We start from the raw sequence: 115343 nt of genomic DNA on the forward strand, positions 1-115343 counted from the left end.
ATGAGCGCGTCCGCCAGGTCCATGCTGACCGCGGCGGTCCCGGTCACGCTGACCTGGAGGTCGGAGGAGCTCTCCGCGGCGGGGATCACCGTGTCACGCAGGGTGGTGATCAGGTCGGTCGTCGCCTGAGCCTGGGGGCTGCTCCCCGGGGTGATCGAGGCGACCGAGACCTGCTGGCCCGCGGTGTACGGGGCCGCGGCGACGCTCGCCACGTCGTCGACCGAGGCGACCTGCGCGACGAGCGCGTCGAACGCGGCCCCCGCGGCGGCGTCCGGGGTCGTCGCGACCAGGATCACCGCGTTGTCGTAGCCGGCGCCGAAGCCCGTGGACATGAGGTCGAAGTACTCACGGGTGGGCGACCCGACGGGATCGGCGCTCGCATCGGCGTCGCCGACGTTCAGGCTCATCACGGGTGCAGCCAGCGCCAGGACCACGAGGAGCGCAGCGGCGGCCATGCGTCGGGGAGCGCGTTGGACCAGCAACGCCCACCGGGTCGACCGACCGGCCGTGACGGGGCGGCCCGCCGCGGCCGTGGCGGGGGCGACGGATGTCGGGTCGGCGAGCTCCGCCCTCTGGCGCTTGGACAGGATCTTCGGCCCGATCATCGCCAGCAGGGCCGGCAGCAGCGTGATGGCGGCGGCCACGGTGAACAGGACGGTCAGCGCCGCGGCCTGCGACATGCCGGTCAGGACGCCGAGGCCGACGACGACCATGCCGAGCAGCGCGATGATGACGGTGAGGCCGGCAAAGATGACGGCCCGTCCCGAGGTGTTGAGCGCGACGGCGATGGCCTCGGGGACGGACTTGCCGGCCATGAGTGCCTTGCGGTGCCGGTTGACGATGAACAGCGCGTAGTCGATGCCCACACCCAGACCGATCAGTGAGCCCATGGTCAGGCTCGTCGCGCTCACGTTCGTCCAGCTCGAAGCCAGGACGACGACCAGCAGCGAGGTGCCCACGCCGACGAGGCCGGTGAGGATGGGCAGGATCGAGGCCCACTTCGACCGGAACATCCAGAAGAGGATCGCGAACGCGGCGACGACGCCCAGGCCCTCCGGCCCGTGCGAGCCGCCGGGCTGCACGTAGAACGCCTTGCCGCCGACGGCGACGTGCGCCGAGGCACTGTCGAGGGAGTGCGCAGCGGCGGAGACGGCGTCGATGTCGACACCCTCGTCGACGGTGATGGTGGCGAAGGCCGTCCCCGTCGAGGAGCTGATCTGGGTGGCCGCGGCCGGGTTGGCGGCGTCGTAGGGGCTCGCGACGGAACGGACCCCAGGGATCGCGGCGACGTCGGCCAGCATCGCGGCGACGTCGGCCTGCACCGTGGCGTCGTCGACCGACACGCCCTCGACGTGCCACACGAGGTTCCCGGTCTCGGTCGTGGTGTCGGGGAACATCCCGGCCTGGGCCAGGATGCCGTAGGCCGTCGTGGACTCCGACGCGGGAGAGTCGGTCGCGTCGCTGAGGTGGACGCCCATCCCCACGATGGCGACGACCAGACCGACCAGAGACATGACCCACAGACCCAGGACGGTGCGCTTTCGCCGGGAGCACCACGGTGCCAAGTTCATCACGGGAGGACCTTTCGACAGGATCGGACAAGGTGTCGGATCCATCGTCGTGACGGCGCCCTCGGCGGTCGTCAGCCCAGCGCGGTCCACGTCCTACCGCAGGTGCGGTAGGCCGACCGTTTCGCCGTGTGCGCCCGTCGTCGGCGCATCCGTGCCCGCCGACGGACGCGACCCCGCGCTCTACCCGCGGCGCTCGCTCCGGAGTACAACTGGTACGAACCGGTGCAACTCGGTGCGCCGGCGAAACCAACAGGAGGTTGGTGCCATGCCAAAGTTCATGGACGTTCACCACGGGATGACCGGCATCACACCCGAGGCGCTCAAGGCCGCACACCAGGCGGACCTCGACATCCAGGGTGACGAGGGTGTCGACTTCCAGAAGGCGTGGGGGGACCCCGAGTCCGGAACGGTCTGGTGCGTCTCGGAGGCGCCGAGCGCCGAAGCTGTCCAGCGCATCCACGAGCGCACCGGGCACCCGGCCGTCGAGATCTACCCGGTGCCGGTCGAGGTGTAGCTGAAGGCCATCGTCACAGCGCGCTGTCGCCCCAGCGCGCTCGAGCGTGGACGGGGCTCGAGTGTGGACGGGGATCGAGGGGTCGGCGGGCCCGTCGCACGTGCGACGCGGAACCACCGGCCTCCCGGTCCCCGTCGCCGCCTCGCGAGCGTCCGGCGCGATGAGGTGAGCCTCACCATAGACACCGAAATGTGACCTACGTCATAGTTTGGGGTACCTGGGGCCCATCCGGGGCCGCCTTCCATTCTGGGGACGATGAGATGAGGCACGCGAGAACCAGCTCGACCATTGCCGCCACGGCTGCCCTGCTCCTGCTCGGGGCCGTTCCAGCCTTCGCGCACTCGGGGACCGACGGCCAGGGAGGGCCGACGGAGCCCGTCACTGTCGCAGAGCACCTCGCCGGGCCGTTGACGTTCGATGTGGCTGGCAAGGCGCTGTACATCGGGCAGAACTTCAGCGGGACCTTGACGAAGGTCACCAAGGCCGGCAGCACCGACCTCGTCGGCCCCAACGGGCTCGACCTGGCAGCCGTCTCCGTCGCCGACGGAGTGGTCACGTGGGGCGAACGCAGCGGCGACCTCGGCGCGGCGACCAGCGCGGTGCTCCACCGGATGGACAAGCGTGGGCACACGTCGACGGTCGACCTGCTGGCGTACGAGGTCGCCAACAACCCCGACGGGACCGTCGAGTACGGATTCCAGGGCCTCGACCCGACGTGCGCGGCCACACTTCCGCCCGAGCTGGCGCCGCACATGGGCGGCGTGGACTCCCACCCGTACGGGTCAGTGACGACCCGCGGGACGACCTACGTCGCGGATGCCGGAATGAACGCGATCCTCGCCGTCGACCGGCGCGGGAACGTCAGGACCGTCGCAGTGCTGCCCCCCGCGCTCGTGCCCGTGAGCGCTGAAGCGGCGGCGGCCTTCGGGCTCGACCCGTGCGTCGTCGGGCACGACTTCGCACTCGAGGGCGTTCCCACCGACGTGGAGGTCGGTCGGCACGGGGAGCTCATCGTGTCCTCGCTCCCTGGTGGCCCAGAGGACGGCAGCCTCGGCGCGAACGGCCGGGTGTTCTCGCTCGACAAGCGATCGGGCAACCTCTCCTTGCTCGCATCCGGGCTCGCCGGGGCAACCAACGTCGCGGTGGCCCCCGACGGCACGATCTACGTCGCGGAGCTCTTCGCGGACCGGGTCTCGGCCATCTCGCCGCGCACCGGCGACGTGACCGCGGTGAAGACGCTCACGCAGCCCGCAGGACTCGAGTGGTCGGACGGCAAGCTGTACGTGTCGACCAACGTCTTCGGCGACGGCTCAGTGGTCAGCTTCACGCCGTAGTCGCGGGTCTGCGGGCGCACCGCAGCTGGTGGCACGCTACGAGCGCCGACCTCCCCTCGGGGGTCGGCGCCCGCGGCATGACAGGAACATCGGCCCCTGTCGTCGAGGAGAGCGGTCATCACCGAGGCTGCCGACGCGGGGACGCCGGGCCGGCACCCGGCACCAGCGGGTGCCCCGACGCGCGGCGCCGCGTGTCCCTGCCTACGCTCGAGCCGTCGGACAAGCTACGGAGGCTCACGCATGAAGAGGGAGGCGATCGGTCTGAAGCCCGGGTCGACTCCCACCCCGCTGCCTGCCGCCCCCGGGCAGGAGTCGGTGTGGCACTACCCGCGGCCGCCGCGCGTCGAGCCCACGGCGGAGATCGTCGTCGTCACGCTCGACGGTCACCCCGTGGCGAGGACCACGCATGCGGTCCGGGTTCTGGAGACGAGCCACCCGCCGGTGTACTACCTGCCGCTGGATGCCTTTGAGCCGGGTGTCCTGGAGGCGGACGCCGGGTCGTCGGTCTGCGAGTACAAGGGCGTCGCCGGCTACGTCTCGGTGCGCGTCGGGGATCGAGTCCTGTCCCGGGTCGGATGGACGTACCCGAGGCCGCTGCCGGGCTACGAGATCCTGGCCGACCGCATCGCGCTCTACGCCAACGACCTCACCTGCACGGTCGACGGCGAGCTGGTCGAGCCGCAGGCGGGCGGGTTCTACGGCGGTTGGATCACGTCGCGCGTCGTCGGACCGTTCAAGGGATCCCCGGGCTCTCGCGGCTGGTGAGCGTCGCCCGGCGACCCGGTGACGACGGAGCGCGCATGTTCTTCGCAGCCGGGATCCACCGGGCCGAGGTGCGGCCGCCGGACCGCAGCGAGACGTTGCACACCTGCCTGGGCGCACACGAGGTCGCGGTCAGGCTCCGTCGTCGTCGTCGCGGGTCATGTCGCCGGTTGCGGGGTCGGTACCCGTCGGGGCGTAGCGCAGCTGGACCGCCCCCGCGCTCCCCGCCACGGGAGGCTCGAGCAACGTCAGCCCGGATGCCCGGATGCCGTCGGGGAAGACCTTCTTGCCCTGGCCGAGCACGATCGGGTAGACCCAGAGCGTCAGCACGTCGAACAGCCGCTCGGCGAGCAGTGTCTGGACGAAGTCGACGCTGCCGATGACGTGGGTGCTCTCGTGCCTGTCCCGCACTGCTCGGACCTCGGCGATGACGTCGGGGCCGAGCAGGGTGCTCCCCGACCAGCCCAGGTCCGGCGTCCCGCGGCTGGCGACGTACTTCGGCACGGCGTTGAGCTGCCGGGCGATGTCGTCGTCCTGGTGCGGCCAGTACGCCGCGAAGATGTCGTACGTCCGGCGCCCGAGCAGCAGCGCGTCCATGCCCGCGATGCCGGCGCTCACCTCGCGGCCGACGACGTCGTCCATCAGCGGCGCCTGCCAGCCACCGAAGGGGAAGCCGCCGGAGGTGTCCTCGTCGGGGCCGCCGGGCGCCTGCGCGACACCGTCGAGGGTGACGAAGAGGTCGATGTGAAGGCGGCCCATGGCTTCTCCTCTGCTGGTCCTCGCTGTGGGCGACCGATCGAGCGTTGTCCCCCGTCCAGCGATCGAGCTGGACGTCTTCATGCTCCTGCCACGACTTCATGCTCCTGCCACGACGTCAGTGGTTGATCATGCTTCCTGGGTCGTCGTCGGAGCCGACCTCCGGCAAGGACCGCGCGGCCTCCTCAACGGACTCTTCATCGGCCAGGGTCTCTTCCACGTCGTCGTCAGCGACCGGCGTGTCGTCGATGCTCTCGCTCATGGCGATCCCTCTCATGTCGATGCCTCGCGGCCAGCTGGACCGTTCCTCCGATCCTAGATTTGCCCTCGGCTGCGCGCCCGCTGGAAGTGCTCGTCGCCAGTGCCTCAGCCACCGACGCCTCAGCCGGACCTTCCTGCCACGCGAGCGGCTCCCACCCGCTCTGCGGCAGTCCTGGGCTGCGGGCACTGCCCAGGACTGCCGCGGTTCATGGCGGACGGGGCTAGGCGTCCTTCACCGCGGCTGCCCAGGAGAGCATGGGCGACTGGGAGTTGGTGGCTTGGAGCCGGATGCGCACCGTCCCGGGATCGGCCAGGGTGAGGTCGTAGCTGAGCACCCTGCCGGGTGTCGACGTGTCGAGAGTCACGCTCGGCTCAACCTTGTGGCTCGTGCCGTCGTAGTCGAGGAACACGTCGTAGGTCCGGCTCGAGCTCGCCCACCAGGAGTAGCTGCCCGCGGCGATCGTGTAGCGGCCGGCCGGCAGCGTGAAGGTGAAGGCGTCGAAGGCGCCCACCTGGTTCGCCGTGTACAGGCCGGTCGTCGTCGTCTTGCTGTAGTCGCCGGCGACGACGCCCTTGTACTGGAGGTTGCGGTTCCCGGACGCGTCCTGGGCCCACGAGCCCCACGTCGCGCCGTTCTCGTAGACCTGGTCCGGAGCCTGGTTGAGCAAGGCATCGCCGGCAAGCGCCTTGACGGCCAGGTAGGCCGGCGAGTCGTAGCCGAGGTGGCTGCTGCTGGTGGTGTTCGTCACCGTCCCGTTGACGTCCGCGAAGTACGTCAGCCCCTGCGGGACGACCTCGACGTGCGCGACCGTCGTCGCCGCGCCGTAGGTACCCGTGACGCTGACCGACGACCACGACTGGCCGAAGTCCACCCCCGAGACGCTCCACGTCACGGGCACCGCCTTGGTGCTGCCGTCGGTGAGCGTCGCGTCCAGCGTGCCCGGCAGCGCGGGCGCCTGCCCCGTCCACGTGGCGACCCAGGTGGACGGGAACGAGACGATCCGGTTGGACAGCGGGTAGGAGGCAGCCTGGAGACGGGCGACGAGCTGCGCCGCGCCGTCTGCGTCCAAGCCGTAGACCGCCGGTTTGACGACCGCTCGACGGGCCAGGGAGATGTCCGTCTTCAGCAGCGTCCAGTCGGTGTCGGTGAAGTCGCCGTTCCGCTTGATCTGCTCGGCGGCGACGAGCGCCTGGTTCAGCGCCGAGGCGTCCGCCGGCACGGCCGGTCTGGTCTCGACGACGCCCACGGCGTCGACCCACAGCTTGCCCGCCATGACGGAGAGCGTCACGGTGTGCGGTCCGTACGGCAGGCCGCGCAGCGAGAAGGTCTGCTGATAGCTCGTCGACGATCGGGTCGTGGCGTTGATTGCCACGAGCCGGCCGTCGACGTCGACGTCGAGCTTGGCGCTGCCGTCGTCGGTCCCCACGATGTCGATCCCCGAGCCCGTGAACGTGTAGCTCATGGTCGCGCCGGTGGCCTGGCTGATGGACGACGAGCGCTGGTACTCGTACATGCCGCCGCCGTTGGCGTGCTTCCAGGACCCCGTGTAGACGAGCTTGGTGGCGGGCGGGTCGGCGAGGTCGTTCATCTCGAGGTTGTCGAGGTACTCGCTGTAGTACGGCTGGTAGCCGGGCAGCTGCTCGATGGTGAGGTTGTCGAAGTCGGTGAAGTAGAACCCGCTCGCCAGGTCGACGCGGCCGGAGAGGTACGGCGCCGTGTCGGTCCAGGTGAACACCTGCTGGTTGTCGACGAAGCCGGTCACCTGGCTGCCCGCCACCTGGATCGTCAGGTGGTGCCAGGCGGTGGCGTCGAACCCGGTGAGTGAACCGGTGGAGATCGTCGAGCCGAGCCGCTGGAAGAGCCAGGTGCCGCCCGAGCTCAGTCGGAACGAGTATGGCGTACCGCTCAGCTGGTTGGAGCTGGAACCCCCGGTCGACCGGGCGCCGATCGCCGCGTAGTTGTCGGCCGCGACGCCGCGCTCGAAGTGCACGTCCACGCTCGCCCGGTAGTTGGTCCAACGCAGGTCACCGATGCCGGTGATCGGGTCGCCGCTGTTCCACGCGGCGCCCACACCCGTCGCGGTCCGGTCGATCTGCTGGCGCAGGACGTAGTTGCCGTCGGTGGCCTTGAACGCTTCGAAGCCGCCGTTGCGATCCCAGGTGTACAGCGGGATGGCGCCCTGGTCTCCTCCGCGCGAGGCGATGAACGGCTCGGTCTGGCCGGACAGGCCACCGCCGGCCGCGATCACCGGGACGGTCCTGGCCGAGTAGTCGAAGTCGTCGGACCACAGGATGCCGTGGGCCGGATCGGCGTCGAGAACGGTGCGCTGGCCTTCGACTGGCAGCGGAGTGGTCCAGCTGCCGTCGCCGGTGACGTCGAGCGAGGTCACCGTGACGATCGAGTACGGCTTGACCTGCACCGTGTAGGTGCCGTCCGCATCCGCCAGCGCGTCGGCGACGTGCTGCTTGTAGTTCGCGTCGACTGCCTCGCCGGCGTCGGCCGCCCGCGTCTCCCACACGTGCAACGACGTGTCCGCAGCGTAGGTGAAGTTCTGCGGCGTGATCTTGTACGTCTTCGCGTACTCGGAGTCGTTGACGACGACGGTCGAGAAGGCGCTCTTGTCCGGCGCGGCGAGGGTCATGTAGTTCGCCGAGCCGTTGCGCCCGTTGACGGGGTTGGTTCCTGTCGCCCCGGCTGCGCTCGCCTGCGGAACCGCCCGCCAGATCCCCGCGGTGTTGGTGGAGTCTTCCCAGCCGGTCACGGCGAAGTCGCTGAAGTGCTGCAGCACCGCCAGCCCGGCGTCGTAGTGGATCCAGCCCGACCACGGGTCACGGGCGCTGACAAGCTCCTTGTAGGAGTACTGGCCGCCCTCGTAGAAGGAGCCGATGGCGGGCTGGTAGATGAAGGTGGTCCGGCGTGAGTCGACGAAGCCCTTGACGGCCGTGACCGCCATCTCCAGAGGTCCCCCGACGCCGCCGATCCCGGTGCCCGCCACCGTCGGGTCGGCGGTGTTGTTGTTGGGCCGGAACGACGAGTTCGAGAACGTCGCCTGCGCCTCGCTGTTCCAGACCTCCTTGTCGTACTGATCGGCGAGCTTCGTGAAGTCCTTCGCGCTCGTGTCCGCGGTCGTGTAGTGGTAGCCGGCCGCCGCCACGGCGTCACGCAGGGTGGCGTCCGCCACCATGTCGTCGCCGAAGCTGCCCAGTCCGGACTCGTCGGAGATGACGACCTTGATCTGGTGGTAGAGGTCGGCCTCGCCGGGTCGGAAGCCCGCGAGCGTGGGGTCGGCGCTGACGTAGCCCGTGGTGTCGGTCTTGACGAGGTTCGCGTACTGCTTGCTCCACGCGAGGTTGGGCGTGGTCTCGTTCACACCGGGGTTGACGTAGTCGACCATGTACCCGTAGTGGCGGTACGCGGCGAGGATGGTGTCCTTGTACCAGGTGTAGATCTTGTCGTTGGTGTTCGCCCAGGTCGGCGCCGCCCACCGGAGGATGTCGACCTTGAGGTTCGGGTTGTACTTCTTGGCGTCCGCGGCGAGCTGGAAGCCGGGCTCGCGGGCGACGTTGGCCACCTCGTCGGCAGTGCGCATCGTGGCCGGCTCGGGGCCGGTCGAGGTGTTGCGGTCGTCGCCCATCTCGATCTTGACGGTGGTCATGATCGGGTGCGTCCCGCCGAACAGGACCTCGAGCAGCTGCGCGTAGGCCGCCGGCTGCAGCGCCTTGTAGTCCATGAGCAAGGCGCTGGTGCTGTTCGCGGACAGCACGCCGAAGCCCTTGAAGGTCAGGCCGTTGACGTTGCTCGCGGCGATCTGGTTCGCGTCGACGCCGACGACGACCGGCGCGGGGTCGACCGCCGCCACGAGCGGGGCCGCCGACGCCGGGGCCGCCGAGATCGGCAGCGCGCCCTGCAATCCGCTGAGGAGCACCGCTGCAGCGATGGCGGCGCCGACCCCCACCCGTCGCCGGGGCGGGGGCCAGAGCCTCGAGCCGGGGACGTTCGGCGCGGTCGCGTGGGAGGCATGCACAGGTCTCTCCTGTCGTCGATGACGGGGACACTCACCGCTCCGAGAATCGATCACCATCGATCACATTTCTCCCTGCGGAGCGCGCTGCTATGTTCGTCCTCGACCGGAACCTTGTCAATATGTTCGCAATTGTTCGTTTCGGCGAATGCTAGCGCTGACGACAGGCGACTGCGCCGAGCCGGGCGCACACGCGACCCACGGTGCCGCGTCACGCCTTGGCATCGATCACGGCGTCGGTGCACGCGGCGGCGGGCAGGTTCAGCTCGGCTTGAGCCGCTCGTCGAAGAAGTCCAAGACGCGGTCGACCGCGACCTGGGCGCGGTGGGCGGTCAGAGTCGCATGGCCCTTTCCCTCCAGCTCGACCGTGAGGAAGCCGTCCCCGAGCATGCTGGTGAGGGTGTCGAACCGGGTGCCGGTGGCGGAATCGGTCCGGTACCGGACCCCCAGGACCGGGCAGCCCTCGGCCACCCGTCGCCGAACAGTCTCTCGGTCCGCCGGGCTCAGACCGAGGTCACCGGCGCGCGCGCGGCCGAGGGCGGCCGGCAGGGACGGCTGGGCCACCACCGGCGCGGCGACGGCGTCGTCCACCATCATCGCCAGGGCGAACCCGCCGGTCAGGCACATGCCGAGCGCACCGACCCCGGGACCACCCAGCTCGGCGTGGAGGCTGCGCGCGAGGGACCGCAGCCACTCGGTGACCGGCGAGGCAACTCCGGCCTTGAGCTTGGTGAACTCCCGGCTCACGCACACCTGGGCGATCGACTTGACGATGCGCCCCGTGGACGCCGGGGCGCCCGGGTCACCGAACAGGTGCGGCAGGACCACCGTGAAGCCCCGCCCGACGACCTCGTCGGCGAAGGCCAGGACCTCAGGTGTGAGGCCCGGGACCTCATGGATGACGACGACCCCCGGGCCGACGCCCTTGCGGTAGGTGGCGTGCGTGACGTCGCCCGCCGTGTGGCTGCCACGCGTCCAGGACTCAAGGCCGCTCATCGCCACATCGTGGCACTCCCCCACTGATCCGGGTCGCCCAAACGAAGGCATTCATCGGCGCGCTCGGTACGCCCTCGCCACCGGCACCGCAACTCCGCTGCGACCGATTTCGGTCCTCACGTTCGCGCCCGACGGCGCGGCGACCCGGATCGAGATGCGCACGGTGTTCCCGACGACGGAGCTGCGCGACGAGGCGGTCGCCAAATACCACGCGATCGAGGGCGGCCGCCAGACCCTGAGCAACCTGGCCACCTACGTCACCGAGCTCGTTCGGAAGGGAGTGGAGGACTGATGGCCGCCACGGTGTTCTTCAGCGTGTCGATGTCGTTGGACGGGTTCATCGCGCCCGAGTCCCTCGAGGACCTGATGGGCCAGCAGTGGATGGAGCTGCAGCAGTGGGTGTTCCCACAGCGGTTCTTCCGGGAGAACCTCAACCTCGGCGAGGGCGGCGAGGAAGGACGCCACAACGACATCCTGCGGGCGACGTTCGAGCGCACCGGCGCGAGCGTGATGGGCAAGCGCATGTTCGACGCCGGCGAGCATGCGTGGCCGGCCGAGGCGCCGTTCCACACGATCCTGCTGTACCTGAACGCCCGCCTGGTCGACGAGTTCTCGATCGCGCTCTCCCCCGTGCTCTTCGGCGCGGGATCCGCCTGTTCGAGGGCGTCGACACGGGCCGCGTGGCCCTGGAGCAGGTCCGTTCGGAGCCCTCGCAGCGGGTGACCCACTTGACCTACACAGTCCGGGAGCGGTGACAGCGCTCGCACCGTCGGGTCGCACCGTCGGGGCGTGAGCCGAGTCCGACCTCCCTGGTGCGCTGGCTCGGGTGCGCGTAGCGTCACAACGACCAGAGCGGTGCCCGGAGCGAGAGGTGGCAATGACATGAGCATGATGGCGGACATGATGAAGTCGATGTCCATGCCCGAGATGGCCGGCATGACGATGGACATGGACCTGTGTATGGAGTGCATGGATACGTGCTCGGCGGCGGCGATGGCAGCCACCATGTGCGCCGACGCTTGCGCGGGCGAGGGCATGGGTCGGTGCGCGTCGATGTGCATGAACACCGCGGACGTCGCGACGGCGATGATGCGGATGCTGATGCGTCCGGCCGGCATGGACATGGCCGCGATGGGCCCGATGATGACTGCTTGCATGGCCATGGGCGAAGCCTGCGCCGCTGAGTGTGACCAGCACGCGGCCATGTCCGAGCACTGCCGGATCTGCGCCTCCGCGTGCCGGGCGATGGTCGACTCGTGCACGCGGATGATGGCCTCGATGAAGGGCTGAGGCACCGGGAAAGGGAGCCGTCCTCGCGCCCCTCGGAGGCTGGAGCGGGGGCGTCAGCGCGGAGCTGCGCGTCGCCGCGCCTACGCCTCGACGGGTCGCGCGGCGTACCAGGCTGGGCCAGCCGCAACGAGCTCGGCAACCGGGTGGACCGCTACCGGTTCCCCGATAGCCAGGTCGGCTCGGGTGGCGAGCGTCCACCATGCGCCGTCCAGCAGGGCGACGGTCAGCACGCCCTGCTCCCGGTGAGTGACGACCCCGTCGCGCCAGGCGCGCGGGGATGCCTTGGCGACGACTTCTTGGATCGGCAGGACGTCGATGCGGATGCGGTTGGGCACGGTGTGGCTCCTGGTGTCGGGTCTCACCGCAGGCTGTTCTGAGCAGCGGTGAGGGGGTGTCTGACGGGCGCGTGGCCCCGTCACGACCCAACCTGGAGCGACGAGCTCAGGTGGTGGGCGACGAGGGCTGGGTCGTCAACGACACATTCGACACGCGGAGCGGTGCGTCGACAGGGCCTCGAGACGCGCCGCGAGAAGCGGTGCGTCGGTCACGAGGCGGTCGGTAGGCACCCGTCGATTGTGCGGGGGTGTGCGGCATGCGGTCAACGCCTTCTCGCAGGATGGACGTGTGACGGCCCGCACAATCTTGCGGCAGCCGCGTTCGGCACCGGAGGGCGCAGCCCGCGGCGAACGTCACTGTCGCGATCCCCCATCGGTCGGCTGCTTGGCGATCACGCTGCTTGGCGATCACGCTGCTTGGCGATCACGAAGCGCCTTGACATCATCAAGGCCATGCAGTCCGCGCCCTTCATGTCACGTCGTCACCGCATCGTCGCGGCCACACCGACCCGGTCCTCTCGATGACGACCCAGCGGCTGACCGGAGGTGAGCCGACCGCACGCCATCGCGCGACGGACGGGCCATGGAACCGGGTGGCACGTGCCACCGGGCTGCTGGGATCAGACGGCGTCGTGGCCGCGTCGGTCTTCACGGAGATGTCGGCGTTGGCGCAGCGGACCGGCGCGCTCAACCTCGGACAGGGCTTCCCCGACGACGACGGACCCGAGTTCCTGCGCGAGCTGGCCGCCGCGGCCGTCCGGGGTGGTCCCGACGATCCAGCCGGCCTCAATCAGTACCCGCCGGGTCCCGGGCTTCCGGCCCTACGTCGCGCGGTCGCGTCCCACCAGGAGCGACACTACGGACTGACCGTCGACCCGGACACCGAGGTGCTGGTCACCGCCGGCGCAACCGAAGCCCTCGCGGCGACGGTCCTCGCACTCGTCGGCCCAGGGGACGAGGTCATCACACTCGAGCCGTACTACGACGCGTACGCCGCAGTGATCGCCCTGGCTGGTGCGGTGCACCGCACCATCCCCCTGCGCGCCGGACCGACCGGCTTTCGCCCGACCGCATCGGGGATCTCAACGGCCTTCTCGCCGCGTACCCGACTGGTGCTGCTGAACTCGCCGCACAACCCCACCGGCACCGTCCTGACGGCGGAAGAGATCGGATGGATCGCCGCGGCAGCCATCGCACACGACGCGATCGTCGTCACCGACGAGGTCTACGAGCACCTCACCTACGACGGCGTGCGGCACGTGCCGATCGCCACGCTGCCCGACATGGCAGACCGGACGCTCACCGTGTCATCGGCGGGCAAGACGCTCTCCCTGACCGGGTGGAAGGTGGGATGGGTGCACGGACCGGCCGAGCTGGTCAGCGCCGTGCGCACCGTCAAGCAGTTCCTCACCTTCGTGACCAGCGGCCCCTTCCAGCATGCCGTCGCGACGGCGCTGGACGACCGCGACGGACAGGCAGCCCGCTACGTCGCAGCGCTCCGAGCCTCCCTCGCATCACGGCGCGACCTGCTCTCCGACGGGCTCCGCGCTGCGCGGCTCGTTCCCGTCGGCTCCCACGGAACCTACTTCCTGCTCGCCGACGCCGGACCGGCCGGCTACGACGACGCGATCGAGTACTGCCGACGGCTCCCGGAGCTCGCCGGTGTCGTGGCGATCCCCGCGACGGCCTTCTGCCAGCCGGGCAGCGAGACGTCGGACACTCTGCGCTCGTACGTGCGATTCACCTTCGTCAAGCGCGAGGCGACCGTGCGCGAGGCGGTTCGCCGCCTGGCGTCCGGACGTGCGTGATCTCATCCTGGTGGCTCACCTACGGCTGATACCGAGTGATGGCCATGAATCGTCACCACGACCCGCCGCGCTTGAGCCCGATCTTGCTAGTCGTCTGTCCAGCCGCGATCACGCGCACGCCGACCAGCTCGTTCACGAGCAGGCAGCTGGCGGGGTCAGCGAACGATGAGGCCTCGCAGCGTGAGGCTGGTCGCCTCTGCGGCGATCCGGACCTCGTGACCGCCGACGTCCATCCGAACGCCCTGGCCCGTCCAGCTCCCGGTTTCATCATCGGCAATCACCGCGATGCGAACACCGTCGACCCACAGTCCGGGCTCTCCGACGCTCGAGGCGAGGAGTCGGACGTCGTGCCGCACCTCGGTGGTGGTGTTGATCTCGTAGGCGACCCAGTCTCCTGGTTCGAGCAGGACGCTGAACTCCTCGCGGTCCGAGCGTGGCGTCCCTGTCGTGTGATGGAACGGCAGCTCGTCGGGTTCGGCTTCGTCGGCGACCCGGAGAGTGACCGCGTCGTCGGACCTGAAGCCGCGGAGCGGCACGCCGTGATGCGCGGAGTAGGACTTCCCCGGCCCGCAGAACGTGAACCCGGACGACGGGAGTCGGAGTGGCGCGCGGCGCATGAGGGCGTTGACGATCTCGGGCCGGTAGTCGCACTCCTCAATCTGCATCGCGTCGATCAAGGCGGTCAACGTGGCCCACGCATCGTCAGCAGACGGGGCTGCGGCGGTGCCTGCGCCTGCGGCGACGATGGCGTCCCACCCTTCCGGAGGCCGCACTGAGCAGGGCGAGGTGAGGGTGGCCATCTTCTTCCAGGGCCAGAAGTTCCAGGAGATGGACTGGTCCTCGTAGAGCTGGAAGGCGGTCTGGAGCCAGTCGGTGTTGTTCTCCCCTCCTTCGCCCATGTAGATCGGCAGGCCCAGTCGGCGACCGACGTCCAGGTAGCCCGCGATGCTGGGCAGGTCGGGAGCGGACCAGTACTTGTGGAACTGCAACATCGAGTTGGGGTCCCACGTCTCGGTGAAGATCGACCAGTTGGTCGACCAGTGGGTGCCCTCGTAGATGATCAGGTGGTCAGGGTCGACCTCGCGGATAGCTGCGGTCAGCTCGCGGTACAGGTCGACGAGACGGTCGGGGTAGATGTCCTGCCACTCGTTCGGCAGCGGCTCGTTGAGCAGGTCGTAGCCGGCCACGACGGTCTCGCCCGCGTAGATCTCGGCCAACACGCGCCACAGGGCGATCGTCTGGGTGCGGTACGTGTCGTCCTCGAAGAGCTCGGGGCGCCCGCGGGGTGAGTCGTCGATGTTGGTGCCCGTCTGGCCGCCCGGGGCGCCGTGCAGGTCCAGGACGACCCACAGGCCGTGCCCGCGGCACCACTCGATCGTCCGGTCGATCAGTGCGATGCCGCGAGCAAGGATCTGCCCCGCGTCGTCCATGACCATGCGCGAGTTGATCGGGAGTCGGACGTGGTCGAAGCCGTCCGCCGCGATGCGCGCGATGTCGGCCTCCGTGACGAACGAGTCCTGGAAGTCCACCCAGAAGCGCTGCGCGCGTTCGTCACCGACGAGATCGGTGATGAGCGTCTCGATCTGCCGCGGTGATTGCGGGCCGCCGGTGAAGCCCCACATGTAGCCCTCGGGCAGCAGCCAGTTGCCGAGGCCGACTCCCCTCATGATCAACCGGCGTCCTTGTCCGTCGACCAGGCGACCGGCGTCGGCATGGACGTATCCGTCGAAGCGGTCAGCGGTGGCGGCAGAACGGGTCATGAGGTGGCTCCTGGGGCGTGGGCGAGGGGTCGTCGGGCGCGGCGCGACCCGCCCACGTCGTGCGTGGGAGCCGCGAGGGTCGTCATTTCAGGCCGGAGAGGGTGAACCCCTGGACGATGTGGCGCTGGAAGACGATGAAGACGAGCAAGATCGGGATCACCATGACCGCTGCTCCGGCCATCTGCAGCGACGGGTTGGTGGAGACCTGCTGGTTGAGCAGGGCGAGCCCGACGGACAGGGTGTACTTGCTCTGGTCGTTGGCGATGACCAGCGGCCACAGGAAGCTGTTCCACCCGGCGATGAAGGTCAGCACCGTCTGCACGGCCAGGATCGGCTTGGACATGGGGAGCACGATCGACACGAAGATGCGCAGCTCTCCGGCGCCGTCGATGCGCGCGGCCTCGAGGACCTCGTCGGGGATCGTCGTCATGAACTGCCGGAACAGGAAGATGCTGAACGCGCCGACCAGGGTCGGCAGGGCGATCCCGAGCAGCGTGTTGGTCAGCCCGACGGAGTTGAGGATCAGGTAGGTCGGGATCATGGTGACCTGCGCGGGGATCATCATCGTGGCGAGCACCGTCGCGAACATCAGGCCGCGGCCCTTGAAGCGGAACTTGGCGAACGCGTAGCCGGCCATGGCCATCAGGAACATCCCGACGAAGCCGATCGCGACCACGACGAGGGTGTTGGCGAGGTACTGGCCGAAGTTCAGCTGGGTGAACAGCTGCCCGAAGAACTCCAGCGTCGGGTGCTTCGGCAGCAGCGACGGCGGGTGGGCGACCGACTCCTTGCGGGGCTTGACCGAGCTGAAGATCATCCAGAAGAACGGCAGCGAGGTCAGCAGCGCCCCCAGCAGGAGCGCGACATTGGTGGTGACGCGCGACGCGCGAGGAGGCCTAGTCGACATCGCTTCTCCTCAGGCGTAGCTGGACGAGCGTGACGACCGCGATGATGACGAACAGGACAAGGGAGCCGGCCGAGGCGAAGCCGAACTGGTTGTAGCGGAAGCCCTGCTGGAAGATGTAGAGCGAGATCGATGTCGTGGCCCCGACGGGTCCGCCCTGGGTGAGTACGTACGGCTCGTCGAAGAACTGCAGCCAGTTGATCACCGTGGTGATCGTCACGAAGAAGATCGCAAAACGGAGCAGCGGGATGGTGATCCGCAGCGTCCTCTGACGCTCGTTGGCGCCGTCGATGGCGGCGGCCTCGAGGTACTCCTTCGGGATTCCCTGCAGCGCCGCGAGGAAGATGATGATGTTCAGTCCCGTGGCACGCCAGATCGCCACCAGGGCCACGGAGAACTTGGCCACCGTCGGCGACGAGAGCCAGGGCACCGGGCCGATCCCCACGAGTGACAGCAGGTAGTTGAAGAGGCCGAACTGGCTGTTGTAGAGGTAGCCCCACACCAACGCGACTGCCACGATCGCGGTGATCGCGGGCATGAAGTAGAAGGCGCGCAGCGCCCGAGCGAACCCGCTGTCGCTGCGGTGCAGGAGCAGCGCGACACCCAGGGACACCACCAGGATCGATGGCACACCCACCAGCGCGAACAGCCCGGTGTTGGTCAGCGCATGCCAGAACTCCGGGTCCTGGACCAGTCGGGTGTAGTTGGCCGCGCCGATGAAGCGGATGTTGCTCGAGTCGGCCAGTCCGGAGATGTTCATGTTGGTGGTGCTGACCACGGCGGCCACGAGGATCGGGAGCACCCCGAACGCCAGGAGCAACAAGAACGCGGGCGCGACGAAGGCGTAGGGCACGACGGCGCCGCGCCGTCGGCTGACGGGGCCGGCCGGACGTCGTGGCCGGCGCACCCGGGGGAAGGCAGCGCCCGGGGGCGCAACCGTGCTGGTCGAAGTCATGGGGGTGCTCACCTTGGGGTCGGCGAGCCAGGGGTCGCGCCGCTGCGCGGCCCCTGGCTCCGCACGGTCAGTAGTTGCTGGAGATCTGAGCGGCCTTGGCGTAGAACGCCTCGAGCGTGGAGTCCCGGTCGGCTCCGGTAGTGCCGATCGCGGTCAGTGCCGTGGCCATCTCGTTGGCGATGAGGTCCCAGCCCGGCACCATCGGGACGGTGCGGGCCTCGGTGAGCTGCTTGGCGTAGACGGCCAGGGCCGCGTCACCGGTCTTGGACAGCTCGTCGAGTGCCTGCAGGTTGGTGGGCAGCTCGCCCTGTGCCTGGTACCAGGCGGTCTGGGTGGCGGGCTGGTCGAGGTAGTCGATCAGCTGCATCGCGGCGTCGACGTGGGTCGAGGTGTTCCACACCCCCAGGTTGGACCCGGCGAACAGGGACGTGCCGTTCTTGTCCTTCGGGGACAGTGCGACGCTCCACTTGCCGTCGAGCTCAGGTGCTGCCTCGCTGATCGCCTTGGCCAGGTACGGTCCCGAGATGACCATGGGGGTCGCGCCCGAGACGAAGCCCTGGGTCTGGTCCCAGTCCGAGGCCGTGGGCGCCGAGCCGTCAGCGAAGAAGCCGAGGTAGTGGTCCACGGCTGCGGCGAACTCGGGGGTGTCGAAGTTGACCTTGCCGTCGGCCCCGACCACGTCGCCGCCCGCCTGCCACGTGTACTGCACCGGCAGCGTGTTGTCCCACAGCGGGATGTAGTAGCCGTACTGCCCGTCACCGCGGGCCTTGAGAGCCTTGGCGACCTGCTCCATCTGGTCCCACGTCGTCGGAGGCGTGGGGTATCCGGCGGCAGTCAGGATGTCCGACCGGTAGAACAGCACCCGGGTGTCGGAGATCCACGGAACGGACAGCACCTTGCCGTCACTGCCGAGGTTCTTCGGGTCGACCGCATCGGGGAAGTTCGCGGCCGCGAGGCCGGGGTAGTTGCCGATGACGCCGCTCAGGTCCTTCAGTGCCCCGGCGGCTGCGAATGTCGGCAGCAGCGACAGGCCGACCTGGACGACATCGGGTCCCTGCCCGGAGGCGACAGCCGTCGTGAGCTTGTCGTTGACGTTCTCCCACGGGATGGCGTCGACCTGGAGCGTGATGCCCGTCTGCGCGGTGAAGTCGGCTGTCGCCTTCTCGAAGGCGGGCCCGACGTCGCCCATGACCCAGACCTTCAGCGGCCCGGTGTCCTTGGCGGTCGCGCCCGTTGTTGCTCCCTGCGTCGCGGGGGCGGCCGAGCTGCCGCTCGAGCATGCGGCCAGGACGCCCACGAGGACCGTGGCGGCCGCGGCCGCCACGGACCTGACGAGTACTCTCTTCATCGAGCCATCTCCTTGTGGTGGTGTGTGTTTCCTGCAGTCCCCAGGCCCGGGTGGTCCTGTCCGACCGCCCGGGTGTGGGCCGCGATCTGCTCGCGGTACCACGCAGCACTGGCCTTGGGGATCCGGGTCTGGGTCGCGTCGTCCACGACGACCAGCCCGAAGCATTGGCGACGGGCCACGCCCGCCTTCCGTGACACCGTCCTCGATCTCGCACGCCGCAGTGGCGGCACCCTGACGGCAGGGTGCGGGGAGACGGGAGACCTCCAGGTCAGGGCCTCTGAGGCGGCGGCGTCGGTCTGCGCACTCACGGTGGTCATGCCGTCACCTTCGCCATCGGTCCGTCGATGAGTCGTTGCAGGGGCAGCAGGGCGGCACCCAGTGCCACCGAGTCGCCCTCGAACCGGCACAGCTCGAGAGTGAACTGGCTGCCCGGGCGCTCCAGGGCCGCAGCGCGAACCTGCGCCTCCAGCTGGGTGCGGCGTGACTGCATAAGGCACAGCCCGACCCAGCCGCCGACGATGACCCGCTCGGGGTTGGTCAGGTTCACGAGGTTGCCCAGCGCAAGCGCGAGGACCTCGACGGTCTCGTCGAGCACGCGGATCGCCGCGCTCTCGCCGGCGTCGGCAGCCGCGACGAGGGCAGTCAGCGCCCGCCATCCGGACCCCGGTGGCTCGCCGCCCGCGTCGCGCCAGCGTCGCAGGATCGCATCAGCCCCCACGTACGCCTCCAGGCAGCCATGAGCGCCGCAACGGCACCGCGGCCCGCCCACGCTGACCTTGGTGTGGCCCCACTCCCCTGCACTGCTGGCCAACCCACGCATGAGCTCGCCGTTCGACACGACACCCAGTCCGATGCCTCGCCCGAGGAGCGCGACGATCGCATGGTCGACTTCGCGGGCCGCGCCGAACCACATCTCGGCTGTCGCCAGCGTCTTGGCACCGTTGTCCGCGAAGACCTCGAGCCCGTCCGCACGCAGCAGCTCGTCGATGTGCACCGGCGGCCAGCCCAGGCTCTGGGCGTACAGGATGACGTCGTGGCCACCGTGCAGACCCGAGGTGTCCTCGACAATTCCCGGCAGTCCCAGGCCGAGCCCGACGAGACGGGACTCCCGTTCCGGATGGCGTGCGCGGATCGCGCTGACCGCGTCCTGCAAGGCCTCGCCGATCTCCGCGGGGGTCGACTCACGGGTCCGACCCTCACGGAACTCGCGGTCGAGTCGCTCGAACGACAGGTCGAAGAGCTCGACCGCCACCCCGTGCTCGCCGACATCAGCGCCCAGGAAGTACGCGCCCGGCGCGTGCACCCCGATCTGGCCGATCGGGCGGCCACCGTCCGACGGCAGTGAGCCGCGCTCCTCGATCAAGCCCTCGCGCAGAAGGTCGCCGACCACGTTCGTGACGGTCGCCGTGGACAGGTGACACTGAGCGGCAAGGTCCGCTCTCGTGGTCTCACCTGCCACTACCACCTGGCGCAGCACGCGAGCCCGGTTGCGGGTCCGCAGGTCGCGCGTCGTTGCGCCGTCGGCCATCTGTCCACCTTCCTTCACGACTTAGAATAACAGTCGCTCGAAGGTCGGCAAGGCTGTCGGTATCACAGTTGGGTCACGACTGGTGGCGAAGGCCGCGCTAGGGGCATCTGACGCCGTCACCGCCCGAACCGTCGTGCTGGCCGCGGTTCACGAGGAGCTCGCAGAGCTGGTGGCTTGACGGGCGCTGGGTCGCGCTCCGCAGCAGATTTTCCATCACTGGGAATACACTTCCTGGTGATGGAGTTGTGCTGGGCATGGACTTCTTCGATGTGCTGGTGGGGTACGAGACGTACCTGTGGAACCACCTCGACGACCGGCTGCGGGCCGGCGGCGGGGTCTCGCTGGGGACGTTGTCCGCGCTGCGGGTGGTGCGTCGCCATGCCGGTGAGTGCCGGGTGCAGGAGCTGCGTACGGACCTCGGGATCACCGTGGGCGCGGCGAGCAAGCTCGTCGACCGGCTGGAACGGGACGGCCTCGCGGTCCGCAGCGCCCACCCGGGCGACCGGCGCTCGTCGCTGGTCACCCTGACCGCCGCCGGCGACGCCGCGCACGACGCAGGCGTCGCGCTGATGGCCACGACCCTCGCTGAGCACCTCGCCGGCGAGACGGCCTTGGCCGAGACGACGGTCGCTCTGGCGCGCCTGCTGGCGAAGCTCGGCGCGACCCTCCCCCAGGTGGCCCGATGAGCGCCCGCACGATGCGGGCCGTCGTCATCGACCGCCCGGGCGGTCCCGAGGTCCTGCAGGTGCGGGACGTGCCCGTGCCACGCGCCGAACCGGGCCAGGTGCTGATCGAGGTGCGCGCATTCGGGCTGAACCGCTCCGAGCTGCACTTCCGTCGCGGCCAGGGATCGTCCGGGTCGTTCCCGCGCATCCCCGGCATCGAGGCGACCGGCGTGGTCGCCGACGCCCCCGGCGGCGAGCTCGCCCCCGGAACCCAGGTCATGGCGATGATGGGCGGGAGGGGCCGCACGAGCGACGGCGGCTACGCCCAGTACGTCCTCGTCCCCGCCTCCCAGGTCGTGCCGTTCACCAGCGACCTGCCCTGGGACGTGCTCGGCGCGGTCCCGGAGATGCTCCAGACCGCCCACGGCTCCCTCGAGGTCGGCGTGCGCCTGACGCCGGGGCAGACGCTCCTCATCCGCGGCGGCACGTCCTCGGTCGGCCTCGCCCTGGCCGCCCTCGGCAGGCTGCGCGGGCTGACCGTCCTGTCGACCACCCGCTCCCCCTCCCGGCGCGCGCTGCTCGAGGCGGCCGGCGTCGACCACGTCCTGATCGACGACGGCAACATCGCCACCCAGGTCCGCGCGATCGTCCCCGGCGGGGTCGACGGGGCGGTCGAGCTGGTCGGGGTGAACGTCCTGGCCGACACCCTGCGCGCCGTGCGCCCCGGCGGGACCGTGTGCTTCACCGGGATGCTCTCGGACCAGTGGACGATCCCCGAGTTCTACCCGATGGACTGGCTCCCGAACGGGGTCCGGCTCACCGCGTACTCCGGCGACGCCACCGATCTGCCCGCCCCGGTGCTGCAGGCGTTCCTCGACGACGTCGCCGCCGGCCGCGCCCGCGTCCCCGTCGGCCGGGTCTACCAGCTCGACGACATCGCCCAGGCGCACCGCGACATGGAAGCCGGCACGGTCGGCGGCAAGGGGGTCGTCGTCCTGTGACCCGACCCACCCTCACCCGGTCCGCGCGAACGGCTCGCCGCACCTATCCGGGTGGACCGGCGCGCCCGGGCACCGTCCCGGTGACGGCCGCGCTGATCGGGACGCTGGCGCTGCAGAGCGCGATCCCACCGTTCGCGACCGACATGTACACCCCCGCGTTCCCCCAGGTCACCCTCGCCCTGGCCACACAGGCGACCCTGGTCGGCCTGACGCTGACCGCGTTCTTCGTCGGGCTCGGTGCCGGACAGCTGGTGGGCGGGCCGGTGTCCGACCAGCGCGGCCGGCGTGTGCCGCTCATCGTCGGCGGCGTGCTGTGCACGCTCGGGGCGATCGCGTGCGCCCTCGCCCCGTCGATCTGGTTCCTCGTCGCCGCCCGCCTGGTCCAGGGCTTCGGCGGCGGTATCGCCGCCGCGGTCGCACGCGCCGTGCTGATCGACGTCGCGCGCGGAGACCGGCTCGCGCGCCTGATGTCCGTGCTGATGGCCATCGGCGGTCTGGCACCGATGATCGCCCCGGTCGCCGGCGCGGCCGTCGTGACCGCGGGAACGTGGCGGACGGTGTTCTGGGCGCTCGCCGCGCTCGGTGCGCTGATGATCGTCACCGCCGTGCTTGTCGTGCCCGAGACGCTGCCGGTCGAGCGGCGGCGACGTGGAGGCCTGCGCCACTCGGTCGGGCAGTTCGGTGAGGTGCTGCGGATCCGGTCGTTCGTCGGATACACGCTGACCTCGGCGTTCTCCGCGTTCACGATGATGGCCTACATCGCCAACGCCTCCTACGTGCTGCAGGTCGGCAAAGGCATGGGGGCGATGGCGTACGCGATGTTCTTCGCCTCGACGGCGCTCGCCCAGATCCTGCTCACCCTCGTCAACGCGCGCCTCGTCGGCCGCATACCGACGCGACGACTCATCGGTGTGGGCCTGACCGCCTCGACCGCCGCCGTCGTCGCACTCACTCTGGGGGTCGGGCTGTGGGGCACCCCCCTGATCCTGACCTGCGCCGGGTTCCTGCTGCTGATGGCCGTCCAGGCATTCATCTTCGGCAACTCCGCCGCGCTCGGCGCCGCCGAGACCACGCACGCCGCCGGTTCGGCCGCGGGCCTGCAGGGCGTCGTCCAAGCCATCGCGATGGCCGTCGCGGCGCCGCTGGCCAGCGCTGGGGGTGGATCCACCGCCTGGCCGATGGTCGCGGTGATGCTCGTCGGCGTCGGCCTCGCGTGGGTCAGCCTCCTCTTGTTCGCGCCGCGAGGACCCGGCAGCCGCGCCGCCCGGCAGCTCGTTGCCGGCCGGGCGCCCCAAGGTTCGGTGGGTGCCGCATGATCGAGTTCGCAGCGGTCTCGAAGACCTACGTCAGCGGAACCGTGGCTGTCGAGCGGTTCAGCCTCACGGTGCCCTCGCACCGGACGATCGCCCTGGTCGGGTCCTCGGGGTCCGGCAAGACCACGCTGCTGCGGATGGTCAACCGCATGGTCGAGCCCACCGCGGGGAGCGTGCTGATCGACGGGGTGGACGTCGCCGCGGTGGATCGGGTCCAGCTGCGCCGCTCGATCGGCTACGTCCTGCAGGCCGGCGGCCTGCTCCCGCACCGGTCGGTCGCCGACAACGTCGCCACCGTCCCGGTCCTGCGCGGCATGCCCCGACGCCGGGCCAGGACCCGCGCCCTCGAGCTCATGGAGCGCGTCGGCCTGGACGCGTCGATGGCCGACCGCTACCCGGCGCAGCTGTCCGGTGGGCAGCAGCAGCGGGTCGGCGTCGCCCGGGCCCTGGCGGCGGACCCGAACATCCTGCTGATGGACGAGCCGTTCGGCGCGGTCGACCCCGTCGTGCGGCGCGAGCTTCAGCACGAGCTGCGCCGACTCCAGCAGGATCTGGGCAAGACCGTCCTTCTGGTGACCCACGACATCGACGAGGCCTTCCTCGTGGCTGATGAGGTCGTCATCCTGCGTGAGCACGCCGAGGTCGCCCAGGTCGGCACACCGACGGAGATCCTCGCCCGCCCTGCCGACGCGTTCGTCCGATCCTTCGTCGGACTGGACGACGCCAGGCGCGAGCTGCGTGCGGTCGACGTCGACGGTCGCACCCTGCTGATCGACGGGGACGGTCGCCCGGCCGGGGTGCTCACGACATGACGTGGCTGTCCCACGCGTGGCCTCAGGTTCTCGACCTAACCCGCGCGCACCTCCTGCTCTCCGTGCTGGCCGTGCTCGCGAGCCTTCTCATCGCCATCCCCGTCGGATATGCCGCCGCGCGACTGCCACGCGTCGGGGCCGTCCTGAGCACCGCGGCGACGCTCGTGTACGCGATCCCGGCGCTGCCGCTGCTGATCCTGATCCCGGTGCTGTTCGGCGTGCCCCTGCGGTCCACGAGCACGATCGCGATCGCTCTGACCTGTTACGGCGCTGCCCTGATGGTTCGTACGGCGGCCGACGCGTTCAGTGCGGTCGACCCCGACGTGCGCCGCGCCGCGGAGGCCGTCGGCCACTCACGATGGTCGCTGTGCTGGCACGTCGACCTGCCGCTGGCCACGCCGCTCCTGATCGCCAGCGCCCGGGTCGTGTGCGTCAGCACCGTGGGGCTGGTGACGATCGGCGCGCTCATCGGGGTACCGAGCCTCGGCAGCCTGTTCACAGACGGGTTCCAGCGCGGCATTCTGCCCGAGGTCGCGACCGGCATCATCGGGACCGTGCTCGTCGGCCTCCTGCTGGACGGCGCGTGCGCTCTGGTCGGACGCGCCCTGACCCGCTGGGACCGTGCGTGGTCCGACCCACGCGAGCGCCCCCGAACGGCGGCGGCCGCATGAACCTCCTGCACGATGCCTTCCTGTGGCTATCCGACGCGAGCCACTGGTCCGGTCCGGACTCGATCCCCTTGCGGGCCGGCCAGCACCTGGCTCTGACCGCCGTCGTCCTTGTCGCCGCGTCCCTGATCGCCGTCCCGGCCAGCGTCCTTGTCGGCCACACCCGACGCGGACAGCTGGTGACGGTCGCACTCGCCGGTGCAGCCCGCGCTATCCCGACGCTCGGGCTGCTGACCCTGCTCGGCCTCATCGTCGGCATCGGTGCGCGCGCCCCGATACTGGCGCTCGTCGTCCTGGCGGTTCCTTCCCTCCTCGCCGGCTGCGCCGCGGGGGTGCGGGGCGTCGACCCGACGACCGTCGACGCCGCGCGCGCCACGGGGCTCACCGAGCTGCAGCTCGTCCGGCAGGTCGAGCTGCCGCTGGCGGCGCCGGTCATCGTCGGCGCCCTGCGAGCGGCCACCCTCCAGGTCGTGGCCACCGCGACCCTCGCCGCGTACGTCGCCGACCTCGGCCTGGGCCGCTACCTGTTCACCGGCCTGAAGTCCCGCGACTACGGCCAGATGCTCGGCGGCGCCGTGATCGTCGCGACCCTCGCCCTCGTCCTCGAGCTGGCCCTCGCCGCTCTGCACCGCGCGAGCGCACGGCGCACGCAGCCCGTCGAGCCGGCCCAGCCCGCCCGAGAGTCCCGACGCCACCCCCGATTCCCCACCACAGAAGGACACCGATGAACACCACCCGCACCCTGACCCGCGTCGCCGTCCTGGCCACATTCGGGCTGGCACTCGCCGCGTGCTCGAGCGCCGATCCGCTCACCGACCCGGGCGCGACCAGCAGCAGCCGGGCCGCGATCGTCGTCGGCTCGCAGGACTACTACTCCAACGAGATCGTGGCCGAGATCTACGCCCAGGCCCTCGAGGCGAACGGCTACACCATCGACCGCCAGCTGCGCATCGGGCAGCGCGAGGCCTACCTGCCCGAGATCGAAGCGGGCACCATCGACCTGTTCCCGGAGTACACCGGCCCGCTGCTGCAGTTCTGGGAGCCCACCACCACCGCGCGCCTGGCCGACGACGTGTACACGGCACTCCAGGGCGCCACCCCCGCCGGGTTGCACGTGCTCGACCAGTCGGCCGCCACCGACCAGGACTCCTACACGGTCACCCGCGAGTTCGCCGAGAAGTGGAGCCTGACCTCCATCGCCGACCTGGCGAAGGTCACCGAGCCGCTCGTGCTCGGCGGCAACTCCGAAGGCGAGAACCGTCCGAACGGCCCAGCCGGCATGAAGGCGGCCTACGGCCTGGACGTCGGCTTCACCCCGATCGAAGACGGCGGCGGGCCACTGACCGTCAAGGCGCTCAAGGACGGCACGATCAACCTGGCGATCATCTACACCGCCGACCCGTCCATCCAGAAGAGCGACCTCGTGACACTCGAGGACACCAAGGGCCTGTTCCTCGCCTCCCACGTCGTGCCGCTCGCCAGCGACGCGATCGACGAGACAGCGACCAGCGTCGTCAACAAGGTCAGCGCGGCGTTGACACCTGACGGCCTCGTCACGCTCAATGCCCGCAGCGTCGACGAACAGCTGCCCGCCGCGACCATCGCGGCCGACTGGATCAGCAAGCACGACCTCGGCTGACACCCTCCACCCGAGCACCGCGCGCCGGCACCGCTCCCGGGGTGTGAGGCAGCGTCGGTGTGCCGACCAGCTCCAGTGCGGAGTCGACGCCGTCGGGAACCAAGCGCGCACCCGTGCGGCGACGTGACCGCGGTCGACGACGGTGGTCCGCACCGTCGTAGAGAAGGACCTCGAGCCGGTCGGGCTGCCGGTCCGCGGCATCGCCGTGCCGACGGCGTCCCGGGTCAGCCCGGTGGCGGCGAACCCGAGTGCGGAGGTCCCGCCACGCACCAGAAGGGTGCGTGCGCGCTGCAGGTCCAGGCCGTCGCCGCGCCGTGGCGCACCACGTCCATCGCGCGCAAGCGCTCGACCCTCGTCTCCTGGTGAACCTCCTCCTGACGGCGTTCGGGGAACGGGACTGCGTCGGCTACGTGAAGATGCTCACTCCGCCGGGACCCACCAGGAGCCCGACGACGATGAGCACAATGCCCCAGAGGACCTGCTTGCGCACGATCGCGACGATCCCGGATATCACCAGGACTACCGCGAGGATCCACAACAGCGTTGCCACGTATCTCACCTCCTCTGCGCCGTGACCTCGTATCCCGAAAGTACCCACATGGGTAGATCGGCACCATCGCTCGCTCCCGGAGCTCGTCTAGGTCATGTCTCCCATAGGCGTGTCCAGGTGATGCAGGCGGCGAGGATGATGGCGGCGCGGTAGGTGATGGCGAGCTTGTCGTAGCGGGTGGCCAGGCCGCGCCATTGCTTGGTCAGGGCGAAGTGGCGTTCGACGACGTTGCGGCCGCGGTAGGCGGCGGTGTCGAACCCGGGTGGCCGCCCGCCTCGGGATCCGCGGCGTTTGCGGGCGGCGATCTGGTCGGACTTCTCGGGGATCACGACCGTGATCCCGCGGGCGTGCAGGGCGCGACGGTAGACCCCGGCGGTGTACGCCTTGTCCGCGAGGACCATGTCGGGTCGGGTGCGTGGGCGGCCTCCGGTCAGGCGCGGGACGCGGATGTCGGCCAGGACCGCGTCGAGCAGGGCGCCGTCGTTGCGGTGCCCGCCGGTGACCACTGCGGCCAGCGGGCGTCCTCGGCCGTCGACCGCGGCGTGGATCTTGGTGGTCAGCCCGCCGCGTGAGCGTCCGATGCCGTGACCTGCAGGTTCACATTCGCTGATCGGCAGATTCCTGTGATTCGACCTTGCCCCCTGTGTCCTGGTCGGGGCGGGTCGTGTTCGTGCCGTGCTGGTGGGCCCGGGCGATCGTCGCGTCCACCGAGACCTTCCAGTCCACCTGGCCGGCCGCGTCGGCCTCGGCCAGCAGTCGGCCCAGGACCCGGTCCCAGGTCCCGTCAGCGGCATACCGGCGGTGACGCTTCCACGCCGTCTGCCACGGTCCGAAGACCTCCCGCGGCAGGTCGCGCCACGGGATGCCGGTCCGATACCGGTAGGCGATCGCCTCGACCACCCGACGGTCATCCCCGAACGGATGACCGCGCCGCCCGCGTTCGACGGCAACAACGGCTCCACCCAAGCCCACTGCGCGTCAGAGAACACCTGATACCGAGAAGACGACGTCACGCGCACAGACTGCCGCGAGCCTCACCCCAGAGAGCATTCTGGAGGTATTCTCTGTTCGCCACTGTTCGCGTCTGCGCAAGTCAGGCCACGTTCTCGTTCGTCTGTGTCCGCGGCCATTCAGCGCCGTACGCTGGGCTCAGGGTCCAACTTAGGGTCCTTTTCTCAACAATTCCGCGGGATTCCCGGCTCTTCACAGATGAGGGTGTGGGCGGGGTGGGCACGTCGTTGTCCGGGTAGAGGTCGAGGTCTTCCGATTTGCTCGCGACACGCAAGGATGAGAACTCCTTCGGGCGCAGAGAGCGAGTCGCGACAGTCGTGTGGCGCACGGGCCTGCGGCTCAGCCCGTGTTCTGCAGGCCCGCGGCCACTCCGTTGACGGTCAGCAGCAGCAGGCGACGCAGGTCGTCGACGTCGTCGGGCGAGGCTCCAGTGCGCAAGCGCTTCAGTGCCCGGAGCTGGAGGAGGGAGAGGGCGTCGATGTACGGGCTGCGCAGCTGAACGGCACGCCCCAGCACCCGGCGATGGGACAGTGCGCTGTCACTTCCGGTGATCGCGAGAACCCATCGGCGAGTGAGCCCCATCTCGTCGAGCACGAGGTCGGCGAGGTCGGAACGGTCACCGAGCGCCAGGTAGCGTGCGGCGATGCCCTCATGGGTCTTTGCGAGGGACATCTCGACGTTGTCGATGATCGTCGCGAACAGCGGCCAGTCGGCGTACGCGGTCTGCAGCTCGGTGAGGTCAGCCACCTCGTCGAGCGCGGTGCCCAGGCCGAACCAGCCCGCCAGGTTCGTGCGGGCCTGGGACCAGGAGAACACCCACGGGATGGCGCGCAGGTCGTCGAGCGACTCGACGTCTGGCCCGCGACGAGCCGGGCGCGAGCCGAGCGGGAGGAGGCCGATCTCTTCCAACGGGGTCACCTCGGCGAACCACCGAGGGAAACCCTTGGCGCCGACGAGCTCGTGGAAGCGGGCGCGCGAGGTCCGGTCGAGCGCGGACGCGAGGGGCGCGAACCGTTCGGTCGCCGCCGCGTTTCGCGCGGCCACGGATGGGGCGCCGGCGAGAAGCGTCGCCGCGGCGACCTGCTCGATGTGCCGTGCGGCGATCGCCGGGTCTCCGTACCGGGCGAAGATGACCTCGCCCTGTTCGGTGACCTTGAACCGGCCGTCCACCGAACCGGGCGGCTGCGCGAGCAGCGCCCTGTTGGCGGGACCGCCTCCGCGTCCCAGGGCCCCGCCGCGACCGTGAAACAGGGTCAGGGTGACGTCACGGGTCCGGGCCCATTGCGTGATCTTGCTCTGTGCGACGTCGAGCACGAGCGTTGCCGCGACGGGCCCGACGTCCTTGGAGGAGTCGGAATAGCCGAGCATGACCTCGACCCGGCGGCCGTTGACCGCCAGGCGGCGCTGCACCGCCGGTAGCTGAACCATCCCCTCCAGGATGTCGACGCTCGCCTCCAGGTCCGCGGACGTCTCGAACAGCGGCACGACGTCGATGACCGGGGCCAGGGCCGGGTCCGGGAACACGAGGGCGGCGAGCTCGTAGACCGCGGCGACGTGCCGCGCGCTGCGCGTGAACGAGACGATGTAGCGCTGGGCGGCCTGAGCACCGTGGCGGCGCTGGACGGCGCCGATCGCCCGGAACGTGTCCAGCACTTCCTGAGTCATCGCGGAGAGCGGTCCGTCGATGCCGTGCTCGGCGATCTCAGCGAGTGCCGCATCGTGCACCCGGGAGTGCTGGCGCACCTCGAGCTCGGCCAGGTGGAACCCGAAGGTCTGCACCTGCCAGATCAGGTGTTGCAGGTCCCCATAGGCCGCACGCGGGGCGCCGGCCTCGAGCAGCGAGCGCTGCACGACGGCCAGGTCCGCCTCGAGCTGGTCGGGGTTCCCATAGGCCAGGTCGGCGTCCCGGCGCCGCGTTGCGCCGATGCGCTCCGCGACGACGAGCAGTGCGCGCCGGTGCGGCTCGTTCTGCGCGTTGCCGCCCACATGCGTGGTCACGGTCTCCGACAGCTCACGCTGGCGCTGCCACAACGTGAGCAGCTCGGGCGACGCGGGGCTGCCGTTGCCGTCGTGGGTGAGCGTGTCGCCCGCGCGCCGCGCCGCCGCCTCCAGAGCGACCAGCACGTGCTCAGATGCGATCACAGCGGCGGCGCGCGTGACGTCCGGTGTGACGTTGGGGTTGCCGTCGCGGTCCCCGCCGATCCAGGTGCCGAGCCTGGCGAACGGGCGGACGACCGGTGCCTTCGTTCCTGCGGCGTCCCCCAGGAGCCAGTCGTCGAGCCGCCGGTACACCGACGGGAACACGTCGAAGAACGTGGCGTCGAATACCGCCATCACGGTGCGGACCTCGTCCAGCACGGTGGGTTTGGCGGCACGCAGCGGCGACGTGTGCCACAGCGTGTCGATCTCGGCGAGCAGGCGCCGTTCATTCTCGGCGAGCGAGGTCCCGCCGATGTACAGCGCGTCGCGCTCCATGATCAGCTCCGAGATCCGCCTGATCGCGCTCGCCACGGCGCGCCGACGTGCCTCGGTGGGGTGTGCCGTGACGACCGGACGGAACTCGAGCGCCTGCAGGCGTCCGACCGCGGCCTCGAATCCGATCTCCTCAGCGAGTGCGGCCACCGCGGCGGGCAGTGAGTCGTCCGGAGCGAGCTCGTGCGGGGCATGGACGGACTCCCGCTCGCGCAGTATGCGCACCCGGTGGTATTCCTCGGCGAGGTTGGCCAGGTGGAAGTAGCACGAGAACGCGCGCGCGACCTGTTCGGCACGCTGCGCCGAGAAGCCCTCGACCAGCGCCTCCGCCTGCTCGAGCGCGGCCGTGCCCTGTTCGTCGTGCGCCAGGATCGTGAGCTCCCGCAAAGACTCGACGTCTGCCAGGAGGTCCTCGCCGCCCGCCTCGCGCAGGACCCTGCCCAGCAGCCCACCGAGAAGGCGGACGTCGTTGCGCAGCGCATCGGGCACGTCGTGGTGGGCGAGGCCACGCCGAGCGTCCTGTGGAGTGTTGTTGGCAAGCACAAGATGGAGGTTAGCCAGTGCGCGGGAGCCGGGTGCGAGCCGGGCCGAGGAAGCCTGGTGTCCCGGACCGGGAAAGCGGGACATCTGAGGCTCAGCCGACGGTTTGGCAGATCTTGTTGACGGCGTCAACTGTCTCGTGTCCATGCACTTCACGACGGGTGGTCGCTCGCGATGCGTGGGTAGCGACTGAATCAGCGGTACGCGCGTTCAGGGGGTGGAGCCGACAGTGCGCCTGGTGTCCCGACGGTGAGGCTGAGCCGGTCTCCGATCCACGAGACCGGCAGCGGGTCGATGAGTCCTCCGACGAAGTGCCCGTCAGAGTCGCGGTTCCGGAATGCGAGGAGCTGCCATGCCCCGGCTCGGTCTTGCACGAGCCGACCGGCGTAGAGCGTCGAGTCCGTCAGGCGCGTCGCGCGGGAGATGTCGTACGGTCCGGTCAGGCTGTCGATCGGCACGGTCCAGATTCCGCCACCGGCGTCGCTCGCGCGTCGCTCGTCGGAAAGCTCACCGTCCAGGCAGCTGAAAACCAGCACGGCGCGGCCGTCGACGACGGCGACCTGGGGGACCTCGAGCTGGCCGAACCCGGCCCCTGGGGCGCTGAGGGCGGGCTCGACCTGCCACGTCTCCAGGTCGGGCGAGGTCGCGTGACCGATGACGCCGCGCTCACGGAGGGCACCCTCGCGCGCGCGCGCCGTGATGAGCATGTGCCACCCGTGGCCCGCCGGGTCCTGGAAGACCCACGGGTCGCGCCATGCCTCGTCGTACCAGGCCGAGTCGCCGAGCTTCTCGTAGCACGTCGCATCCGCCTCGAGCGGCTTGCGCCCCGGGTCGACATTCCAGGTCATCAGGTCGCTCGAGGTGGCGATGCTGATCCGCTGCTGTTCCGGCCGCTCACGGCTGCACGCGGTGTAGAAGAACCGCCATAGTCCGTCGGGGCCGCAGACGATGGACCCGGTCCAGATGGCGAGGTCGTCGAAGGCGGGGCCGTCGCTGGCGACGAGCACGTCGGCGACCTCGGTCCACGAGCGCAGGTCGCTCGAGACGGCGTGGCCGACGCTCGCGTGCCGGTGCCGGCGGTCGGGGTCCCCCAGTGCGCGTGAGGCCTTGAGGTAGAAGGCGTGGAACTGCTCGCCGTCGTCGACGAACCAGCTGTCCCACGTCCAGGAGTCAGGAAGGAGGTACATGTCAGCCCTTCACACCGCTCGAGGCGATGGAGTTGATGAATGAGCGCTGGAACGCCAGGAACAGCGCCAGCACGGGGACGGTGATCATCGACGCGTAGGCCATGACCTGGCCCCATGCGACGTTGAGCTGGAAGAAGTACTGGATCCCGACCATGACGGGGCGAAGGTTCTCGGTCTGGACCACCATGAGCGGCCACAGGTAGGAGTTCCACGCGGGTAGGAACGTCAGGATCGCGACGGTGGCGATTGCCGGTCCGGACAACGGCATGACGACGTTGCGGTAGATCCGCCACGGGCTCGCGCCGTCCATGCGCGCAGCCTCGTCGAGCTCTCGCGGGATGCTCGAGAAGTACTGGTAGAAGAGGTAGATCGAGAACGCGTTCGCCACGAACGGGAGGATCTGCACCTGGTAGGTGTCGAGCCATCCGGTCGTCAGCGCAAGGTGGAACCCGTTGAGCTCGAGAGACGGCAGCTTGTTGACCCACCACACCAGCGGCAGCGCGAGCGTCTCGAACGGCACGATCAGGGTCGCGATGATCGCCGTCAGGACGAGCTGCTGACCGCGCCACTGCAGCCGGGACAGCCCGAATGCCGCGAGGCTGTTGATGAAGAGGCCGAGCACGACGGTGATGGCCGAGATTCCGATCGAGTTCAGCAGGAACCGCAGGAACGGCACCCGGTCGAACACGCCGAGGTAGTTGTCGAACGAGATGTGCCCGATCGGCGCGAACGCTCTCCAGCTGCCGAGGTCCTTGAAGATCTGCAGGTCCGGCTTGAGGGACGAGACGAACATGAAGATCAGAGGGAGGGTGAACACCAGCGCGAGCACGATGCGCAGGGTCAGCACCACCGCGGCGCGTCGTCGGGTGGCCGCGGCCTTGCCAGCTGACGCCTGTGGTGCCGGTGTCGTAGTGGACGGAGCGGTGAGGGTGGTCATGTCAGGCCTTCTCCCTGGTGAGGAAGCGCTGGATCGCTGCGACGGTGAGGACGAGCGCGAAGAACACCAGCGAGATCGCCGAGGCGTAGCCGGTTGCGAGCTGTTGGTACCCGGTGCGGACGGCCATGAACACGAGGGTCGTCGTGGAGTCGAGCGGGCCGCCCTGGGTCATCACGCTGATCTGGGAGAAGAGGCTGAGCGCGGCGATCGTGATTGTGATGAGGATGAACGTGCGGGTGGCCGCGAGGCTCGGCCACGTGATGTACCGGAACCTCTTCCACCCCGTCGCACCGTCCAGGTCACCGGCCTCGTACAGCTCGGCCGGGATGGTCTGCAGACCCGAGAGCCAGATGATCATGTGGAACCCCACGGCCTGCCAGATCGACATGATGATGATCGCCGGCATCGCGGTGGATGTGTTGTTCAGCCAGTCGATCGGTGTGAAGTGGCCGAGCGTGATGAACACGAGGAACTGGTTGAGCAGCCCGTCCGGCTGGTACATGAACCGCCACAGCAGCGAGACGACGACGATCGAGGTCACGACCGGCACGAAGTACACGGTGCGGAAGAAGTTCGTTCCACGGACCTTGGCGTTCACGAGCAGCGCGAGGGCGAGGGCGAGGCCGGCCTGCACCGGCACCACGACGACCGCGAAGTACAGCGTGTTGCGCAACGACGCCCAGAAGGTCGAGTCCTGGAAGAGGTTGACGAAGTTCGTCAATCCGATGAAGTGGGCCGGACGCGGTGAGATGAGGCGCGAGTTGGTGAAGGCGAGAGTGAATGCCAGGAGCACTGGGATCACGAGGAACAGGACCAGCAGGAATCCTGCGGGGCCGACCATCCAGGCGGCGGTGCGCGACTCGTGCGAGCGGGCTGAACGCACCCGGGTCTCCCCCGGGCTGCGCTGGCCGCTGGAGAACGGCCCGCGACGCAAACGCGTGCGTGTGGTGGCCCCGGTGTCGTGCCCGGGGGCGAGCGAATCTGTGGAGACCATGAGATGCCCTTCGGGGTGGGCCGGACTGCCGGCGGCGGGTCGCCCCACCGCCGGCCTGCCGGGACAGACTCAGAACGTGTAGCCGCCGTTCTGCTTGATGTCCGTGTCGATGTCGCTCACGGCCTTGTCGAGGATCGTCTTCGGGTTGCCGCCCGACAGGATGTCCTGGGTCGCCTTCTGGAAGACCGACGAGATGTACGGGTATGCCGGGGTCACGGGACGCACGAGCGCGAACTTCTGGGCGAACTTGAGGAAGATCTCGTCCTTGCCGCCCGCCGAGTAGTTCGGGATCTCCGCCGCCGCTGCGGTGGTCGCCGGGATCAGACCGAGGGTGTTCGAGAAGTCGACGAAGTACTTCGTCTGGTGCGCGAAGGTGAGGTACGCGCTGGCAGCCGCAGGCGAGCTGCACTGCTGGGTCATGCCCCACTGCCACGAGCCGCCACCGATCTTCGGACCCGAGCCGAGGTCCGGCGGCGGGATGACGACGGCGTCGTCGCCGAAGGCCTTGGCGACCGTCGCGGAAGCCCAGCTGCCGGAGTACAGGATCGCGCTCTTGCCGTTCACGAAGTCGGCGGTTGCGTCGGCGCCTGACTTGGCCGACATGTAGCCGTCCTTGACCAGACCCTGCATCCAGTCCGCCCACTTGAGGGCCGCCGGGCCGTTCAGTGCACCGTCAGCGGATTTGTAGTCGGACCGGTTGATCAGGTCCCCGCCGAAGCTCTGCAAGAAGGGCGAGTACCCGTACAGGAGCCATTCGCCGGCGCCAGCGGTCCCGAGGTCGAGGGCATACGGGAACGTGCTCGTCGCCTTGATCTTGGCGAGGGCATCGGCGAACTCGGCGCCGGTCCACGGCGTGTCCACCGCCGGGATGCGAACGCCTGCGGCCTTGAGCACCGACGTGCGCGAGAACATGGCCAGGGCCACGTCGTAGTGACCATACGAGTAGACCTTGCCGTCGATCGTGCCCATCGTGCTCGGGAGCTGCCCATCGAACGTGCTCGCCGGCAGGTTGAGTGGGGCGAGGTAGCCGGCCCACGCCCAGTTCGGGACGTTCGGGGAGTCGATGTCGACGACGCACGGCAGTTTCTTGGCGGTAGCCGCAGCCACGACGGCGTCGTTGTAGGACGCCTGCGGGAAGGACGTCAGCTTGGCCTTGTACTGGGTCTGGCTCGCGTTGAAGTCGTCGACGATCTTCTGGTCGACAGCCAGCTCGGCGTCGTTGCCGCCGTTGTGCGTCCACAGATCGATCGTGGCGTTCCCGGTCCCGCTCGACGACGAGCTGGACGACGTACCGCTGCAGGCAGCCAGGGCGATGATGCTCGCCACAGCTATGCTGCCAGCTGTGAGGCGACGCATGGTGTTGGAAGACACTGGGTTCCCTCCGTTGTCACTGATGGATCACTGATGGTCCGGTGACCGCGCGCGTGAGCACGCGGTCCGGTGATGGCCGTCGTCTCCCCGGGGGCTACCGGGGAGGCGACGTCACCGACGCCCGGTGCACGACCGGGCATCGGAGCTTGGCGGTCCGCACGGGGGCCGGGGCGCCCGCCGGAGCGTCGATCTGGGCGTAGAGCTGATCGGCGGCCCACGCACCCATCTCGTAGTGCGGCAGGGTCAGGCTTGTCAGGCTCGGGTATAGCCCCTCGGCGATGATCTCCAGGTTGTCGAAGCCGACCACCGACAGGTCCGTCGGGATCCGCAGGCCACCGACGGCGGCGGCGCGGTAGGCGCCCATCGCCATGCGGTCGTTGAACGCGAACAACCCTGTCGGGCGGTTCTCCTGCGCAAGCAGTCGGACCGTCGCGCCATACGCTCCCTCGGGCAGCGGTGAGGCGTACACGACGGTGATGTTGGCGTCAGACAGACCTGCCTGAGCGCACCGCGCCCGGAACCCGGCCTCGCGCAGATGGCTCGCTGGGATGTCGTCCTCGTTGTTGACCATCCCGACGACGCGGTGGCCAGCCTGCACGAGCACGTCGGCCGCGTCCCACCCGCCCGCGTACTCGTCGGGAACGACCCACGAGACCGCCGGGTCCTCGGTCCTCGCGTTCAGGACCACGACCGGTCCCCCGTGCAGCACCGCCGGGACGGCCAGCACCCGGTGGTACATCGCGGCGTAAAGGATGCCGTCGACGTGCCGGTCCAGCAGGGCGCGGATCTCCCGCTGCTCGAGCTCGGCGTCGTACGCGGTGTTCGTCACGAGCAGGACCGCGTCGTGCTTCCGCACGACGTCCTGTGCCCCGAGGATGATCTTGCCTGCGAAGGGCGTTGTGGCGATCTCGTCGCCCACGAGGCCGACGGACTGGGAACGCTGCGTGCGCAGGGTGCGGGCCACCGGGTTGGCGGCGTACCCGAGGTCGGTCGCCGCGCGATGCACCCTGCTCCGGGTCTCCGCAGCGATGCGCTTGCCGGAGGCGTTCGTCAGGACGTGCGAGACGGTCGTGATCGACACTCCCGCCGCGGCGGCAACGTCTCTGATCGTGACTCGGCTTTGAGTCATCGTGGGTGCCCAATCGTTTTGTCGTTGGCGAAATAGTGCACGCCGACTCCGGCGCTGTCAAGAGGCGACCCGAACCAGCCGACTCCACCACGGCGCTGACCGGCCGTGCCCGCCAGCACCCGGTGGGCAAGTCGCATCGATGCCCACCGTGCAGCCGTGGCACAAACGGGACTGCTGTCGGTCTGGTTGACAGCAGTCCCGGAGATCACCCTGCAACACGCTGCGACGTGCCGGCGCTGCGGCGCTCCGCTGGCGGTGGGTGTATGTGCGTCGCCCCAGTTCACGTACATCTCCTACGACGACCACCGCATCGTGCTGGACCAGCTCGTCGGTCGTGGCACGCGCCGCACGACTGACCGCGTGGCCGTTCCCACCACGACGTTCCTGACCCCGCCGCTGTCCCGCGTCGGGCTGACCGAGACGCAGGCGCGGGCGCAAGGGCTGGCCGTCCACGTGGTCGCCAAGCAGGTCGCGGACATCGCAGCGATGCCCCGACCGAAGATCGTCGGTGAGACGCACGGGCTGATCAAGCTCGTCGTCGATGCGGACACGGAGCTGCTCGTCGTCGCGACGTTGTTCTGCGTCGACTCCCAGGAGCTGATCAACCTCGTCGCGCTCGCGATTCGGGCCGGGGTCCGCGCGGCCGACCTGCGGGACGGCATCTGGACCCACCCCTCAAGCACCCAGGCCCTCAACGAGGTGCTCGCTGCGCTCCCCGCACCCGGGGCCTAGAGCCGGCACGTCAGATGTCAGGTGCGTCGGCGGAGGCATTCTCGATTCCCAGGTTTGCAGGAGCACATGGCTGCCTGGAGCACCGTCAGGCGGACGACGCCCACCGGCTACGGTTGGAGAGTGCCAGACCAGCTCTCACCGACCGCAGCAGACATCCGTGAGCCGGAGGAGCTCAACGACGTCATGGAGGAGCCCCGCCGCGGCCGTGGTCGCCCGCGCGACCCCGATCTTGAAGCGCGAGCCCTGAGCGCCGCCCTCGAGGTCTTTGGCGAGAAGGGCTGGGTCGCGATGACGATCGACGAGGTCGCCACGCGGGCACGCGTCGGCAAGTCTTCGATCTACCTGCGCTGGCCTGACAAGACGAGTCTTCTGACCGATGCGCTGCGCGAGGTGCAGCTGGGCGCAGCCGTCGAAGCGGCCGAGGGTGGCGCAGCTGACGGTGACCTCGGCGAGCCGGTCGCGGAGCCATTGCTGCGCGACTACCTCATCGCGCACGCCACGCGTCGGGCCAACTTGTACCTCAGCGACGCCGGGATCGCGATGCTGCGCCTGTACGTCGAGGCGCGCGCACACCCCGACGTCTTCGCGGACATCCGCCGCCGGGCGATCACGGACTTTGTCCTGGACGAGCGGCGACGCGTCGAGGCGGCGATCCAGCTCGTCGATGGGGTGTCGCCGATGTCGACCGTGCAGCTCCTCGACGCCGTCGAGGGCGCAGTCTTCATGCACGTCCTGGTGACTCCGCCCGAGCTGGTCGACCGGGTGCGGCTGAACCTCGCGGACTACATCGAGCAGATGGTCGACAACCAGCTGCGCGCGGTCGGCCTCAGCCCTCTCGGAAGTTGACCCCGAAGCCACCGCGCGGATAGTGCCAGCGCAGCGCTCCCGGCGCCGCAACGGCCAGGCAGGTCCCGCACTCGAGGCACGCGGCGTAGTCGGTGGCGATCGTGCCGTCCTCGCGCTCGCTGTACACGCCCGCCGGGCAGACGGCGATGATTGCCTTGCCGGTGCCGGTCGCCCGGCACAGCGCCTGGTCGATGACGATGTGGGACTCGTCCTCGTCGATCTCGAACCTGTTCGCTGCCAGTCGCTCGGGAACCGTCGTCGCCTTCACAGTGCTCGCACCCCTGCCCATCCGTCGCTGACCAGCTGTCGCACGCTCACCGGGGACTTGCGCAGCGCATCGCGCGCCACCGCGAGGAGATGCTTGCGCGGCGACCCGTCGAGGCTGAACACGTCGTGGAAGAGGCCGGCCGCGAGCTCGCCGTACGCGCCGTACATCCCGGTGCGCTCGAGGAACTTCGGTGCCCTCGCGTACGTGCGCATGTCCTTGAGCACGAAGCCCTCCTCGAGCCGGCGCCAGTAGCCCGCGAGCCCGGCCTTGGTGGTGTCGCCGCTCGCGACCGCCTCGGCGATGGCGTCGGCCGCGGCGATGGCGGAGCCGATCGCGAGGTCCATCCCGCGCACCGTCAGGCCGTTGTTGATCGTCAGGCCGGCTGCCTCACCGATGACCACCATGCCGTCCGTGGTCACCTCGCCGACCATCTCCATGCCGCCCTCGGCGACGAGGTGGGAGCCGTACTCGAGAACCGTCCCGTCGCGCAGGTAGGGCGCGAGCCCCGGGTGCGCGAGGAAGTGCTCGAAGACGTCGATGACCTTGCGTCCCGAGCGCAGGAGGTCGTCGAGCCGCAGCACGACGCCGAGGGACAGCGACTCGGTGTTGGTGTACATGAACCCACCGCCCCCGATGCCGAGCGTGCAGTCGCCGACGATCGCGTGCGCAGCGCCCTGGTCGCCGGTCAGGCCGAACCGGTCCTCGATCGTCTGCCGCGGAAGCTGCACGACGGCCTTGACCCCCACGGCCATGTGGTGCGTCGGCGGCTTGGCGCGCAGCCCGATCGACTGCGCAAGGAAAGAGTTGACGCCGTCGGCCGCGACGACGACGCGAGCCCGCAGCTCGTCTTCCCCGGCGCGGACGCCGACGACGCGCACCGCACCGTCCGGACCCGGCTCGGTGAGCAGCGAGTCGACCCGCACGCCGGGCATCAGGAAGACGCCGGCTTCCTCCGCCCGTTCCGCGAGCCACGGGTCGAGCTTCGCGCGCAGCACCGTGACGGCGTTGACCGGCTCGGCCAGCGCCGAGCCGCGGTAGTCGATGCCGACCGCCGAGTCCGGGGTGAGGAACGTCGTCACGTGCCGCGTGATGGTCCGTTCGACGGGCGCCTGGTCGACGTAGCCGGGGAAGACCGTGTCGAGCACCCGCCCGTAGAGGACGCCGCCCGACAGGTTCTTGGACCCGGGTGCCTCGCCGCGCTCGATGAGCACGACTGACAGCCCGTGCCTCGCCAGGCGGTAGGCAGCGACCGAGCCGGCCGGGCCGGCGCCGACGACGATGACGTCGAAGTCGGGCTCGGCGGCCTCGGTGGTCACGCTCCGGCCCCGAGCGCGGCGGTCAGCGCCGGGACGACCTGGTAGAGGTCGCCGACGATGCCGTAGTCGCACTGCGCGAAGATCGGCGCGGCCTTGTCGGAGTTGATCGCCACGACGACCTTCGCCCCGCGGACCCCGACCATGTGCTGGAGCTGGCCCGAGATGCCGATCGCGACGTAGAGGTCCGGCGCGATGTGCTGGCCCGAGATGCCGACGTAGCGCTCCTTGGCGACCCAGTCGACGCCCTCCGCGAGCGGCCTCGAGCACGCGACCTCGCCGCCGATCGCCTCGGCGAGGTCGTTGACGAGTGCCAGGTCCTCGCGCGTCTTGAGCCCCCGGCCGATGGCCACCACCGTGCGTGCCGCGCCGAGGTCGACCTTGGCCTGCTCCTTGACGCGCACGTCGGTGATCGTCGCGCTGGTCGTCGGCGTGGCTGGCACCTCCTCGATCGCGACTGGGACGCCGGCCGCATCGGCCGGCGCTCCGGGTGCGAGCGCGAGCACCGCGGTCCCGCCGCTGACCGCGGTCCGGTGCTCGGCGATGCCGCCGAGGACGGTCCGGCTCACGACGACCTGGTCGCCCGCGAGCTCGACGCTGCCGATGCCCGCTAGGACCGGCGCGTGCAGCCGGGCCGCGACCGCACCCAGCATCACCCGGCCCGCGGGAGTGGCGGCGCCGAGGACGACCCGGGGCGCCGCGTCGGCAATGATCCGGGCGACCTCGCCCGCGTAGGCCTCGACGGGGGTTCCGTCGGTAGGCTCGCCGAGCCAGACCACCTGGTCGACGCCGGCGCGGGCCGTCTGCTCGGCGATCTCACGGCGCCCGACGACGAGAGCGACGACCTCGGTGCCGAGCACGCGCGCAGCCTCGACGAGGGCGCTGACAGCGGGGTCGTCGGCGAGGACGACCCACGACTGGGATGTGACGTTCATGGTGCTCCCTTGAAGTGCGTCGGTGGCTAGAGGGCCCGGGCCTGGCGCAGCGCGCCGACCAGCTGGGCAACGGCGGCGGCGGGGTCGGCGCCGTCGAGGACGACGCCTTGTCGCGCGCCGGCGTCCGGCTTCGCGGTGGCCAGAGTGACGAGGGCGACCTCGGCGGCCGGGACCGCGAGGTCGGTCAGGGCGACGAGCTCGACCGGCTTCTTGGCCGCGCCGAGGATGTCCTTCATCCCGGGGACGCGCGCGACGACCGCGTCGCTCGATGCGGCCAGGACGACGGGACCCGTGACCGCGAGCGTCGCGACGCCCGACGGCAGGCCGCGCTCGACGACGACTCCCCCGTCACCGGCCGTCACGCTGCTGACCGCGTTGAGCCCGAGCCAGCCGAGCTCGCCCGCGAGCGTCATCGCGACCTGGCCCTCGGCGATGTCGACCGAGGAGTCGCCCGCGAGGACCACGTCGACGTCGCCGATCGCCCGGACCCCGGCGGCGAGGACCCCGGCGAGCCGGGTGCCGTCGGCGCCGGCGAGCGCGTCGTCGGCCACCATGACGAGCCGGTCGAGCCCGCGCGACAGTGCCGCCTTGCGTGCGAGCGGCGTGTCGATCGATGCGGCGCCGACCGTGAGTCCGACGACCTCCCCGCCCGTGGCGTCGGCGAGACGACGCGCGAGCTCGAACGCGACCGGGTCGTACTCGCTGACGGCGTTCTTGGCCCGGCTCCAGTCGACGGAGCCGTCTGGGCGCACATCGGCGTCCTGCGGGTTCGGTGCCCACTTGTAGGCGACGACGATCTTCATGGGTTCTCCTCAGGGGGGCGCGGGTTCGTTGCGCGGTGCGTGGCCCGCACGGCTGCGGGTGTGGGTCGGGCTTGCGGCCCGAGTCAGCTGTGGTCCTTGACGATCTGGCGGCCGGCGATGTGGACCATGATCTCGTCGGTGCCGCCGCCGAACCGGTGCCCGCGCAGGTCGAGCCAGAGCCGCGAGACGCGCGTGCCGATGGTCACGCCGACGCCGCCGAAGATCTGCATCGCCTCGTCGGCGACCTCGAACGCGGCCATCGCGGAGTACCGCTTGCACAGTGCGCCCTGGCTCTTGAGCGGCTCGCCCTGGTCGACCATCCAGGCCGTCTTGTAGACGAAGTTGCGGATGTTCTCGAGCTTGATCGCCATGTCGGTGAGCTTGAGCTGGATGAGCTGGAACGAGCCGATCGGCTTGCCGAACTGCACGCGCTGCGCGGCGTACGTGGCGGCGTCGTCGAACGCGCACTGGGCCATGCCCAGGCAGTTGGCTGCGATGACGAGACGTTCCAGCTCGAAGTTGCGCATGAGCTGCTTGAAGCCGTTGCCCTTGACGCCGACGAGGCAGGACTCGGGCAGCGTGACGTCGTCGAGGAAGATCTCGCACGAGTCCGAGATGTGCCACAGGATCTTCTCGAGCCGGTTCGTGGTCACGCCCGGTGCGTCCATCGGCACCAGGTACATCGAGATCGCCTTGCGCGGGTCCTCGACGTCAGGGTTCTTGGCCATGAGCAGCAGGTACTTGGACTGCAGCGCGTTCGTGATGAGCGTCTTGGTGCCGTTGAACGTCACGACGCCGTCGTGGTGGACGGCGCTCGTCGTCATCGCCGAGTTGTCCGAGCCGGCACCCGGCTCGGTGAAGCCGAGCGCGAACGGCACGTCTCCGGCGGCGAGGAGGCCGAGGATCTCCTGCTGCTGCTCGGGCGAGCCGAACTCGAGGATGTCCTTGGCCTGGAGCAGCTCGAGTCCGTAGCCGTTGTTCAGTCCCTGCCGCGCGACCCGCTCGGCGAGCATCACGAGGGTCAGCGCGTCGCTCGGGGTGCCGCCGAACTCCTCGGGGAAGCCGAGCGAGCCGAAGCCGGCCTCGTTCATCGCGCGGCGGAAGGTCGTCGGCGGCTGGTGCGTGGCATCCAGGTCGGCGATGTACGACTCGGGGCACTCGCGCTCGAGCAGCTCGTCGAGGCTCTCCAGGAGCAGCTGCTGCTCGTCGGTCAGTCCGAAGTCCATGGTCGTCGACCTCTCAGTTGGCTGTGGGGCGCGTCCCGATGTCGCGCGACGGCACCGTCGCGGCGCCGCGGGACCATCGTTGCCGCGACCGATGTGCCCAATCACAGGACGATGGTCCTAAATACCGACCCACTTCGTCCGCAAAGTTGTGACGTGTAGCCAAACCGTGCAGATCGGTTCCAACGAAGGAGCGCACACGTGACTCAGGTCATCACGCCGGCCGAGGCCGCCGAGCTTGTCAAGGACGGCGACGCCGTCGCCCTGAGCGGGTTCGGCATGGCATGTGTCAACGAGGAGACGCTCATCGCCCTCGAGGCCCGGTTCCTCGACCAGGGCGCTCCGCGCAACCTCACCGTCATGCATGCCAGCGCGGTCGGCAACCGCCGCGACAAGGGCATGAGCCACCTCGGCCACGACGGCCTGATCAAGCGCTGGATCGGCGGCATCGCGATCGCCTCGCCCGTGCTGGCCAAGCTCATCGAGGCCGACGGGTGCGAGGCCTACAACCTCCCTCAAGGAGTCATCACCCAGCTGTACCGCGAGATCGCAGGCAAGCGCCCCGGCGTCATCACCAAAGTCGGGCTCGGGACGTTCGTCGACCCGCGCGTCGAGGGTGCCCGAATGTCGCCGTCGAGCGTCGAGGACATCGTCCAGGTCATCGAGCTCGCCGGCGAGGAGTGGCTGTTCTACCCGTCGTTCCCGATCGACGTGGCCCTGATCCGTGGCACCGTCGCGGACGAGGACGGCAACCTCACGCTCACGCACGAGGGCCTGAAGATGGAGGTCCTGCCGATCGCGCAGGCCGCGCACAACAGCGGCGGCGTCGTCATCGCGCAGGTCGAGTCCATCGCCGCCGCCGGCAGCCTGGACCCCAATGACGTCAAGGTGCCGGGAATCCTCATCGACTACCTCGTCGTCTCGCAGCCCGAGAACCACTTCCAGACGGAGAACACGTACTACAACCCGTCGTTCTCCGGCCAGCTGCGCATCCCGATGTCCGACGTGACGTCGATCCCGCTGAGCGAGCGCAAGGTCATCGCGCGCCGCTGCGCGATGGAGCTGGCCCCGCACACCGTGCTCAACCTCGGCGTGGGCATCCCCGCCGACGTCGGCACGGTCGTGGCCGAGGAGGGCGTCAGCGACCAGATCCTGCTCACGACCGAGGCCGGCGCCATCGGCGGAGTCCCCGCGGGGCTCAAGGACTTCGGGCACGCCTACAACCCCCAGGCGCTCGTCGACATGCACTCGCAGTTCGACTTCTACGACGGGGGCGGTCTGGACGTCGCGGTCCTCGGGCTGGCCCAGAGCGACGCGGCCGGCAACGTCAACGTCTCGAAGTTCGGGTCGCGGGTCGCCGGGTGCGGCGGCTTCATCAACATCTGCCAGTCGGCCAAGAAGCTCATCTTCGCCGGGACCTTCACCGCGGGCGGACTCGTGGTCGAGGTGACCGACGGATCGCTCGACGTCGTCACCGAGGGCCGCGCCCACAAGTTCCTCGACCACGTCGAGCAGATCACGTTCAGCGGCCCGTTCTCCGCCACGCGCGGCCAGACGGTCCTTTACGTCACCGAACGCGCCGTCTTCGAGCTGATCGACGGCGTCATGACGCTCATCGAGATCGCGCCCGGTGTCGACCTGCAGACCGATGTCCTGGACCAGATGGACTTCGCCCCCACCATCTCCCCCGACCTCGCACTGATGCCTGCCGGCATCTTCCGCGAGGTCTGGGGCGAGCTCGGCACCCAGATCACCTCAGCGCGGCCGGCAACGACGCCCGCGCTCGTCGGAAAGGCCTGACCCATGCCCACGATCAACCGGTGGCGTGTCCTCACCGGATCCGTCCTCATCCTGCTGTGCACGGGCGCGATCTATGCGTTCTCCGTGTTCGCCGGGCCGCTGAGCGCGGCGCACGACTGGACGATGCCCCAGGTGATGAACGCCTTCATCATCAACGGTGCGATCGCCCCGATCCCCATGATCCTCGGCGGCTTCATCATCGACCGGGGGGGTGCGCGCTGGTCGATCACGATCGGCGCGATCCTCTTCGCGCTGGGGTTCATCCTCACCGGCTCCGCCACCAGCACGGCCCAGCTCTACCTCTTCTACGGCCTGATCGCCGGGCTGGGCCAGGGCTTCGCCTACTCGGGCTGCCTCAACAACACGATCAAGCTCTTCCCTGACCGTCGCGGGTTCGCCGCCGGCGTGCTCACCGCGGGCATGGGCGCCGGTGCCGTCATCGCCGCCCCCGTCGCCCGGGCCCTGATCGACTCCGTCGGGGTCGGTGCGACGTTCGTCCGCATGGGCGTCGTCTACGCGGTCGTGGTCGTCGCGGCCACGCTTCTCATCCGGCCCGCACCGGTCGGCTTCCTGCCCACCGGCTGGACGCCGCCCACCGGGACGCCCGCGGTCGTCAACAGCACGTGGGCGCAGATGCTGCGCACCCCGGCGTTCTACCTCATCTTCGTGATGCTGACCGCGGGTGCCTTCTCGGGCCTGATGATCGCCTCCCAGCTGTCGCCGATCGCCCAGACCAGCATGTTCGCGATCTCCGCCGCCACGGCGGCGCTCCTGGTGTCGGTCTACTCGATCTGCAACGCCCTCGGCCGCTTCGCCTGGGGTGCACTGTCAGACCGCATCGGGTACACCAACGCGATCGCCTTCATCTACGCAGTCGTGGCACTGTCCCTCGCCGTCCTGCTCACGGTGCACTCGACCTTGGGCTTCGTGGTGGGCATCGTCGGGCTCGGCCTGTGCTTCGGCGGCGTGATGGGCGTCTTCCCGGCCCTGACGATGAAGACTTACGGCCCACGCTTCCAGGGGATGAACTACGGGATCATGTTCACGGGCTACTCCGTAGCCGCGTACTTCGGACCCAAGATCGGCGCCACGCTCGGTGGAGGCGCCAAGGGCGACTACACCACGCCGTTCGTTATCGCGATCGTGGTGGCCCTCGTGGGCCTGGGGCTGACGCTGGCCCTGTCCCGCCTCGGCCGCACGAGTGTCACCGAAACGGCGACCCCGCAGCCGGCCCGGGCAACATCCTGAACCCGTCGGGGGTGCGCGACGGCTCCCCCGAGCCGTTGCGCACCCCCCGACGCCTCACCCCGGAAACGTCATGAACCCCGACCTCAGCCCCGCCACCGCGCTCGCCCAGCTCGCGCGACGCCGACCAGCGACCGTCTCGGTCGTCGCGGACGATGGCGCGGTGCTGACCTCGAGCCGTCTGCAGGACGCGACAGTCGCCCTGGCCGGGCTGCTCGCGTCCGGGGGCGTCCGACCGGGCGACCGGGTCGTCTACGCGGGCCGGAACAGCCCGGCGGCCCTGCTGACCCTGCTCGCCGCCGCGCACCTCGGCGCGGTGTACGTGCCGCTGAACTTCAGGCTCGCGCCTGCCGAGGCGCGCATCGCTCTGGACCACTGCACACCCCACACGCTCGTCGTCGAGGACGAGCTCGCCGCTCTGTACGCGATCGCCGGCCGACACGTCCCGGTGTGCCTGACTGCGCGCGACGCCGCGAGCGCCCCGACGCCGGCCGCGGTCCCGCCGCGACGAGTTCTCGGGGCCGACGACCTCGCTCTCATCATGTACACCTCGGGCACCTCGGGCCGTCCCAAGGGCGTCATGCTCACCCATGGCAACCTCTGGTGGAGCCAGCGCAACGTCGACGAGGTGTTCGACACGCGCCGCGACGACGTGACGCTCGCGGTCGCCCCTATGTTCCACATCGGCGGCCTCAACGCGTTCACGCTGCGCACGCTCCTGCATGGCGGAACCGTCCTCCTGCGCCGGACGTTCGACCCCGAACGCACACTCGACGACCTCGCGAGTGGAACTGTTGCCTCGGTGTTCGGGGTCCCCGCGATGTTCGCGGCGGTCGCCCGGTGCGACCGGTTCACCACCGCCGAGCTCTCCGGCGTCCGGGCCGCCATCATCGGCGGGGCCCCCACACCGCCAGGCCTGCTCGACAGCTACCGGGCGCGGGGGCTGGATCTGCGGCCGTCGTGGGGCATGACCGAGCTCGCCCCCTCCGCGACCCACCTTCCCGCCCCGTGCCTCGCCAGCCAGCCGGGCTCGGTCGGCATCCCGCTGCCGTACACCCGCATCCGGCTCGTATCCTCGGAGACCGGTGAGGACGTGTGCGAGCCCGGCCGCACAGGCGAGCTGTGGGTCGCCGGGCCCCAGGTCACCCCGGGGTACTGGCAGGACGAGGAGGCCACCCGCGCCGCCCTCACCCCCGACGGTTGGCTGCGCAGCGGTGATCTCGCGGTGCGCGCCGCGGACGGCTGCCTCACGCTCGTCGGGCGCTGCACCGAGGCGATCAACACCGGGGGGGAGAAGGTCATCCCCGGCGAGGTCGAGCGGTCGCTCGGCACTCTCGTCGGGGTGTCCGAGGTCGTCGTCGTCGGTGCACCGGATCCCGCGTGGGGCGAGACGGTCGTCGCGGTGCTGGAGTGCGACGGCCCGGTGGCGCCGACGCTCGCCGAGGTGCGCGAGCTCGCGGCGCGCACGATCGCCCGCTTCAAGCTGCCGACCCGGATAGTCTGCGTCGCCGACCTCCCACGAACCGCCACCGGCAAGGTCGACCGATGCGCAGCCAAGGCGTTGGCGGCTGCCTCGGCGGAGGCCTGAGGCCGCAGGTGGACCGGATGACCCCGCGGCGAGCACCGCGGGCTCATCCGGCAACGCCGCGCAGACCGTGCGCCACCGGGTGTGGGTCAGGGCGTGACGGCCACGCCGCCGGAGAAGGGTGAGTCGTGGAGCTCGAGCTTGGCGATCGTGGCGTCGAGCGGCATGTCGAATACGACGGTCCCGGTGACCGTGTTGCCGGGGTTGATCTCGTTGAGGAACGAGTTCGAGTCCGCGAGGTAGATCGCAGCCCCGGAGTCGGCGGAGAACTCACGACCCTGCGCATCGAACGCCTTCTGGGAAGAGCCGTCGAAGTACTGGGCCTTGTCGCCGATGTTCTTGGTGGTCAGGTGGATCAGGACGAACTGCCCCTGCGCCTTCTGCCCGAGCGCGTCGGACCCGACGGACGGGACACCGGGCTCGATCGACGTGACGGTGAACTCGAACTTGCCGTCGCGTACAGGTGTCCCGACGGCCGCCACCGCGGGTGCCGGGGCGGGCGCCGCCTCGCTCGGCGCGGCCGCTGCCTGCGTGACGTCCGCGGCCGGTGTGGCCGCTCCGACCGCTGGCGCGTCCTTCGACCCGCCGTTTGCCGCCGAGACGACGATGAAGAGCACGACGATCGCGCCCAGGCCCGTCAGGATCTTGTGGCGCGCGAACCAGCTGCGCTTCCTGACGGGCTCCGGCCCGAGCATCGACGGGTAGGGGCCGGCCGGGACGTTCGAGCCAGGATTCGGTTGTGCGGGCGGGAGTGGCTGCGACATGGAGTGCTCCAGGTTGGACGGGGCCACCGACCGGACCCGGTCAGTGCCATGCCTCGAGACTCACGAATCGGCTGGCCGGGCACGTCAGCCGATCGGCCACACCCGCCGTGCCCGATCGGGTACACCCGGTCGGCGAGCGATGACCGATCGGCCGACGAGAGTGTCGGAGGCCACCCCTAACCTCACGGGTATGTCAGCTGTCGATGCATACGGGGCGGTCGCGCCGCATCGGGCGGCCTTCCTGCCTCCTACCCCGCCGGTGCGGGTGCCGCAGCTCCGTGTGCCGGCCCCGATCCGGCACGGCTGGGCGCGGGCGAGGACCGTCGGTGCGGTCACGACGGGGGCGCTCTGCACGTTGGTGGCCATCTCGTTCGACTCCGGATTCCGGACCCCGGACGGCGCTCCTGCGCACTGGCTCGATGTCGTGGCATTCCTCGTCGGTCTGACCCTGGCAGGCCTCCTCGTCCTGCGCCGCCGCTTCCCGGTGTACCTCTGCCTCGCCGCGAGTGCGGCGGCGATCGTGCTTCCGCTGGACTCGTTCGCCGCGCTGCTGACCCTGACGTGGGTCATCGCGACCGCCTCGACGCGGACAGCGTGGCTGTGCGGGGCAGCGGCCGCGACCGCGACGGGCGCCGCCCTGTGGAAGGACTCGGCCCGACCACCGCAGGACATGGTTCTGGCCGGCAAGGACCAGGTGACGGGGGTGATCTCCTACGCGTCCGCCGCCGGGTTCTGGACGGTGGCCATCCTGTGCCTGGCGACCTTCGTCGGTGCCGGCCTGGTCCGCCGGTGGCGCAACGTCGCCGCGGCCGCGGTCGCCGACAAGGAGGCCCAGGTGGTCACCACCCACCAGCTGCGCGACCGGATGAGCCGGCAAGAAGAGCGTGAGCTGATCGCCCGTGAGGTCCACGACACGGTCGCCCACCACATCTCCCTGATCTCGCTGCAGGCCTCCGCCCTCGAGGTCGACCGCGGCGCGGGCGGACCGGAGGTGCGGGCTGCAGCCCAGCAGATGCGCTCCTCAGCCCAGCACGCGATCGCCGAGATGCGGGGCCTGCTGACCACGCTGCGGACCGGGACCGAAGATGACCCGCTGCCCGGGGCGACCCTGGAAGATCTCGCCGGCCTGCTGGACAACCTGCGCCGCCATGGGCGGTGGGTCACAAGCTCGGTCTACGTCACTGACGCCCAGACCGCCGCGCCGACCCTGACCCGCGCGGTGTTCCGCATCGTTCAGGAGTCCGTCACCAACGCCCTCAAGCACGCCCCGGGCCAGCCCATCGAGGTGGACGTCCGTGCCAGCCGCCAGGCCGGGGTCACGATCCGGGTCGTGAACCCGGTCCGGCCCGGACCCGCGATCGCCGCGCCGGGCACCGGGTCCGGCATCCTGGGGATGCGGGAACGGGCCGAGCGTCTCGGCGGCCGGTTCGACGCACGGGTCGACGGCGGATGGCACGTCGTGACCGCCTACCTGCCCTGGGTACCTCATCCCTGAGCTGTGTCGGTGGTGGCCTCTACGCTCGCGGTGTGACCAGGGCCCTTGTCGTCGATGACGACTCACTTGTCCGCCGACTGCTGACGAGCATCTTGACCAGTCAGGGCATCGACGTCGTCGGCGAAGCGGCCGACGGCGACGAGGTGATCGACGCAGTCAACGCTCGCCACCCCGACGTCGTCCTGATGGACCTGCACATGGCGCGCGTCGGTGGCCTGGCCGCGATCGCTGAGCTCCAGCGTCGCCCGAACCCGCCTGCCGTCATCGCACTGACGTCCTTCGGCAACGACGACACCGTCCTGGCCGCGTTGCGCGCCGGCGCCAAAGGCTTCCTGGCCAAAGACGCGGACCCGCACCACATCGCGGATGCTGTCGAGCGCGTCGCCGCCGGTGAGGGGGCACTCGACCCTGCGTCCGCCGGTGCTGCGATCCGCCACCTGGCCCACGCGTTCGACGACCAGCGCCAGGTCCGAGCCCACGACGCGCTCGCTGCACTGACCGACCGCGAACGCGAGGTCGCCGCACTGGTTCCGTCCGGACTGTCGAACGCGGAGATCGGCGCGCAGACCTACTGCTCGGAGTCAACCGTCAAGGCCCACCTGTCGCGCGCGATGGCCAAGCTCGGCATCGCCTCGCGCACGCAGCTCGCCGTCCTCGTCGACCGCGCAGGCAACCCCACTGACACGATCGGCGCCTGACGCGCGAGGGCTGCGGGTGCGCTGACAACGGAGTGGTTGCAGCCGGGCCAACTCGGCGCCGTCGACGTCGGCGGGGCTCTGCCTCTTGCCTGTCGGCCGCCAGAAGCGCTTGTAGTGCTGATCCAGCCAGGTGTGTCCTGCCCCGCACAAGGCGTTGTCGGCGAACAGTCGAAGGGCGGCCAGAGCCTGCTCGGCATCGGCCTCGGTGATGAACCTCGAGTGCGCCGCGACCATCACCAGGACCGGGCCCCCGTCGCTCGGGCCTACTTTTCGTCCGTCGCCGACAGTGAGACCACCCATGGGCGTATCGGCGCCCAGAGCAGGCCGGTCGCTACGGCGTCCAGGTGAGGATGTCCAAGGACGGCGCGCCCGGCCTCGTCCGATTCCTTGTGCAGCCTGTCGAGCCGCTGACAACATGTGCGCATGCCCCGGGCGCTGCGCATGCGACTCGTCGCCGTCATCACACTCGGAGTCGCGCTGCTGATCGTCGGCATCGCGCTCTTCGCGCGCAACCGCCTCACCGGGCAGCCCGTCGGTTGGTTCGCCTACGCGCCCTTGACCAACACCACGTTCACAAATGACGCCTCCGGCCGGCTCGTCCTGATGCAGTCCGGCAGCTGGTGGGGACTCGCACTAGCCAGCATCGGGGCTATCACTGTCAGCGGCGCACTCGGCTACGCCCTCGCCAGCCGACACCGAAGGTCCTCTGCCACCGAGTGACTTCAACGGGCCGCTGGAGGTCAGCCACTTCCCATCGCGAAGGGCGTGCCGACCTGGGCGTCGTCACCGGCGTCACGGCCGGCGTCCGGGAGTTCACTCATTGGGGTGGCGCCGCTCACGCGGTTCGCCGCACATGCCGATCCACCGAGGATGACCGACCCGATCGCCGCACTGCTGGCTGATGATGCACTTCTGGGCTGCTGCGTGGCCGAGCTGATCCTTCAGTCCGACGCCGCGGCCCCCGCCGCACTGTCGGCCCTGACAGACTGAACGTTCCGCCCAGTCTGCTGACCAAGTCACCCATCGTCTCGGGGTTCGAGCGGCCGCAGTCCCAGCGAGGCCGAATCAACCCTCCGGGACGAGGGACCGTCGGCCGCGGCCCGAGCTCCGCGCGGCGGCGTCCGGCGCCACCGACGCCGAGCACGCCCGGCTGATCGCTCAAGTCCGCCGCACCGGCACGCCGTACGCCGCGCACGATCTCATCGTCGCCGAACACGCGGTCGAACACGGGCGACCGCCGTCTCACGGGATGCCGCAGCGGAGTTCGGCTACCTACCCGGGGCCCAAGCGATCAGCCCGTGACCCGGGGTGTGGAATCGGCTCGATGCCTCCCGCGCCAGAGCCGGGAACAAGGCGCCCTGCGGCTTCGGCCTGACAGGGGTGGGTGCCGTCGGGCCGGTGGCTCAGCCGTGGACAGGCCCACGATCACGGTCCAGTGGCGTTCGCGACAGACCGGGCCGAGGAGCGTCCGTACCGGCTGGACCCGCCCCCAGCCGCCCTCGTCCGCGCCCGGATAGGGTCCAAGACCCTCCGAACATGCGATCAGGGCCCTGCCGGAGTACCCCCAGCAAGACCCTGACCTGCACAAACACTGTCGGGCTGACAGGATTTGAACCTGCGACCCCTTGACCCCCAGGGCCATTCTTGGGTCATTCTTCGTCCGCCAGAGTTCGCGTCTGTGCAGGTCAGGCCACGTTTTTGTTCGTCAGTGCTCGCGCGCATTCAGGGCCGTACGCTGGTCATAGGGTCCAAGATAGGGTCCTTTTCTCAACAATTCCGCGGAGCTCCCGCGGGGCCCTGCGGGAGGGCTGATGAGCACCACCACGGTACGCCGCGACAAGGGCACCGGCTCGGTCGCGTTCGACAGGACGAGCGGGTTCTGGGTCGGGCGGCTCGAGGTCGGCAAGGACCTCGCCGGGCGCCGGATCCGGGTCAAGGTCATCGGAGCCTCACGCTCCGAAGCCCGCACCAAGCTGGAAGAGCTGCGCAGGAAGCGCGAGGCGGGCATCGACGTCGGCGCGCGCACCACGACGTTCGCCGAGCTCGCCGACGCCTGGCTCGACCGCGGACTACCGGCGGACCTGTCGGAGAACACCGTCTGGAACTACGAGCGGATCCTGCGCGGGCACATCCTGCCGACGCTCGGAGCCAAGCGGGTGGCGGACCTGAGGTCCGACGACATCGACGCCATGCTCGACGTGATGGCCGACCGCGGCATGGCCGCCTCGTCCATGCGCCACGCGCTGAACCTGACCCGCCGAGTGCTGCGGTTCGGGATGCGCCGCGACCTTGTGGTCCGCAACGTCGCCGAACCCGTTCAGTCGCGCCGCGGACCCAAGGCCGAGCGGTACGGGCTCACGGTCAAGCAGGCCAAGAAGCTGCTTCGGGTCGCCGCCGACGACCGACTCGCCGGACTGATCACCGTCTCGCTGCTGCTGGGCCTGCGGCCCGGGGAGGCTGCCGGGTTGACGTGGGAGAACGTCAAGACCAAGGGCAAGCGCCCCACGATCACGGTCGCCGCGAGCTTGCGTCGCACTCCCCTGGGCGCGCTGATGCTCGTCGCGCCCAAGACGCCAACGAGCCGGCGGACCTTGGAGATCCCTCCCCCGGTCGTCGACGCCCTCAAGGCCCAGCGCCGCATGCAGAAGGCCGAACAGGTCGCGGCCGGGCGGGCGTGGCGCAACACCTACGACCTCGTATTCACCACAGAGGTCGGCACTCCCCTGGATCCGTCCAACGTTCGACGGGTCTACTCCCGGCTCGCCAAGGAGGCCGGGCTCGCCCACCTGCACCCGCACATGCTCCGGCACGCTGCCGCGTCGCTGCTGTCCGCCGCCGGGGTGCCGATCGAGGACATCTCCGACACGCTCGGGCACCGGTCTGTCAACGTCACCGCTGAGATCTACCGGCACCCCATCGCGCCGGTGCGGTCTGGACACATGGTGGCCATGAATCAGCTCATCGACATCCCGAGGGGACGTCACGCTCCAACATGAGCCGTCAGGTCCCGTGGCGGAGCGAACAAGACCGCGGCAGGTGCGGCACGACGATCTGTGTAGGTCAAGCGCCTCGGCTCCTTCCGCAGCCACCGCACTCGCGCGCACGTTGGCTCCCACGTTGGCTCTCAGCCGACGAACGCGCCGAGTACGCCTTGGGACACTACGGCGCGGCGGAGGCCGTTCGGGTGACACCCGCCCATCCGCTATGTCGCCGACTGCGCCATCTGGGTGGACAGTTACCTCCGGCTGTCGGCGGCCCCGGGTAGACCAGTCCACATGACCCAGCGGCACGACGACTCACTCGACGACTTCGCGCGTGGCGAGACAGCGCAAGTGCTCGCCCGCGACCGTCGGACCGGCGAGCTCGTCTTCCTCGCAGCCGGCCAGGCATCCGCCGTCCGCCCCGCAGCGCGCGAGCACTTCGAGTGCCCATTCCCCGGCTGCGACTCCCCCGCACCGCTCACCACCAGGGGCGGCACATACCGCGACCACTTCGTGCACATGAGCCCGCACACCCATCCCGGTGGGCCCGAGTCATTGGACCACTTCCAGGCCAAGCACCTGATCGCAGCCTGGGCGCGTGAGCGCGCAGCCGCGGCCTGCATCGACGTCGTCGTGAACGATGAGGAGTGGTCCCCCGACGTTCGGCGCCGCCCCGACGTCCTCGCTACCTGGCCAGACGGCAGACGCGTCGCCTTCGAGGTCGAGTACAAGGCCTACCCGGTGGCTGCCTGGACCGAGAAGAACGCCGACTACCGGCGCGCAGGCATCACTGTGGTTTGGATATTCGGCCACTCCCCCGCCCGCTACCTCCGACCCGACAACCGGATTGGCGGTACGCGACCGGAGGGCGCGGCGCGCGGGTACCGCCTCGGAGCACTCACCAGCGCCGTCGTCGCGGACAGCCAGCCGGTTCTGTTCATCAACCCCGTCACTAGCCAGATCGCGACCCTATGGAGCGACGGCACCCCCTTGACAAGGCGCGCGCCGACTCCCAGTGGTTCCAGCGACTCGACCTTGCAGAGGTCGGGTCGCCAGGCCGACCGGTCCCGAAGCAGAGAGCGACCTTCGACTTGGCCGTCACCCACCTGGCCGAATGCAACCTGTCCACAGAAAGAGGGCTGACAACACCCACGATTCTGCTCGTCGACGCCGAGACTGCGCGGGTCAAGGCCGCCGCCGACGCTGACAGCGCGGCTCATGAACGCGAGATGGCCGCCCGCGCACGGGCGCACGTCGCCCACCGGAGGGACAGGACCCAATGGCACCCTCGCCCGCGGCGGTGCCGGTCGCTTCGGGCTCCCACCTTTGCCGAGTGTGCAGGGGCCCACTCGCGGAGTGCCTCTGGGCGCTGGGCATTCACACGCTGTGCTGATCCGTCGGATCGCACCCTTACGGCTGCCTGCGACGTCAATCGACCTGGAGCGCTGCCGGTCCCGTGCGTGCCCGTGATGATCGGCGTTGACCTAGCCGCTTCAACGACGGCAGAACTCTGAGCAGGTATCGACGACGCCAGGGGCGTCAGTCTTCCGACGTCGACAGAATCCCGCGGCGACGCCTACACGTTTACGACTGCGCCTGCGCCGTCACTCAGGGCCGATCTCGCATACGACACGGCGGGACGCCACTACCATGCAGTGCGAAGAAGCGCGCGCCCGCCGCGACTTGGTTGCCTTGACATTGGCATGAACCGAGCAGTCCGACACGAGGAGGGGCGTGTGCAGCGACAGATCCTCGCGGTACAGATCTTGCGATACAAGAACCTCAGCGACGTGTGGCTTCCATGGCACAACGCTCTCGCGGTCTTCGGAGTCAATGGCTCAGGCAAGACGAATCTCCTCGAGTGCCTGACCCTTCTGATGGGAACACCGCGCTCCCTCGACCTCGCCTGGAGCCGTGCGGAAGTCCCGAAGCCGGACGCGCTCTCGATGCTGGTACAGGTCGCGCCGGACGACCTACCGATCGGAGCGTCGGTCGCAATGGCGCTCGACCTCGAGAGCCCGCTGCACGGCGGCTCTGACTCGTTCGTGGTCGCGATCGGCGTGCTTCAGGACCGGCAATGGTGGGAGAGTCTCGGCGCGTCCGCCGGCCGGAGCTTCGTCGAGACGATCGCGAGCCTGGGCCTTCCACGCGACATGCTCGACTACATCGCCTCTGAAGCCGCCCACCCCGTCGTCCGGTATTCGCTCGAACACGTCCAGCTCAAGCGGCGTCCAGGGCCCTTCGCGGACCGGCCCGATGAGATCGAGGTCACTCGTCGCTTCCGGCGGACCCTGATGGGTCGCCGACCGACTCGAGGGCTCATGCGCGACGACACCCCTCCGCCGGCGCTGCTCGCGCCATTGTGGGCCTCGCTCGACACTCTGCCGCCATCACCCGGCGCGGGCGATGATCTTGTCGAGATCATGCGCTTGCCCGACTCCTACGAGGCGCCCGTGCAACTCGAGTGGCTCGCTCACGAACGGACGTTCGCGGAAGTCAGGGAAGATCTCCAGCGGACCTACGATGCGACCTCCTTCATGATCGACAGACTGACGACCAGCTTCGGAAGGCTTCCATGGGGATCCCAAGCCGAAGTTGACGGTCAGTGGTGGATCCAGGTCCGAGCCGCGGAGGCGTTCCGTGAGGAACTAGAAATGACCCTCGGCGACCGATACGAACTAGTGCCGACCGAGAACTCGGGTCCACCCGACTTCGAACTCATCAGGCGGTCCGACGGCGCGACGCTGGGCAGCACTGGCGCGACCGGAAGCGACTTCTTGCGCTACCTGTCAGCTGGTGAGCGCCGCTGGGTCGACGAAGCCTTTGGCGCCGCGGCTCGCTCGCTCGAGGCCCTCGCCGCTGAAGCCCAGTGGAAGACCGAGATGCTCGCTACCCTCGACGCCGATGCGCTCACGGGGGTCATGGAGCCCATCGATGATGCCGTAAGCCACCAGGGCTCGAGCGATGACTACATCGACTTTGAGTCCCTCGAACTGATCAACAGGACCCTGGACCAACCGCTTCGCGAGGCTGCGCGGGTCTACCTCTCGGGACGGGAGGCTGGTCTGGACCGGCGGATGGCCGAAGCTTCGATTTCGGGCCTCAAGTCTCTTTCGGTGGGGCCCGTCATCAGGGTCTTCGACGAGCCAGAGGCTCACCTCCACCCTGACGGCCAGCGACATGTTTCGAGCGCCCTCGAACGTGTGAGAGCACGCGGCGTCGGTACCCTCATCGTCTCCCACAGCCCCTACTTCCTCGAACTCGAGGGATGGCTACTCGTGCACGCGCAGGCTTTGAGTGAAGGAACGACCCTGAGGGCACTCTCGGCTTCGGACCTCACTGCCCGCTCTGCTCTTGCCGGCGAAATGGGACTAGGACATGGCGAACTGCTCGCGTCCACCGGCTACGTGCTGATCGTTGAGGGGAATCACGACAGGGACATCCTCACCGCACTCTACGGCTCGGAGTTGCGCGCGGCGGGAGTCAAGATCCTCCGGATGCATGGGACGCATCAGATCCTCGCCACAGCGGAGCTTGACTTTGTCGTCGAGCACCTGAACGCACGCGTCGGGGTGCTTGTGGACAACGTGCGTCGCCGTCGCCTTGACTTAAGTCCGGACGGTCACGACACACCCGAGGAAGTGAAGCTCCGCGAGCTGCGGCGGGAAGTCCAGAAGCAGGGTCGAACGATGGACTACTTCGGCCTTGAGAGACCCGACATCCTCGCTTACCTCGACGAAGGTGTCCTACGCAGCCTTGGCGGCGAGATCGAGAACTGGGATGACCTCCTGAGAAGGCGCCGCTACACGCAGCGGTCCGATGAGAGCTTCAAGGACTGGGCTAATCGGTTGACCGGGATCACCCTCAAGCAGGCCTACCCCGACGTCGTGCAGCGCATGGCCGAGGCGCGGATCGCCCCAGCAGGTGACCTGCCGACAGTGGTCGCTGAAATCCTTCGTCGGGCGGCACGGACCCGATGGCCGGATCCGGGAGTCCCCGGGGCACTCCGGCACGAGTCTTCCTAGACACCGTTGGAGATGCCGGGGCGTGCGGAGTAGGCCCGGACCCGCCCAGTTCACCAGTCTGATAGGCGAATGGTCCGTCTTTGGCCGACCTCCCTCCAGCGACTTGACGTCAATCGACCTTCGGTGTGCTCATGGGGGGCAAGATGAGGCCGTGTCCCCAACGATGATCGACAACCCGGTCCTCAACCGGCCCTACGACGTCCCTGCGCGACACTGGATGCTCGACGAGCACGGCGCGCTGACCTCGGACATCGCACTCAAGCGTCGCCCCAGCGAGTCATGGATTCCCGTACCGCGTCAGCGCAAGGGCCGTGCCGCGGCCCAACCGACGCTCGGTATCCAGGATGAGCTGGACGTCACCCGCACCGGTGAGCGCCGAGACGTCAACGACCTGATCAACCGCCTGCGGGACGACGTCGCGGCCTGGCGCGCCTCAGGCTACCCGGGCGTCACCGCGACGACTGCGCGGCTGTTGCGGTACTGGGCAGATCCGACGCGCGACAACCGCGTGTTCTTCGCCCAGCGAGAGGCCGTCGAGTCCGCCATCTACGCCTCCGAGGTAGCGGGCCGGCTCACGAGCGCGCAGGCCGGTCGCACGGCGCGCGTTCAGTCGTCGGGCTGGATCCAGACTGCTCTGGCCGAGCAGAACGCGGAGTACAACGCGAACCTGCCCCGCCTCGCGATGAAGATGGCAACTGGCACGGGCAAGACCGTCGTCATGGGGATGCTGATCGCATGGCAGACCCTGAACAAGGCAGCCAACCGCAGCGACTCTCGGTTCACTAACAGGTTCCTGATCGTCACCCCAGGCATCACGATCAAGGACCGCCTTCGCGTCCTGTTCCCGAGCGACGCGGGCAACTACTACCGCGAGCGGGATCTGGTGCCCGTGGACCTGTGGCCCGTACTCGCGCAGGCGCGCATCAGCGTGACGAACTATCACGCCTTCATGCTGCGCACCCGACACGACGGCCAGGGCGTCCACGCGAACACGAAGAAGCTGCTCCGCGCGCGCACCGGCGTCGATCCCTTCGTCGAGACCGAGGCCCAGATGGTGGCACGCGTCCTGCGCGACCTCGGCGGTAGTCGCGGCAAGGGAACGACCGGCCAGATCATGGTCATCAACGATGAGGCTCACCACTGCTACGCCCCCCGGGACGCGGAAGCCGAGGTCAAGAAGCTCGAGGCCACCGCGCGCGCCGAAGCCAAGGAGGCCAACCTCGAGGCCGGAGTGTGGTTCACCGGCTTGCAGCGCATACATGCGGAAGTGGGCATCAAGCAGATTTATGACCTGTCTGCAACGCCGTTCTTCCTCGCTGGGTCGGGGTACTCCGAGGGCTTTATCTTCCCGTGGGTGATCTCCGACTTCTCGCTCATGGACGCGATCGAGTCGGGCCTCGTCAAGATCCCCCGCCTGCCCGTTGACGACGACGCGACAGGTTCGACGGTGTCGTACCTAAGCCTCTGGGAACACGTCGGCGAAGGGCTGCCGAAGCGCGCTGGCCGAGGCGGGTTCGACACGTCGCGCCCTCTACCGGCCGTGCTCGATGGCGCGCTGAAGAGCCTGTACAGCTCCTACGAGCGCGCCTTCCAGCGCTGGGAGCGCACCGGAGACGATGGCGGCGCGCCGCCTGTCTTCATCGTCGTGTGCTCCAACACGACGGTATCCAAGTGGGTTTACGACCAGATCGCCGGATTCGAGCAGGAGCTGATCGCCCCTGACGGTCCGGCGGCGGCCGGCGAGCCCGCGACCCATCAGCGGACGGTCCCGGGCACCCTGCCTCTGTTCTCGAACTACGTCGACGGCGATCGCATAGCAAGCCCGCGCACGATCCTTGTCGACTCCGCCGAGCTCGAGTCCGGTGAGGCTGTGAGTGCCGAGTTCCGCGCGGTGGCCGCGGATGAGATCGACGCGTTCCGCCGGGAGTACGCCACGCGCACCGGGGCGGCCGCGGGCGAGATGGAAGACGGTCAACTTCTGCGCGAAGTGATGAACACCGTCGGAAAGCCAGGACGCCTTGGCGGCCAGGTGCGCTGCGTCGTGTCGGTGTCAATGCTGTCGGAGGGTTGGGACGCGAACACCGTGACGCACGTGCTCGGGGTGCGCGCCTTTGGCTCCCAGCTACTGTGCGAACAGGTGGTCGGTCGGGGTCTGCGCCGGCGCTTCTACGCGCTGGACGACGAGGGTCTGCTGCCGGCCGAGTACGCAGAGGTCTACGGGATCCCGTTCTCCTTCATCCCGTCCGACCGGCCTGTCACCGATCCGCCCCCGCGCCCACCGACCACCACAGTCCGAGCAGTCGCGGGTCGCGAAGCCGCCCGGATCGTCTTCCCCCGCGTGGAGGGCTATCGCTTCGAGCTGCCCGACGCCCCGCTGCACGTCGACCTAACCGCCGTGGGCTCCTACGTCCTCGACCCTGGCGTGATCGCCACCGAGACCGAGGTCGAGGGAGTCATCGGCGCCAGCGAGACCCACTCGCTAGAGGAGCTTCGGGCCATGCGACCGAAGGAGGTCGCCTTCAAGCTCGCCGTGAAGCACCTGCTGCCCCTTTACACCGATGGCCAGCACGTACCCAAGCCCTGGCTCGTGCCCGAGCTCGTCCGAATCGCGCAGCAGTTCCTTGCAGGCAAGCTCGAGCTGAAGGGCAACGCGTTCCCCGGCCTGCTCCTGCTCGGCACCGAGGCCAGCAAGGCAGCCGAGCACATCCACCGGATGATCGTCACGCAGGAGGGTGCCCGTGACCCGGTTGTCCGCGCCATCATCCGCTCCGACGCTCCGACGGGATCGACCGACGACGTCAACTTCCAGACGATCAAGGCCACCCACGTGACCAGCGACCGCAGTCACGTGTCGCACGTTGTGCTCGACGGTGTAGGCGGAAACACATGGGAGCAGCTTGCGGCATACATTCTCGAAGCACACGAGGACGTCGCCGCGTACGTGAAGAACGACCACCTCGAGTTCGCCATCCCTTACACGCATGAGGGCATCGGCCGTCGGTACGTTCCCGACTTCCTCGTGCGCCTCGTCCGTCGCCCCGACGACGTCGAGCGGTTTCTCATCGTCGAAGTCTCCGGCGGCATGAAGGACCAGGCAGCGAAGGCTGTGAAGGCCGATACGGCGCGCAACCTGTGGTGCGCCGCGGTCAACTCCGACGGGCGCTTCGGCAGGTGGGGCTTCGTCGAGGTGGACGACCCGAACCTCTTCCGCGATGTCGTGGCTTCCGCGATCACAAACCTCTACGCCGACCTGCCAATCACCGGGCAACCGCTCGCCTACGACTTGTTCGAGGGCATCGACGATGACCCATCCCTCGCACTAAGCACTGAAGGAGCCCACTGATGGCCGCCTCCCGCGACACAACAGCCACACCGGTCGAGTCCTTCGCGCATGCGGACACACGCGTGAACATCCCGACCGCCGACGCCGAGAGCTTCGTTTCCGAAGAGGTCGCCGCCCCCGTCACCACACGTTGGAAGCGCCACACTGTGCTCGACCCACAGCTGGTTTGGAAAGGAAAGGACGACCAGGCAGACGTACTCGACGTTACTACCCCGCCAATTTTCATCCAAGAGAAGATCGACCCGCGCGCCCTTATCGAGAATCTGCGTCGGACGGCCGAGCACCCCGAAAATGAGCCGGAGGCAACTCTCTTCGACAGTTTCGACGGACTCGACCCCTGGGAGTCAGTCGAGTTCTACCAGCACCAGGCAAACTGGGCGAACCGCATGATTCTCGGGGACTCGCTCGCCGTCATGGCATCGCTCGCCGACCGCGAGAACCTGCGCGGCCAGGTTCAGGCTATCTACCTCGACCCGCCCTATGGCATCAAGTTCGGCTCCAACTGGCAACCCCGCACCAACAAGCGGGACGTCACGGACGGCAATCTCGCCGATATGGCCCGGGAAGCCGAACAGATAAAGGCGTTCCGGGACACTTGGGAGTATGGGGTCGACTCGTACCTCACCTACCTGCGCGACAGGCTTCTCGTCGCGCGAGAGTTGCTCACAGAGAGCGGCAGCATTTTCGTCCAGATCGGAGACGAGAACGTTCACTTGGTTCGCACCTTGCTCGATGAAGTCTTCAGATCGGAGAACTTCATAAGCCTCATCACCTTCACCAAGACCAGCGGTCAAGAGACCGCTCAGCTGGCTAACGTATCCGACTACATCCTCTGGTACGGCAGGAATTCGGAATCAACGAAGGTCCGGCAACTCCTTCGGCCTAAAGCCATCGGCGGCTTAGGCGCCAAGGAGTACAAGCGGGTGGAGCTTCTAGATGGCACCATTCGACCAGCAACGTCTGGAGAACTCTCAGGAGAGGATCGATTGCCCGATCGTGCGAGTCTCTTCACGACTGGAGACGTCACATCGGACGGCGGAATCGCGCCGGACATTGAGCTTCCCGATGGTCGCGTGCTGAAGGGCAAGTCGGGCGTGCACTGGAAGACGACGCCTGAAGGAATAGTCAAGCTCTGGCGGGCCGGCCGCATCATGCCATCCGGCGGCTATAGAATCTACAAGCGTCGCTACCTTGACTTTCCGGTTGTGGGCGTCACGAACGTCTGGACGGACGTCCGGAGCGAGAGCGACCGGTCCTACGTAGTCCAAACAGCGACGAGCGTAATCGAGCGCTGTGTGCTCATGACGACCGATCCCGGCGATCTAGTCCTAGATCCGACCTGTGGCTCGGGCACGACGGCGTACGTAGCGGAGCAGTGGGGTCGACGCTGGATAGCCATCGACACCTCCCGCGTAGCGATCGCCCTTGCCCGCCAACGGCTCATGGCGGCGAAGTACCCGTACTACCTGTTGGCGGACTCGCCTAAAGGCCAGGAGCAGGAGCGCAGCCTCGGCACGGGGACGTCTTCAATCGCAAGCGGCAATTCAGGCGACCTTCGGCAGGGCTTCGTCTACGAGCGCGTCCCGCACATTACCCTGAAGTCGATCGCCAACAATCCGGATATCACTGAAAACATGACGCGTGCGGAAATCGATGCCGCGATCTCCAGACACGCGGACGCCGAGCTCCTGTATGACCGCCCCTATGAGGACAAGAAGAAGGTCCGGGTCTCGGGTCGCTTTACGGTTGAGTCCCTCTCGCCGCACCGCTCGGCATCCTTCGACGCCGCATTCCCCAACTCCGGCGAGACTTCCCCTGAGCACTCGCCTTTGCAGGATCAAACCTCAGCGGTCGGTCTCGCAGTGGACCCTGGGTCTTCATACGAGGAGACGATTCTCGACAACCTGAAGACGGCCGGCGTCCAGAACGGCCGCCGGCGGGAGCGTCTCATCTTCAATGCAATCGATCCCTATCCCGGCCGGTTCGTTCAGGCGATTGGGACTGCCGCTTCGGATGCCAATGTCGCCGCGGCGCGCGAGGTGTCCGCGCACGCGGAGCCCATGACCCAGCGTGTAGCCATCTGCCTTGGCCCCGAGTACGGCACGGTGGACGCGCGCATGGTCAAGGCCGCCGCGCGCGAGGCGCTCGCCATGCCAAGCGTCGACGTCCTCATCGTCCTCGGCTACGCTTTCGAGGCCAACGCGCTTGATGCTGTCGGCGACACTCAGCGCGAGGGTTTCGCATCCGTCGCGGCGGAACACACCCTCGGTCGCCTTCCCGTCCTGCTGGTGCGGATGAACGTCGACCTTGCGATGGGAGAAGAACTCCTCAAGAACTCATCCTCGGCGAACCTGTTCACCGTGTTCGGCGAGCCCGACATAGACGTTCAGGTATCCGACGAGGGTGTCGTGGTCGAGATCCGTGGGATCGACGTCTACGACCCGACCACCGGCGAGGTCCGGTCGGGGGGTACGGACGGCATCGCCCTTTGGATGATCGACACCGACTACGACGAGGAGAGCTTCTTCGTCCGGCACGCCTACTTCTCCGGCGGACAGGACCCCTACAAGAAGCTCAGGCTCGCCCTCAAGGCAGACATCGACGCCGACGCCTGGGAGTCCCTCTACGGCACGGTCTCACGTCCGTTCCCGGTGCCGAGCACCGGCAAGATAGCCGTCAAGGCCATCAACTACTACGGCGACGAGGTCCTCATCGTCCGTGAGGTCTCCTGAGTGCCGAGACTCCAGGCGCTCTTCGTCGAGCACCTGCGCTCGATCCTCGGCGACGTGGTCGACGTTGCCGAGCAAGTGGCGCCCGCATGGCTGCTGCGACCAGGACGCCTCGAGCTCGGCGAGCAGTGGCCGCTCGTTCAGCGGGTGTATGGCTCGCTCACGGGGATGGTCTTGCCCGAAGTGATGCCCCCGCGCGAGCGTCGGGGGCTCGACGTCGTTCTCACTTACGCCGATGGCACGTGTAGGGCCGTCGAGTTCGACGAGAGCCAGCACTTCACCGATGCTCGCGCCAGGACGCTCGCCGCATACAACGACGGAATGCCCGTCTGCTTCGATGCCGCGGTGTGGGCCCGGCTGTGCGAGCAGAGGCACGGGCGTGAGCCGGGCGGCGGGTTCGCACGGCCGCGCCCTCCCCTATTCCCAGGTGAGGGCGGTCGTCACCGCCAACGAGCGTTCAGGGACTTCCTCGCGGACGTCGTCCCGCCCCACCACGGCTGGCTTCCGACCGTCCGGATCTCCGATGTCGAGGTCAAGCCAATCCTCTCGGCCGTGGACGCTACGCCTCGCATGAGAGCGCTATGGGAGTCGAAAGTGTCACTCGGCCGTCTAGAGCCGAGACGCGGTGCCTGACACCTCGAGGCCTGCACGATCCGTGCCGATGACCACGGAGGAAGCCGACGTCGTCGTGCGGTTCACCTAGCGATGTTGAGGGACGAGATGCCGATCTACACGTCGTCACAGCAGGCCGCGATCGACTGCCTCGACCAGCCCCTTCAGATCATCGCGTGCGCTGGTTCCGGCAAGACGCAGGTCATCTCGCAGCGAATCTCCCGCATCCTCGCTCAGCCAGGTATCGAGCCACGGAACATCGTCGCCTTCACCTTCACGGACAAAGCTGCAGCTGAGCTCAAGGACAGGATCCTGTCGATCGTCGCCGCCGAGCACGGTGACATCACGGGTCTCGCCGAGATGTACGTCGGGACGATGCACGCGTTCTGCCTCAACCTCCTTCAGACGCACGTGCCGGAGACCTTCAAGTACAGCGTCCTGACTGAGACGACCCAGCGGCTGTTCATCGATCGCAACTCTGCGCGAAGCGGGCTCACCAGGTGCCCCACCGTGCTCCCGAACGTGCCGTACCTGCGGAGGTACGTGAACTCCAAGCTCTACATGCAGGTTGTCTCGGTCCTGCACGAAGACGACGTCGCCCTCGAACTCGTCCCCGGACCCGTGCGTGAGGCCGTAGGCAGCTACCGCGAGTTGCTCGACCGCCACGCCTTCTTCGATTACACGACGATGCTCCACGAGGCCGTCCGCCTCCTCGAGGCCGCAGCCGCCGGGCCAACCGACCCCTCAGTGGAGGTGCGTCAGCACGTGGCCGAGTCTGTCCGGTACGTGGTCGTCGACGAGTACCAGGACGTCAATCCTCTCCAGGAACGGCTCATCCGCGCGCTGGTCCAGTTCGGGGCGAACCTCTGCGTCGTCGGCGACGACGACCAGACGATTTACCAATGGCGCGGCAGCGAGGTATCGAACATCCTGACGTTCGCCAGTCGGTACTCGGGCGTTGAGCAGGTCACCCTCGCCGAGAACTTCCGCTCCTCGCCTGGCGTCATCGCCCTGGGGCGCAGAGTCGCCGAGCAGATTCCCGCCGATCAGCGGCTTCCAAAGGCGATGGAGCACTCGTCGCACCAATCGTGGGAGCGAGGCGACATCATCGCGACCGCTCTACCCACCGGTGAAGCCGAGGCGGAGTGGATCTGCGATCGCATCCAGCAACTACGCGGAATCCCGTTCATCGATACGCCCGACGCGGAGCCGCGAGGCCTGTCATGGTCGGACTGCGCGGTGCTGTTCAGGTCGGTGGCCGGGGACGCTGGGCCACTTGTAGGGGCGATGGGCCGCCTGGGCATCCCCTACATCGTCAAGGGCCTCACGAAGCTGTTCGAGGCACCGGAGATCCAGGCGGTCGTGAGCCTGTTCAGGTACGTGGTCGGTCAGGCGGACCGCGACGACGTCTCGCGGACGTGGTCCGACGTGCATCTACTTCCCGTCGGCAGCTCCATGGACCGCGCGTTCGCGGTCCTCGATGCCGGCGCGGACTTCGACCGCGGCGAAGCATGGTCCACCTACAACATCCAACGGCTCTACCTGGACGTCCTCGAAGCGCTGGGAATCCGTGAGGACACCATCCCCGGGGACGCTGTCCACGCCGAGCTCGTCTTCTACCAGCTCGGCAAGTTCAGCCAGGCGATCTCTGACTTCGAAGCGATCCACTTCAGTTCGGCACCCCGGGACAAGTACCAATCGTTCGTTGGTTGGCTTGAGAATCAGGCGCCCGACTACTACGCCGACGCCGACGCCGACGTGGGCTACGCGACGCCCGACGCGGTGACGATCTCCACGGTCCACCAAGCGAAGGGCCGCCAGTGGCCAGCCGTGTTCGTTCCGTGCCTGCGCGCGAACAGGTTCCCAGCGAAGCGCCACGGCGGCGTGGGCCTCTTCCACGTGATCCCTGCTGAGTCCGTCCCCTCCCCGGACCGGTACCGGGGCACGAAGGAGGACGAACGACGGCTCTTCTACGTCGCAGTCACCCGCGCGCAGAAGTACCTATACCTCACGACCTCGCCCGGTCCCAACCAGCTCTACCGGAAGGCATCGGAGTTCTACGGCGAGGCTACGACGGTGTCGCACGTCTCGACTGCGGATGCCGGCATCGCCCCCGACGTCGCGCGCCTGAGTCCACATCCGCGCCAGGAGACGCCCCAGGTGACGCTCTCGTTCTCCGAGCTCAAGTACCTCTTCGAGTGCCCCTATCAGTTCAAGCTCCGCTTCATGTACGGCTTCAACCCTCCGATCCATGAGGCACTCGGCTACGGCAAAGGCCTGCACGACGCACTCGCGGAGATGCACAAGAAGGCTCTGTCTGGCGAGATCCTGCGCCGAGAAGCGGCAGGGGACCTCGTCAGACGTCACCTGCATACTCCGTACGCCTACCCGGCGCTCCGCGAGCAGCTCCAGGTCGCAGCCGTCGCAGCTCTGGAACGCTACTTTGACGTCCACGGCGAAGATCTGACGCGGACGATCCACTCAGAGAAGCAGATCCAGGTCCACATCGCGCCCGGCATCACAGTCGATGGACGGATCGACCTGGTCAAGCGGCTCGAGACGAATGAGATCTCCATCGTGGACTTCAAGTCCACGGATCGCGCCCAAGCGGAGGACGTGACCCGTGACCAACTCCATGTCTACGCCGTCGGATACCAGGAGCTCACGGGCACATCTGCAGACGTGATCGAAGTCCTCAACTTGGACGCCGACGGAAAGAACACGCGCGAGCAGGTCCGCGAGAACCTCCTGACGGATGTTCGGAGCAGGATTCGCCAGGCGGGCGAGTCGCTACGCGCAAACGAACTACCCCGTCACGCGGTCTGGTGCGGCACCTGCGCAACGTGCGATCTCCAGCCGCTCTGCCGGGCGCGATCCTGACGAGCAAGGCGCGCCAGGACCAAGGGCCGCTGTGGAAATGCATCCACGCTGGGACAGTAACAAGAACTGCGACACCAAAGGCGGGGGCACCACATGGATTGGCTATGGTGGCTCCTCTTGGGAGTCCTTGTCTGGTGGCTCTACGCCCGGGCACGGGCGCGGGCTGCCGCCAGGCCTGGACGTCCAGCGGCGCCGACCCTCGCGGCAAGTCGCCCGGCTCCGCGCCCTACTCCTGTGCGGACACTGAGGCAGACACCACAGCCATCCACAACGTCGGCCGGCATGACAGCGGTGGCTCAAGGCCGTCCAGCGGCCTTGACTCGACCGCCCTCGGCGTCGACGCCGCCACCCGCCGTCCGCCTTGTCGACAACTACGCTGCAGCGTCGCGTCCAGTGTCGTCGGCCGGGTCCGCCCCCGGAGTGCAGTTCATCTACGGTTCGCACTCCACGTCGCGTCAGGCGGGACCTCGTCTCGACGGCCCCTACGCCGTCATCGACTTCGAGACGACGGGGGTTTCCCCCAAGTCAGGTGACCGCGTCATCGAAGTGGCGATCATTCGCGTCGACCGTGACGGACGCATCCTCGATGAGTACTCGACACTTCTCAACCCGGAAGGTCGCGATACCGGTCCGGTCCATGTCCATCGGATTCGCAACGGCGACGTCTGCGACGCTCCGCGATTCTCCGACGCCGCGGCTGACATTCTTGCGCGCCTGGAGGGCGCAGTCGTCGTCGCCCACAACGCTTCATTTGAGCAACGGTTCCTCGACGCCGAGCTTGCGCGGCTTCGGCTTGGACTCGGAGCGGTTCCGGCGTTGTGCAGCCTCTGGCTGGCACGTCGCACGCTCGCTCTCCCCAATTACAAGCTCCAGACGATCGCCCTGGCCGCGCGACTCTCGGTGGCAGATGGCCACACCGCGCTCGGTGACGTTCGTACGGTCGCAGCTCTTCTGCCCAGCATGCTCAATGCACTCGAAGCTCCACTCTCCTATGGCGTCCCCGTCGCGACCTCCAACCATCTTGCACGCGGAGTGGCGCAGCCCCGCGCCGGTCTCCATGCGGGTACCCCCATCGGACAGATCGCTGCCGCTCCGGTCGGCCATCTCCGCGCGATAAGTAGCCCGGGTCCGGCCCCGCAGCGGAGCAACTTCGAAGTCCGCATGGCATCCAAGCAGACGGGCACTCGTCGCTGCAGTGCCTGCGGTCAGCTTGGCCATTACAGGCCGACTTGCCACATCACACGCCAGCAGCCGTAGGTCGCACGCCAGCAGCAGTCTCTCTACTCGACAAAGGCAGCGTGAGAGAAGGCGCGCGCAGTCGGCGCCACATCACCCGAATGCTCGGTTCTACGTGCCGCTCCGCATTCAGCCTGCAACCTACCAACTCGTCTACGCAGACCAACTAGCCGCCCGCGGCCTCGAGATAGCGATGGCCCACGTGCCGCTGCGCACCCAGTCGTCGCCAGTCCGATTTCGGCTCGTGCAGTACCACGCATCAGCAATTTGCAGATGCTATTCGCTACCAAGCTCCCTTTCAAGATGATCTAGGAACTTCACGAAGTCCTCACACACCTCCGCTGGCTCCAACTGCTCTGCGATACGCGCAACATGTAGTTTAGTGCCGCGGAGGATCGCTCGAGGCCCAGTTGACAAAATCTCCTTTCCGCGAGCATCAAGGAGCGCATCTGGACAATTGGACGCGGTGAACGTCTCGCCGACTGCGAGGGCGAAGTCGTCAGCCAGAAGCGATCGGATCTCCTCCTCTGGCCGATCGGTCGCTTTGCCGATTGCGCGCGGGACAAGCAGGTACGACTCGATATGCCGCCGCCTCCACTTGAGCGAGAGGAAGTCCGGTGTCGCAGTCTCGCTGGCATCCACGAGGTCCGGTCCAACCGTGCCGAGCGGCTCCTCGTCTCGATCCCGTAGGCTCACAGCCTTTAGTCCAGGTATTTCCCGCTCGAACGCCTTCCAAAGTTGACGTCGGTCCTTATGGGACGTTGGGCCCAACCAGACCGGGACGTCTGGGAACGTGCGACCAAGAATCTTCGCGACGACCCTAAGTGTGCTCTCATCTGACGACCCTTCGAGAAAGAGAATCTTCTTGGATCTCTTTATCTTGTCGATTGTCGGAGCATACTCCGAACCGAGGCCGGCCAGGAGTCCGACTTTCTGATGCTCTTGAGATAGATACCGAACTGTTCCACTCTGTCGAATTTCGAGAATTTTCGTCGGCGACGCATTGCGCAGAATCTCAGCAGAGTGGGTGGCGACCAGGATCTGCTTGCCTGTGCGCTCCGCGATGTCCTCCAGAGACGTAACAAGCTGCGATTGAAGGGCAGGGTGCAAGTGCGCGTCTGGTTCGTCCAGGAGTAGCACGTCGACCTCCCGCGAAGTGGCCAGCGCGAAGACACTGAGCCATTGCAGGAAACCGCTTCCCTCGACCATTAGGTCTCGCGTATTGTATTGCGGATGGCGCTTCAAATTGAAGCGATCCACCACCCCCTTGTCGACTTCCACACGGATATACGAATGATACTCCTCTCGGAACTGTTGCATAATGAGTTCCGCAGAAAAGTGCTCACGAAGAGCCGACTGGAGAATTTCCCACGGGTCTGTTGCGCGAAGGTTTCGCAGATCCGCGTCGGCAATCTTCGAACGGCCTTCGCGCAGACGTGTCCGTTCGGCGAGGTTGCCTTGGTTGAGTTCGAGGAGAATGTTTCTGAGAACAGCACCCGCTAGCCCTTCGCCAATCCGCCGCGTGCGAATTGCTTGAGTGACCTTGACCTCGCGCGCCGTGATTCCAGCAAATGGCGGCAGATAGGCGATGCGCGGAATCTTCATTCCGGCGATCAGGTTGGTGTCGGTTGCTCGAATGAAGAGTCGATCGTTCGCCATCGAAAGGCCGAACTCAAGATGCCTGGCCTCGCCGGCATCGCTCCAGTCGCACCTAATGCGAAGCGTATAGCCATCGGGATCAGCCGACGTGCGCTGGGTCTTCAGGTTTGTCCAGAGATGCTTAAGCGAAGGCACCGCGATCGGGCTAAATTCGTCATCCCCGAGCCCCAGACCCTGGTGCCTGCTGCCTATCCGAACAGCTGCGTCACCCTTCTCCATCACCACTACTGTGCGGCAGAACTCCCATATTGCGAGGCCGTGCAGCAGGCTCGACTTGCCGGCGTTATTTCCGCCAGCCAGTAGGGTAAGCCCGGCAGGCGCGAGAGTGATCTTCTTATCGCTAAACTGCTTGAACCGTTTGAACGCGACCGTGTCAATCATTCTTCCCACCCCTGGCTAGTATCGGTCCAGGCTACTGGGCTTCGATGCTCTTCTTCCCGACGACTCGCCGTTACAAATGCCGCGCCTTGATCCTCGACCTGTCCCTGACCGCGGTCAGGGACGACTGCCGTGCGTCGGTTGCCGTCGGCACCGAGCGCCGTGAGCCAGCCGTGGTTCAAGTCCCCAACTTCGGCGTGTCAGGACGCGCGCGTGCTGCAGCCCGGCAACGCGGCGACGATGCCGCATCCTTGGGGTGCAAAGCGGTTAGCTTGCTAAGCGCGAGCTACGGGTGATCGGGGACGCTGTGGTCAAGGCTGTTGAGACGAGTTTGCGCGAGCTGCTCGAGGGGACGAAGCAGTACCAAGTGCCGCTCTACCAGCGCACATACTCCTGGAAGATCGCGCAGCTCGAGCGCCTGTGGGACGACCTGGTGCAACTCGCCGAGGATCGGGCGAGCAACGGCTCCCAGGTCACGCACTTCCTCGGCTCGCTCGTCCTTGCGCCAACGCCCGAGATCGGGCCGGCGGGTGTGTCGAAGTACCTCGTGGTCGATGGACAGCAGCGGCTCACGACTACGACCTTGCTGCTCGCCGCGATCCGCGACCATCGCGTGGCCACAGAGTCACCCGAGCACCGAGACCGGCTCAACGAGCAGTACCTGATCAACAAGTGGAAGCTCGGCGACGAGCGCCTAAAGGTGCTCCCGACGCAGGCTGACCGACCTTCATACGTCGCGTGCATTGAAGCCAGCCCACTCGCGGGCTCGACAGACCAGGTCGGTGAGACCTATCGGTACTTCCGGGGGCGCCTAGCTGATCACGACGACCCCGACGACTTGCACGACATTGAGCAGATCGAAGATGCGGTGCTCTCGGGCCTGACGCTCGTGGCCGTGACCACGACCAGGGATGACAACGCGCACCGGATCTTCGAGTCCCTGAACAACACCGGACTGCGACTGACTCAGGGCGACCTCCTTCGCAACTATCTGTTCATGCGCCTGCCGCACCGCGGTGCGGTGGTCTACCAGACTCAATGGTTGCCGCTCCAGAATCGCCTGAACAATCCCGAGCTGGAGCTTCTGTTCTGGCTTGATGCCGTCCAGAGGGATGACTCGGTCACCCAGCGGGACACCTACCAGTCCCAGATCAACCGAATGGACTCGCTTGTCGGAGAGGACGCGATCGAGGCCGAGGTTCAGCGATTCAACGGACTCAGCGAACTGCTCGGGCGGATTCTGGACCCCTCCACCGAACCGAACGGGGCGGTGCGGGAGCGCCTTGCCCGGCTGCGGGCATGGGGAACCACGACCGTCTACCCGCTGCTGCTGCACCTGCTTGAGCGGCGCAGCCAGGGCGCCGCGACCGACGACGAGATCGCCCGTGCCATGCTCCGCCTCGAGGGTTACCTCGTCCGCAGAGTGATCACCGGGAGGGCGACGGCTGGTTTGAACCGAGTCCTCTTGAGGGCAGTCCCGGAAATCACCGGACGCACTCCCGCCGACGAGGCGCTCGGGTCCTACCTGTCGGTCGGCCGGAAGTTCTTCGCCACCGACGAGCAGGTCAGGGCCGGAGTCCTCACCACACCGTTCTACTTCACCGGCCGCTCCAACCAGCGCAAACTCGTTCTCACGTGGCTGGAAGAGGCATTCGCGAGCAAGGAGCGGGTCGACCCTGCTTCGTGCTCGATCGAGCACGTCTTGCCTCAGACCCTGACGCCGGCGTGGCGGGCGATGCTCAAGGAGGGCCTCGCCGACGACGAGAGCGTCAGCGACGTCTACGACGCGCTGGTCCACACCATCGGCAATCTCACGCTGACGGGGTACAACTCCGAGCTCGGCAACAAGGCGTTCGGCGCCAAGCGCGCCGCCTACGCCGACAGCGCCTTCCAGATGAACCACGAGATCGCCAAGGCCACCACCTGGGGGCGAAGCGAGATCCAGACGCGCGCGGCTGCTCTGGCCGCTCGGATCATCGAAACCTGGCCCGGACCGGACGCAACTGCACAACCCGAACCCATGCGCACGTCTTGGGGTCTGATGAACCGGGCGCTTGCCGAGCTGCCGCCGGGTTCCTGGACCAGCTACTCCGCCGTAGCCCAGTTCATCGGCAGCCACCAGGTACCGGTTGGTCAGCGCATCGCCAACCACCCCGTACCGAACGGCCATCGCGTCCTTCAAGTTGGCGGCACCGTCTCCCCCGGCTTCCGTTGGCTCGCCGACTCCGGTCGGACCGACAGCCAGCGTGAGGCACTCGAAGCCGAGGGCCTCACGTTCGACGAGGCAGGACGCGCCGATCCGGCTCAGCACTTCGACGCCGAAGAGCTCGCGACGCTGGCAGGCGTCGACCCCGAGGACCTCTTTGTGCCGACCCAAGGCGACGAACGCGAGTCGTCGTTCTGGGCGCAGTTGACTCAATCGCAGGGCGCGCCGACCGTGACTGCGGTCGGCGAACTGCTGAACGCATGGCAGAAGCTCGGCGGCCGCATCGAGTTCGGCAGCGCCGCGGAGACCTCGTGCTTCCTCGTTGCCAACGGGCCGGCCGGAGACATCTGGCCCGCGACGCTGTACCCATCCGGCAAGTTCGAGGTGGTCTTCCAACACCTGACGTCCCGGCCCCCATTCGACGAGCTAGCGCTTCGCGACGAGCTGCGCCAGCGCTTCAACCAGGTGCCCGGGGTTGACCTGCCAGAGTCAAAAGTCTCACTGCGTCCCGGCTTCGCGCTCGCCTTGCTCGCCAGCGTCGAGGCAGCCGAGAGAGTCAATGCGGCCCTCGAGTGGTTCGTTGCGCGACTCGATGGAGCCCAGCCCGCGCCGAAGCTGGCCGACACGACCAACTGGTACGTCTCCTTCGGCGAGGGCCTCAGCCGCTCGTGGGCAGATGCGCTCAAGTACGGCTTCATCTCCGCAGGCGGCGGCGCCTGGTACTCGGGCACGCTGCGCGGAGTCCCCCAGGGCGCACGGGTATTCGTCCACATTGCCAACCACGGTTACGTGGCGGTCGGTGAGACGCTCGCTGCCGCGCGCCGCTTCGACGAAGCCGAGGTGCTCGTCGACGGAGTATGGCAGTCTCTGCCGGGCATGGATCTCCTGGCGTCGTACCGACACGTGTCCGATTCCACCGAGGTCACGGACGAGAACGCCGAGTACGTGATTCCTGTGCGATGGCTGCAGGCAGCGCCTCTCGACGGCGCCTACTGGGAGGGCGGGATGTTCGCCAACCAGCACAGCGCATGCCTCCTGACTCACCAGTTCACAATCGAACGGGTCGAGCGGCACTTCGACGTCTCTGACCCGACCTAAGGGACGGCGTCACCGGATCGCCCCGGGGGGCCCGAACCTAGACGACGCCGATGCGTGGGGCTGGTGGCGAGCGCCGTTCACCCACTACCTGCCGGGACTCCGCTACCCGTCGGGGCTCACCTGCGCGCGCGGCTGTGCCGATAGGCCGTCAAGGCCGCCGGCGCGGGGAGCCCCGGCCCAGTCAGGCAGACCGAGCACAGCGGCCGCCGTGAGACTCCACTCCGGCCCGCATCCGAACGAACCGGAAGGACGGCACCCGTGAACACCAGCGGCTTCGGAGGCTTCGCAGCGATCGCCCTCCTCTTCCCGGCCATCGGCGTGGCCATCAGCCTCTTGGTCTTCTACTGGGTGATCCGCCTCGCAGTCCGCGACGGAATCCTCGCCGCGAGGAAGCACGGCGCACGTTGGTAGACGTCGACCGGCCGGGAGCGTAGCCAGTCCGTCAAGTGGGAGTCGAGCAGGAGTCCATGATGTCGAACAAGCCGTACCTCCTCTTCTTGCACGGCGTTGGGGCCAAGCAGAGCGACGGATGGAAGGCAACCCTCTCGGACGCCCTGACCAATGTGGGGTACCCCGGCCTGGATGGGGCAACAGTGGTCGCCCCGAAGTATTCGAACTCCCTGAAGGGCGTCGACGACAACGATCCACTGCCCCGGCTGACCATCAAGGAGCCGACGGGTGAGGCGGCCAAGACGAGCCGCCGCGATTTCGAACGCCGGGAGAGTGCGATCGAGGTCATGCTGGGACCGCACGACCGGGGCAACGGCTGGTTCGGAGGCGATCCGATCGCAGACGGTGCGCTCAAGCAATCACAGTTCGATCAGGCGGCGAACTACCTCAGGAATCCGCGAATTCGAGCGCACGTCCTGACCCGGATTCTCAAGCAAGTTCCGCGCTCCGGGCGGATCGTCATCGTGGGCCACAGCCTTGGGTCCGTCATCGCCGCCGATCTTGTGCGACGGCTGCCAGCTGACGTTGAAGTCGTTGGCATGGTCACCATCGGGAGCCCATTGGCTAATGCCGGATTCCACGTCGAGGGACTCCGCGGGACGTTGAGGGAACCGCCCGCAAATCTGGGCTGGTGGGTGAACTTCTGGAACCCCGCCGACCCTGTGACGACTCACCGCGGCCTCTCCTCGGTCTTCCCCTGGATGACCGACTATCGCATTCGGACCAAGGTCGACCTCCACGTCCACGACGCGGTGACCTACCTCGACGACCAGGCCGTGGCGACCGCTATCGGCTACGCGCTCTATGGTTCGAGGTCGAAGGAGCTCGCGGTGGTCGAGAGGGGGGTGGACATCCCGCTGGACTACGCGGAGACCTTCGCGCTCATGGCGCTCCGGTACGGATACCTCACCAAGACGGGGTTGAACGGCGAGCGGCAGGAACGCTTCGCGAACGCACTTCGACACGTGCAGGCGCAGGCATTCGATTCGCTCAAGGAGCGAAGAGCGCGGGAGGCCTCGCCGTTGCCCGGCATGATCGCGGACCTCGTGGTCGACCTGTCGGATCCCGAGTCGGTCGCGCCCGAACCTGGCAGGATCTCCTCCCTGTCGAAGGAAGACGCCGTCGTCAACCTGACTGGCCTCGCCACGGCGAACGTCATTCGCCCCTTCGAGATCGACGTGTCCAGCAAGTCGCGGCAAGAGGCGCTCGTGGAACTGACCATCGAGATGGGGCTGGGAAGTCAGTTCGGTCGCGATGTGATCACGGCCGGCGATGCCGCCCGGAAGGCACTGTCGGGAGACGGGACCAACTGGGTCAAGTGGGCGGCACTGGGTGCCGGCGCTGCCGCTCTTGTTGCAGCGACCGGAGGCCTGGCGTTCGCTGCCGCTCCCGGGGTGTTCGGGGCAGCTGCCATCACCAGCGCCCTCGCCGCTTTCGGGCCGGGAGGAATGATCGGTGGCCTCCTGACGGCCGGTGCCCTCGTCAGCGCAGGCGGCGGCAGCGTCGCGATTGGGATTGCCAGCCCGACCACCACAGCTGAGACCGTCGAAGCCGTCGTGTCGGCCAAGCTGACCGCTGCGATCCTGCGGAAGCACCAGGGCCTCGACCAGGACCCAACCACCTGGGCAAGCCTCGTGGAGACGGGTATGGAGCTTCGACGCGAGCATGCTCGCCTCCAAGCCTTCTCGGATGAATCCGCCCCAACTCTCAAGGAGTTGAAGCGCAAGCTCAAGACGATCGACCGTGCACTGACGTACCTCGACGAGGAAGGCATCGGACGCGGCGCCGCGGACGCACCTGGCGACGGTCGGCGCCGCCGCGCTGAGTTGCTCGACCGGGCCACCGAGGCGTTTCGCTCGGTTGACCTCGACGGTGACGGAGTCCCCGACAAGCCCCGCGCTCGCTCGGCGGTGGAGGGTGCTAGCTCAACCCTGAAGGGTGCAGCAGCAGGGACTGCTGAAGCGGCGGTCTCCCTCCTCCGACGCAAGCGCACCGCGGAGCCAACGTCCGACGATCACGATCATGGAAGCGCGGACGCAGCGGTCTGAAGCGCGGGAACTGGCTCAGCCCGCAGAACTGGAGTTCTGCGTTCGGGTTGGGCCGTCGGCTCCCGCGCTTGGTGGGTCGTGGATCCACGCCTCAACTGAGCAACGTCTCGGCGGCGCGGACGACTTCGGACGCTGCCTTTCGCTCGACGCGGCGTGCCAGGTTGGCCGAGCGGGCACCGTGCACGCACCGGCGGGCGTCACTGACTTGCTCGTGACGCCGGGCCGCGGCAACCTCGCGCGCACCCATGTGGTCGATTAGTCGGCGCTCCTCAACTGTGCCAACCAAGAGAGCGAACGCCCCACGTGCAGCGGTGCGCTCGGCCAGCCAGATCTCGCGGACTTCCCCAGTGCGTGCGTCCACGGCCGCCAAGCGCTGCCCGGCGGGCGACGTCCAAAGCACCTCCGTCACGAACACCAGTGAATGTTGAGGCATCGCAGACCGTTCGCGGAGCTCTTGCAGTCGCTCGCTCGCGCGCGTGTCCTTGGCGGGTTGGGTTGCTGCGCGCACGCCGGCGGTCAGGAGCCACGCGATCGCTGCGACGACGGCTGCCATCCATGTCATCGAGACCGCGCGGTCGGGCACGATGTCGAGAAGCATCGCGACGGGCTCGCGCAACAGGGTCGGTGTGACGACGCCGGCTGCGACGACGGCGAGTGGCGCAGCAATGCCCCGCACCCACCGCGCAATCTCGCGCAGGACCAACCTGACCATGTAGTCACCGTCCCACCGACGTCTGACGTTCGAGGAAAGGCTCGGGTGCAGCAATCGACGGAGAGCGGAGTGCCCTTTCGACCGGGACGACGCTCGAGTTGAGCCGCAATGCCTCCGTCGCCAGCGCGAGCGCGTCTGCTTCCTGGTGGTCACGCACGGCCGATTCTCCGAGAGCCGTGTTCGGATCGGTGACGCCGTACCGATCCCGGTAGGCAGCGACTGTGCGAGCGCGTCCCGCCCATTCCCTCTGGCCATCGGCGTCATCTGGAACGTTGCCGAGGTCACGGATCCACGCCGCCTCGGCGATCACGGCCCGTCCGACGAGCTCTTGAGCGCGTTCTTCAATCAGCCGTTCCCGAGCAGCCAGCGCGTCGGCCATCTCGCCGGTGACAGTCCGTGAGACGGCGGGGATGAGTCCTCCGACGAGGCGCGGTCGCCGCCCGTCGCCGGCCTCGAGGTTTGCGTCGGTCCACTTGACGATGCGCCCGTGGAGGACCGCGGCCAGGTCGACGGCGCCGACGTCTGCCCGGTCAGCGAGGCGCGGGAGTGCTGCGGCAATGTCGAGCCCACTCCCCTCCGCTCGACGCAGCGCCGTCGAGAGCGCCCCGAACGCCGACGACTCCTCGACGGTGCGGATGTGTTCGGCCGACATCCCCGACCGTTCGAGGAGCGCAATCCACTGCGGTGCCTCTGCCACGTGCGCGAGGGTCTCGTACTCCGCGGCGAGCGTGCGGACCGACACCGCCGCCTCGGCCTCCTCTATGCGCACTTCGTGGGCAGATGTGGCCGCTCCCACGTGGCTGAGGACGGCGGTGAGCACCTCGCGGCCCGTCACCGGAACGTCGGCGAAGCCCCGCAGCGGTTCGGGCAGCGCGTCGGTGCAGACGTAGGCGCGGTTCGACTCGCGCGCCCGGGTCATCGCGACGTACAGGACTTCGCGCGTCATCGAGGGTCCGCTGATCACGGCGTGGGCAGTGTCGACGGTGGCACCTTGCGCCCGGAATGCGGTGGTGGCGTATGCGAGGTCCACATGCTCGGCCGAGTACGCCGCGGGCAGCGCGACGGCGGGACCGCCGCGTTCCCGGCGCACGGTGAGGGTTCCGTCGTCGTGCCGCCCGACGACGGTCCACGTGTCGCCGTTCTTGACCCAACCGTCCCCGACCGTGAACCGCCGGTAGTTCTCTCGGGTGACGACGCGATCGCCGACGCCGACCATCAAGCCGTCGCGCACGGCAATGCCATTCGGCTCGACGGCGCCGGCGACAACCCGCTCGGCGCGGGCGCGCTCGTTGAGAGACCGAACGGTCTCGCGATCCCCCGCGATGAGCAGCGACCGGAGGCCGGCCTGCTCGTCCTGAGCCCACGCGGTGTATGCGGTGTCGACCATAGCTGCCTGATTGCCGGCCACGACCCGGTTGTTCGCCTCGTACGCGCGCAGGCACGAGGCATCTCCGAGCCGCAGGCGTGTGGATGCCTCGCGCTCCCAGGCGTTGGTGAACCGGCGGGTAGCGCCGAGCTCGGGCACGCCGGGGCCGCGGTCGCGAGCCAGCAGCCCGAAGGCTCCGCCGGCCTCGATCGCGGAGAGCTGGGCCCAGTCGCCGACGAGCAGGAGCTTCGCGCCGGCCTCGCCGACGCACGCTGCGATGCGGTCCATCGACACGGTCCCGGCCAGCGATGCCTCGTCGAGGATCACGAGCTGGCCCGGGCGGAACCGCCATCCGTCGACCGTCGCTGTGAGTCGCTCGATGTGGGCGGCCAAGGCGCGGGCTGTCGCCTCGTCGGGTGCAGCGTTGAGCGCCGCGCGGGCACGGTCGATTCTGTCCAGGCGGTCGGGTTCCGCGGCGTGCTCGACGAGCCACTTGGCGGTGTTCTCGCACGAGATCCCCAGCCGCTCCCCCAGGACATCGGCTGCAGCAGCGGAAGGCGCCAGGCCGACGACGGCGCCTGCGCCGTGCTGCGCCTCCCACGCGGCGCGGAGGGCGGCGAGGGTGTGGGTCTTGCCCGAGCCGGCGGGGCCGACGAGCACATCGAGCACGCGCCCGGAGCTCGCGATCGACGCGACGGCGGTCGCTTGGTCGTCGTACAGGCTGTCCGCAGTCGTGAGCGAGGCGGCACCGATGGTGGGGCCGGTGCGATCGCGGCTCGCGGCGAGGAGTCGCGACTCTGCATCGAGCAACAGCTGGGACGTGTATCGCTCGCCACGGTGGACACGGAACGCCGACGACCCGTCACCGCGGCACAGCGCCGATGGGGTCGGGGCAAGGGCCGGTGGGGTGAGCAGCACGGAGCGGCGGGCGACCTCATCGACGACGGCTGCCACCACCGCGTCGCGGTCGATTGAGGTGGCGAACCGATGAGCTTTCAGGGCGCGCGACGCTTCGGCGTCGACGTTCCACGGCGTCCACGTCGACCGCTTGGTCGACAAGGCGGCGAAGACCAGGTCAGCAGCCTCGGTCACGCGCGGATCAGGCCTGGGGGCGGGTGCCGCGACGACGGGTTCGGCGGGCGGTTCCCGAGGTGCGAGCGCCCGCTCGGCCCACGAGGCGGCGTCTCCACTCAGCGCCTGACCCGCTCGCGCATGCCACTGCTCGGTGAGCTCCTCCAGGGAGTGGACCACCTTGGGGTTGCGAGTCGTGAGAGTCGCCTGCTGCCGCATCCGCAGGACGGTCACGGCATCGGGCCGCTGGCCATGTGCCGTCGTGTAGGCGTCGACCAGACGATCGACCTCGACGTCGATGGCGGCCGAACGGCGGGAGAAGGTTGTGACGAGCTCACGGGGCACGGCGGTGAGCTCGAAAGCGGGATTGCGACCGGGCCCGCGCTCTCGGTACTCCCAGTCCAGACCGAGACGTGCGGTCACGTGATCGGCGAGCACGGCGTCGTACCGCTCAGACATCGCCACCGCAGCGCGGTGCACTGGCCGCGAGTCCAGCGTTCGCCACCGCCCGTCGGGTCCCTGGACGCGGTTTGCGAGGACGACGTGGGTGTGCAAGTTCGGGTCGTTCTCCCGCGAGTCCCAGTGGTCGAAGGCTGCTGCGACCACGCCACGCACGTCGACCTGGGCGACGCCGTTCGTCCCGATCCGGGTCTTGGCCACGTCGCGCTCGATGACAGCCAGGACGTCGGCGACCGCCTCGCGGTGTGCGGCGTAGATGACCTCGCGGGTGGCCGGGTCGGCCAGGGCCCACAGGACGGACACGGACTTCGGGACGGTGAAGGTGCAGTCGAAGCCGGCGACGGGGCGGCGCGGGTCGCCGTCGGAGTACACGTGCGGCGACCGACCGAGCGCAGCGCCGGTCGCCGGGTCTTGCCCGTCAGCGAACAACCGCTCCATCTGCACCGGCGTCACGAACGACCCAGCCGCCACCCCGACGCCGTCGGCGACCCCGGTCAGCCCGCGACCCAGCCACGTTCCGGGTGGCGCGCCGTGAGATGCGTAGTACCGCGTCATTGGCGAGCCCGGCGCAGCGCGACCGTGGTCCTTCGCGACCGAGTCCAGCAGGTAGGTGTAAGAGTCGCCGGCGTACCTCACGCACATGCTCATCACGCGGCATCACCGAGGCTCTCGGCCCGAGCCTGCGCCGCCCGCGCGCGAGCGGCGCGCTGGCGGCACATGTCCGAGCAGTACCGGGCCGACGCGCGCATCTGGGTCGGCAGTCGACGCCGGCAGGCGGCGCACCGGCGCACGGTCCGCCTCCGTCGCCAGGCTCGCGCCTGGCAGGCCCGTGAACAGAACGCGGCGTCTCGGCGGCGCGACTCGAAGCGCTCGCCGCACTCGGCGCAGACGGCGCCGACCAGGCCGTCGGCGAGGCGCGGGGTTGCGGCGTCGGCCCAGGCGCGGGCGGGCCAGCGGCGGCGACGGTGCGTGGCGTGCGGCATGGACTGGGGAGCGCGCCCGATGCGCACGACGTCACGGCACGGGCCTCACATGCCAGAGGAGTGGAGGCGATCGTGCACTCAGCGCTCCGCGGTCGCGAGCAAGCAACCCGAATGCTCCGCGGGCGCTCGCCGCACTCAACCGGCGACCCGGCGACGGATCTCCTTCATCGACAAGATCAGGTGCGTCGGTTCCACCGGCGACTCAAGGAAGTCACCATTGGCGAGATAGAACGCCTTGGCGGCATCGTCACGGCAGTGGATGAGGAGGGCTGCTGCACCGACGCCCTGGCTCAGCTTGAACGCCTGCTCCATGGCGTGACGGAGGAGCCCGGCCCCCACGCCCTGCCCCTGCGCGGTCAAGTCGACAGCGAGTCGCGCCAGGAGGATGCAGGGTGTCTCGACCGGGCGGTTCTTCTGCAACCGCTCCGGCAACCGGGCCGTCGTGTAGGCCGACATCGCGATGGCGTAGTACCCGAGTACCACGCCATCGCGCACGGTCACGTAGGTCACCGCGTTGTTCGCCTGCTGGTTCTCGAGCGAGAAGCGCTGGAACCAGCTGTCGAGCTCGTCGGCGCCGCTGGCGAACTGGCTGCGATCGTCGCCCTTCTCGAGGCGTCGAGGCGCGTGAAGGATGCCGTCGGTCATCGCTGCTTCGGAGCGAAGGGCTTGTCGAACGGCGACGGGCGGGACCACAGCCGCTCGAACTTCTCGGTGGACGCCAACGGCTCGTCGAGTAGACGCAGGAACTCGTCGTACTGCTCCGGCGACCCGGTGAACCAGCGGCGCTCCGCCAGGATGCGCTCAGCCTGCTCCACAGCCGATGCGAGGATGAACTCAGTCATCGTGCGGTCCGTCGCCACGGCCGCCTGACGAAGGACTGCCTCCTGGCGATCCGTCGCGCGGACCTCGATACGTTGGCTCTTGATCGCGCGGGGTGTCAGCGCTTGCCGTGTCATCACAACCTCCGAGTCTGTACGGACAGCGTACGTACGGAAATCGGATGGGTCAACCGACTCTGGCACAACGAGCGCAAGCGCACGGGGTCACGGGACATGTCCGCCTGGTTGCGCGGCGGGGCCGCCAGGGATGTGGTGCGCAAGCTCGAGAAGGAGCTGCACCGCAAGGCGCCGCCCTTCGAGTGCGAGCAGCTCGTGTTCCCCGTGTGCGACGACGAGATCCGCGAGTCTGCCACCGGGCGCTGCCTAGTCCCCGAGCGCGTCTACAACAGCGCGGCGTGGCCCGGCGAGCTCACCGCGCTACTCCGACCGCACTTCGACTGACTGCCGTGTCTCTGGGACCTGGTCGCCGCCTCCCGGGCGCGCGCTCGGTTGGGGAGCTCGGACGGCGCACCCGGTCTCAGCTGACTCGTTGTGGAGCCGTCGCACCGCTGACAGCATGTGCGCATGGACCGGCCTCTCCGCAGGCGACTCGCCACCGTCATCACACTCGGTGCCGTGCTGCTCATCGTCGGCATCGCGCTCTTCGCGCGCAACGGCCTCACCGAGCGGCCCGTTGGTTGGTTCGCCTACGCGCCCTTGACCAACACCAAGTTCGCGAGTGACGCCCCCGGCCGGCTCGTCCTGATGCAGTCCGGCAGCTGGTGGGGACTGGCACTGGCCAGCGTCGGAGCCATCACTGTCAGTGGCGCGCTCGGCTACGCCGTCGCCAGCCGACACCGAAAGTCCTCCACTGCCGTCTGACTCCTGCGGGCCGGCCCCAAGGTCAGCCGCTGAGCGTTGCCACTACACCTTCTGATCCGTCGCACTGGCGGCGAGCCGTTCAAGCGATCAATCCTGGAGTGCTGTCCGCATGCCTGCACCTGCACCTGCCTCGCAGGCAGACCAGCCGATGACCCATCTGGCATCGGATTCACCACGTGCGTGCCCCGTGCGCTCGAGTCCGGCCATCTCGACGCAGAACAGCCGTGGGCCTACCGTGTGGCCGGTGGCGACCACCGACGTCGTGAGCGACGCGAAGACTGAGGCGCAGCGTTTGCTGAGCGTGGAGCTGCAGCGCTGGGTCCACGTCGCCGGCGTGGCCGAGGCCGCCGCTGTCGCGTCTCGCACCGTCGCCGACGGGGATACCGAGCTCCTGATCGCGGCCGCGTGGCTCCACGACATCGGGTACTCCGAGCAACTGCGCGGCACCGGATTCCATCCGCTCGACGGCGCGCGGCACCTCCGCGCTGCAGGAGCGTCTGATCGCCTCTGTCGCCTGGTCGCCAATCACACAAGTGCGTCAGTGGAGGCGGACGCTCGAGGGCTGGCACGAGCTCTCGCAGAGGAGTTCCCGCCTGAGGACTCGCCCACCGCCGACGCACTCACGTACGCGGATTTGACGACCGGCGCGCACGGCGAACCAACAACCGTCGAGGACCGCCTTGCCGACATCTACGACCGCTACCCACCCGGCCACGTCGTGCACGAGTCGATCCGCCGTGCGGAGCCCGACCTCATCGCGACCGTGCGCCGCGTCGAGGCCCGCCTGGCTGCTGCTCAGCCGAGGTAGGGCTCGGCCCGCTCCTCGAAGAAGTGCTCGATCCGCTTCCGCATCGACGGGTGGATGCGGAGCCCGTCGAGCTCGTCCCGCGCAACCCAGCGCAGCTCCTGGCTCTCGGAGTCCTTCTCCAGCGTCCCACCGAGCACCCGGCATCGGAACGACAGCGTGAACTGCTGGCGCACCTCGCCGTCGGTGTAGGCGATGAGGTGCTTGGGGTCGGTGTAGGTGCCGACCAGCCCGGTCACTTCGACGTCGAGCCCGGTCTCCTCGCGCACCTCGCGCACGACGGTCTCGACGATGGACTCGCCGAAGTCGTGGGTGCCGCCGGGTAGCGCCCACAGGTCGTTGTCCACGCGGTGCTCGAGCAGCAGCCGTCCCTCGTCATCGGTGATGCAGCCGACGGCGGCCGGGACCACGCTGTTGGGCGTCGGCGCGTCGGGGTCGTCGTAGTAGTCGGTGCGTGCCATCTCATGCCTCCGCTCGGTGGTACTCGCGGGCGCCGGCCCATGCCTGGTCGAATCCTTGACAGTAGCGATCGAACAGGAATCCGCCTGGTGCTCGGCGCAGGTGGGCGATCGGCGCCTGCGCGGCGGGCACGCCGAGGATGTGGTGGTTGGCCAGCAGCTCGTTGTCGGCCATGTACAGCGAGGCGTACAGGGTCGTGTCGTGGAGGCGGACTTCGATGCCGGGGTGGTCGACGAGCCGCCCGATGACGTGGAGCGCGTTGCGGATCCGGGCCGCCATGTCGATGTGCTCTTCTTGCCCGCGCAGGGCGACGGCTGCGCAGTCGGGGTCGCCGAGCGCGAGGCGGATCTTGACTCCGGCGTCGGCCCGGGCGCGCAGGTCCTCCAGAACCGTCGGGTCGGTCTCGAACCACGGCAGACCTGCGTAGACGAGCACCCTGATTGAGGTTGTCGGGCCGTTGATCAGCCCAGTCCACAGGTGGCGCGGCACCTCGCCGCGGTGGGGGTAGACCGCGACGAGCTCGCTCGCGCCGGTCGCGGGGGCTGGGTCGTCGTCTCGCAGTGGCCACAGGTACGACGGCTCGACGACGAGCGTCGACGCGACACTCCACTGGTTGTCCTCCCGCGGAACCCTGCCGGTGCTGATCCACCGCTCGACCGTCTTCTGGTCCGCGCCGACGATCTCCGCCAACCGCGCCGGGTTCAGGCCCTTGGCGTGCATCGCCGTCTCGAGCCGGATGTTCTTCATGACCTGCCCCCGATCGGTTGCGGGGGACGTCCGGGACGCGCCGGGACGTCCTGAAGTGTCCTGCGGGACCCTGACCCCGTCCATGGGGTCCGACGTCGGATGGACGTCATGCGACGACCACTGAACTCAGCCGATGCCATGTCCGCACTCCTCATCGCGACTCCCCCGCCTCCGCTGTTCGTGTCCGAAGCCGACGTGTGGGACGCCGGGACCCACGAGGGCCTGCGCGTCGCACTGACCGAGGTCGGCGTGGGTGGGTGGGACTGCCCCGCGGGCCGTGCGGTGCTGATGGCTCTCAGAGGCAGGTCGGCGAGTTGGCTCGCAACCTCGTCGCGGAGCTGCCGAACCGGGGGCGGCAGCGCCGATCCCGGTGAGGTCCTCTCCGTTGCCTGGCTCACCCTCCATAGGTTCGCCGCGACCATCGCGGCGGCCACCGCCCCGTGGGCCTATCTGTGGACGTCCGTACGGAATGCGCTGGCTGTTGACGCCGCCGCCGCAGCGATGCTCAGCGACCGTGCGGTTCGCAGGCCGCGCCAGGACTGGCCTGTCGGCGTCGAGCGTCTGGGTGACCTTGCGACGTCGCCAGATGGCCGCGCCCGGGCCCTCGAGTCGCCACCCTGCATTGCTGAGCGGCCCGACGACAGTGTGTCGCCGACCGTCGCCACCCTCGCGGCACACCTGTCCCTCGGCGACGAGGCGGAGACTGCGTTCTGGGCCGACGCCATCGACCGCGCCCTCGAAGTCATGGCCGACGCTCGACGCTCCTACGAAGAGGTCCAGCTGCGTCGCGACCCGTACCTGCGCCACGTGCTGGGGCTCGACGGCGCAGAGCTTGCGGCGCTGGCGGCCCTGCTCATCGGCCCGCGACGCGGAAACCGGGAGGCCCAGTCCTTCCTGCTTGCGCTGCACCGTGACCTCGATGTGCAGCCCGACGACGTCGTCGGGGCGGTGGACCGGATCCGGTTCCTGACCTCCCGGCGACACGCGGCCGCCGCCGCCCAGCGCGCACCGGTGGCCGCCTGACGCATGGCGCTCGCAGGACGTGTGCGCGCGAGGTCGCATCCCTCGAGGTGAACCCCAACCCCGGGAGCGAGTGATGAAGAAGCGTGGTGTGGCCGTTGCCGTCATGGCATTGCTCCTCGTCGCGGTCTTTGCCGCAACGAGGCTCGGCCCGGGTGAGCCGGCCGCGGTGCAGCAGTCCATCGCGCCGAGCGTTCCCACCAGCCATTGCCAGAACCCTGACAGCGCTGCTGCGTCAGACGTCAACGTCTGCCCGGACACTGCCCCTACCCCCGCGCCGCGCCCCCCGGGCATTGACAGAACCCTGACCGTCACTGACTCACCTGACGCATACGCCCAGACCGTGGCAGCCGTGGTGTTCGGATTCGACACGCGCAAGCTCGACGCCACCGACTACTCGGCACTCCTTCTCGCCGACGCCGACCCGGGCCTGACTGCGACCGGACGGGCCGACCTCGACCGACTGATCGCCGACCGAATCCCCGCGACCGAGCTGTGGCAGCGGATGCGCGCCAACCAGCAGTGGTCGACCTTCGAGGCCAGCAACGTCTGGGAGCCCGGCTCCTGGGAGCAGGTCGTCACTAGCGGCCAGGCCGAGCCCGGCTGGGCGATGCGCAACGTCACCGGGATCCAGACCACCCACTACGTCGAGAACGGCACCGACAAGGTCGCCTCGCGCGAACGGACCGTCACGATCGGGATGCGCTGCCCAGCCCCGGGGGCGGACGTCGACCGGTGCCGCCTCGTGCTCATCGGCGCGACGGTCGTGCCTTGATGCTCACCAAGCTCATCGCGGTCGGCGCGGCCAGCGTCCTCGCGCTCACCGGGACCCTGGCCGGGCTGGCCGCGTCCGTGGAAGGCGGCGGGTGCCTGGCGGCGTCGACCGGTTTGGTGGCCGGCCTCGACCACGAGCAGGCCGGGAACGCGCAGGTGATCGTCGCCGCCGGACAGCAGCGCGACGTCCCCGCTCGCGGGCTGGTCGTTGCGCTCATGACAGCGATGCAGGAGTCGGGGCTGCGCAACCTGGACTACGGCGACCGCGACTCGCTTGGGCTTTTCCAGCAGCGACCGTCCATGGGCTGGGGGACGCCGGACGAGGTGCGGGATCCCGCGCACGCCGCAGCAGCGTTCTTCGGAGGGCCCGCATCACCTGTCGGCAATCGGGGGTTGCTCGACGTCGCCGGATGGGAGGCGATGCCTCTGGCCCAGGCCGCGCAGGCTGTGCAGCGCAGCGCCTTCCCCGATGCCTACGCCAAGTGGGAGACATCCGCCTGGACGTGGCTCGCCAGCATCGTCAACGACCCGCCGGGCTCCGTCGCGGTCGGCTGCGGGCCGAGCTCGCCGTCAGCTCGCGTGGCGATCACGGCGGCCGGTCGCTGGCTCGGAACCCCGTACGCCTGGGCCGGCGGTGACCTCAACGGACCCACGTACGGGACGGGCACCGGCGCAGGAACCGTGGGCTTCGACTGCTCAGGGCTGACCCGCTACGCGTGGGCGCAGGCGGGGATCCTGCTGCCGCGGACGTCCCGCGACCAGTGGACCGTGCCCGGAGCGCGAGTACTCGCAATCGCCCAGCTCCAGCCCGGAGACCTGGTCTTCTTCGCGACAGACATAAGTGACCCGACGACGATCTTCCACGTCGCCATCTCTCTCGGCGGCGACACGATCATTGAGGCGCCCGAGACCGGGGACGTGGTCAAGGTCGTGCAGGGGCTTTCGGGAAACTCGTACTTGTCTCCGAAGTTCATCGGGGGGCTAAGGCTCGTGCGCTGACACGGGGGCACGGCCGCGGCGCCGCGATCCAGGCCCTAGCGCCGCACGCTGCGGTGGGGATTCAACGGGTTGGTCGCGCGGTACCTGACGGGACTCCACGGTCGAGAACCAGCTCAGCCCAACCACAAGCGCTACCCACGAAGAGCCAGCTGATCGAAATCCGACGTGGGCGCGCTACGAGCGAATCCTTCGTACACACTGCCGATGGCGAGCACCTGGTGAGCCGCGTGCCACCTCAGCCCCACGGTGGTCCCGTCCTGGGTCACGGACGGTTCGCCGAGCGAGATGAGCACCGAATTTCAAGTCACGCCGCTGCCGTCGCCGAAGCGATCGGCGCTCCCCTGCTATGAACGGATCGCGGTGTTGCAGATGGAGATAAGCAGCCGTCAGCGGGAACTCGCCAGACTGCCGGGCGGTAGCGAAGTTATGCTCCGAGCTTCGGCAGTTGCATGCGTGCGACATAGTCGGCAAGTGCCGGGAAGTCGGGATATATGTACGATCGAGTGTAGCCGAACCGGCTTGCCAAAAACTCACGGATCTCGCTCTTGGCGTTCGCGCTAATCCGGAAAGTAAACGTCGGAGCGAAGTTGTGCTTATTGGGTCGCGGCTTTCGCCTTGGATCGAACGTCTTCACGTAGATCGATCCCGCTGCGAGGATGTCAGCTCGAGTCCAGTACGTCACTGGGCGCGACGTGCCACTGCTCTTGAAGTAGGGCTGAGTCTTCGCAGTCGTTATGGGAATGCCGTCCAAGAGGAAAGCGGCGTTCTGGGCTGAGATTCGTGGATCGTACGCCGGCGGAACCCAGACCCTTCTCCGCGCCCCTGTGCCCCAATCGACGCTCTGGCGCGCCGTGGTGTCAGTCCAATGGTGCCAAGGGGGAAGGCGATCGCCCCACTCTACGTCGAGTTCGACCTGTGTCGTTTCCGACACGGCCTCCGTCCCCGATTTCAGCACGGGCGTAGTCGCGAAAGCGATGAGTCGGCCGTCGTGCGAATCCGTTTGGAGATGCTCTTCTACGGCGAACCACGCGGCGATGAAGGGGTTCTTAGTCACGTCCAACAGGCGCGTCGGGCCGCCAGCGTGTTGGATTCTTGCAAACGTCTCAAGGGCAGACATGCCATCGAAGCGCCAATCGGTGCGCGCCACGCGGAGCATCTCGCGCTCTGCGGCCACCATTTGTTCTTCGTTTGGATAGGGTTGTTGCGACTTCGGATTATGCTTGGGCAACTTCACCCCGTTCGCTTCCATGAGGCGCCGGAACAAAGCGCTATGCATGCCCCATTCGGCGTCCCGATGTCCTCGCCAGACCAATCTAAGGTCGGGAACCTTTGTGATGAGTGTCGCGATTGCCCTATTGAGCCCGTCAAAGGAGTCGACGAGTGCCTCATCGTTGGCAAAATAGGCCCCAGAGGACGTCATCGCTGGCGAATAATACGCCCTTGGCGGATCCGGTCGGGAGTATGTCGCCGCGTTGGTTAGGGATGTAAATGAGGATGGGATGTCGATCCGTAGTGCGTCACGAAGTCCTGGAAGTCCGAAGGCCCCTTGTATCGACGCCAGCAGCTTCCCAGTATCGATCGTCGAGATTGACACCATCCGGTTGGCTAGATCGAGAAAGTCCCGCCGTGGAAGTGCCGCAGCGACCGCTTGAGATGCGATGGCATTCAACGACTCCTGGATCTGAGCGCTGAGGGCTGTGCTCCATAGAGGGCGGGTGTTGGCCAGGAAGCGAAGTTCTCGGCCGAGGCCTCCGAGCTCACTTTCGACCTTGACAACCGGCTCGACGCTTGGCGCTCCACTCTCTTCCGTCACGTTCGTCAACCTACCCGGAACACTCCCGACTCTCGGCTATTCGCAAGGAACAGAGACCCGCGCACTCGGCTCCAGGTCTGTGCGCGACGGCGGCTCATCGCTGCCGCAGACAACAGTCGCCCGGTTCGGGGTCGCTTGGGCCATCGTCGGTGTAGTGATCCGGCCCAACCCGACGCCGAAGTCCCTCGCTCACGTCCGGACGCTGACGCGGCCATGTCGCCGCGGGCGTGCGCATTGCCGGCTCTCTCCCTCTCGTAGCCGCGTGATGTGCGGAACCGTCGCCCTTGGGGAGAGCGCCATGAACGTCGACCTTCGCCTCGCACTCGCCAGCCGGCTCCCCTTCGAGGACCCCGGCATCTCCTCCAACACGACCGGCCTCCCAGGCCTGGCTCAGCTGAAGCAGATCGTCGGCGCCCTGCTGACCTTCGGTCTTGTGGCCTGCGTCGCCGCTCTGGTCGCATCGGCCGTCGTGTGGGGGTTCGGAGCAAACTCCGGCAACCCCCACCTCGCGGGCCGCGGCAAGACCGGCGTGATCGCGGCGGCCGGGGCCGCGCTGCTGATCGGTGCCGCGAACGCGATCATCGCGTTCTTCTCCGCCGCCGGCTCGCTCGTCTGAGCCGGGCGCGACGGGGAACCAGCCGTGAACATGTGCGACCTGCTGCCGCTGACGCCTGCCTGCATCGGGGACGTGGCGTCGGGCGTCGGCGTCGTCGCCGCAGGCGGGGTGCTCGATGCCATCGGTCGAGCGTTCGCCTCAGCCGCCGAGTCCGTGATGAAAGCCGTGTTCGACGCAATCGGAGCGACCACGACCGTAGATCTGAGCGCGCCGTACGTGACGCGCAACGCCGCCGCTCTCGGGTCGGTGGCGCTGGTACTGATCGTCGGGCTGTTCGTGGTCCAGGTCATGGTGTCCGCGTTCCGACGGGAGCCGGGTGGCCTGGGTCGGGCGGTGACCGGAGCGGGCATGGCGATCCTGGGGACCGCAGCTGCGGCCGCCGCCGTCCAGGCGCTGCTCTCGGCGGTGGACGGGATCTGTGAAGGCATCGCCGGCCTGGCGGGGACCTCGATCCAGGCGGCGGCCCGCCGGCTGCTGGACGTGACCGTCCTGACCAAGCTCACGACGATCGGGGTCGGCGGCTCGGCCCTGATGATCCTGTTCGGGCTGTTGTTCATCGTCGGAGCGGTGCTGACGTTGGGCACCCTGCTCGTGCGCCAGGCGCTGATCGTCATCGCCGTGGTCGTCGCCCCGCTGGCGCTGACCGGCGGGACCGCGCGGGTCACCTCTCGATGGGTGGTGCGCTGGGTCCAGGTGACCCTCGCGCTGGTCTTGTCCAAGCTCGCCATCGTCATCGTGTTCGTCGTCGCGATCGGGATGCTCGGCGAGGCGAGCGGCATCGGTGCACTGCTGTCCGGGTTCATCCTGCTGCTGCTTGCAGCGCTGGCCCCGTGGGCCTGCTTCAAGGTCCTGGATTTCGCGGGCACTCAGGTCGCCGGCGAGTGGCACCGCGCCACCAACGGGTCCACGCTCGCCGCCGTCCACCAGGGCCGGGTCAGCGTGCAGTCCCTGATGCGCACCGTGGCGCCCGTCGTCGGCGGTGCGACTGGCGGGCCGGCCGGGGCTGCAGCCGGCGGCGGCGCGGGGTCTGGCGGGTCGAGCACCTCGCGCAGCGGGCCACCGCCGATCGCTGTCACGTCCCGCAACTGGCCTTCCGTCTCTGAACCGACGACGCCGCCCCGCCCGGTCAAGTCGTCCCACGCCCCAGCGCAGCCTGAGAGGCCAGCATGACGATCGCTACCGCCCGCCCCGCCGCCACGCCGACCACCGGTACCGTCCGCTTCGGCCGTCGATCCACGCGCGGGGTCCTGCTCGGCCTGACCGCGCCAAGACTCGTCGCCCTGGCCTTCGCTGTGATCGTCGTGATCCCGGCCGTCTACCTCGACGGGCTGGGCGGCGTGCTGGTCACCTCGCCCGTGTGGGGGCTCGCGCTCGCGACGGCGTTCGTCACCGTCGCGGGACGTCGGGCAGCCGAGTGGGTGCCGGTGTACGGGCATTGGGTGGTGCGCCGAGCGCGGCACCAGAACGTCTACGGCGTCCGGGTACTCACGCCCCGACCGGCCGGGACGCTGGCCCTGCCGGGGGACGCCGCGTGCCTGCGCGTTCACCACGACGAGGTCATCGACGCCGCCATGATCCACGACCCTTACGCCCAGACCCTCACCGCGGTCGCCAAGATCCGCCACCCGTCGTTCGTCCTGCAGTCCCCCGCCGACCAGGACCGACGGGTCGCTGGATGGGGCCGTGTCCTGGCCACGGCGTGCGCGTCGGGCCGGATCGGGCGCATCCAGGTGCTCGAGCGCACCCTGCCGGACTCCGGCGCGGGCATCCGGTCACACTGGGCCGCGCACGGCGTGCCCGGGGAGTCTTGGGCGTCGCGCCAGTACGAGGAACTGCTCACCCAGGCCGCGCCGACCACCGAGCGGCACGAGACGACCCTGAGCATCAGCCTGGACCTGTCCCGCGCCCGCCGGGCCGTGCGCGCCGAGGGCGGCGGGGTGGGCGGTGCGGCCGCGGTTCTGCGTCGCGAGCTGACCACAGTGGTCGCCGCGCTGCGGGCCGCCGAAATCACCGTCGACGGCTGGGTCGACCCCGGTGACCTGGCGGTCATGCTGCGCCTCGCGTACGACCCCGCCGCGGCATTGACGCTCGACCGGACCGACGTCGGGCGCGACCTGGCGACCGCAGGTCCGGTCACGGTCCACGAGCACCTCGACCACCTGCGCACCGACACCGGCGCGCACGCCGTCTACTGGATCAGCGAGTGGCCCCGCTCGGAGGTCTACCCCGGGTTCCTGTCTCCCATCCTGCTCGCCGCCGGGGTACGACGAGCGACGTCGATCATCGCCCAGCCGCTGACCACCACCGAGGCAATGCGCGCCGTGCGCAGGGAGCGCGTCGAGTACCAGACCGACGCCGCCCACCGCGCCCGCATCGGGCAGATCAGCGACGCCGGCGCCGAGCAGGAGTGGGCCGACGTCACCCAGCGCGAGCGCGATCTCATCGCCGGGCACGGCGACCTGCGCTACGCCGGCTTCGTCGTGGTCACCGCCCCCAACCTCGACGCCCTGCAGGCCGCGAAGTCCGCGATCGAGCAGGCCGCCGTCCAGGCTGGTTGCGAGACGCGCCTGCTGCTCGGCCAGCAAGCCCAGGCGTTCGCCGCTGCGGCCCTGCCGCTGGGCCGCGGTATCTGAGGCCGGCCGTGGACACGCCCCGCACCCACGCCACCCAGCTCCTCGCGCCAGCGACCACCGCACGGGCTGGTCGACGCGAGACCCGCCGTCAGCTGGCCGAGGTACAGCATCGGGCGCGGTCCGATGCAGCCGAGAACCGACGAGCCGCTGCCCGCGAGGCACGGGCTACCCAGAGCGCCACGCGCTTCCTGCCCCGCTCGGGTGAGGCCGGACCGGCCGCGCTCCGCTCCTGGCTGCCGTTCACGGTCCCGCCGCATGCCGCGACGTCGGCGACGCTGGCAGGCGCCTACCCGTTCCTCGCCGAAGCCGGGCTCGGGTCCGCCGGGTTGCTCATCGGCACCGACCTGCTCTCCGGCGGAGCATTCGTCTACGACCCGTGGGTCCTGTACCGCCAGGGCGCCCTCACCAACCCCAACGTCCTGCTCGCCGGGGTCATCGGCACCGGCAAGTCGGCCCTCGCCAAGGCACTCGCGACCCGGTCGCTCGCGTTCGGGATCCGCGTCTACGTGCCCGGCGACCCGAAGGGCGAGTGGACCGCGGTGGCCGACGCCGTCGGCGGCACGGCCATCACCCTGGGCCGCGGGCTGCCCAACCGCCTCAACCCCCTCGACGCCGGACGACGCCCCCGCGGACTCAGCGACGCCCAGTGGCGCGCGATCGTCTGGTCGCGTCGCCGCGAGCTGCTCGGCGTCCTGGCCGAGACAGTGCTGGCCAGGCCGATCCGCCCCGTCGAGCACACCGCCCTGGACGCCGCCCTCACCTCCGCGGTGACCGCGTCACCCGAGCCGACCCTGCCCGCCGTCGTCGTACGCCTCATCGACCCCCACGGTCTCGACGACGCCGACACGGCGCTACTCCGCTCCGACGGGCGGGACGTCGCCCACGCCCTGCGCCGCCTGGTCCACGGCGACCTGGCTGGCATCTTCGACGGGCCCTCGACGGTCGCCTTCGACACCGACGCCCCGATGGTCACCCTCGACCTGTCCAAGGTCTCCGGCAACGACGCGCTGCTGTCCCTGGTCATGACGTGTGCGTCGGCCTGGATGGAAGGCGCCCTTCAGGACCCTGACGGCGGCCGGCGCTGGGTCGTCTACGACGAAGCGTGGCGCGTCATGCGCCACCCGGCCCTGATCCGGCGCATGCAGGCCCAGTGGAAGCTCTCCCGCGCCTACGGCATCGCCAACCTCATGGTCATCCACCGCCTGTCCGACCTCGACGCCATCGGTGACCACGGATCCGAAGCGCGTGCGCTGGCCCAGGGGTTGCTCGCCGACTGCTCGACGCGCATCACCTACCGCCAGGAGTCCGACCAGCTCTCCGGCTCCGCGACAGCCCTCGGCCTGACCGCCACCGAGACCGAGCTGCTACCGACCCTCGGCGTCGGACAAGGACTGTGGCGAATCCGGGACAGGGCCTTCCTCGTCCAGCATCAGCTCACGCGCGGCGAGCTCGCAGCGTTCGACACAACGGCCCGGATGAACGGCGTCGCCTCATGACCAGAGACCCACGCAACGCCTCGCCGCCGTCGGGTGACCTGACTGACCTCGCCCTTGTCGGGCTCGGCTGCCTCGTCGCCATTGCCGGCGTGCTGTGGGCCGGGGCGGCCTTCACAGCTGGGCTCACCGGGTCCCGGCTGCCACCGTCGGGCATCGCCGGCACGCTCGGCCTCCTCCGTCACCCCGGCGACCCGAGCGCCGCGTGGGGTGTACCGATGGCTAGGCCGTTCCTGTACTGGACGGTCACTGGGTGCCTCGTAGCCGTTGTCACCACACTCACGGTCTTGGTCGTGCGGTGGTCACGACGCGAAGGCCACGCGCGACGCACCGACCCGCGCACCTTGCCCGGGACGGCGACCAAACTCGAGGTGCTCCAGGCGGCGGGCCCCCGAACAGTCACACGCCGAGCCCGCCACGCCCGACCCTCGCTGACCCATCCTCACCCCCGCGAGGTCGGCTACCTCCTCGGACGAGCACGCGGCGCCGAGGCGTGGGCATCGGTGGAGGACTCGATCCTCGTCGTCGGACCACCACGATCAGGCAAGGGCCTGCACCTGGTCATCCCAATGATCCTCGATGCCCCCGGAGCCGTCGTGACCACCTCCACCCGCCCCGACAACATCACCGTCACCCACGCCGCGCGACGCTCCCTTGGCCGCCCGGTCGCCGTCTTCGACCCCCAGGGCCTCGCCGCTGGTGTGCCCGACGGGCTCCGCTGGTCACCGGTGCGCGGCTGCGACAGTCCCCAGACCGCGATGATCCGCGCCCGAGGGCTCTCCGCCGGAACCGGAATGTCACGGACCGTCGACGGAGGCGACTTCTGGCAAGCCCAGACTGAGACCGTGCTGCGCGCCCTGCTGCACGCCGCTGCACTCGACGGGCGCCCGCCTCGCGATCTCTACCGCTGGTCGCTCGACCCGGCGGCGGTCACCGAGGCCGTCACCATCCTCGGGCGCCCGACAGCAGCTCCCGGGTGGGACAACGCCCTCGAGCAGGCCGCCCACTCCGACCCCCGCACCCGTGACTCCATCTGGCTCGGCGTCCGCCAGGCCCTCTCCGCCCTCGCCGACCCCCGCGTCCTCGACGCCGTCACACCCCGCGACGGCGAGGCGTTCGACCCCGCCGCGTTCCTTCGCGAACGCGGCACCCTCTACGTTCTCGGCACCGCCTCCGGCGCCGGCGCAGCCGCACCCCTTGTGTCGGCCCTGGTTGAGGACATGGTCGAGACCGCGCGACGTCTTGCCGCGGCGTCGCTCGGCGCGCGACTCGACCCACCACTCCTGCTCGCCCTCGACGAGATCGGCAACCTCGCTCCCCTGCCATCCCTACCGGCGCTGATGTCCGAGGGCGGCGGATCGGGCGTCACAACGCTCGCCGTGCTCCAGTCCCTGTCCCAGGCACGCGACAAGTGGGGCGAGCAGCAGGCCGGGACGCTCTGGGACGCAGCGATCGTCAAGATCATCCTCGGCGGCGGATCGAACGCGCGGGATCTCACAGACCTGGCGGCGCTCATCGGGGACCGTGACGAGGAGACGACGTCGGTCTCGCGGGACCACAAGGGCGGCAGGTCGACGTCCTCCGGCGTGCGGCGCGTGGCGGTCATGGACACGTCGCGGTTGCGGACGCTGCCGTTCGGGACTGGGGTGCTGCTGCTGCGGACCGCACCACCGGTCGTGCTGGACCTGGCGCCGTGGCCAAAGCGCGATGGAGCAGTGCAGGCCGTGGACTTCGGCTAAGGGCCGCAAAGCGAAATTGCTGCCGCAAAGTGGATCGCTGCTTCAGCCGCGGACGCCTGCACGGCTAGAACAGCCTGAGGCTCACGCCTCCAACTTCGATTAACGCTGCCGTGAGATCTCCGCCTCGGCAGTGCCACGCGACGTCCCGTTTGTGACCGCTCAGCGCAGTTTCCAGCGACCGTCGCCCTTGCGCCCCACCAGAGCGAACAAGTCTTCGCCCTTGAAGTTGTCCGAGTCAGAAGAGTGGCGCTCGAGCGTCTGCCTGACGGTTGCCTCCCACGCGCCATCGACACTGGGCCGCTGGGCCTTGATCTGCGCATAGATCTGACCGAGCGATCCCGCGCCACCGATCGCACGAAGTGCGTCAACGAGCTCCAGTTTCCAAGCCTTCATGCCACGACGATAGAGGACCGACCAGACAAGATCGGCCCTCAGAGGTCCTCACCTGAACGCGGCTGCCGGCAATTTCGCAACCAGCCCGGCACCACCTACCGGAGTGCGCACTTGCGCACCTCCCCTCGTTGACGCTGACGACAGGGATGACGACATGACGCACCCGCCCCAACCGAGCACCGACCCGGAACCCGCACCCACACCGCTGAACACGCTCGACGTCGCCCGTGGTCTCCTCGCGATCGCCCTCGAGCACTGCGAGCCAGGCTCGGACGCCGCGCTCGAGATCTGCGCTGCGTGGGAGGCCCTGGACGACGCCGGCTCACCCTCATGGCTGGTTGAGCCCGTCGTCCCGAGCGTGTTCGGCGCCGACGTCGTGGCCGTGATGGCCCGGCGCGCGCTGCGGTCGGCCATCGTCGACCCCAAGCTACCGGCATCGTCGGCTCTGCCGACGGCTATGGCATTGCGCCACCTTCAAGTCGCCTCGCGCATGCTGGCGGAGGATGCGACCTGCGACGGCTCGCCATGGGACTGATCAGCACCGGCCACCTGGATCTCGCGACCCGGTTCGCGGCCCTCGCCCTCGCGACCCCGGCCCAGGGCGACGCCGCGTCCGTCGGCCTGCTGCAGGACGACCTCGCCGTGATTCTCGGCGAGATGACCCAAGCGGTGACCGGACTTCCAGCCCACCCCCTGCAGATCGTCGACGTCTCGGACCTCGCCCGGCGACCAGTCCACGTGCTGCGCCTCGGCCTGGCGACGCTGCCTCGCTTTGACCCGTCGACGCCGCCTGCCGTGCCACCCTCGGCACGGTGGGACGGGCACCCGACCAAGCCCGCACGCGCCACCGACTCGACCGCCGTGTGGAAGGGCCTGGTCGTCGCGGCCGCGATAGCGACCCAGGGCATCCGCACACAGGCCCGGCACCTGACCAGCGCGCAGCGATGGGCGGTGCTGGGCAACGTCGCCGCCGTGGCCGAGGTCCTCGCCGTGACCCGATCCGATCTGCTCACCCAGACGGGCGCTGCCGGGCGCAGTGGCGGCAAGGCGCGACGGGCAGCCGCCGCCCTTGCCGTCGAGGCCCGCGAGGTCGCGAGGCTCGCCGGCGACCCCAACTTGGCCGAGGGCCGGGCATGGATGCCGCCCCGCCCCGGACGAGGCGTCGTCCCTGTCGGCGCACTGGAAGCTGTCCCGGCCGCGGTGGTGAACATGGGCCGATTGCTCGCGCGTGGCGACGCCTCGATCACCGACGTGCTTGCGGTGACTCGGGTGCTCGCCCAGACCAGCCGCGCTGCGGCTGCAGCACTGAACGCGGCAGGCTCAAGCGACCCCGCGATGGCGACCACGCTGTCGGAGCACGCGGACGTTCTCGCCCGCGCTGTCACCTCCGAGCGTGCGAACCTGGCCAGCCTCGTCCCCGGCTCCATGCTCGTCCTCGCCCAGGGACGCGAGCTGGGGGCGGCCGCCCTGCCGCGCCTGCAGGCCGTCGCGACGCGACCGACCCAGTCGCGCGCAGTCATGCCGGCCGTGCTCGGCTACGCGGGCGCCCTCGCCGGTGTCACCTTCGCATTGCAGGAGGCAACCGCCCAAGTGACCCGCGAGCACGGCGTCGCAGTTCACGACCGGTCCGACGACGCGCCCTACCCGTGGCGACCAGCCCACACCGCCGACCTGGTGCCGTTCCAGGTGTCAATGGAGACGGCGACAGCGATCGCACGCCGTGCCACCGCCGCAGCGCACGACGGTGCCCCAGGCATGGTCGCCGAGCGCCCGCGTCACGACGCGAGCGTTCTCCTTCGCGACGCCCTCATCCGCCGGCAGAGGGCGTTGCGCCCCGACACCCCGGCCCGCGCGGCCCTGACCGCCGAGCTCGACCCGGCCGGCCGAGCGGGCCAGGCCATCGGCGCATGACGCCGACGGACCTCCCCGGCCGCGAACCCGATGAAGAGTCCGCTGCCGACGCGCTGGTTGAGCGCATCCTGGCCGGCGTGCCGCGACCGGTGGCATGGGCACGTCTGAACGAGGCGACGGCAGCCGCCGCCTGGAGCGATCTGGATGCGTGGGTTCGGTGGCTCGCCCGCCGGTACTCCCTCGACCACCGCGACGTGCCGCCCTGCTGGTTCGCGCACGGCCACCTGGTCGAAGAGCTGACAGCGTTGCGCACGGCGCACCGCGTCTGCTTCGACTCCGCCGGAGCGGCGCAGGGGCCGGCCGAGTGGCACCAGACCTTCGCCAGCTCCCGCGGTCGCCTGCAGCTCTGGGCATCGAGAACCGGATGCCGTGCCGGCGAGCACCGCCCCGACGCACCGCCAGAGTGGGCCGCTGAACCGGCCCCGACTGACTACGCGCGCGCCTTCGCCGACCACGTCGCCGCCGACCTCGGCACCCGCCCGCCATCGCCGGCCCCAGGATCTGTGCGCACGGCCAGTGCTCCCCACATCATGACCGGCCCTGGGACCGAAGGAGGCCCGTGGTGACACAGATCCCCGCCAGCACGTCGGCGCCGCGCGGCCTGCTGGACCGCGCCCTCGCCTTCGCGGCGGCGGGCACACCCGTGTTCCCGTGCGTGGTCGGCGGCAAGGCACCACTGACCACCAATGGGTTCCACGACGCGAGCACGGATCTCGACCAGGTGCGTCGCTGGTGGACGGCCACCCCGCTGGCGAACATCGCCACTCCGACCGGCGCGCCCGGCTTCGACGTCCTGGACGTCGACGTCCGGCCCGACGGCGCCGGCTGGGCCGCCTACTACCGTGCCGAGGCCGCCGGACTTACCGACGGATGGACCCGCATGATCCACACACCCTCCGGCGGACTTCACCTGTACTTCCCGGGCACCGAACAGCGCAACGGCAGCCTGCGCGGCCAGCACGTCGACTTCCGGTCGACCGGCGGATATGTGCTCCTGCCACCGTCACTCGGGCAGACCAAGCAGTACTCGCGCCGCTACGAGCTGCTCCGCACCCGGCCGGGCCCGGGCCGGCCCGTCGACTGGGCAGCCATGACCGCCCTCCTCGACCCGCCAGCCGAGCGACCGCGCCCAGTCAGGAGCGGCTGGGCTCGCGACGGCGTCGACCCGATGCCTGCCCTCGCCGCGCACGTCGCCAAGCAGCCCGAAGGGAACCGCGACAACGCCCTGTTCTGGGCCGCATGTCGCGCCGCCGAGGCCGAAGCCGCCGACTTCGAGCCCCTCCTCGCAGCAGCTGTCAGCGCAGGGCTGACCGAACGCGAAGCCGCCCGCACCGTCCTGAGCGCCCTCCGCACGACCGCTCAGACTCCCCGGCCACACCGCGCAGCTGCCGCCCCGTCGACCGCATCCCTCACCCGCTAGCCACGAGCACCCACGCGTTTCCCACGAGCCTGGAGGCCACCATGGACACCACCCAAACCCTGCGACTGGTTCCGCGCCGCAGGCGACCCGACGCCACAGGACCCGGTACCGCACCCCGACCCCGCACGCTGAACGTCACCGTCCGCACCGACGACCGCATCCTGCTGTCCGTCGAGGACGCCGCCGAGCGCCTCGACATCGGCCGCACCATGCTCTACGAGCTCATCTCCGCGGGCGAGATCCACGCCATCCACGTCGGACGACTGCGCAAGGTACCGGTCGACGCGCTGCGCGAGTACGTCGATCGCCAACGCGCCCTTGCCGGCGACACCACTGCTGCGCACGACAACGCGGGGTAGCGCGGGCTCACGCCTGCCCGGGCGGCACGAACCACGTGACCGTCCGCACCACGTCCATCGCGCGTAGCCATTCGTAGCGCTCCGAGGTGGACACTTTCGGGTCGTCGCGCCACATCACCATCACGTGCGTGCTCGTCCAGCGCACCGCCTTCGCCGCCCGCCACTCCTCCCCGCCACCCACCCAGGACACGCGCGCGATGACCGGGATCTCCCCCATCGGCCGCACCGGCACGCTCTTCGGCATGTCCCGGTTCGCCACATCGCGACGCTCAACCACCGAGCCCAGCCCCTTCCGTCGACTCGAACATGTGTTCGATAGTACTCGGCGTTGGGATGAGGCTGGGGTCCGCGCCTTGCTCCGAGGGCTGTCGTCGGGGCATTCGCCGGGTCGTTCGCCCGCGTCGCACCCACGCCACCCGAGCTGCCCCTCCGGCAGCTCAGCCACCGTCGCTCACTCATGGTCACGGATGAGCGCCCGGTCCGCCGCTGACGCATCTAGGTTGTGGGCATGAACCAGCGTCCGCCGGGTATCCCGTGGCATCGGTTGAGGCGGTTCGCAAAGCCCGCTGCGACCCTCGTCGCACTAGCGCTGCTCGCCGTGCTCGGTGGTATCGGCGCGACCTCACTCCGCTTGACGGCGACGTTGGACCCCGCGTCGACCGTCTGGGACACCCTTACGGCGATAGGCACCCTGGGTGCGACGGTCATCGCGCTATGGCTCGCCCTCAGCAGCTGGCGGAGAGGCCGGGACTCCGGCACCCGCCTCGTCTCAGCATGGGTGACCGAGACGTACGAGCCTGTCGTAGGCGCCAGCCACTATCGACGCCTCGCAACCTTGCACGTCGCTAACGAGAGCGACGAACCCGCCTTCGACGCCCACGTCTCCGTCATTGTCGGCGTGCACGCCGTTCCGCTCGGCCCCCTATCCGCGCCCGCACCAATTGCGGTGTTACCCCCGCGTCGCGAGCTCACGTTCGATCTATCGACGCCACTTCGTGCGCACGACGACACCTGGAATCCACGGGCGTCGGTCTCGTTCAGAGACCGGTTTGACAGGTGGTGGGTGCGCGACGAGAACGGGCTGCTTCGCCGAGGCGGCGCGGGTCGGTGGATCGAGACCAACGATTCCCAGCAGATGCTGCAGCTCGGAAGCGAGTCCCTCGAGAACCCCCTGCGGGTGACGATGTGGTTCCTGGCGGGGCTGCGGGCGGCAGACCGAGCCGATCTGAGCAACTTCGACGGGTTCCTCGCCCCGGAAGCGCCGGGCTGGTCTGACGTCAACTGGGAGGACCTCCGCAGGGACACCTTTGACTTCCAACCGACCTCGATGGTGGCCTATCCGGCCCCGTACATCGCGCGCGTGAAGTTGTCGGGCGATGTTCACCTGCAGGGCAAGACCGTGAGTGTTGACGGGCTCTTCGCCACCGGCGGACCTTGGATGTTCGTGACACTCACCTACCGGCCCGAGCGCGGATGGCGGGTCTTCGGCATCGGCAGCACGGTCCAGCCCGACCGCATCCTGCTCGCAGACGGGACGTTTGGACAGCCCGAGTGAGCACGGACCCCGGGGCGATGCCCTCAACGTTGCCTCGTCGCTGCGACGTCGAGAATGGCGGCACGGGCAGTCAGCAGGACGTGAGCCGTTGTGACCACGAGCAGGGCGACAACCTGCTCCTGGCTCGCATCAGACTGACTCATGATCGCGACGCTGCGAGGCGCGAGCACTCGCATGCCGGTCTCGGCGAGGCGTCGCGCTGAGATAAGGCAGTTCTGGTACGGCCAGCGCGGCAGATTGCGATGTCGCCGAGCTACCGCGCCGCCCACGACTCGTTGGCGAGCTGGGCGATTGCCGCGTACTCGTGCCGACTGCGGGCGGTTGCCGTGAGCAGCAGCGCCGCCACCGGGTCGGCGCCCGAGACGCGTGCGTGATGTGCTGGCGCGGCCTCGCCAGGACGCGCGTAGTCGACGCGCGGGTGCGGAACCGTCCCCGGGCCGCCACGACACCAGCGCGCGCGTGCTTCGTCTGCGGCGACGATCGTGGGGACGACACGCAGCGCGTCGATGTTGTCGAGCACAGCGGAGTAGAGCTCCTGCTCGCCGAACGCCAGCAGCAGGTCCAGCACAACCGTGGCCAGGTAGCTGGCGTAGCGCCGCTCGGGCCCGTCGAAGGTGAGCGAGCCACCTAGAAGCCGGGCGGCCGCGTCCTCGCTGTCTTCTTCGAGACTGCCCAGCCCGAGTCCGGAGAGCTTGACGTCGTGCCGGTCAATGACCCATTGCGCCAATGCGCGCAGGTACTCGCGCGCACCCGCCGGGTCGGCACGGCGCAGCACCACTGCAGCCGGTATAAGTGAGACGGCGAAGTGGTCTGACGGCGGGCGCCGCGCCCCAGGGTGCGACCGGCACAGGATCTCGACCGCGTGCTCTGCGCGCACGCGTGTCGCGGGGTCCGCGGTCGAAAGCGCGACAAGACCGATGAGCTCGGTCAGGCGACAGGCCATCGCCGGGTACGTGACAATCGCCATCAGGTCGACAGCGGGCCGGACCAGATCGTGAGGGTCGCCGAGGAGTGGCTCAACCTGGGTCAGGAGTTCGACCACGTAGGTCTCAAAGAGTTCCAGTGCGACGGTCGAGACCGTGTCGTCGGGGACGTTGCTTGAGGGACGCCAAGCTGCGCGGAGCAGGTGCAGTGCGAGAAGCGCCGCGAGGTCGAACCGGTGGGCTTCACGTAGCGCAGCGCAAAGCACTGCGGTCTCCAGACAGGCGGTTCGAGCCGTCTCGGAGTCGTCGGCCGTCGCCCATATACGAGTGTGGCGTTCCAGCGCAGGCTCGCTGACCGTATGCCGTTGGATCGCGAGGACGAGATCCAGAAGACCACCGGACACTGCCGCGCCGGCGAGACCCACGGACGGGTCGTCGCTCATCCAGCCCACGAGCTTGTCCCGGTCCCAGACCTCGAAGACGTCGACGCCGAGGCGCTTCTGCCGCATTCCGAACTGCTGCGCGTCCGACGAAGCGGACCCTTTGAGGCGCCCGGTCGTCACCAGCACGACCGCACGCGGCAGCGACACGTCGAAGCCAGGGTGTGCGATGTCGTTGTACCCGCACTCCTCTAGCTGGGGCCGCACAGCACGCCATTCCGCGGCACCCAGGTCACCGCCCTTGGACTGGATCGCGTACTGCCGTTGAACTCCGTCCAAGTCCACCTTCTTCGCGATGACATCCTTCCCGAACTCGAACGACCCGTGGAGGAAGTGGATGTCGGTGAAGCCGCGAGCCGACAGGATCGCGAGGAGAGGCGCGTCGAACTCCCGCTCGGTCAGCGTCTCAAGGAAGGTCTGGACGACGTTGCGAAGCACGGTGCTCCTCTCGCTTGCGCTCGAGAATCTCGACCATCCGGTGCTCCTGCTCGGGCGTCAGCGATTTCTCCTGCAACTTAACCAGCAGGTCCGGGTGCAGCACGAGCGTGGGCATGACCGGGTCGTCGTTCTCGTCGAAACCGATCTCGAGTCGCTCGAGCGACTCGATGAGGACCTCGCCGAATTCGCGCCCGCTCGCATCTACCGTCTGCCCGTACTGGTCGCTCACGTCGCTGATGTGGCTGAGCATGCCGCGCATCAACTGACCACCCCAATCGTCGGCCATCTCGAACAGCCGAGCGAGTGTGGCAGGCACGTCGAACGTGAGGACCTCGTCCAGGTCGACCGTCGTGGCGACCTGCACGTGAATTGGCCGGAACAGCGACGTAGACAGACCCAGATCCGCGACGGCGAGGTCTTCTTCGGACGGCAGGTCGGTCGCCTTCTCGTGCCCGATCTTGCCGAGCATCGGGTGCAGCTCCACCGACCAACTCTTCGCAACGCGGTTGAACCAGCGCGCGGCGCCTTCGGCGAACTCGTCGGGCACCGCCCACAGCTCCGGGCGGGGTGCGCCGGCGTCTGGTTCGGCGATCGCGGGTTCGTGAGCGTCCCCGTCGTCGCTCTCATCACGAGTCATGCCTCAACTCTCCCAGAGCAGATCTTGGCCAGATGCAGAATCGCTGCCCGCAGCGGGGACGGCACCCTTGCTGGACGCCGCGGGCGTCATCGGGCCGGTGGCTGAGCCGTGGACAGGCCCACGACCACGGTCCAGTGGCGTCCGCGACCGACCGGTGAGAGGGGCGTCCGGGCCACCTGAACCCGCCCCCAGCCGCCCCCGTCCACACCCGGATAGGGTCCAAGATAGGGTCCAAGACCCCCCAGACATGCGATCAGGGCCCTGCCGGAGTACCCCCAGCAAGACCCTGACCTGCACAAACACTGTCGGGCTGACAGGATTTGAACCTGCGACCCCTTGACCCCCAGTCAAGTGCGCTACCAAGCTGCGCCACAGCCCGTCGGTCCGCGAACGAACCTCGCAAACTCTATCGCACGTCTGCCGACTCCCCGGTCAGCGGGCGCCGGGCGTCCGAAACCTCAGGCTCGAACGCCCGGCACCATCACTGAGCCGTCACCGCTTCCGCTTCTCCCGCACCCGAACGGAGATCGAGATCGGGGTGCCCTCGAACCCGAACGTCTCGCGCAGGCGACGTTCGATGAACCGCCGGTAGCCGGCCTCGAGGAACCCGGTCGAGAAGACGACGAACCGCGGCGGGCGCGTGGACGCCTGCGTCGCGAACAGGATGCGCGGCTGCTTGCCGCCCCGCAGCGGGTGGGGGTGTGCCGCGACGAGCTCACCGAGGAACGCGTTGAGCTTGCCGGTCGAGATGCGCAGGTCCCAGGACGCGAGCGAGCGCTCGAGTGCGGGGACGAGCTTGTCGGTGTGCCAGCCGGTGCGGGCGGAGAAGTTGACGCGGGGCGCCCACTGCACCTGGACGAGGTCCTTCTCGATCTCGCGCTCGAGGAACGGGCGACGGTCCTCGTCCATGAGGTCCCACTTGTTGTAGGCGATGACGAGCGCGCGGCCGGCCTCGATGACCTGCGTGATGACGCGCGTGTCCTGCTCGGTGATCTTGACGCTCGCGTCGAGGAGGACGACGGCGACCTCGGCCTTCTCGATCGCCGCCTGGGTGCGCAGCGAGGCGTAGAAGTCGGCGCCGGATGTCTGGTGCACGCGCCGCCGGATGCCGGCGGTGTCGACGAACACCCAGGTCTTGCCCTTGAGCTCGACGACCTCGTCGACGGGGTCGCGGGTGGTCCCGGCGACGGAGTCGACGACGACGCGCTCGCTGCCGAGCACCTTGTTGAGCAGGGACGACTTGCCGACGTTGGGGCGCCCGACGAGCGCCACGCGTCGCGGTCCGCCTTCGGGGATCGCGACGCCGTGCGCGGACACGGTCGGCAGCGCCGCCATGGCAGCGTCGAGCAGGTCACCGGTGCCACGCCCGTGCAGCGCGGAGACGGGGTGGGGCTCGCCGAGGCCGAGGCTCCAGAGCTCGGCCGCGGAGGCCTCGACGCGGGGGCCGTCGACCTTGTTGGCGCAGAGCACGACGGGCTTGCCTGCCTTGCGCAGCAGCTTCACGACGCGCTCGTCGGTGCCCGTCGGACCGACGGTCGCGTCGACGACGAACAGGATCGCGTCGGCCAGCGAGATCGCGATCTCGGCCTGCTCGGCGACGCGGGCCTCCATGCCGGCCACACCGGTCTCCCAGCCGCCGGTGTCGACGACCATGAAGTTCCGGCCGGCCCACTCGGCCGGGTAGCTGACGCGGTCGCGGGTGACACCCGGCTTGTCCTCGACGACCGCCTCGCGGCGGCCGAGGATCCGGTTGACCAGGGTCGACTTGCCGACGTTCGGGCGCCCGATGACTGCGAGCACCGGGAGGGGTGCTGCGGGGCCGCCACCTTCACCGTCCGAGAGCTCGCCGCCGAGGAGAGCGAGGTCCTCGTCCTCGAGCTCGTACTCCGCGAGGCCCGCCCGCAGTGCGTCCTCGCGCTTCGCGTCAAGGTCCGCGTCGACGGCGGGGTCGAGGGTGACCTCCGCAGCTGCGGGGGCATCGAGGGGTTCGGTCAGGACTGCGTCGTGGTGCTGGCCCGGAGTCGGGTCGGTCTCGCTCATGGGAGCATTCTCCCCCGGGCAGGTGCCGGACGACGAATGCGGGTCCGGCAACGCCCGCCGGCAGGCTACTCGGCAGCGTTCGGGTCGTCCGTCGGCAGCGGGAGCCCGGCGCGTGCAGCGGCCCCGGAGACGAGGCCGGAGAGCGCGACCCGGATCGCCTCGTTGGCCTCGCTCAGGGCGACCCGACCCGAGGTCCCGGGCGCACGCACGAGCGTCAGCGGCTCACCGAACTCGATGACGAGACGCCGGCGGAACCCGGGGACGTGTCCCACGGACTCCCCCGTGCGTCGGGTGCCGAGCACCGCCACAGGGACGACGGGCGCTCCCCCGTTCAGCGCGAGCCACGCGATGCCGGCCTGCGCGCTCGAGGCGTCGCCACGTCCCCGGTTGCCCTCCGGGAAGATCCCCACGACCCCGCCGCGGCGCAGCACGCCCAGAGCGGCCGTCAGCGCGGTCCGGCCACCCTCGCGGTCGACGGGGATCTGACCGAGGGATGTCAGGAACCAGCCCGCGACCCCGACGAACGCCTCCTGCTTGACGAGGACGTGCACCGGCCGGGGCGTCGCACCAGCGAGCATCGGTCCGTCGACGACGCCCGTGTGGTTGGCGGCGAACAGGACCGGGCCCGACGTCGGCACGTGGTCGGCGCCGATGACCCGGGCGTGCCACACGCCGAATGCGAGGAACCGGCCGATCCGCCGTCCCCACCGCGCTCCACGCTCGGACAGTGCCGAGGGCTCGGTGGACGCCGAGGCGCCGGGGGTCGCAGACGCTGCTGCGCGCCGTCTCACGAGCGCCGTCCAGTCATCTCGGTGACCACGTCGAGCACGGCCTGCACGGTCTGCTCGAAGTCGAGGTCGGACGAGTCGACGGTCGCGACGCCGTCGGACGCGACATGGAACGCCGCCACCGTCGAGTCGTCGGCATCACGTCGCAGCACCTGGTCGCGCGTGGCGCGCACGGCGGCCGCGTCGTCGGTCCCGTGCACGTCGAGGGCGCGCCGGGCGAGGCGCGCCTCCTCGCTCGCGGTGAGCAGGATGCGCACGTCCGCGTCGGGGGCGATCACCGTCGTGATGTCCCGCCCCTCGGCGACGACGCCACGACCGCCCGAGAACGACGACGGCAACCGCTCGGCCGCGATGGCCTCGCGCTGGAGCCGACCGAGCTCGGCGCGGACGTCGAGGTTCGTCGCGACGGCGCTGACGGCCGACGAGATCGCGGTCTCGCGGATCGCGGCGTCGATGTCGACCCCGTCGACGCGCACGCTCGGCGCAGCGGGGTCGACACCCATCTCGAGCGGCATAGCTCGCACCAGCGCCGCGACCGCCGCAGTGTCGGTCAACGACACGCCCTCATGCAGGCACCACCAGGTCGCGGCGCGGTACATCGCGCCCGTGTCCAGGTAGGCGAGGCCGAGCCGCGCCGCGACCTCGCGCGAGACGCTCGACTTGCCCGATCCCGACGGCCCGTCGATCGCTATCACGAGCGCCTGCGGGCGCCGGTGCCGGGCGGTCACGCCTGTGGTCTGCGCGCTCAACTGACAAGGCTCCATCCGCGGGCCGTGAGCTCCGCCTCGAGGTGCTCGGACCGGCCCGGCAGGACCGAGATGTTCGCCATGCCGACCGGCCGGCCGGCCGCGTGCTCGAGCTGGAGGTCTTCGAGGTTCACGCCCGCGTGGCCGACGTCCGCCAGGAGCCGGGCCAGCTCGCCGGGCGAGTCCGGGACCAGGACCGTGACGACCTCGTAGGCACGCGGCGCCCCGCCGTGCTTGCCGGGGATGCGCGCGACACCGGCGTTGCCGCGGGCGATCGTCTGCGCGATGGTCGACAGCGCACCGCCCTCGACCGTCTCCGGCCCGGTGGCCGCGTCCGCGAGGCCGAGCGCAGCGATGACGCCGTCGAGGTCGCCGCGCAGCCCGACGAGGACGTCGCGGACGGCACCGGCGTTCGCCGCGAGGATCGAGGTCCACAGGGCGGGGTCGCTCGACGCGATCCGCGTCACGTCGCGCAGGCCCTGGCCCGCCAGGCCCAGGGCATCGTCGGACGCGTCGCGCAGCTGTGCGGCCACGAGGCTCGCGACGACCTGCGGGACGTGGGAGACCACCGCGACCGCGGCGTCGTGGTCGGCGGCGGACATGGCCACCGGCTGCGCTCCAAGGTCGACCGCGAGCGCGCGGACCGCGAGCAGCGCCTCGGGCGACGAGGACCCGGAGTTGACGACGACCCACGGTCGCCCGACGAACAGGTCGGGCAGGGCCGCCGACGGACCGGTGCGTTCACGGCCCGCCATGGGGTGCGAGCCCACGTAGCGCGTCAGGTCGGCGCCCGCGGCGCGGAGCTCGGCCAGCACCGTGCCCTTGACGCTCGCGACGTCGGTCACGACAGCGCCGGGGTGCGCGGCGAGCTCCGCGATGACCACGTCGGCCGTGACGTCGGGGGGTGCGGCCACCACGACCAGGGTCGGCGGGGCGTCGTCGGGAGCGGCAGGTCGGCCCGCCCCGACCTCACGAGCGAGTGCGAGGGCCGTCCGCGACGGGTCGTGGAGGACGACCTCGACGCCGCGCGTGGTCAGTCCGAGCCCCACGGACGCACCGAGCAGGCCGGTGCCGACCACGCGCACCGGGCCGCGCGTGGCGACCGTTGAGTTCACATGCCCACCCGTGCCATGAGCGTCCCGAGCTCGACCTGGCCGAGCACGCGCGTGTGGCCCGTGCGCAGGTCGCCGAGCTTGATGGGACCGATCTGCGTGCGCACGAGCCGCTCGACCGGGAACCCCAGCTCGTCGAAGATCCGGCGCACGATGCGGTTGCGGCCCTCGTGCAGCACGATCTCGACGAGGCTCGCCTGCGGGCTCAGGTCCACGACCCGGAAGTCGTCGACCTTCGCCAGCCCGTCCTCGAGCTGGACCCCCTTGAGCAGCCGGTTCGCGATCGACCCCGGCACGCGGCCGTCGAGGTGCGCGAGGTAGGTCTTGGGGACGGCGTGCGACGGGTGCGCGAGGCGGTTCGCGAGCTCGCCGTCGTTCGTCAGCAGCAGCAGCCCCTCGGTCTCGGCGTCGAGCCGGCCGACGTGGAACAGCCGCTCGGAACGGTTCGCGACGAACTGCGCGAGCGACGGGCGACCCTCGGGGTCGTGCATCGTCGAGACGACACCCAGCGGCTTGTTCAAGGCGATGGTGATGAGCGAGGTGTCGAGCTGGATCCGCATGCCGTCCACGTGGATGACCGCGCGCTGAGGGTCGACCCGCACACCGAGCTCACGGACGAGCGCGCCGTCGACGGTCACGCGGCCGGCCTCGATGAGGATCTCGCAGCCGCGGCGCGAGCCGAGCCCAGCAGTGGCGAGGACCTTCTGCAGCCGCACGCCGTCGGGCACGTGGACGTCGCGCTGCGGCGCGGCAGGAGCGGCGGGGCGGGTCGTCCTCGGCGGCCTGCCGGCGCCGGGGCGGGCGACGTGCGGCACTCCCTCGCGGGCGGGGCGGGCCGAAGCTCGGTTGCTGCCGGTTCGGGGGGACTCCCCGCGGAGCTGGCCGGTCCGGCCGTCACGTCGTTCGTCTGCAGCACTCATCGTGTCTCTCCGCTTGCGGTGTCCACGCCTTCGAGCGTGTCGATATCGGGCAGGTAGGGCGCGAGCGGCGGCATCTCGTCGAGACTCGCCAGCCCCATCCGTTCCAAGAAGTATCCCGTGGTCTCGTACAGCAGGGCACCAGTCGAGGGATCCGCGCCCACCTCGGTGACGAGCCCCCGCGCCGTCAACGTCCGCACGACGCCGTCCACGTTGACCCCGCGGACGCCCGAGACCTGCCCGCGCGTGACCGGTTGGCGGTAGGCGATCACCGCGAGCGTCTCGAGCGCCGCCTGGGTCAGCCGGGCCGTCTGCCCCTCGAGCACGAAGCGCCCGACGACGTCCGCGTACGTCGGCGCCGAGTAGATGCGCCAGCCGGCGCCGGCGAGGCGGAGCTCGAAGCCGCGGACCCGCCCGCCGTCCGCGCCGCGGTACTCGGCCGCCAGCTCGGCGAGCAGCGCCTCGACCCTGCTCGTCGGCAGCGCGAGGACGGACGCGAGCCGCACCGCGGGGATCGGCTCGTCAGCGACCATCAGCACCGCCTCGAGCGCGGCGAGCGCCCCGCCGGGCAGGTCGTCGACGTCGAACGCGAGCTCGTCGGCCGCGGGGTCGGGAGTCGGCGACGTCTCGCGGTCGACTGTGGTGTCCTGGTCGTCGGGCGACGCGTCGTCGGGCCGGCCGTCGGGGTTGGTCTCGGTCATGCTGTCGGCTCCTGCGGGTCGGGCCCACCGGGGGCGTCGGTGGTGTCAAGAGCGTCGGGTGGTGCGTCGAAGTCGTCCGACACGACGATGTCGCCCTCGTCGGACCCGGTCCACCGCACCGTCAGCTCCCCCAGCGGGCTCACCTGGTCGAACCCGACAGCCCCCTCGCGGAACAGCTCGAGCAGCGCGAGGAACCGCACGACGATGACGAGCGTCGACCCGGCATCGGCGGTCAGGGCCCGGAACGACGAGGCGCCACCGTGGCGCAGACGGTCGACGAGCACGGCCGCCTGCTCGCGCACCGAGACCGTCGGTGCGTACACGTGGCTGAGGTCGACGCCGGGGGGCAGCGCGCGCGGCGCGAGCGCCTTGGCCGCCAGCACCGCGAGCTCCTGCGGACCGATCTGCCACACGAGCTCGGGGAGCAGGGCCGCGAGGTGCGGCTCGAGGGTGACGGTCCGGGGGAACCTCCGGGCCTCCGACGCGAGCCGTTCGCCGAGGTCAGCGGCGACGTCCTTGTACGCGCGGTACTGGAGCAGCCGGGCGAACAGCAGGTCGCGGGCCTCGAGGAACTCGAGGTCCTCCTCGTCCTCGACGTCGCCGGACGGCAGCAGCCGAGCCGCCTTGAGGTCGAGGAGCGTCGCGGCGACGACGAGGAACTCGCTCACCTGGCCGAGGTCCCACGACTGCCCGCCGTCGGCCCCGGTGCGCTCAGCGAGCCGGATGTACGCGATGAACTCGTCCGTCACGGTCGCGAGCGCGATCTCCGTGATGTCGAGCTTGTGCTTCGAGATCAGCCCGAGCAGAAGGTCGAACGGTCCGGAGAAGTTGGTGAGGTGGACCTCGAAGCTCGCCGTCCCGGGCGCCTCCGCAACGGGGCTAGGCGGCGTCGCCACGGGCGACGAGCTCACGCGCGAGCTGGCGGTAGGCGATCGCACCGGGGTGGGTCGGTGCGTACGTGGTGATGGGCTCGGCGGCGACCGACGAGTCGGGGAACTTCACCGTGCGGCCGATCATCGTGTGCAGCAGCGTGCTGCCGAACGCCTCGTTGAGCCGCGCCACGACCTCGCGCGCATGGAGCGTGCGCGGGTCGTACATCGTCGCGAGGATGCCGTCGACCTCGAGTCGCGGGTTCAGCCGGTCGCGGACCTTCTCGATGGTCTCGATGAGCAGCGCGACCCCGCGCAGCGCGAAGAACTCGCACTCGAGCGGGATCAGCACGCCGTGCGCGGCGGTCAGGGCGTTCACGGTGAGGAGCCCGAGCGACGGCTGACAGTCGATGAGCACCACGTCGTAGTCGTCGAGCGCGGGCCGGAGCACACGGGCGAGGACCGACTCACGGGCGACCTCGCCGACGAGCTGGACCTCGGCCGCCGACAGGTCGATGTTCGACGGGAGCAGGTCGAGACCGGGGACCGCCGTCGGCCGGATGAGCTCGCTGAGGACGGCCGTGCGCTCCATGAGGAGGTTGTAGACGGTGCGCTCGAGCTCGTGCGGGCTGATCCCGAGACCGACCGACGCGGCACCCTGCGGGTCGAAGTCGACGATGAGGACGCGACGGCCGTACTCGGCGAGGGCAGCCGCGAGGTTGATGGTCGTCGTCGTCTTGCCGACGCCACCCTTCTGGTTGCACATCGCGATGACGCGCGCAGGTCCGTGGTTGGCGAGCAGCGACGGGATGGCGAACTCCGGCATGGGTCGGCCGACCGGGTCCAGCGGCGTCTCGATCGTCTCCTCGGTTGTCACGCGGCCAACTTACCGGAGCGTGAGCACGTTCAGGCAGCGACAGACCGGCAGGAAGCCGATCCGGTCAACGCGGCGTCGACGTCGGGGACGCGCCGCTGCGCTCCCCGCCGTGGGGGTCTCGCCGCAGGGCCCGCGGGTGCGCGGTGGCGTAGACCTCGCGCAGCGTGTCGCGCGTGACCAGGGTGTAGATCTGCGTGGTCGTGACCGAGGCATGGCCGAGCAGCTCCTGGACCACGCGCACATCGGCCCCACCCGCAAGCAGGTGCGTCGCGAACGAGTGCCGCAGCGTGTGCGGCGAGACGTGCGCCGCACCGTCCAGGTGCGCCCGCTCAGCCGCCGCGCTCAGCAGTCCCCACGCGCTCTGCCGGCTGAGCCGCGCGCCACGGGTGTTGAGGAACACCGCGGGAGTCCCCCGGCCCTCACCCGCCAGGGCCGGCCTGGCGCGGACGAGGTACGCGTCGACCGCGTCGACCGCGTAGCTGCCCACGGGCACCACCCGTTCCTTGCGACCCTTGCCGCGCAGCCGGACGGAGGCCCGGCCGTGCGTGAGGTCCATGTCGTCGATGTCGAGGCCGACGGCCTCGGAGATCCGGGCGCCCGTCGAGTACAGCAGCTCGAGCAGCGCGCGGTCCCGCAGGGGCACCGGCCCTTCGCCCACGCTCGCGGCCTCGAGGAGCCGCTCGACGTCGGACGTCGAGATCGCCTTGGGCAGGCGCTTGGGCTGGGCGGGCGGGCGCACGGACCTCGCCGCGTCGGCCCCCGTCAGCCCCTCGAGCGCACAGAACCTGTGCCACCCCCGCAGCGCGACCACGGCGCGGGCGGTGGACGACGCCGACAGCTGCGCACCGCCGTCGGACCCGGTGCGCATGACGGCGACGAAGTCCTCGACGTCCCGCTCGGTGATGTCGTCCGGTCGTGTCCGCCCCGCGGCGTCGAGGTGTGCGACGTAGCGGGCGAGGTCACGCCGGTAGGCGGCGAGCGTGTTGACTGCGAGGCCGCGCTCGACGGTCAGGTGCGCCAGGTAGTCCTCGACCGCGCTCTGCAGCAGGACCTGCGCCACGGCTCCGCCAGCGCTCAGAAGGGGAGGAACACGTCGACGGCGACCGCGACGAAGACCAGCGTGAGATAGGTGATCGACGCGTGGAAGACCTTCATCGCGTTCAGCTTGCCCCGGGAAGGGTCGACAGCCCGCCGGTACAGGCCGATGCACGACCACACGAACCACCCACCGAGCGCGAGCGCGACCAGCCCATAGACCCAGGTCATGTGCGCGACGGGCACGAGCAGGAGCGAGCACCCGACCATCGCGACGGCATACGCGATCATCTCGCGTGCCACGAGCGTGTCGGCGGCGACCACGGGGAGCATCGGGACGCCGGCGGCCGCGTAGTCCTTGCGGAACTTCATCGACAGCGGCCAGTAGTGCGGCGGCGTCCAGAAGAAGATCACGCCGAACAGCAGCACGGGGGTCCACGACACGCCGCCTGTGACGGCCGACCAGCCGATGAGGACCGGCATGCACCCGGCCGCGCCGCCCCACACGATGTTCTGCGGCGTGCGGCGCTTGAGGATCATCGTGTAGCCGATGACGTACATCAGGATCGCGCCCGCCGTGAGCAGCGCCGACGCGAGGTTGACGACGAGCGTGAACCAGGCGAGCGCCAGGACCCCGAGCACCGTGCCGAAGACCAGCGCCGCGCGAGGGCTGATCTCGCCCGTCACGAGCGGGCGGCGCTTCGTGCGGTTCATGATCTGGTCGATGTCGCGGTCGAGGTAGCAGTTGAGCGTGTTGGCCGACCCCGCGGCCGCCGTCCCACCGACGAGCGTCGCCAGGACGAGGCCCATCGACGGGAACCCGCGCTCGGCGAGGATCATCGTCGGGATCGTCGTGACCAGCAGCAGCTCGATGATCCGCGGCTTGGTGAGCGCCACATAGGCGCCGAGCACGTGCACCGACGCCCTGACCCGGTCGGCCACCGACCGTGCAGGGACCGCACCCGAGGTCCACCGGTCGGCCGGTCGAGCGGACGCGCCTGCGTCGTCCAGGGGGGAAGGGCTGGTGGTGCGCACGCGCTGCCGACGTCCGATCGTGTCCAGGAGGTTCCTCTGCTCCGGGTGACTGCGGAGACAGGGCCCTCGGTCCTAAGTGGGAGTGAGCCCTGCCATGGTAAGGCCCGGCGCTGGTCAGCACGGGAGGCTGGCGCGGATATAGGCTCGGGCGAGCACGACACCCCCGCGCTGGACCTTGTCCGTGAACGGCCATGCAACGTCGTACTACCGGGCGCTCCAGGCGCCGCGGGCGGTGACAGACACCGACTCCCGTCCGGGGGCGTCGGACAGCTCGACGACGTCCTTGAGCCGCGCGCCAGGGACGGGAATGAGGTGCGGTGAACGCCAAGGCTCCCCTGGCCCAGTCCGTCGGATGGACCGAGCTCGACCACCGGGCGGTCGACACCGTCCGCGTCCTCGCGGCCGACGCCGTCGAGAAGGTCGGCAACGGACACCCCGGGACGGCGATCAGCCTCGCGCCCGCCGCGTACCTGCTCTACCAGAACGTGCTCCGGCACGACCCGGCCGACCCCCACTGGCTCGGCCGGGACCGCTTCATCCTCTCCGCCGGGCACTCGAGCCTCACGCAGTACATCCAGCTGTACCTGGCCGGGTTCGGGCTCGAGCTCGAGGACCTGGCCGCGCTGCGGACGTGGGGCTCGAAGACCCCCGGGCACCCCGAGTACAAGCACACCGCGGGCGTCGAGATGACCACAGGTCCGCTCGGCCAGGGGCTGTCGAGCGCCGTCGGCTTCGCCATGGCCTCCCGTCGTGAGCGCGGTCTCCTCGACCCCGACGCCGCACCGGGCACGAGCCCGTTCGACCACTTCGTGTACGTCATCGCGTCCGACGGCGACCTCGAGGAAGGCGTCACGAGCGAGGCGTCGTCCATCGCGGGCACGCAGGAGCTCGGCAACCTCATCGTGGTGTGGGACGACAACCACATCTCGATCGAGGGCGACACCCAGATCGCGTTCAACGAGGACGTCCTGGCCCGCTACGCGGCCTACGGCTGGCACGTGCAGATGGTCGACTGGACCGCGGGCCCCGACGGCTACGTCGAGGACGTCGACGCGCTCCACGCCGCCATCGAGGCGGCCAAGGCCGTCACCGACCGGCCGTCGTTCATCGGTCTGCGCACGATCATCGCCTGGCCGTCGCCCACCAAGCAGAACACCCACGGATCGCACGGCTCGAAGCTCGGCACCGACGAGGTCCGCGGCCTCAAGGAGGTCCTCGGCTTCGACCCCGAGAAGTCCTTCGCCGTCGCACCCGAGGTCATCGCCCACACCCGCAAGGCCCTCGACCGCGGGGCCGCCGCTCAGGCCGCCTGGCGGGTCGGCTACGACGCCTGGCGCGATGCCAACCCCGATCGCTCCACGCTGCTGGACCGGCTCGTCGCCGGCAAGCTCCCGGCCGACTGGGCCGACGCGCTCCCGGTCTTCCCGGCCGGCAAGTCCGTCGCGACCCGCGCGGCCTCGGGTGATGTGCTGTCCGCGCTCGCAGGCGTCCTGCCCGAGCTGTGGGGCGGCTCGGCCGACCTCGCGGGCTCGAACAACACGACCATGAAGGGTGAGCCGTCCTTCATCCCGGCCGGGAGGTCGACGCACGAGTTCGCCGGCGACCAGTACGGGCGCACGCTGCACTTCGGCATCCGCGAGCACGCGATGGGCGCCATCCTGTCCGGGATCACGCTGCACGGGCTCACCCGGGCCTACGGCGGGACGTTCTTCACGTTCAGCGACTACATGCGTGGCGCGGTCCGCCTCGCGGCGCTCATGGGTGTCCCGTCGATCTACGTGTGGACCCACGACTCGATCGGGCTGGGCGAGGACGGACCGACGCACCAGCCCGTCGAGCACCTGACCGCCGTCCGCGCGATCCCGGGGCTCGCGATCGTGCGGCCCGCCGACGCCAACGAGACCGCCGCGGCCTGGAGGGCCATCCTCGAGCGCACCGACGGCCCGGTCGGCCTGATCCTCACGCGCCAGAAC

General features: G+C 69.2%; 95 protein-coding genes, 1 tRNA gene and 4 pseudogenes (2 of these 100 only partly in view). 51 read left to right on the forward strand and 49 right to left on the reverse strand.

The window, feature by feature from the left end; genetic code table 11:
* Window positions 1–1571, reverse strand: the 5' portion of a protein-coding gene (locus DDP54_RS00565) for an MMPL family transporter (RefSeq protein WP_242448127.1). The gene continues 682 nt to the left of window position 1, outside the view; 1571 of the gene's 2253 nt are visible here — the first part of the coding sequence; the start codon lies at window positions 1569–1571; the stop codon falls past the left edge of the window.
* Window positions 1572–1836: 265 nt separating this feature from the next.
* Here DDP54_RS00565 and DDP54_RS00570 point away from each other — a divergent pair, with 265 nt between their 5' ends.
* The 3 genes from DDP54_RS00570 to DDP54_RS00580 all read left to right on the forward strand — a co-directional run bounded on the left by DDP54_RS00570 (window position 1837) and on the right by DDP54_RS00580 (window position 4184).
* A complete protein-coding gene (locus DDP54_RS00570; RefSeq protein WP_109130092.1) occupies window positions 1837–2085 on the forward strand; it encodes an SCO4226 family nickel-binding protein in 249 nt (82 codons plus the stop codon).
* A gap of 260 nt (window positions 2086–2345) precedes the next feature.
* Window positions 2346–3419, forward strand: coding sequence for a ScyD/ScyE family protein (locus tag DDP54_RS00575; protein WP_109130093.1), 1074 nt, complete (start codon window positions 2346–2348; stop codon window positions 3417–3419).
* Window positions 3420–3659: 240 nt separating this feature from the next.
* Complete coding sequence (locus tag DDP54_RS00580) at window positions 3660–4184, forward strand: DUF427 domain-containing protein (protein ID WP_109130094.1); 525 nt, start codon at window positions 3660–3662, stop codon at window positions 4182–4184.
* Between the two features lie 129 nt (window positions 4185–4313).
* On the opposite strand, the gene DDP54_RS00585 is transcribed toward DDP54_RS00580, so the two are convergent.
* The 4 genes from DDP54_RS00585 to DDP54_RS00595 form a co-directional block, all read right to left on the reverse strand.
* Window positions 4314–4940, reverse strand: a complete 627-nt coding sequence (locus DDP54_RS00585; protein WP_109130095.1) for a dihydrofolate reductase family protein — start codon at window positions 4938–4940, stop codon at window positions 4314–4316.
* Window positions 4941–5055: 115 nt separating this feature from the next.
* Window positions 5056–5199, reverse strand: a complete 144-nt coding sequence (locus tag DDP54_RS18045; protein ID WP_158274421.1) for a hypothetical protein — start codon at window positions 5197–5199, stop codon at window positions 5056–5058.
* Between the two features lie 220 nt (window positions 5200–5419).
* Complete coding sequence (locus tag DDP54_RS00590) at window positions 5420–9223, reverse strand: Ig-like domain-containing protein (protein WP_242448128.1); 3804 nt, start codon at window positions 9221–9223, stop codon at window positions 5420–5422.
* A gap of 258 nt (window positions 9224–9481) precedes the next feature.
* A complete protein-coding gene (locus DDP54_RS00595; protein ID WP_109130097.1) occupies window positions 9482–10216 on the reverse strand; it encodes a dienelactone hydrolase family protein in 735 nt (244 codons plus the stop codon).
* 109 nt (window positions 10217–10325) lie between these two features.
* On the opposite strand from DDP54_RS00595, the pseudogene DDP54_RS00600 reads away from it, so the two are divergent.
* The 3 genes and pseudogenes from DDP54_RS00600 to DDP54_RS00610 form a co-directional block, all read left to right on the forward strand.
* Window positions 10326–10508 (forward strand): annotated as a pseudogene (locus DDP54_RS00600) (hypothetical protein); the annotation flags it as partial.
* Window positions 10508–10971, forward strand: a pseudogene (locus tag DDP54_RS00605) (hypothetical protein). The pseudogenes DDP54_RS00600 and DDP54_RS00605, both read left to right, overlap by 1 nt.
* A 127-nt stretch (window positions 10972–11098) precedes the next feature.
* Window positions 11099–11506, forward strand: a complete 408-nt coding sequence (locus DDP54_RS00610; protein WP_109130098.1) for an aldehyde dehydrogenase — start codon at window positions 11099–11101, stop codon at window positions 11504–11506.
* Window positions 11507–11586: 80 nt separating this feature from the next.
* Here DDP54_RS00610 and DDP54_RS00615 read toward each other — a convergent pair whose 3' ends face one another.
* The gene (locus tag DDP54_RS00615; protein WP_109130099.1) at window positions 11587–11841 is read right to left on the reverse strand and encodes a nuclease; all 255 of its coding nucleotides are present in this window, start codon (window positions 11839–11841) and stop codon (window positions 11587–11589) included.
* 593 nt (window positions 11842–12434) lie between these two features.
* Here DDP54_RS00615 and DDP54_RS00620 point away from each other — a divergent pair.
* A complete protein-coding gene (locus DDP54_RS00620; RefSeq protein ID WP_242448129.1) occupies window positions 12435–13649 on the forward strand; it encodes an aminotransferase class I/II-fold pyridoxal phosphate-dependent enzyme in 1215 nt (404 codons plus the stop codon).
* A gap of 155 nt (window positions 13650–13804) precedes the next feature.
* Here the strand turns inward: DDP54_RS00620 and DDP54_RS00625 are convergent, their stop codons facing one another.
* The 6 genes from DDP54_RS00625 to DDP54_RS00650 form a co-directional block, all read right to left on the reverse strand.
* Entirely contained in the window at window positions 13805–15409 is a 1605-nt protein-coding gene (locus DDP54_RS00625) for a cellulase family glycosylhydrolase (RefSeq protein ID WP_109130101.1), read from the reverse strand.
* A gap of 82 nt (window positions 15410–15491) precedes the next feature.
* Complete coding sequence (locus DDP54_RS00630; protein ID WP_109130102.1) at window positions 15492–16316, reverse strand: carbohydrate ABC transporter permease; 825 nt, start codon at window positions 16314–16316, stop codon at window positions 15492–15494.
* Window positions 16306–17268 carry a sugar ABC transporter permease gene (locus DDP54_RS00635; RefSeq protein ID WP_109130103.1) on the reverse strand — a complete coding sequence of 321 codons (963 nt, stop codon included), beginning with the start codon at window positions 17266–17268 and terminating at the stop codon, window positions 16306–16308. Before DDP54_RS00635 ends, DDP54_RS00630 begins: the two co-directional genes overlap by 11 nt.
* Before the next feature lie 67 nt (window positions 17269–17335).
* A complete protein-coding gene (locus tag DDP54_RS00640) occupies window positions 17336–18616 on the reverse strand; it encodes an extracellular solute-binding protein (protein WP_109130104.1) in 1281 nt (426 codons plus the stop codon).
* The gene (locus DDP54_RS18470; protein ID WP_242448148.1) at window positions 18613–18795 is read right to left on the reverse strand and encodes a hypothetical protein; all 183 of its coding nucleotides are present in this window, start codon (window positions 18793–18795) and stop codon (window positions 18613–18615) included. Before DDP54_RS18470 ends, DDP54_RS00640 begins: the two co-directional genes overlap by 4 nt.
* Window positions 18796–18929: 134 nt before the next feature.
* Window positions 18930–20144 (reverse strand): ROK family transcriptional regulator, encoded by a 1215-nt coding sequence (locus tag DDP54_RS00650; protein ID WP_109130106.1) that lies wholly within the window; start codon window positions 20142–20144, stop codon window positions 18930–18932.
* Window positions 20145–20398: 254 nt separating this feature from the next.
* Here DDP54_RS00650 and DDP54_RS00655 point away from each other — a divergent pair, with 254 nt between their 5' ends.
* From DDP54_RS00655 to DDP54_RS00685, 7 genes are read left to right on the forward strand one after another with little or no spacing between them, the layout of a single operon-like run.
* Window positions 20399–20830: a MarR family transcriptional regulator gene (locus DDP54_RS00655; protein ID WP_109130107.1), complete on the forward strand. Its 432-nt coding sequence runs from the start codon at window positions 20399–20401 to the stop codon at window positions 20828–20830.
* The gene (locus tag DDP54_RS00660) at window positions 20827–21810 is read left to right on the forward strand and encodes a zinc-binding alcohol dehydrogenase family protein (protein WP_109130108.1); all 984 of its coding nucleotides are present in this window, start codon (window positions 20827–20829) and stop codon (window positions 21808–21810) included. Before DDP54_RS00655 ends, DDP54_RS00660 begins: the two co-directional genes overlap by 4 nt.
* Window positions 21807–23126 carry a multidrug effflux MFS transporter gene (locus DDP54_RS00665; RefSeq protein ID WP_242448130.1) on the forward strand — a complete coding sequence of 440 codons (1320 nt, stop codon included), beginning with the start codon at window positions 21807–21809 and terminating at the stop codon, window positions 23124–23126. Before DDP54_RS00660 ends, DDP54_RS00665 begins: the two co-directional genes overlap by 4 nt.
* Entirely contained in the window at window positions 23123–23935 is an 813-nt protein-coding gene (locus DDP54_RS00670; RefSeq protein WP_109130110.1) for an ATP-binding cassette domain-containing protein, read from the forward strand. Before DDP54_RS00665 ends, DDP54_RS00670 begins: the two co-directional genes overlap by 4 nt.
* Window positions 23932–24606: an ABC transporter permease subunit gene (locus DDP54_RS00675; RefSeq protein WP_109130111.1), complete on the forward strand. Its 675-nt coding sequence runs from the start codon at window positions 23932–23934 to the stop codon at window positions 24604–24606. The genes DDP54_RS00670 and DDP54_RS00675 overlap by 4 nt, the downstream gene beginning before the upstream one ends.
* Window positions 24603–25331 (forward strand): ABC transporter permease, encoded by a 729-nt coding sequence (locus tag DDP54_RS00680; protein ID WP_109130191.1) that lies wholly within the window; start codon window positions 24603–24605, stop codon window positions 25329–25331. Before DDP54_RS00675 ends, DDP54_RS00680 begins: the two co-directional genes overlap by 4 nt.
* Window positions 25328–26242, forward strand: a complete 915-nt coding sequence (locus DDP54_RS00685) for an ABC transporter substrate-binding protein (RefSeq protein WP_109130112.1) — start codon at window positions 25328–25330, stop codon at window positions 26240–26242. Before DDP54_RS00680 ends, DDP54_RS00685 begins: the two co-directional genes overlap by 4 nt.
* A 406-nt stretch (window positions 26243–26648) precedes the next feature.
* Here the strand turns inward: DDP54_RS00685 and DDP54_RS18305 are convergent, their stop codons facing one another.
* The 8 genes and pseudogenes from DDP54_RS18305 to DDP54_RS00720 form a co-directional block, all read right to left on the reverse strand.
* Window positions 26649–26792, reverse strand: coding sequence for a GPGG-motif small membrane protein (locus DDP54_RS18305; protein WP_197711267.1), 144 nt, complete (start codon window positions 26790–26792; stop codon window positions 26649–26651).
* Between the two features lie 92 nt (window positions 26793–26884).
* A pseudogene (locus DDP54_RS00690) lies at window positions 26885–27805 on the reverse strand (IS5 family transposase).
* 337 nt (window positions 27806–28142) lie between these two features.
* The gene (locus DDP54_RS00695) at window positions 28143–30962 is read right to left on the reverse strand and encodes a phosphoenolpyruvate carboxylase (protein ID WP_242448131.1); all 2820 of its coding nucleotides are present in this window, start codon (window positions 30960–30962) and stop codon (window positions 28143–28145) included.
* Between the two features lie 47 nt (window positions 30963–31009).
* Entirely contained in the window at window positions 31010–32002 is a 993-nt protein-coding gene (locus tag DDP54_RS00700) for a glycosyl hydrolase family 32 (RefSeq protein ID WP_109130114.1), read from the reverse strand.
* A 1-nt stretch (window position 32003) separates the two neighbouring features.
* Entirely contained in the window at window positions 32004–32795 is a 792-nt protein-coding gene (locus DDP54_RS00705) for a carbohydrate ABC transporter permease (RefSeq protein ID WP_242448145.1), read from the reverse strand.
* 145 nt (window positions 32796–32940) lie between these two features.
* Window positions 32941–33780, reverse strand: a complete 840-nt coding sequence (locus DDP54_RS00710) for a sugar ABC transporter permease (RefSeq protein ID WP_242448146.1) — start codon at window positions 33778–33780, stop codon at window positions 32941–32943.
* 222 nt (window positions 33781–34002) lie between these two features.
* On the reverse strand, window positions 34003–35259 hold the full coding sequence (locus tag DDP54_RS00715; RefSeq protein WP_242448132.1) for an extracellular solute-binding protein: 1257 nt from the start codon (window positions 35257–35259) through the stop codon (window positions 34003–34005).
* A 139-nt stretch (window positions 35260–35398) separates the two neighbouring features.
* The gene (locus tag DDP54_RS00720; RefSeq protein ID WP_109130118.1) at window positions 35399–36433 is read right to left on the reverse strand and encodes a LacI family DNA-binding transcriptional regulator; all 1035 of its coding nucleotides are present in this window, start codon (window positions 36431–36433) and stop codon (window positions 35399–35401) included.
* Window positions 36434–36685: 252 nt separating this feature from the next.
* On the opposite strand from DDP54_RS00720, the pseudogene DDP54_RS00725 reads away from it, so the two are divergent.
* Together DDP54_RS00725 and DDP54_RS00730 are read left to right on the forward strand one after the other, a co-directional pair.
* Window positions 36686–37165, forward strand: a pseudogene (locus tag DDP54_RS00725) (pyridine nucleotide-disulfide oxidoreductase); the annotation flags it as partial.
* Between the two features lie 120 nt (window positions 37166–37285).
* A complete protein-coding gene (locus DDP54_RS00730) occupies window positions 37286–38011 on the forward strand; it encodes a TetR/AcrR family transcriptional regulator (protein WP_158274422.1) in 726 nt (241 codons plus the stop codon).
* Here DDP54_RS00730 and DDP54_RS00735 read toward each other — a convergent pair.
* From DDP54_RS00735 to DDP54_RS00755, 5 genes are all read right to left on the reverse strand, one after another.
* On the reverse strand, window positions 37992–38300 hold the full coding sequence (locus DDP54_RS00735) for a 4Fe-4S dicluster domain-containing protein (RefSeq protein ID WP_109130121.1): 309 nt from the start codon (window positions 38298–38300) through the stop codon (window positions 37992–37994). The genes DDP54_RS00730 and DDP54_RS00735 overlap by 20 nt on opposite strands.
* Window positions 38276–39595, reverse strand: a complete 1320-nt coding sequence (locus tag DDP54_RS00740) for an FAD-dependent oxidoreductase (RefSeq protein WP_109130122.1) — start codon at window positions 39593–39595, stop codon at window positions 38276–38278. The genes DDP54_RS00735 and DDP54_RS00740 overlap by 25 nt, the downstream gene beginning before the upstream one ends.
* Window positions 39592–40527 carry an electron transfer flavoprotein subunit alpha/FixB family protein gene (locus tag DDP54_RS00745; RefSeq protein WP_109130123.1) on the reverse strand — a complete coding sequence of 312 codons (936 nt, stop codon included), beginning with the start codon at window positions 40525–40527 and terminating at the stop codon, window positions 39592–39594. The genes DDP54_RS00740 and DDP54_RS00745 overlap by 4 nt, the downstream gene beginning before the upstream one ends.
* Window positions 40528–40553: 26 nt before the next feature.
* Window positions 40554–41330 (reverse strand): electron transfer flavoprotein subunit alpha, encoded by a 777-nt coding sequence (locus tag DDP54_RS00750; RefSeq protein ID WP_109130124.1) that lies wholly within the window; start codon window positions 41328–41330, stop codon window positions 40554–40556.
* Window positions 41331–41413: 83 nt separating this feature from the next.
* Window positions 41414–42556: an acyl-CoA dehydrogenase family protein gene (locus DDP54_RS00755; RefSeq protein WP_109130125.1), complete on the reverse strand. Its 1143-nt coding sequence runs from the start codon at window positions 42554–42556 to the stop codon at window positions 41414–41416.
* Between the two features lie 198 nt (window positions 42557–42754).
* Here DDP54_RS00755 and DDP54_RS00760 point away from each other — a divergent pair, with 198 nt between their 5' ends.
* The 3 genes from DDP54_RS00760 (at window position 42755) to DDP54_RS00770 (ending at window position 47186) form a co-directional block, all read left to right on the forward strand.
* The gene (locus DDP54_RS00760; RefSeq protein ID WP_109130126.1) at window positions 42755–44353 is read left to right on the forward strand and encodes an acyl CoA:acetate/3-ketoacid CoA transferase; all 1599 of its coding nucleotides are present in this window, start codon (window positions 42755–42757) and stop codon (window positions 44351–44353) included.
* A gap of 3 nt (window positions 44354–44356) precedes the next feature.
* Window positions 44357–45601 carry an OFA family MFS transporter gene (locus DDP54_RS00765; RefSeq protein WP_109130127.1) on the forward strand — a complete coding sequence of 415 codons (1245 nt, stop codon included), beginning with the start codon at window positions 44357–44359 and terminating at the stop codon, window positions 45599–45601.
* A gap of 70 nt (window positions 45602–45671) precedes the next feature.
* Window positions 45672–47186 carry an AMP-binding protein gene (locus tag DDP54_RS00770; RefSeq protein ID WP_109130128.1) on the forward strand — a complete coding sequence of 505 codons (1515 nt, stop codon included), beginning with the start codon at window positions 45672–45674 and terminating at the stop codon, window positions 47184–47186.
* Window positions 47187–47272: 86 nt separating this feature from the next.
* On the opposite strand, the gene DDP54_RS00775 is transcribed toward DDP54_RS00770, so the two are convergent.
* Window positions 47273–47947, reverse strand: coding sequence for a DUF4352 domain-containing protein (locus tag DDP54_RS00775; RefSeq protein WP_242448133.1), 675 nt, complete (start codon window positions 47945–47947; stop codon window positions 47273–47275).
* A 190-nt stretch (window positions 47948–48137) separates the two neighbouring features.
* Here DDP54_RS00775 and DDP54_RS00780 point away from each other — a divergent pair, with 190 nt between their 5' ends.
* The 11 genes from DDP54_RS00780 to DDP54_RS00830 all read left to right on the forward strand — a co-directional run bounded on the left by DDP54_RS00780 (window position 48138) and on the right by DDP54_RS00830 (window position 67967).
* Window positions 48138–49442 (forward strand): histidine kinase, encoded by a 1305-nt coding sequence (locus DDP54_RS00780; protein WP_158274423.1) that lies wholly within the window; start codon window positions 48138–48140, stop codon window positions 49440–49442.
* Window positions 49443–49474: 32 nt separating this feature from the next.
* Window positions 49475–50140: a response regulator transcription factor gene (locus DDP54_RS00785; protein ID WP_242448134.1), complete on the forward strand. Its 666-nt coding sequence runs from the start codon at window positions 49475–49477 to the stop codon at window positions 50138–50140.
* Window positions 50141–50563: 423 nt separating this feature from the next.
* The gene (locus DDP54_RS00790; protein WP_146192321.1) at window positions 50564–50860 is read left to right on the forward strand and encodes a hypothetical protein; all 297 of its coding nucleotides are present in this window, start codon (window positions 50564–50566) and stop codon (window positions 50858–50860) included.
* Window positions 50861–51951: 1091 nt separating this feature from the next.
* Complete coding sequence (locus tag DDP54_RS00795; protein ID WP_109130133.1) at window positions 51952–53136, forward strand: tyrosine-type recombinase/integrase; 1185 nt, start codon at window positions 51952–51954, stop codon at window positions 53134–53136.
* A 279-nt stretch (window positions 53137–53415) separates the two neighbouring features.
* Window positions 53416–54264 (forward strand): competence protein CoiA family protein, encoded by an 849-nt coding sequence (locus DDP54_RS00800; protein WP_109130134.1) that lies wholly within the window; start codon window positions 53416–53418, stop codon window positions 54262–54264.
* Window positions 54265–54857: 593 nt separating this feature from the next.
* Window positions 54858–57146, forward strand: a complete 2289-nt coding sequence (locus DDP54_RS00805) for a hypothetical protein (protein WP_109130135.1) — start codon at window positions 54858–54860, stop codon at window positions 57144–57146.
* Window positions 57147–57297: 151 nt separating this feature from the next.
* Window positions 57298–60489: a DEAD/DEAH box helicase family protein gene (locus DDP54_RS00810; RefSeq protein ID WP_242448135.1), complete on the forward strand. Its 3192-nt coding sequence runs from the start codon at window positions 57298–57300 to the stop codon at window positions 60487–60489.
* Complete coding sequence (locus DDP54_RS00815; protein WP_109130137.1) at window positions 60489–63221, forward strand: site-specific DNA-methyltransferase; 2733 nt, start codon at window positions 60489–60491, stop codon at window positions 63219–63221. The genes DDP54_RS00810 and DDP54_RS00815 overlap by 1 nt, the downstream gene beginning before the upstream one ends.
* On the forward strand, window positions 63222–63851 hold the full coding sequence (locus DDP54_RS00820) for a hypothetical protein (protein WP_109130138.1): 630 nt from the start codon (window positions 63222–63224) through the stop codon (window positions 63849–63851).
* 87 nt (window positions 63852–63938) lie between these two features.
* Window positions 63939–66710, forward strand: coding sequence for an ATP-dependent DNA helicase (locus tag DDP54_RS00825; RefSeq protein ID WP_109130192.1), 2772 nt, complete (start codon window positions 63939–63941; stop codon window positions 66708–66710).
* A 420-nt stretch (window positions 66711–67130) separates the two neighbouring features.
* Entirely contained in the window at window positions 67131–67967 is an 837-nt protein-coding gene (locus DDP54_RS00830) for a 3'-5' exonuclease (RefSeq protein WP_158274424.1), read from the forward strand.
* 255 nt (window positions 67968–68222) lie between these two features.
* On the opposite strand, the gene DDP54_RS00835 is transcribed toward DDP54_RS00830, so the two are convergent.
* Window positions 68223–69986 (reverse strand): ATP-binding protein, encoded by a 1764-nt coding sequence (locus DDP54_RS00835; protein ID WP_109130140.1) that lies wholly within the window; start codon window positions 69984–69986, stop codon window positions 68223–68225.
* 289 nt (window positions 69987–70275) lie between these two features.
* Here DDP54_RS00835 and DDP54_RS00840 point away from each other — a divergent pair, with 289 nt between their 5' ends.
* From DDP54_RS00840 to DDP54_RS00845, 3 genes are all read left to right on the forward strand, one after another.
* Window positions 70276–73287, forward strand: coding sequence for a DUF262 domain-containing protein (locus DDP54_RS00840; RefSeq protein ID WP_242448136.1), 3012 nt, complete (start codon window positions 70276–70278; stop codon window positions 73285–73287).
* 258 nt (window positions 73288–73545) lie between these two features.
* Window positions 73546–73698, forward strand: coding sequence for a hypothetical protein (locus DDP54_RS18050; RefSeq protein ID WP_158274425.1), 153 nt, complete (start codon window positions 73546–73548; stop codon window positions 73696–73698).
* 59 nt (window positions 73699–73757) lie between these two features.
* On the forward strand, window positions 73758–75785 hold the full coding sequence (locus DDP54_RS00845; protein WP_197711268.1) for a hypothetical protein: 2028 nt from the start codon (window positions 73758–73760) through the stop codon (window positions 75783–75785).
* A gap of 91 nt (window positions 75786–75876) precedes the next feature.
* Here DDP54_RS00845 and DDP54_RS00850 read toward each other — a convergent pair whose 3' ends face one another.
* The 4 genes from DDP54_RS00850 to DDP54_RS00870 form a co-directional block, all read right to left on the reverse strand.
* Complete coding sequence (locus DDP54_RS00850; RefSeq protein WP_109130141.1) at window positions 75877–76497, reverse strand: hypothetical protein; 621 nt, start codon at window positions 76495–76497, stop codon at window positions 75877–75879.
* Window positions 76498–76501: 4 nt separating this feature from the next.
* Window positions 76502–80029 (reverse strand): MobF family relaxase, encoded by a 3528-nt coding sequence (mobF, locus tag DDP54_RS00855; protein ID WP_158274426.1) that lies wholly within the window; start codon window positions 80027–80029, stop codon window positions 76502–76504.
* Window positions 80030–80511: 482 nt separating this feature from the next.
* The gene (locus DDP54_RS00865; protein WP_109130143.1) at window positions 80512–81021 is read right to left on the reverse strand and encodes a GNAT family N-acetyltransferase; all 510 of its coding nucleotides are present in this window, start codon (window positions 81019–81021) and stop codon (window positions 80512–80514) included.
* Entirely contained in the window at window positions 81018–81332 is a 315-nt protein-coding gene (locus tag DDP54_RS00870; protein ID WP_197711269.1) for a DUF1778 domain-containing protein, read from the reverse strand. The genes DDP54_RS00865 and DDP54_RS00870 overlap by 4 nt, the downstream gene beginning before the upstream one ends.
* 96 nt (window positions 81333–81428) lie before the next feature.
* Here DDP54_RS00870 and DDP54_RS00875 point away from each other — a divergent pair, with 96 nt between their 5' ends.
* The 3 genes from DDP54_RS00875 (at window position 81429) to DDP54_RS00885 (ending at window position 82884) form a co-directional block, all read left to right on the forward strand.
* A complete protein-coding gene (locus DDP54_RS00875; RefSeq protein ID WP_109130144.1) occupies window positions 81429–81656 on the forward strand; it encodes a hypothetical protein in 228 nt (75 codons plus the stop codon).
* Window positions 81657–81830: 174 nt separating this feature from the next.
* Window positions 81831–82076, forward strand: a complete 246-nt coding sequence (locus DDP54_RS00880; protein ID WP_146192322.1) for a hypothetical protein — start codon at window positions 81831–81833, stop codon at window positions 82074–82076.
* A 244-nt stretch (window positions 82077–82320) separates the two neighbouring features.
* Entirely contained in the window at window positions 82321–82884 is a 564-nt protein-coding gene (locus DDP54_RS00885; protein WP_242448137.1) for an HD domain-containing protein, read from the forward strand.
* On the opposite strand, the gene DDP54_RS00890 is transcribed toward DDP54_RS00885, so the two are convergent.
* Both DDP54_RS00890 and DDP54_RS00895 read right to left on the reverse strand, forming a co-directional pair.
* On the reverse strand, window positions 82872–83342 hold the full coding sequence (locus tag DDP54_RS00890; RefSeq protein WP_109130147.1) for an NUDIX domain-containing protein: 471 nt from the start codon (window positions 83340–83342) through the stop codon (window positions 82872–82874). The two genes, DDP54_RS00885 and DDP54_RS00890, sit on opposite strands and share 13 nt — an antisense overlap.
* Before the next feature lies 1 nt (window position 83343).
* Window positions 83344–84087, reverse strand: a complete 744-nt coding sequence (locus DDP54_RS00895; RefSeq protein WP_109130148.1) for an XRE family transcriptional regulator — start codon at window positions 84085–84087, stop codon at window positions 83344–83346.
* 108 nt (window positions 84088–84195) lie between these two features.
* Here DDP54_RS00895 and DDP54_RS00900 point away from each other — a divergent pair, with 108 nt between their 5' ends.
* The 3 genes from DDP54_RS00900 to DDP54_RS00910 all read left to right on the forward strand — a co-directional run bounded on the left by DDP54_RS00900 (window position 84196) and on the right by DDP54_RS00910 (window position 86880).
* Window positions 84196–85110, forward strand: a complete 915-nt coding sequence (locus DDP54_RS00900; RefSeq protein ID WP_146192323.1) for a hypothetical protein — start codon at window positions 84196–84198, stop codon at window positions 85108–85110.
* Window positions 85111–85450: 340 nt separating this feature from the next.
* Entirely contained in the window at window positions 85451–85882 is a 432-nt protein-coding gene (locus DDP54_RS00905) for a hypothetical protein (protein WP_146192324.1), read from the forward strand.
* Entirely contained in the window at window positions 85882–86880 is a 999-nt protein-coding gene (locus DDP54_RS00910; protein ID WP_109130151.1) for a C40 family peptidase, read from the forward strand. The genes DDP54_RS00905 and DDP54_RS00910 overlap by 1 nt, the downstream gene beginning before the upstream one ends.
* A gap of 424 nt (window positions 86881–87304) precedes the next feature.
* On the opposite strand, the gene DDP54_RS00915 is transcribed toward DDP54_RS00910, so the two are convergent.
* Window positions 87305–88693 (reverse strand): FRG domain-containing protein, encoded by a 1389-nt coding sequence (locus DDP54_RS00915; RefSeq protein WP_146192326.1) that lies wholly within the window; start codon window positions 88691–88693, stop codon window positions 87305–87307.
* A 298-nt stretch (window positions 88694–88991) separates the two neighbouring features.
* Here DDP54_RS00915 and DDP54_RS00920 point away from each other — a divergent pair, with 298 nt between their 5' ends.
* The 5 genes from DDP54_RS00920 to DDP54_RS00940 all read left to right on the forward strand — a co-directional run bounded on the left by DDP54_RS00920 (window position 88992) and on the right by DDP54_RS00940 (window position 95174).
* Window positions 88992–89309, forward strand: a complete 318-nt coding sequence (locus DDP54_RS00920) for a DUF6112 family protein (protein ID WP_242448138.1) — start codon at window positions 88992–88994, stop codon at window positions 89307–89309.
* A 24-nt stretch (window positions 89310–89333) separates the two neighbouring features.
* Window positions 89334–90479 carry a hypothetical protein gene (locus DDP54_RS00925; RefSeq protein ID WP_109130153.1) on the forward strand — a complete coding sequence of 382 codons (1146 nt, stop codon included), beginning with the start codon at window positions 89334–89336 and terminating at the stop codon, window positions 90477–90479.
* The gene (locus DDP54_RS00930; RefSeq protein ID WP_109130154.1) at window positions 90476–91942 is read left to right on the forward strand and encodes an SCO6880 family protein; all 1467 of its coding nucleotides are present in this window, start codon (window positions 90476–90478) and stop codon (window positions 91940–91942) included. Before DDP54_RS00925 ends, DDP54_RS00930 begins: the two co-directional genes overlap by 4 nt.
* Window positions 91943–91950: 8 nt before the next feature.
* Window positions 91951–93438, forward strand: coding sequence for an ATP-binding protein (locus tag DDP54_RS00935; protein WP_109130155.1), 1488 nt, complete (start codon window positions 91951–91953; stop codon window positions 93436–93438).
* Between the two features lie 500 nt (window positions 93439–93938).
* Window positions 93939–95174 carry a TraM recognition domain-containing protein gene (locus DDP54_RS00940; RefSeq protein ID WP_347338486.1) on the forward strand — a complete coding sequence of 412 codons (1236 nt, stop codon included), beginning with the start codon at window positions 93939–93941 and terminating at the stop codon, window positions 95172–95174.
* Between the two features lie 159 nt (window positions 95175–95333).
* On the opposite strand, the gene DDP54_RS00945 is transcribed toward DDP54_RS00940, so the two are convergent.
* Window positions 95334–95567, reverse strand: a complete 234-nt coding sequence (locus tag DDP54_RS00945) for a hypothetical protein (RefSeq protein ID WP_109130157.1) — start codon at window positions 95565–95567, stop codon at window positions 95334–95336.
* 154 nt (window positions 95568–95721) lie between these two features.
* Between DDP54_RS00945 and DDP54_RS00950 the strand changes: the two genes are divergently transcribed.
* From DDP54_RS00950 to DDP54_RS00970, 5 genes are read left to right on the forward strand one after another with little or no spacing between them, the layout of a single operon-like run.
* A complete protein-coding gene (locus DDP54_RS00950) occupies window positions 95722–96102 on the forward strand; it encodes a hypothetical protein (protein WP_109130158.1) in 381 nt (126 codons plus the stop codon).
* Window positions 96093–97478, forward strand: a complete 1386-nt coding sequence (locus DDP54_RS00955) for a hypothetical protein (protein ID WP_109130159.1) — start codon at window positions 96093–96095, stop codon at window positions 97476–97478. The genes DDP54_RS00950 and DDP54_RS00955 overlap by 10 nt, the downstream gene beginning before the upstream one ends.
* A complete protein-coding gene (locus DDP54_RS00960; RefSeq protein WP_109130160.1) occupies window positions 97475–98044 on the forward strand; it encodes a hypothetical protein in 570 nt (189 codons plus the stop codon). The genes DDP54_RS00955 and DDP54_RS00960 overlap by 4 nt, the downstream gene beginning before the upstream one ends.
* The gene (locus DDP54_RS00965; protein ID WP_158274427.1) at window positions 98041–98898 is read left to right on the forward strand and encodes a bifunctional DNA primase/polymerase; all 858 of its coding nucleotides are present in this window, start codon (window positions 98041–98043) and stop codon (window positions 98896–98898) included. The genes DDP54_RS00960 and DDP54_RS00965 overlap by 4 nt, the downstream gene beginning before the upstream one ends.
* A gap of 41 nt (window positions 98899–98939) precedes the next feature.
* Window positions 98940–99257, forward strand: a complete 318-nt coding sequence (locus tag DDP54_RS00970) for a helix-turn-helix domain-containing protein (protein WP_109130162.1) — start codon at window positions 98940–98942, stop codon at window positions 99255–99257.
* A gap of 7 nt (window positions 99258–99264) precedes the next feature.
* Here the strand turns inward: DDP54_RS00970 and DDP54_RS00975 are convergent, their stop codons facing one another.
* A complete protein-coding gene (locus DDP54_RS00975) occupies window positions 99265–99516 on the reverse strand; it encodes a hypothetical protein (protein WP_109130197.1) in 252 nt (83 codons plus the stop codon).
* 249 nt (window positions 99517–99765) lie between these two features.
* On the opposite strand from DDP54_RS00975, the gene DDP54_RS00980 reads away from it, so the two are divergent.
* The gene (locus tag DDP54_RS00980) at window positions 99766–100812 is read left to right on the forward strand and encodes a hypothetical protein (RefSeq protein WP_146192328.1); all 1047 of its coding nucleotides are present in this window, start codon (window positions 99766–99768) and stop codon (window positions 100810–100812) included.
* 253 nt (window positions 100813–101065) lie between these two features.
* On the opposite strand, the gene DDP54_RS00985 is transcribed toward DDP54_RS00980, so the two are convergent.
* The 13 genes from DDP54_RS00985 to DDP54_RS01045 form a co-directional block, all read right to left on the reverse strand.
* Window positions 101066–102613: a hypothetical protein gene (locus tag DDP54_RS00985; RefSeq protein ID WP_109130164.1), complete on the reverse strand. Its 1548-nt coding sequence runs from the start codon at window positions 102611–102613 to the stop codon at window positions 101066–101068.
* On the reverse strand, window positions 102582–103250 hold the full coding sequence (locus DDP54_RS00990) for a hypothetical protein (RefSeq protein ID WP_109130165.1): 669 nt from the start codon (window positions 103248–103250) through the stop codon (window positions 102582–102584). Before DDP54_RS00990 ends, DDP54_RS00985 begins: the two co-directional genes overlap by 32 nt.
* A 305-nt stretch (window positions 103251–103555) precedes the next feature.
* Window positions 103556–103629, reverse strand: a tRNA-Pro gene (locus tag DDP54_RS00995).
* A 113-nt stretch (window positions 103630–103742) separates the two neighbouring features.
* A complete protein-coding gene (gene der / locus DDP54_RS01000) occupies window positions 103743–105290 on the reverse strand; it encodes a ribosome biogenesis GTPase Der (protein WP_109130166.1) in 1548 nt (515 codons plus the stop codon).
* 65 nt (window positions 105291–105355) lie between these two features.
* The gene (locus tag DDP54_RS01005) at window positions 105356–106081 is read right to left on the reverse strand and encodes a lysophospholipid acyltransferase family protein (protein WP_197711270.1); all 726 of its coding nucleotides are present in this window, start codon (window positions 106079–106081) and stop codon (window positions 105356–105358) included.
* A complete protein-coding gene (cmk, locus tag DDP54_RS01010) occupies window positions 106078–106827 on the reverse strand; it encodes a (d)CMP kinase (RefSeq protein ID WP_242448139.1) in 750 nt (249 codons plus the stop codon). Before cmk ends, DDP54_RS01005 begins: the two co-directional genes overlap by 4 nt.
* Window positions 106824–107939, reverse strand: a complete 1116-nt coding sequence (locus DDP54_RS01015) for a prephenate dehydrogenase (protein WP_109130168.1) — start codon at window positions 107937–107939, stop codon at window positions 106824–106826. Before DDP54_RS01015 ends, cmk begins: the two co-directional genes overlap by 4 nt.
* Window positions 107936–108856, reverse strand: coding sequence for a pseudouridine synthase (locus DDP54_RS01020; protein WP_109130169.1), 921 nt, complete (start codon window positions 108854–108856; stop codon window positions 107936–107938). The genes DDP54_RS01015 and DDP54_RS01020 overlap by 4 nt, the downstream gene beginning before the upstream one ends.
* Entirely contained in the window at window positions 108853–109554 is a 702-nt protein-coding gene (gene scpB / locus DDP54_RS01025; protein WP_109130170.1) for an SMC-Scp complex subunit ScpB, read from the reverse strand. Before scpB ends, DDP54_RS01020 begins: the two co-directional genes overlap by 4 nt.
* A complete protein-coding gene (locus tag DDP54_RS01030; protein WP_109130171.1) occupies window positions 109551–110450 on the reverse strand; it encodes a ScpA family protein in 900 nt (299 codons plus the stop codon). Before DDP54_RS01030 ends, scpB begins: the two co-directional genes overlap by 4 nt.
* On the reverse strand, window positions 110434–111249 hold the full coding sequence (locus tag DDP54_RS01035; protein WP_109130199.1) for an AAA family ATPase: 816 nt from the start codon (window positions 111247–111249) through the stop codon (window positions 110434–110436). The genes DDP54_RS01030 and DDP54_RS01035 overlap by 17 nt, the downstream gene beginning before the upstream one ends.
* 115 nt (window positions 111250–111364) lie before the next feature.
* Window positions 111365–112360, reverse strand: a complete 996-nt coding sequence (locus DDP54_RS01040; protein WP_242448140.1) for a site-specific tyrosine recombinase XerD — start codon at window positions 112358–112360, stop codon at window positions 111365–111367.
* Between the two features lie 14 nt (window positions 112361–112374).
* On the reverse strand, window positions 112375–113277 hold the full coding sequence (locus tag DDP54_RS01045) for a heme o synthase (protein WP_242448147.1): 903 nt from the start codon (window positions 113275–113277) through the stop codon (window positions 112375–112377).
* Between the two features lie 410 nt (window positions 113278–113687).
* Here DDP54_RS01045 and tkt point away from each other — a divergent pair, with 410 nt between their 5' ends.
* Window positions 113688–115343: the 5' portion of a transketolase gene (gene tkt, locus DDP54_RS01050; protein WP_109130173.1), read on the forward strand. Its footprint extends 516 nt past the window's final position; 1656 of the gene's 2172 nt are visible here — the first part of the coding sequence; its start codon is at window positions 113688–113690; its stop codon lies off the right edge, out of view.

The sequence above is a fragment of the Cellulomonas sp. WB94 genome, assembly GCF_003115775.1.
Classification (GTDB): domain Bacteria; phylum Actinomycetota; class Actinomycetes; order Actinomycetales; family Cellulomonadaceae; genus Cellulomonas_A.

Excerpts from the sequence above, each read along its gene's own strand:
- DDP54_RS00570 (WP_109130092.1), top strand. The coding sequence starts at position 1,837 with ATGCCAAAGTTCATGGACGTTCACCACGGGATGACCGGCATCACACCC.
- DDP54_RS00575 (WP_109130093.1), top strand. The coding sequence starts at position 2,346 with ATGAGGCACGCGAGAACCAGCTCGACCATTGCCGCCACGGCTGCCCTG.
- DDP54_RS00580 (WP_109130094.1), top strand. The coding sequence starts at position 3,660 with ATGAAGAGGGAGGCGATCGGTCTGAAGCCCGGGTCGACTCCCACCCCG.
- DDP54_RS00585 (WP_109130095.1), bottom strand. The coding sequence starts at position 4,940 with ATGGGCCGCCTTCACATCGACCTCTTCGTCACCCTCGACGGTGTCGCG.
- DDP54_RS18045 (WP_158274421.1), bottom strand. The coding sequence starts at position 5,199 with ATGAGCGAGAGCATCGACGACACGCCGGTCGCTGACGACGACGTGGAA.
- DDP54_RS00595 (WP_109130097.1), bottom strand. The coding sequence starts at position 10,216 with ATGAGCGGCCTTGAGTCCTGGACGCGTGGCAGCCACACGGCGGGCGAC.
- DDP54_RS00610 (WP_109130098.1), top strand. The coding sequence starts at position 11,099 with ATGAGCATGATGGCGGACATGATGAAGTCGATGTCCATGCCCGAGATG.
- DDP54_RS00625 (WP_109130101.1), bottom strand. The coding sequence starts at position 15,409 with ATGACCCGTTCTGCCGCCACCGCTGACCGCTTCGACGGATACGTCCAT.
- DDP54_RS00630 (WP_109130102.1), bottom strand. The coding sequence starts at position 16,316 with ATGTCGACTAGGCCTCCTCGCGCGTCGCGCGTCACCACCAATGTCGCG.
- DDP54_RS00635 (WP_109130103.1), bottom strand. The coding sequence starts at position 17,268 with ATGACTTCGACCAGCACGGTTGCGCCCCCGGGCGCTGCCTTCCCCCGG.
- DDP54_RS00640 (WP_109130104.1), bottom strand. The coding sequence starts at position 18,616 with ATGAAGAGAGTACTCGTCAGGTCCGTGGCGGCCGCGGCCGCCACGGTC.
- DDP54_RS00650 (WP_109130106.1), bottom strand. The coding sequence starts at position 20,144 with ATGGCCGACGGCGCAACGACGCGCGACCTGCGGACCCGCAACCGGGCT.
- DDP54_RS00655 (WP_109130107.1), top strand. The coding sequence starts at position 20,399 with ATGGACTTCTTCGATGTGCTGGTGGGGTACGAGACGTACCTGTGGAAC.
- DDP54_RS00660 (WP_109130108.1), top strand. The coding sequence starts at position 20,827 with ATGAGCGCCCGCACGATGCGGGCCGTCGTCATCGACCGCCCGGGCGGT.
- DDP54_RS00670 (WP_109130110.1), top strand. The coding sequence starts at position 23,123 with ATGATCGAGTTCGCAGCGGTCTCGAAGACCTACGTCAGCGGAACCGTG.
- DDP54_RS00675 (WP_109130111.1), top strand. The coding sequence starts at position 23,932 with ATGACGTGGCTGTCCCACGCGTGGCCTCAGGTTCTCGACCTAACCCGC.
- DDP54_RS00680 (WP_109130191.1), top strand. The coding sequence starts at position 24,603 with ATGAACCTCCTGCACGATGCCTTCCTGTGGCTATCCGACGCGAGCCAC.
- DDP54_RS00685 (WP_109130112.1), top strand. The coding sequence starts at position 25,328 with ATGAACACCACCCGCACCCTGACCCGCGTCGCCGTCCTGGCCACATTC.
- DDP54_RS00695 (WP_242448131.1), bottom strand. The coding sequence starts at position 30,962 with ATGGACACGAGACAGTTGACGCCGTCAACAAGATCTGCCAAACCGTCG.
- DDP54_RS00700 (WP_109130114.1), bottom strand. The coding sequence starts at position 32,002 with ATGTACCTCCTTCCTGACTCCTGGACGTGGGACAGCTGGTTCGTCGAC.
- DDP54_RS00705 (WP_242448145.1), bottom strand. The coding sequence starts at position 32,795 with ATGTTCGTCTCGTCCCTCAAGCCGGACCTGCAGATCTTCAAGGACCTC.
- DDP54_RS00710 (WP_242448146.1), bottom strand. The coding sequence starts at position 33,780 with ATGGTCGGCCCCGCAGGATTCCTGCTGGTCCTGTTCCTCGTGATCCCA.
- DDP54_RS00720 (WP_109130118.1), bottom strand. The coding sequence starts at position 36,433 with ATGACTCAAAGCCGAGTCACGATCAGAGACGTTGCCGCCGCGGCGGGA.
- DDP54_RS00735 (WP_109130121.1), bottom strand. The coding sequence starts at position 38,300 with ATGGGCAGGGGTGCGAGCACTGTGAAGGCGACGACGGTTCCCGAGCGA.
- DDP54_RS00745 (WP_109130123.1), bottom strand. The coding sequence starts at position 40,527 with ATGAACGTCACATCCCAGTCGTGGGTCGTCCTCGCCGACGACCCCGCT.
- DDP54_RS00750 (WP_109130124.1), bottom strand. The coding sequence starts at position 41,330 with ATGAAGATCGTCGTCGCCTACAAGTGGGCACCGAACCCGCAGGACGCC.
- DDP54_RS00755 (WP_109130125.1), bottom strand. The coding sequence starts at position 42,556 with ATGGACTTCGGACTGACCGACGAGCAGCAGCTGCTCCTGGAGAGCCTC.
- DDP54_RS00765 (WP_109130127.1), top strand. The coding sequence starts at position 44,357 with ATGCCCACGATCAACCGGTGGCGTGTCCTCACCGGATCCGTCCTCATC.
- DDP54_RS00770 (WP_109130128.1), top strand. The coding sequence starts at position 45,672 with ATGAACCCCGACCTCAGCCCCGCCACCGCGCTCGCCCAGCTCGCGCGA.
- DDP54_RS00775 (WP_242448133.1), bottom strand. The coding sequence starts at position 47,947 with ATGTCGCAGCCACTCCCGCCCGCACAACCGAATCCTGGCTCGAACGTC.
- DDP54_RS00780 (WP_158274423.1), top strand. The coding sequence starts at position 48,138 with ATGTCAGCTGTCGATGCATACGGGGCGGTCGCGCCGCATCGGGCGGCC.
- DDP54_RS00790 (WP_146192321.1), top strand. The coding sequence starts at position 50,564 with ATGCCCCGGGCGCTGCGCATGCGACTCGTCGCCGTCATCACACTCGGA.
- DDP54_RS00795 (WP_109130133.1), top strand. The coding sequence starts at position 51,952 with ATGAGCACCACCACGGTACGCCGCGACAAGGGCACCGGCTCGGTCGCG.
- DDP54_RS00800 (WP_109130134.1), top strand. The coding sequence starts at position 53,416 with ATGACCCAGCGGCACGACGACTCACTCGACGACTTCGCGCGTGGCGAG.
- DDP54_RS00815 (WP_109130137.1), top strand. The coding sequence starts at position 60,489 with ATGGCCGCCTCCCGCGACACAACAGCCACACCGGTCGAGTCCTTCGCG.
- DDP54_RS00825 (WP_109130192.1), top strand. The coding sequence starts at position 63,939 with ATGCCGATCTACACGTCGTCACAGCAGGCCGCGATCGACTGCCTCGAC.
- DDP54_RS00835 (WP_109130140.1), bottom strand. The coding sequence starts at position 69,986 with ATGATTGACACGGTCGCGTTCAAACGGTTCAAGCAGTTTAGCGATAAG.
- DDP54_RS00845 (WP_197711268.1), top strand. The coding sequence starts at position 73,758 with ATGTCGAACAAGCCGTACCTCCTCTTCTTGCACGGCGTTGGGGCCAAG.
- DDP54_RS00850 (WP_109130141.1), bottom strand. The coding sequence starts at position 76,497 with ATGGTCAGGTTGGTCCTGCGCGAGATTGCGCGGTGGGTGCGGGGCATT.
- DDP54_RS00865 (WP_109130143.1), bottom strand. The coding sequence starts at position 81,021 with ATGACCGACGGCATCCTTCACGCGCCTCGACGCCTCGAGAAGGGCGAC.
- DDP54_RS00870 (WP_197711269.1), bottom strand. The coding sequence starts at position 81,332 with ATGACACGGCAAGCGCTGACACCCCGCGCGATCAAGAGCCAACGTATC.
- DDP54_RS00875 (WP_109130144.1), top strand. The coding sequence starts at position 81,429 with ATGTCCGCCTGGTTGCGCGGCGGGGCCGCCAGGGATGTGGTGCGCAAG.
- DDP54_RS00890 (WP_109130147.1), bottom strand. The coding sequence starts at position 83,342 with ATGGCACGCACCGACTACTACGACGACCCCGACGCGCCGACGCCCAAC.
- DDP54_RS00895 (WP_109130148.1), bottom strand. The coding sequence starts at position 84,087 with ATGAAGAACATCCGGCTCGAGACGGCGATGCACGCCAAGGGCCTGAAC.
- DDP54_RS00900 (WP_146192323.1), top strand. The coding sequence starts at position 84,196 with ATGCGACGACCACTGAACTCAGCCGATGCCATGTCCGCACTCCTCATC.
- DDP54_RS00910 (WP_109130151.1), top strand. The coding sequence starts at position 85,882 with ATGCTCACCAAGCTCATCGCGGTCGGCGCGGCCAGCGTCCTCGCGCTC.
- DDP54_RS00920 (WP_242448138.1), top strand. The coding sequence starts at position 88,992 with ATGAACGTCGACCTTCGCCTCGCACTCGCCAGCCGGCTCCCCTTCGAG.
- DDP54_RS00930 (WP_109130154.1), top strand. The coding sequence starts at position 90,476 with ATGACGATCGCTACCGCCCGCCCCGCCGCCACGCCGACCACCGGTACC.
- DDP54_RS00945 (WP_109130157.1), bottom strand. The coding sequence starts at position 95,567 with ATGAAGGCTTGGAAACTGGAGCTCGTTGACGCACTTCGTGCGATCGGT.
- DDP54_RS00950 (WP_109130158.1), top strand. The coding sequence starts at position 95,722 with ATGACGCACCCGCCCCAACCGAGCACCGACCCGGAACCCGCACCCACA.
- DDP54_RS00955 (WP_109130159.1), top strand. The coding sequence starts at position 96,093 with ATGGGACTGATCAGCACCGGCCACCTGGATCTCGCGACCCGGTTCGCG.
- DDP54_RS00960 (WP_109130160.1), top strand. The coding sequence starts at position 97,475 with ATGACGCCGACGGACCTCCCCGGCCGCGAACCCGATGAAGAGTCCGCT.
- DDP54_RS00970 (WP_109130162.1), top strand. The coding sequence starts at position 98,940 with ATGGACACCACCCAAACCCTGCGACTGGTTCCGCGCCGCAGGCGACCC.
- DDP54_RS00980 (WP_146192328.1), top strand. The coding sequence starts at position 99,766 with ATGAACCAGCGTCCGCCGGGTATCCCGTGGCATCGGTTGAGGCGGTTC.
- DDP54_RS00990 (WP_109130165.1), bottom strand. The coding sequence starts at position 103,250 with ATGACTCGTGATGAGAGCGACGACGGGGACGCTCACGAACCCGCGATC.
- der (WP_109130166.1), bottom strand. The coding sequence starts at position 105,290 with ATGAGCGAGACCGACCCGACTCCGGGCCAGCACCACGACGCAGTCCTG.
- DDP54_RS01020 (WP_109130169.1), bottom strand. The coding sequence starts at position 108,856 with ATGAGTGCTGCAGACGAACGACGTGACGGCCGGACCGGCCAGCTCCGC.
- scpB (WP_109130170.1), bottom strand. The coding sequence starts at position 109,554 with ATGACCGAGACCAACCCCGACGGCCGGCCCGACGACGCGTCGCCCGAC.
- DDP54_RS01035 (WP_109130199.1), bottom strand. The coding sequence starts at position 111,249 with ATGCCGGAGTTCGCCATCCCGTCGCTGCTCGCCAACCACGGACCTGCG.